The 108,939-nt window shown below is 71.0% G+C and carries 91 protein-coding genes, 1 tRNA gene and 1 pseudogene; 34 read left to right on the forward strand and 59 right to left on the reverse strand.

Annotated elements, in window-relative coordinates; genetic code table 11:
- Positions 1-259: 259 nt before the first annotated feature.
- Together AB0C46_RS29075 and AB0C46_RS29080 are read left to right on the forward strand one after the other, a co-directional pair.
- The gene (locus AB0C46_RS29075) at positions 260-1,501 is read left to right on the forward strand and encodes an ABC transporter ATP-binding protein (protein WP_362831423.1); all 1,242 of its coding nucleotides are present in this window, start codon (positions 260-262) and stop codon (positions 1,499-1,501) included.
- A gap of 500 nt (positions 1,502-2,001) precedes the next feature.
- Positions 2,002-2,940 carry an ABC transporter permease subunit gene (locus AB0C46_RS29080; RefSeq protein WP_362831522.1) on the forward strand — a complete coding sequence of 313 codons (939 nt, stop codon included), beginning with the start codon at positions 2,002-2,004 and terminating at the stop codon, positions 2,938-2,940.
- A 17-nt stretch (positions 2,941-2,957) separates the two neighbouring features.
- On the opposite strand, the gene AB0C46_RS29085 is transcribed toward AB0C46_RS29080, so the two are convergent.
- The gene (locus tag AB0C46_RS29085; RefSeq protein ID WP_362831424.1) at positions 2,958-3,275 is read right to left on the reverse strand and encodes an ATP/GTP-binding protein; all 318 of its coding nucleotides are present in this window, start codon (positions 3,273-3,275) and stop codon (positions 2,958-2,960) included.
- Positions 3,276-3,462: 187 nt separating this feature from the next.
- On the opposite strand from AB0C46_RS29085, the gene AB0C46_RS29090 reads away from it, so the two are divergent.
- Complete coding sequence (locus AB0C46_RS29090; protein WP_362831426.1) at positions 3,463-4,506, forward strand: LLM class flavin-dependent oxidoreductase; 1,044 nt, start codon at positions 3,463-3,465, stop codon at positions 4,504-4,506.
- Between the two features lie 170 nt (positions 4,507-4,676).
- On the opposite strand, the gene AB0C46_RS29095 is transcribed toward AB0C46_RS29090, so the two are convergent.
- Positions 4,677-5,069 carry an SCO5389 family protein gene (locus AB0C46_RS29095; RefSeq protein ID WP_018087370.1) on the reverse strand — a complete coding sequence of 131 codons (393 nt, stop codon included), beginning with the start codon at positions 5,067-5,069 and terminating at the stop codon, positions 4,677-4,679.
- A gap of 249 nt (positions 5,070-5,318) precedes the next feature.
- On the opposite strand from AB0C46_RS29095, the gene nucS reads away from it, so the two are divergent.
- On the forward strand, positions 5,319-5,981 hold the full coding sequence (gene nucS, locus AB0C46_RS29100) for an endonuclease NucS (protein WP_030981938.1): 663 nt from the start codon (positions 5,319-5,321) through the stop codon (positions 5,979-5,981).
- A 94-nt stretch (positions 5,982-6,075) separates the two neighbouring features.
- Here the strand turns inward: nucS and AB0C46_RS29105 are convergent, their stop codons facing one another.
- The 4 genes from AB0C46_RS29105 to AB0C46_RS29120 all read right to left on the reverse strand — a co-directional run bounded on the left by AB0C46_RS29105 (position 6,076) and on the right by AB0C46_RS29120 (position 11,171).
- Entirely contained in the window at positions 6,076-8,679 is a 2,604-nt protein-coding gene (locus AB0C46_RS29105) for an ATP-binding protein (RefSeq protein ID WP_362831427.1), read from the reverse strand.
- A 376-nt stretch (positions 8,680-9,055) separates the two neighbouring features.
- Complete coding sequence (locus AB0C46_RS29110) at positions 9,056-9,379, reverse strand: STAS domain-containing protein (RefSeq protein ID WP_362831429.1); 324 nt, start codon at positions 9,377-9,379, stop codon at positions 9,056-9,058.
- A 146-nt stretch (positions 9,380-9,525) separates the two neighbouring features.
- A complete protein-coding gene (locus AB0C46_RS29115) occupies positions 9,526-10,374 on the reverse strand; it encodes a 3-hydroxyacyl-CoA dehydrogenase family protein (RefSeq protein ID WP_362831430.1) in 849 nt (282 codons plus the stop codon).
- Between the two features lie 155 nt (positions 10,375-10,529).
- The gene (locus AB0C46_RS29120) at positions 10,530-11,171 is read right to left on the reverse strand and encodes a TetR/AcrR family transcriptional regulator (RefSeq protein WP_362831431.1); all 642 of its coding nucleotides are present in this window, start codon (positions 11,169-11,171) and stop codon (positions 10,530-10,532) included.
- 80 nt (positions 11,172-11,251) lie between these two features.
- Between AB0C46_RS29120 and AB0C46_RS29125 the strand changes: the two genes are divergently transcribed.
- Genes AB0C46_RS29125 through AB0C46_RS29135 form a run of 3 tightly spaced genes read left to right on the forward strand, consistent with a single transcriptional unit; the run spans position 11,252 to position 13,382 of the window.
- Positions 11,252-12,034 carry an ATP-binding cassette domain-containing protein gene (locus AB0C46_RS29125; protein ID WP_362831432.1) on the forward strand — a complete coding sequence of 261 codons (783 nt, stop codon included), beginning with the start codon at positions 11,252-11,254 and terminating at the stop codon, positions 12,032-12,034.
- A 9-nt stretch (positions 12,035-12,043) separates the two neighbouring features.
- A complete protein-coding gene (locus AB0C46_RS29130) occupies positions 12,044-12,799 on the forward strand; it encodes an ABC transporter permease (protein ID WP_362831433.1) in 756 nt (251 codons plus the stop codon).
- A gap of 10 nt (positions 12,800-12,809) precedes the next feature.
- Positions 12,810-13,382, forward strand: coding sequence for a cob(I)yrinic acid a,c-diamide adenosyltransferase (locus AB0C46_RS29135; RefSeq protein WP_362831434.1), 573 nt, complete (start codon positions 12,810-12,812; stop codon positions 13,380-13,382).
- A gap of 22 nt (positions 13,383-13,404) precedes the next feature.
- Here the strand turns inward: AB0C46_RS29135 and AB0C46_RS29140 are convergent, their stop codons facing one another.
- The gene (locus AB0C46_RS29140) at positions 13,405-13,989 is read right to left on the reverse strand and encodes a hypothetical protein (RefSeq protein ID WP_362831435.1); all 585 of its coding nucleotides are present in this window, start codon (positions 13,987-13,989) and stop codon (positions 13,405-13,407) included.
- A gap of 172 nt (positions 13,990-14,161) precedes the next feature.
- Between AB0C46_RS29140 and AB0C46_RS29145 the strand changes: the two genes are divergently transcribed.
- Together AB0C46_RS29145 and AB0C46_RS29150 are read left to right on the forward strand one after the other, a co-directional pair.
- Entirely contained in the window at positions 14,162-15,397 is a 1,236-nt protein-coding gene (locus tag AB0C46_RS29145) for a histidine kinase (RefSeq protein ID WP_362831436.1), read from the forward strand.
- Positions 15,394-16,083 (forward strand): response regulator transcription factor, encoded by a 690-nt coding sequence (locus AB0C46_RS29150; protein ID WP_362831437.1) that lies wholly within the window; start codon positions 15,394-15,396, stop codon positions 16,081-16,083. The genes AB0C46_RS29145 and AB0C46_RS29150 overlap by 4 nt, the downstream gene beginning before the upstream one ends.
- A 207-nt stretch (positions 16,084-16,290) precedes the next feature.
- On the opposite strand, the gene AB0C46_RS29155 is transcribed toward AB0C46_RS29150, so the two are convergent.
- The 25 genes from AB0C46_RS29155 to AB0C46_RS29275 form a co-directional block, all read right to left on the reverse strand.
- Entirely contained in the window at positions 16,291-16,734 is a 444-nt protein-coding gene (locus AB0C46_RS29155; RefSeq protein WP_127153041.1) for a DUF2550 domain-containing protein, read from the reverse strand.
- Between the two features lie 148 nt (positions 16,735-16,882).
- Complete coding sequence (locus AB0C46_RS29160) at positions 16,883-17,266, reverse strand: F0F1 ATP synthase subunit epsilon (protein ID WP_362831438.1); 384 nt, start codon at positions 17,264-17,266, stop codon at positions 16,883-16,885.
- Positions 17,267-17,374: 108 nt separating this feature from the next.
- Positions 17,375-18,817 carry a F0F1 ATP synthase subunit beta gene (gene atpD / locus AB0C46_RS29165; RefSeq protein WP_362831439.1) on the reverse strand — a complete coding sequence of 481 codons (1,443 nt, stop codon included), beginning with the start codon at positions 18,815-18,817 and terminating at the stop codon, positions 17,375-17,377.
- Positions 18,817-19,740 carry a F0F1 ATP synthase subunit gamma gene (locus AB0C46_RS29170; RefSeq protein ID WP_362831440.1) on the reverse strand — a complete coding sequence of 308 codons (924 nt, stop codon included), beginning with the start codon at positions 19,738-19,740 and terminating at the stop codon, positions 18,817-18,819. The genes atpD and AB0C46_RS29170 overlap by 1 nt, the downstream gene beginning before the upstream one ends.
- Before the next feature lie 20 nt (positions 19,741-19,760).
- Entirely contained in the window at positions 19,761-21,353 is a 1,593-nt protein-coding gene (atpA, locus tag AB0C46_RS29175; protein ID WP_362831441.1) for a F0F1 ATP synthase subunit alpha, read from the reverse strand.
- Between the two features lie 216 nt (positions 21,354-21,569).
- The gene (locus AB0C46_RS29180) at positions 21,570-22,385 is read right to left on the reverse strand and encodes a F0F1 ATP synthase subunit delta (RefSeq protein ID WP_362831442.1); all 816 of its coding nucleotides are present in this window, start codon (positions 22,383-22,385) and stop codon (positions 21,570-21,572) included.
- Positions 22,382-22,948 (reverse strand): F0F1 ATP synthase subunit B, encoded by a 567-nt coding sequence (locus tag AB0C46_RS29185; protein WP_362831443.1) that lies wholly within the window; start codon positions 22,946-22,948, stop codon positions 22,382-22,384. The genes AB0C46_RS29180 and AB0C46_RS29185 overlap by 4 nt, the downstream gene beginning before the upstream one ends.
- Positions 22,949-22,987: 39 nt before the next feature.
- The gene (atpE, locus tag AB0C46_RS29190) at positions 22,988-23,236 is read right to left on the reverse strand and encodes an ATP synthase F0 subunit C (RefSeq protein ID WP_362831444.1); all 249 of its coding nucleotides are present in this window, start codon (positions 23,234-23,236) and stop codon (positions 22,988-22,990) included.
- Positions 23,237-23,312: 76 nt separating this feature from the next.
- Complete coding sequence (gene atpB / locus AB0C46_RS29195) at positions 23,313-24,107, reverse strand: F0F1 ATP synthase subunit A (RefSeq protein ID WP_362831524.1); 795 nt, start codon at positions 24,105-24,107, stop codon at positions 23,313-23,315.
- A gap of 279 nt (positions 24,108-24,386) precedes the next feature.
- Positions 24,387-24,824 (reverse strand): hypothetical protein, encoded by a 438-nt coding sequence (locus tag AB0C46_RS29200; protein WP_362831446.1) that lies wholly within the window; start codon positions 24,822-24,824, stop codon positions 24,387-24,389.
- A 289-nt stretch (positions 24,825-25,113) separates the two neighbouring features.
- On the reverse strand, positions 25,114-26,457 hold the full coding sequence (locus AB0C46_RS29205; protein WP_362831448.1) for an MraY family glycosyltransferase: 1,344 nt from the start codon (positions 26,455-26,457) through the stop codon (positions 25,114-25,116).
- 99 nt (positions 26,458-26,556) lie between these two features.
- A complete protein-coding gene (glyA, locus tag AB0C46_RS29210) occupies positions 26,557-27,942 on the reverse strand; it encodes a serine hydroxymethyltransferase (protein ID WP_362831449.1) in 1,386 nt (461 codons plus the stop codon).
- Positions 27,943-28,089: 147 nt separating this feature from the next.
- Positions 28,090-28,764 carry a protein-tyrosine-phosphatase gene (locus AB0C46_RS29215; protein WP_362831450.1) on the reverse strand — a complete coding sequence of 225 codons (675 nt, stop codon included), beginning with the start codon at positions 28,762-28,764 and terminating at the stop codon, positions 28,090-28,092.
- Positions 28,764-29,411 carry an L-threonylcarbamoyladenylate synthase gene (locus tag AB0C46_RS29220; RefSeq protein WP_362831451.1) on the reverse strand — a complete coding sequence of 216 codons (648 nt, stop codon included), beginning with the start codon at positions 29,409-29,411 and terminating at the stop codon, positions 28,764-28,766. Before AB0C46_RS29220 ends, AB0C46_RS29215 begins: the two co-directional genes overlap by 1 nt.
- 70 nt (positions 29,412-29,481) lie before the next feature.
- Complete coding sequence (gene prmC, locus AB0C46_RS29225) at positions 29,482-30,327, reverse strand: peptide chain release factor N(5)-glutamine methyltransferase (protein WP_362831452.1); 846 nt, start codon at positions 30,325-30,327, stop codon at positions 29,482-29,484.
- Positions 30,328-30,438: 111 nt separating this feature from the next.
- Positions 30,439-31,518, reverse strand: a complete 1,080-nt coding sequence (gene prfA / locus AB0C46_RS29230; RefSeq protein WP_362831453.1) for a peptide chain release factor 1 — start codon at positions 31,516-31,518, stop codon at positions 30,439-30,441.
- 171 nt (positions 31,519-31,689) lie between these two features.
- Complete coding sequence (rpmE, locus tag AB0C46_RS29235) at positions 31,690-31,914, reverse strand: 50S ribosomal protein L31 (protein ID WP_362831455.1); 225 nt, start codon at positions 31,912-31,914, stop codon at positions 31,690-31,692.
- Between the two features lie 174 nt (positions 31,915-32,088).
- The gene (locus AB0C46_RS29240; RefSeq protein ID WP_362831457.1) at positions 32,089-33,213 is read right to left on the reverse strand and encodes an LCP family protein; all 1,125 of its coding nucleotides are present in this window, start codon (positions 33,211-33,213) and stop codon (positions 32,089-32,091) included.
- A gap of 403 nt (positions 33,214-33,616) precedes the next feature.
- A complete protein-coding gene (rho, locus tag AB0C46_RS29245) occupies positions 33,617-35,668 on the reverse strand; it encodes a transcription termination factor Rho (protein WP_362831458.1) in 2,052 nt (683 codons plus the stop codon).
- 373 nt (positions 35,669-36,041) lie between these two features.
- The gene (thrB, locus tag AB0C46_RS29250; RefSeq protein WP_362831460.1) at positions 36,042-36,959 is read right to left on the reverse strand and encodes a homoserine kinase; all 918 of its coding nucleotides are present in this window, start codon (positions 36,957-36,959) and stop codon (positions 36,042-36,044) included.
- Between the two features lie 342 nt (positions 36,960-37,301).
- Entirely contained in the window at positions 37,302-38,378 is a 1,077-nt protein-coding gene (thrC, locus tag AB0C46_RS29255) for a threonine synthase (RefSeq protein ID WP_362831462.1), read from the reverse strand.
- 8 nt (positions 38,379-38,386) lie between these two features.
- Entirely contained in the window at positions 38,387-39,679 is a 1,293-nt protein-coding gene (locus AB0C46_RS29260) for a homoserine dehydrogenase (protein ID WP_362831464.1), read from the reverse strand.
- Positions 39,680-39,816: 137 nt separating this feature from the next.
- Positions 39,817-41,208, reverse strand: coding sequence for a diaminopimelate decarboxylase (gene lysA, locus AB0C46_RS29265; RefSeq protein WP_362831465.1), 1,392 nt, complete (start codon positions 41,206-41,208; stop codon positions 39,817-39,819).
- Between the two features lie 26 nt (positions 41,209-41,234).
- The gene (gene nrtL / locus AB0C46_RS29270) at positions 41,235-42,290 is read right to left on the reverse strand and encodes an ArgS-related anticodon-binding protein NrtL (RefSeq protein WP_362831466.1); all 1,056 of its coding nucleotides are present in this window, start codon (positions 42,288-42,290) and stop codon (positions 41,235-41,237) included.
- 108 nt (positions 42,291-42,398) lie between these two features.
- Complete coding sequence (locus AB0C46_RS29275; protein ID WP_362831467.1) at positions 42,399-42,911, reverse strand: response regulator; 513 nt, start codon at positions 42,909-42,911, stop codon at positions 42,399-42,401.
- A gap of 232 nt (positions 42,912-43,143) precedes the next feature.
- Here AB0C46_RS29275 and AB0C46_RS29280 point away from each other — a divergent pair.
- The 4 genes from AB0C46_RS29280 (at position 43,144) to AB0C46_RS29295 (ending at position 48,790) form a co-directional block, all read left to right on the forward strand.
- Positions 43,144-43,215 (forward strand) — tRNA-Arg (locus AB0C46_RS29280).
- 451 nt (positions 43,216-43,666) lie between these two features.
- Positions 43,667-44,605 carry a DUF3800 domain-containing protein gene (locus AB0C46_RS29285; RefSeq protein WP_362831468.1) on the forward strand — a complete coding sequence of 313 codons (939 nt, stop codon included), beginning with the start codon at positions 43,667-43,669 and terminating at the stop codon, positions 44,603-44,605.
- A gap of 217 nt (positions 44,606-44,822) precedes the next feature.
- Positions 44,823-46,787 carry a DNA/RNA helicase domain-containing protein gene (locus AB0C46_RS29290; protein WP_362831469.1) on the forward strand — a complete coding sequence of 655 codons (1,965 nt, stop codon included), beginning with the start codon at positions 44,823-44,825 and terminating at the stop codon, positions 46,785-46,787.
- 134 nt (positions 46,788-46,921) lie between these two features.
- On the forward strand, positions 46,922-48,790 hold the full coding sequence (locus AB0C46_RS29295; protein WP_362831525.1) for a DUF2075 domain-containing protein: 1,869 nt from the start codon (positions 46,922-46,924) through the stop codon (positions 48,788-48,790).
- A 152-nt stretch (positions 48,791-48,942) separates the two neighbouring features.
- On the opposite strand, the gene AB0C46_RS29300 is transcribed toward AB0C46_RS29295, so the two are convergent.
- Positions 48,943-50,229 (reverse strand): cytochrome P450, encoded by a 1,287-nt coding sequence (locus AB0C46_RS29300; RefSeq protein ID WP_362831470.1) that lies wholly within the window; start codon positions 50,227-50,229, stop codon positions 48,943-48,945.
- An 871-nt stretch (positions 50,230-51,100) separates the two neighbouring features.
- On the opposite strand from AB0C46_RS29300, the gene AB0C46_RS29305 reads away from it, so the two are divergent.
- The 5 genes and pseudogenes from AB0C46_RS29305 to AB0C46_RS29325 all read left to right on the forward strand — a co-directional run bounded on the left by AB0C46_RS29305 (position 51,101) and on the right by AB0C46_RS29325 (position 56,467).
- On the forward strand, positions 51,101-51,463 hold the full coding sequence (locus AB0C46_RS29305; protein WP_362831472.1) for an SH3 domain-containing protein: 363 nt from the start codon (positions 51,101-51,103) through the stop codon (positions 51,461-51,463).
- 245 nt (positions 51,464-51,708) lie between these two features.
- Positions 51,709-53,037 (forward strand): annotated as a pseudogene (locus AB0C46_RS29310) (FtsW/RodA/SpoVE family cell cycle protein); the annotation flags it as partial.
- A 431-nt stretch (positions 53,038-53,468) separates the two neighbouring features.
- Positions 53,469-54,923 (forward strand): penicillin-binding protein 2, encoded by a 1,455-nt coding sequence (locus AB0C46_RS29315; protein WP_362831473.1) that lies wholly within the window; start codon positions 53,469-53,471, stop codon positions 54,921-54,923.
- A 58-nt stretch (positions 54,924-54,981) separates the two neighbouring features.
- On the forward strand, positions 54,982-55,467 hold the full coding sequence (locus AB0C46_RS29320; protein ID WP_362831475.1) for an HD domain-containing protein: 486 nt from the start codon (positions 54,982-54,984) through the stop codon (positions 55,465-55,467).
- Positions 55,468-55,684: 217 nt separating this feature from the next.
- The gene (locus tag AB0C46_RS29325; RefSeq protein ID WP_362831527.1) at positions 55,685-56,467 is read left to right on the forward strand and encodes an ATP-binding cassette domain-containing protein; all 783 of its coding nucleotides are present in this window, start codon (positions 55,685-55,687) and stop codon (positions 56,465-56,467) included.
- 160 nt (positions 56,468-56,627) lie between these two features.
- On the opposite strand, the gene AB0C46_RS29330 is transcribed toward AB0C46_RS29325, so the two are convergent.
- Positions 56,628-57,734 carry a ferritin-like domain-containing protein gene (locus AB0C46_RS29330; protein ID WP_362831476.1) on the reverse strand — a complete coding sequence of 369 codons (1,107 nt, stop codon included), beginning with the start codon at positions 57,732-57,734 and terminating at the stop codon, positions 56,628-56,630.
- Between the two features lie 181 nt (positions 57,735-57,915).
- Between AB0C46_RS29330 and AB0C46_RS29335 the strand changes: the two genes are divergently transcribed.
- From AB0C46_RS29335 to AB0C46_RS29345, 3 genes are all read left to right on the forward strand, one after another.
- Positions 57,916-58,863: a diiron oxygenase gene (locus AB0C46_RS29335; protein ID WP_362831477.1), complete on the forward strand. Its 948-nt coding sequence runs from the start codon at positions 57,916-57,918 to the stop codon at positions 58,861-58,863.
- Between the two features lie 73 nt (positions 58,864-58,936).
- On the forward strand, positions 58,937-59,677 hold the full coding sequence (locus AB0C46_RS29340) for a helix-turn-helix domain-containing protein (protein WP_362831478.1): 741 nt from the start codon (positions 58,937-58,939) through the stop codon (positions 59,675-59,677).
- A 36-nt stretch (positions 59,678-59,713) separates the two neighbouring features.
- Positions 59,714-59,977 carry a hypothetical protein gene (locus AB0C46_RS29345; protein WP_362831480.1) on the forward strand — a complete coding sequence of 88 codons (264 nt, stop codon included), beginning with the start codon at positions 59,714-59,716 and terminating at the stop codon, positions 59,975-59,977.
- A 260-nt stretch (positions 59,978-60,237) separates the two neighbouring features.
- Here AB0C46_RS29345 and AB0C46_RS29350 read toward each other — a convergent pair whose 3' ends face one another.
- From AB0C46_RS29350 to AB0C46_RS29370, 5 genes are all read right to left on the reverse strand, one after another.
- Positions 60,238-61,491, reverse strand: coding sequence for a styrene monooxygenase/indole monooxygenase family protein (locus AB0C46_RS29350; RefSeq protein WP_362831481.1), 1,254 nt, complete (start codon positions 61,489-61,491; stop codon positions 60,238-60,240).
- 74 nt (positions 61,492-61,565) lie between these two features.
- Positions 61,566-62,183, reverse strand: a complete 618-nt coding sequence (locus AB0C46_RS29355) for an ATP/GTP-binding protein (protein WP_362831528.1) — start codon at positions 62,181-62,183, stop codon at positions 61,566-61,568.
- A 37-nt stretch (positions 62,184-62,220) separates the two neighbouring features.
- Complete coding sequence (locus AB0C46_RS29360) at positions 62,221-62,619, reverse strand: DUF742 domain-containing protein (protein ID WP_174857711.1); 399 nt, start codon at positions 62,617-62,619, stop codon at positions 62,221-62,223.
- Positions 62,616-63,107, reverse strand: a complete 492-nt coding sequence (locus AB0C46_RS29365; protein WP_362831483.1) for a roadblock/LC7 domain-containing protein — start codon at positions 63,105-63,107, stop codon at positions 62,616-62,618. The genes AB0C46_RS29360 and AB0C46_RS29365 overlap by 4 nt, the downstream gene beginning before the upstream one ends.
- Positions 63,104-66,100 (reverse strand): nitrate- and nitrite sensing domain-containing protein, encoded by a 2,997-nt coding sequence (locus tag AB0C46_RS29370; RefSeq protein ID WP_362831484.1) that lies wholly within the window; start codon positions 66,098-66,100, stop codon positions 63,104-63,106. The genes AB0C46_RS29365 and AB0C46_RS29370 overlap by 4 nt, the downstream gene beginning before the upstream one ends.
- A gap of 621 nt (positions 66,101-66,721) precedes the next feature.
- On the opposite strand from AB0C46_RS29370, the gene AB0C46_RS29375 reads away from it, so the two are divergent.
- Entirely contained in the window at positions 66,722-67,567 is an 846-nt protein-coding gene (locus AB0C46_RS29375; RefSeq protein ID WP_362831485.1) for a hypothetical protein, read from the forward strand.
- A gap of 153 nt (positions 67,568-67,720) precedes the next feature.
- Here the strand turns inward: AB0C46_RS29375 and AB0C46_RS29380 are convergent, their stop codons facing one another.
- Positions 67,721-68,224, reverse strand: a complete 504-nt coding sequence (locus AB0C46_RS29380) for a MarR family transcriptional regulator (protein ID WP_362831486.1) — start codon at positions 68,222-68,224, stop codon at positions 67,721-67,723.
- A gap of 324 nt (positions 68,225-68,548) precedes the next feature.
- Here AB0C46_RS29380 and AB0C46_RS29385 point away from each other — a divergent pair, with 324 nt between their 5' ends.
- Positions 68,549-69,352 (forward strand): lysozyme, encoded by an 804-nt coding sequence (locus tag AB0C46_RS29385; protein ID WP_362831487.1) that lies wholly within the window; start codon positions 68,549-68,551, stop codon positions 69,350-69,352.
- 89 nt (positions 69,353-69,441) lie between these two features.
- On the opposite strand, the gene lon is transcribed toward AB0C46_RS29385, so the two are convergent.
- On the reverse strand, positions 69,442-71,850 hold the full coding sequence (lon, locus tag AB0C46_RS29390; protein WP_362831488.1) for an endopeptidase La: 2,409 nt from the start codon (positions 71,848-71,850) through the stop codon (positions 69,442-69,444).
- Between the two features lie 281 nt (positions 71,851-72,131).
- Positions 72,132-72,965: a pentapeptide repeat-containing protein gene (locus AB0C46_RS29395; protein ID WP_362831490.1), complete on the reverse strand. Its 834-nt coding sequence runs from the start codon at positions 72,963-72,965 to the stop codon at positions 72,132-72,134.
- 283 nt (positions 72,966-73,248) lie between these two features.
- On the opposite strand from AB0C46_RS29395, the gene AB0C46_RS29400 reads away from it, so the two are divergent.
- A complete protein-coding gene (locus AB0C46_RS29400; RefSeq protein ID WP_362831491.1) occupies positions 73,249-73,803 on the forward strand; it encodes a hypothetical protein in 555 nt (184 codons plus the stop codon).
- A 34-nt stretch (positions 73,804-73,837) separates the two neighbouring features.
- Here AB0C46_RS29400 and AB0C46_RS29405 read toward each other — a convergent pair whose 3' ends face one another.
- Positions 73,838-74,698: a rhomboid-like protein gene (locus AB0C46_RS29405; RefSeq protein WP_362831492.1), complete on the reverse strand. Its 861-nt coding sequence runs from the start codon at positions 74,696-74,698 to the stop codon at positions 73,838-73,840.
- A 265-nt stretch (positions 74,699-74,963) separates the two neighbouring features.
- Between AB0C46_RS29405 and AB0C46_RS29410 the strand changes: the two genes are divergently transcribed.
- The 4 genes from AB0C46_RS29410 to AB0C46_RS29425 all read left to right on the forward strand — a co-directional run bounded on the left by AB0C46_RS29410 (position 74,964) and on the right by AB0C46_RS29425 (position 81,684).
- The gene (locus tag AB0C46_RS29410; RefSeq protein WP_362831494.1) at positions 74,964-75,728 is read left to right on the forward strand and encodes a spermidine synthase; all 765 of its coding nucleotides are present in this window, start codon (positions 74,964-74,966) and stop codon (positions 75,726-75,728) included.
- 74 nt (positions 75,729-75,802) lie between these two features.
- A complete protein-coding gene (locus AB0C46_RS29415) occupies positions 75,803-76,543 on the forward strand; it encodes a response regulator transcription factor (RefSeq protein ID WP_362831495.1) in 741 nt (246 codons plus the stop codon).
- Complete coding sequence (locus AB0C46_RS29420; protein ID WP_362831496.1) at positions 76,540-77,673, forward strand: ATP-binding protein; 1,134 nt, start codon at positions 76,540-76,542, stop codon at positions 77,671-77,673. The genes AB0C46_RS29415 and AB0C46_RS29420 overlap by 4 nt, the downstream gene beginning before the upstream one ends.
- A 237-nt stretch (positions 77,674-77,910) precedes the next feature.
- Positions 77,911-81,684, forward strand: coding sequence for a multifunctional oxoglutarate decarboxylase/oxoglutarate dehydrogenase thiamine pyrophosphate-binding subunit/dihydrolipoyllysine-residue succinyltransferase subunit (locus tag AB0C46_RS29425; RefSeq protein WP_362831497.1), 3,774 nt, complete (start codon positions 77,911-77,913; stop codon positions 81,682-81,684).
- A gap of 96 nt (positions 81,685-81,780) precedes the next feature.
- On the opposite strand, the gene fxsT is transcribed toward AB0C46_RS29425, so the two are convergent.
- The 7 genes from fxsT to AB0C46_RS29460 form a co-directional block, all read right to left on the reverse strand.
- Entirely contained in the window at positions 81,781-84,792 is a 3,012-nt protein-coding gene (gene fxsT, locus AB0C46_RS29430; protein ID WP_362831498.1) for an FxSxx-COOH system tetratricopeptide repeat protein, read from the reverse strand.
- Between the two features lie 133 nt (positions 84,793-84,925).
- A complete protein-coding gene (locus AB0C46_RS29435; protein ID WP_362831500.1) occupies positions 84,926-86,107 on the reverse strand; it encodes an FxsB family cyclophane-forming radical SAM/SPASM peptide maturase in 1,182 nt (393 codons plus the stop codon).
- A 159-nt stretch (positions 86,108-86,266) separates the two neighbouring features.
- Positions 86,267-86,485: a YxD-tail cyclophane-containing RiPP peptide gene (locus AB0C46_RS29440; protein WP_362831501.1), complete on the reverse strand. Its 219-nt coding sequence runs from the start codon at positions 86,483-86,485 to the stop codon at positions 86,267-86,269.
- Between the two features lie 104 nt (positions 86,486-86,589).
- Positions 86,590-89,979: an SAV_2336 N-terminal domain-related protein gene (locus AB0C46_RS29445; RefSeq protein WP_362831502.1), complete on the reverse strand. Its 3,390-nt coding sequence runs from the start codon at positions 89,977-89,979 to the stop codon at positions 86,590-86,592.
- 5 nt (positions 89,980-89,984) lie between these two features.
- Positions 89,985-91,052, reverse strand: coding sequence for a MoxR family ATPase (locus tag AB0C46_RS29450; RefSeq protein ID WP_362831503.1), 1,068 nt, complete (start codon positions 91,050-91,052; stop codon positions 89,985-89,987).
- Between the two features lie 347 nt (positions 91,053-91,399).
- The gene (locus tag AB0C46_RS29455) at positions 91,400-93,655 is read right to left on the reverse strand and encodes a trypsin-like peptidase domain-containing protein (protein WP_362831504.1); all 2,256 of its coding nucleotides are present in this window, start codon (positions 93,653-93,655) and stop codon (positions 91,400-91,402) included.
- Positions 93,655-94,074 carry a CU044_2847 family protein gene (locus AB0C46_RS29460; RefSeq protein WP_362831505.1) on the reverse strand — a complete coding sequence of 140 codons (420 nt, stop codon included), beginning with the start codon at positions 94,072-94,074 and terminating at the stop codon, positions 93,655-93,657. Before AB0C46_RS29460 ends, AB0C46_RS29455 begins: the two co-directional genes overlap by 1 nt.
- Before the next feature lie 153 nt (positions 94,075-94,227).
- Here AB0C46_RS29460 and AB0C46_RS29465 point away from each other — a divergent pair, with 153 nt between their 5' ends.
- The 5 genes from AB0C46_RS29465 to AB0C46_RS29485 all read left to right on the forward strand — a co-directional run bounded on the left by AB0C46_RS29465 (position 94,228) and on the right by AB0C46_RS29485 (position 98,423).
- The gene (locus AB0C46_RS29465; RefSeq protein WP_018087464.1) at positions 94,228-94,410 is read left to right on the forward strand and encodes a DUF6104 family protein; all 183 of its coding nucleotides are present in this window, start codon (positions 94,228-94,230) and stop codon (positions 94,408-94,410) included.
- A gap of 128 nt (positions 94,411-94,538) precedes the next feature.
- Positions 94,539-94,730: a hypothetical protein gene (locus AB0C46_RS29470; protein WP_362831507.1), complete on the forward strand. Its 192-nt coding sequence runs from the start codon at positions 94,539-94,541 to the stop codon at positions 94,728-94,730.
- Between the two features lie 194 nt (positions 94,731-94,924).
- A complete protein-coding gene (locus tag AB0C46_RS29475) occupies positions 94,925-95,857 on the forward strand; it encodes a DUF4097 family beta strand repeat-containing protein (protein ID WP_362831508.1) in 933 nt (310 codons plus the stop codon).
- Between the two features lie 2 nt (positions 95,858-95,859).
- The gene (locus tag AB0C46_RS29480) at positions 95,860-97,086 is read left to right on the forward strand and encodes a helix-turn-helix transcriptional regulator (protein ID WP_362831509.1); all 1,227 of its coding nucleotides are present in this window, start codon (positions 95,860-95,862) and stop codon (positions 97,084-97,086) included.
- Positions 97,087-97,541: 455 nt separating this feature from the next.
- Complete coding sequence (locus tag AB0C46_RS29485; protein WP_362831510.1) at positions 97,542-98,423, forward strand: hypothetical protein; 882 nt, start codon at positions 97,542-97,544, stop codon at positions 98,421-98,423.
- Between the two features lie 141 nt (positions 98,424-98,564).
- On the opposite strand, the gene AB0C46_RS29490 is transcribed toward AB0C46_RS29485, so the two are convergent.
- From AB0C46_RS29490 to AB0C46_RS29520, 7 genes are all read right to left on the reverse strand, one after another.
- Positions 98,565-99,128, reverse strand: a complete 564-nt coding sequence (locus AB0C46_RS29490) for a Clp protease N-terminal domain-containing protein (RefSeq protein WP_362831511.1) — start codon at positions 99,126-99,128, stop codon at positions 98,565-98,567.
- Entirely contained in the window at positions 99,128-99,337 is a 210-nt protein-coding gene (locus tag AB0C46_RS29495) for a helix-turn-helix domain-containing protein (protein ID WP_362831512.1), read from the reverse strand. The genes AB0C46_RS29490 and AB0C46_RS29495 overlap by 1 nt, the downstream gene beginning before the upstream one ends.
- 72 nt (positions 99,338-99,409) lie before the next feature.
- Positions 99,410-100,495 (reverse strand): NlpC/P60 family protein, encoded by a 1,086-nt coding sequence (locus tag AB0C46_RS29500; RefSeq protein WP_362831514.1) that lies wholly within the window; start codon positions 100,493-100,495, stop codon positions 99,410-99,412.
- A 23-nt stretch (positions 100,496-100,518) separates the two neighbouring features.
- Positions 100,519-101,001: a poly-gamma-glutamate biosynthesis protein PgsC/CapC gene (locus AB0C46_RS29505; RefSeq protein ID WP_168481347.1), complete on the reverse strand. Its 483-nt coding sequence runs from the start codon at positions 100,999-101,001 to the stop codon at positions 100,519-100,521.
- Positions 100,998-102,362: a poly-gamma-glutamate synthase PgsB gene (gene pgsB / locus AB0C46_RS29510; protein ID WP_362831515.1), complete on the reverse strand. Its 1,365-nt coding sequence runs from the start codon at positions 102,360-102,362 to the stop codon at positions 100,998-101,000. Before pgsB ends, AB0C46_RS29505 begins: the two co-directional genes overlap by 4 nt.
- Before the next feature lie 6 nt (positions 102,363-102,368).
- The gene (locus AB0C46_RS29515) at positions 102,369-104,600 is read right to left on the reverse strand and encodes a HAMP domain-containing protein (protein ID WP_362831516.1); all 2,232 of its coding nucleotides are present in this window, start codon (positions 104,598-104,600) and stop codon (positions 102,369-102,371) included.
- A 180-nt stretch (positions 104,601-104,780) separates the two neighbouring features.
- Positions 104,781-105,992, reverse strand: a complete 1,212-nt coding sequence (locus AB0C46_RS29520; RefSeq protein WP_362831517.1) for a CapA family protein — start codon at positions 105,990-105,992, stop codon at positions 104,781-104,783.
- 77 nt (positions 105,993-106,069) lie between these two features.
- Between AB0C46_RS29520 and AB0C46_RS29525 the strand changes: the two genes are divergently transcribed.
- Positions 106,070-106,981, forward strand: coding sequence for a hypothetical protein (locus AB0C46_RS29525; RefSeq protein WP_362831519.1), 912 nt, complete (start codon positions 106,070-106,072; stop codon positions 106,979-106,981).
- A gap of 153 nt (positions 106,982-107,134) precedes the next feature.
- Here the strand turns inward: AB0C46_RS29525 and AB0C46_RS29530 are convergent, their stop codons facing one another.
- Together AB0C46_RS29530 and AB0C46_RS29535 are read right to left on the reverse strand one after the other, a co-directional pair.
- On the reverse strand, positions 107,135-107,770 hold the full coding sequence (locus AB0C46_RS29530; RefSeq protein WP_362831520.1) for a HutD family protein: 636 nt from the start codon (positions 107,768-107,770) through the stop codon (positions 107,135-107,137).
- A gap of 43 nt (positions 107,771-107,813) precedes the next feature.
- Complete coding sequence (locus AB0C46_RS29535) at positions 107,814-108,776, reverse strand: zinc-binding dehydrogenase (RefSeq protein ID WP_362831521.1); 963 nt, start codon at positions 108,774-108,776, stop codon at positions 107,814-107,816.
- Between the last annotated feature and the right edge of the window lie 163 nt (positions 108,777-108,939).

Genomic DNA, 108,939 nt, shown 5'->3' on the forward strand with positions numbered 1-108,939 from the left:
CCGGCCGGCCCCGCCACCCCCGGGGGGTGTTTTGTGTGGGGGTGGGTGGGGATGCGCGTATGTCGTCGTGTAACCGGCCCGCTTCGGTCCGGCCCCTCCAGTGGGTGGGGTGGTGGGAGGGAGTCGGGTGGTTGAGGTGGTGGGTGAGGGGGGTGTCACCTGTGGCGATTGACGGGAACCGTCAATGTCCGGATAGCCTCCTAACCCTCACGGGGGTACGAGGGCGCCTCTGCCCCGACCATCTTGCGAGGGGCGGAGAATGATCGAGGCAGTCGGCCTGACGAAGCGCTACGGCGCCAAGACGGCCGTGTACAACCTGTCGTTCCAGGTACGGCCGGGCACAGTGACCGGCTTCCTGGGGCCCAACGGCTCCGGCAAGTCCACGACGATGCGCATGATTCTGGGCCTGGACGCACCGACCTCGGGGCGTGCCACCATCGCCGGCCGCCCCTTCCGCAGCCTCCCCAACGCACCCCGCCAGGTGGGCGCTCTGCTCGACGCCAAGGCCGTGCATGGCGGGCGCAGCGCCCGCCAGCATCTGCTCTCGCTCGCCCAGCTGTCCGGCATTCCGGCCCGCCGGGTCGACGAGGTGCTCGGCGTGGTCGGCCTGCAGGACGTCGCGGGGCGGCGCTCCAAGGGCTTCTCGCTCGGTATGGGCCAGCGGCTGGGCATCGCCTCGGCGCTGCTCGGCGACCCCCAGGTCCTGCTCTTCGACGAGCCGGTCAACGGGCTCGACCCCGAGGGCATCCTGTGGGTGCGCAATCTGATGAAGCAGCTGGCGAGCGAGGGCCGTACGGTCTTTGTCTCCTCGCATCTGATGAGCGAAATGGCGCTGACCGCCGAGCACTTGATCGTGATCGGCCGTGGGCAGCTGCTGGCGGATATGTCCGTGAAGGACTTCATCTCGGCCAACTCCGCCGATTTCGCCCGGGTCCGTACTCCGGACACCGAACCGGAGCAGCGCGAGAAGCTGACCGCCGCGATCGGTGAGGCCGGCGGGCAGACCGCGCCCGAGCCGGACGGTGCGCTGCGGGTGACCGGGCTGCCGCTCCCCCGCATCAGCGAGCTCGCGCACCAGGCCGACGTCCGGCTGTGGGAGCTGTCGCCGCACCAGGCGTCCCTGGAAGAGGCCTACATGCAGCTGACGCAGGGCGTCGTGGACTACCGCTCGACGGCGGACGCGCGGGCCGGTCTCCAGGAGGCCCCCGCCGGGTACGCCCCGCAGGGGTATGCGGGCGGCCCGGGGTACCCGCCCGGCCAGCCGGGGGTCCCCGGCCAGGTTCCGGCCGGTGTTCCCGGCCAGGGGCAGCCGAATCCGTACGCCCAGCAGGACCCGTATGCCCAGCAGGCGCCCGGGGCCGCTCCGGGGCCGGGCTATCCGCCACCCGCTCAAGGTCACCCGTACGGGGGACCCGAGCCGTACGGTGCGCCTCACCCGTACGGGCAACAGCCCGCCGCCCCCGCCGACCTGCCCACGCCCCACCACGAGGACGCCCGATGACCAGCCCTCAGCAGCCGCAGCCCCAGCCGCAGCCTGAGCGCGGACCCCACGACACCGGCGCACAGGAGCAGCCGATGCCGGCCGCGCCGCCGATGCCGCCCGCTGCCCCGCCGGCCGCACCGCACCAGCCGCAGGGCCTGCCGCCGCAGATGCCGCCCGCCCAGCAGCAGCCCGGTCAGCAGCCGGCACCGGAGCAGCCCGCGCCCGCCAAAGAGGCCGGCACGATGATGCTCCAGGCCCAGCCCGCGCCCGGGCAGCCCGCGCCCGCCAAGGAAGCGGGCACGATGATGCTCCAGGCCCAGGGCCAGGGACCCGCTCAGGGTCAGGCCCCGCAGGCCCCGGCACCGGCGCAGGGCGGGCAGGCACCCGCCCCGGTCCAGAGCCAGGCCCCCGCGCAGCCCGCCCCGGCCAGGGAAGCCGGCACGATGATGCTCCAGGCCCAGCCGTACCCCGAGCCGCAGCCGCTCGCGGCGCACGGGCCGGGCAAGGACGCGGGCACGATGATGCTCCAGGGCCAGGTACCGGCCCAGGCCCAGGCCCAGGCCCCGGCACCCGCTCAGGGTCAGGTCCCCCAGGCCCAGGCCCAGGCCCCGGCACCACCCCAGACCCCGCAGCCGCCGGCCCAGCAACACCCGCAGCAGGCCTACGCCGGGGCGGGCGGCTACGTCTCGCCCATCCCGGTGCGTCCCACCCACCTCGGCCATGCGCTGATCTCCGAGTGGACGAAGATCCGCTCGGTGCCCTCGACGATCTGGACGCTGGGCGTGATGCTGCTGCTGATCGTCGGCATCGGCCTGCTCGCCGCCCTCGCGGCGGGCTCGGAGCGCGAGCTGGACCCGGTGCTCGGCCTCGGCTTCGTCGGCGTCCTGCTCGGCAGCCTGTGCGTGATCACCCTGGGTGTGCTGTCGATCTCGTCCGAGTACGGCACCGGCATGGTCCGTACGACGCTGACCGCCTGCCCCAGCCGCGTGCGGATGCTGACCGCGAAGGCGATCGTCTTCTTCGCGCTCGCCCTGGTGATCACGACGGTCGCGACCACCCTGGTCGCCCTGCTCGACAACGCGATGCTCAACGGCCCCGCGCCGACCGGCGACCAGTGGCTGCGCGCCACCTTCGGCGCCGGTCTCTATGTCGCGCTGCTCGGTCTGCTGGCACTGTCCGTCGGCACGCTGCTGCGGCACTCGGCGGGTGCCATCAGCGCGATGATGGGTGTGGTGCTGCTGCCGATGCTGCTGGCGCTGTTCCTGCAGGGCGAGAGCCTCAAGGACATCCAGAAGGCGCTGATCGAGTACTCGGTGCCCAGCGCGCTCGCGACGCTGTACGACATCCCGTTCCTCAGCACCGGCCCGACCGGCTGGACTCCCGTGTGGATCCTCGCCGGTGTGACCGCGGTGGCGCTGGGTGGCGCCTACGCCGCCATCATGCAGCGCGACGTCTGACGCCGCGCCCCCGGTCCTCAGTACCGGGGCGCATTCCGGGACCGCTGGAGCCGCGCGCTCCGGCGGTCCCGTGCGTTCCAGCACGCCTTGTGCCAGTGCCGGCGGTCGTCGACATCGCCGTGCTCCGGCCAGGCGACGACATGCGGTACCCCGGGCGGGATCTCCTGGTCGCAGCCCGGGCAGCGGTAGTGCTTGGCCGCCCCGCCGCCCCCGACCAGCCGGACGACCCAGTCCTCACCACGCCACTCCTCGGTACGTTCCAGGCCGTAGCGGTCACCGCCCATGCGGTCGATGGGCTTCGCGCCGCCGTGCTGGCGGTTTCGACGCGGGGACACAGAGCACCTCGGAGAGTTACGGGGTCACGGGCTGTCACCAGCGTACGCGGCGCGGTCACGGGCGAACGCCCCTCGGCAGGATTCTGCGATCATCAGGAAATTTAGCGTCAGGCCGTGCCCTTGGCACGTGTCGCACGTTGTTGCCTGTAAGGGGGAGTCGCGTCGAGCTGCGAGGAGGCAGAGAGCGATGCGCGTTGGGGCTTTCATCCTGGCCGCTCAATTCCCCGGTCAGGGACAGGGGGAAGCACTGCACCGCGCGGTGCGCTCCGCGGAGGTCGCGGAGGAGGCCGGACTCGATGATGTCTGGCTCGCGGAACACCACTTCGTACCGTACGGCGTCTGCCCGAATGCGGTGACGCTCGCCGCGCTGCTGCTGGGGCGGACCCGCCGGATCGGCGTCGGGACGGCGGTGAGCGTGCTGCCGACCCAGCATCCGGTAGCGCTCGGTGAGCAGGCGGCGCTGCTGCATCTCACCTCCGACGGCCGGTTCACGCTCGGCGTCGGCCGGGGCGGGCCCTGGATCGACCTGGAGGTGTTCGGCTCCGGGCTCGCCGCGTACGACCACGGCTTCCCGGAGTCACTCGATCTGCTGATGCGCTGGCTGCGGGAGCCCCGGGTCGGCGCGCAGGGCGAGCGCTATGCGTTCCGGGAGGTGGCGGTGGTGCCCCGGCCGGCTGAGGCACTGACCGATCCGGACGGTTCCGGCCCCCCGGGCCCGCCGGTGGTGGTGGCATGCACCTCCCCCTCGTCGGTCCGGACGGCCGCGGAGCGCGGACTCCCGATGCTGCTGGGCATGCACTGCGGAGACGAGGAGAAGGCGGAGATGGTCGCGCTGTGGCGGTCGGCCGCCCTGGAGGCCGGCCGGGACGGCGACGAAGTGGCCGCGGCCGGGCATGTCTCGGCGGGCGTGGTGCAGCTCGCCGACTCCCGCAGGGCGGCGGCGGAGACCCTCACGAAGGCGATGCCCGGCTGGCTGCAGCAGGGCCTGGGCGCGCATGTGACGGTCGACGGCCGCTACCGCGCGATGCGTGACCCGCTGGCCTATACGGAGCTGCTGTGCCGGCTGCATCCCGTCGGCCCGCCGCAGCTGTGCACCGACCGGCTGGCGGCGACCTCGGAGCGTACGGGCATCACACGGTTCGCGCTGCTCGTCGAGGGCTCCGGCGACCTCGCGGCGACGGAGGAGAACGTGCGTCGACTGGGCACCGAGGTCCTGCCCCAGCTGGGGTGACCGGTCCGGGTACGGCGGACGGTATGCGGGTGCCGGGGGCGGTGACCGTGCCTGTCGTGCGGTGGGTGCGGTGGCGCCGTACTCGGAGGTCGGCGTGCTGTGGGTGGTGCTGCCGCTGGCGCACGGCACGGTGCGCATCACAACCGTGTGCGCAGCGGCAGCAACTCCGTTCAGCAGTCGCGGAGTTCGGGCGACTGGTTCAGCAGCTGACCGCGGATGGACGTGAAGCGGGCCAGACGGTCGTCCACCGCCGGGTCGAGCGGGAAGACCGCAACTCGGTGGCAGTTCTGAAAAGCGAGCCGCACGCCGAAGTGGCGCTCCAGCGAACCACGGATGGCGTCACTCGCCAGCGCACGCAGCAGCTGGCCGCGCGCCTGCTCGTCCGGCGGCGGCGTCTGATTGTCGGCGAACTCTCCGCCGTCCACCTTCAGCTGGGCCACCAGAGAGCTGATCATCCCCCATGCGAAGGGCAGGGAGGTCCGGACGCAGTCGACAAATGCGGCTTCGTCGACCTCGCCTCGCTCGGCCTGTTCGAGGAGGGCCGGTGAGACGTCGAGCGACATGAGGTTCTCCTCTCGCGGCCCCGCCGGGACGGACAGGGCCTAGGGACGGGACAAGGGGCTTTGCGACGGAGCGTGTTCGCCTCACAACCCCCCGCTTCAACGGTATGCCGCACAAGAGGCCCGCACCAGGAGATTGCACATACAACCGGCCATTGGCGAACGCCGGGGGTGCGGGGATTTCCCCCGTAAAGGCACCGTGGTCCAGGGCGAATCGCGCAGGTGCCCCCCGGTCGAGTAGCGTGACGCCCCATGCGTCTCGTCATCGCCCGCTGCTCCGTGGACTACGCGGGCCGGCTCACCGCCCATCTCCCTTCCGCCCCTCGCCTCATCCTGGTGAAGGCGGACGGCTCCGTCTCCATTCACGCGGACGACCGGGCCTACAAACCCCTCAACTGGATGTCGCCGCCGTGCACTCTCAAGGAGGGCGACGGTGAGGTGTGGACGGTGGAGAACAAGGGCGGCGAGAAGCTCATCATCACCCTTGAGGAGGTCATGCACGACTCCTCGCACGAGCTCGGCGTCGACCCGGGACTCATCAAGGACGGTGTGGAGGCCCACCTCCAGGAGCTGCTCGCGGACCGGATCGAAACCCTTGGCGAGGGATACTCCCTGATTCGGCGTGAATACCCCACTGCCATTGGCCCGGTGGATATCTTGTGCCGGGACGCTGATAGCCAGACCGTCGCCGTCGAGATCAAGCGACGTGGTGAGATCGACGGTGTCGAGCAGCTCACCCGCTACCTCGAACTCCTCAACCGCGACCCGCACTTGGCTCCGGTGAAGGGCATCTTCGCGGCTCAGGAGATCAAGCCGCAGGCGCGGGTGCTGGCCACCGACCGCGGTATCGGCTGCGTCGTGCTGGACTACGACGCCCTGCGCGGCATCGAGGACGACAAGCTCCGCCTGTTCTGACCCCTGCCGGCCCTCCAGGGGCGGCACAGCGCAACGGCCCGGTCATCTGCCGGGCCGTTGCGCTGTGCCGTGCCGCGTTGATTCCTGCGGGCCGTCAGGAGGCCGGGGCGCTCTCCGTGCCGGAGGAGGTGGCCGTACCGTCCGACGGGGTGCCACCTCCGGAGGGGCTGGTGCCGGAGGTGCCGCCCGCGGAGGGACTGGTGCCGGAGGCGGACTGCGACGGGCTCTGGGTGGTCGGCTTGTCCGTCGGACCCTCGGTGGGCGTCGGATCCGTCGGCGTGGGGTCGGTCGGCTCGTCCGTCGGTGTCGGGTCGCTCGGCTCGTCCGTCGGCGGGTGCGTGGGGCGGGTCGGCCGGCCGGTGGGGGTGGTGGGCCGCTCGGTCGGCTCCGTCGGGCCGGTCGTCGGGTCCGCCGACCCGGTGCCGGGGTCGGTGGGCGAGCCGCTGGTGGGGGGCACGCTGGTCGACGGGGACGGGCTGCCGGTGTTGCCGGGGGTGCCGGGCCGGGAGGTGCCGGGGCCGGTGGTCGGCAGGCGGGAGTCCTCGGCGGGCTGTTCAGCCGGCAGCTCGGTGCTGTCGCTGTCGTCCGTGGTCTGTTCCGTGCTGACCTTGTCGTTGTGCGGGGCGTCGCCGCCGGTCGCGCCAAGGGTGACGAGGGTACCGACGACGGCCGCCAGCAGGGCGCCGGCGCCCGCGGCCACGACATTGCGCCGTGCCCCGCCGAACACCCGCCTGCCGCCCTTGGCGGTCCCGGCGTCGCTGCCGGTCGCGGCCGGGACGCCCGCGGTCGCGGCGGTCGGCGAGGCACCCCCGGCGATGACCGTCGCCGCGGTCTCACCGGCGCGCGGCTTGCGCAGCTTGGCGGTCGACGCGGCGTCGAACGGCGTGGCGGCGGGTTCCTTCCGTGCGTCCCGCCGCGACGCGGAGGCCGCGCCCGCCGCCTGGGGCAGGGCCGTGGTGGCCGCTGCCGCGGAGTCGGCCCGCGTACGGTCGGTGACCAGCGCCAGGGCGCGCCGGCCGGCCACCGCGCCATTGCGGTCGGAGAGCACCCCGCGCAGCCCGATGGACGCCTCCAGCTCGGCGCGCGCCCGGTCGAGGCTTCCGGTGCACAGGGCCAGCACGCCCAGCTCGTGGTGGAAGTAGGCCTCCTCGGCGACCTCACCGGCGAGCCGCGCGGCCTCCTGGCCGTGCCGCAGACTGCGTTCCCAGGCGCTCCAGTGCAGCGCCGCGGCGAACGCCGGGGCGGCCGTACGGGCGAGCAGCACGGCCGCGCTGGCGTGCCCGCTCTCCCGGCTGCCGGTCAGTACGCCCATCGCGGCCAGCACCACATCGGACTCGGCGGCGGCCCGCTCGGGGGTCACCGAGGGGTGCCCGGCCCACCAGGCGTAGTGCTGGGCGACGGTGTGCGCGCGCGTGGCGGCGCCGTCCGCGTAGCCGGCCGCCGTCAGCTGGTCCTGGACGGTGGCGGCGAGCCGGTAGTGGCCGCCGGCCGGGGTGATCAGGCCGCAGGCCAGCAGCTCGCCGAGGGCAGCATCGGCGTGGGTGTCCTGGGTGAGGGCCGGCAGATGCGCCTGGTGCGGCAGCTCGCCGCCGAGCGCGACGGCGAGGCGCAGGGTCTCCCGGGCGGCTTCGGTCAGCCGTGCGGCGAGCAGCGGGGCGGGGGCGGCGGCCTCGCCGAGGGACGGCAGCGGCACCTCCGGCTGCTCGGCGGGCTCGGCATCCTCGGCGGCCGGGTCGGCGGTGGCCTGACCGCCCTCGGGGAAGAGGCCGTAGCCGTCGTCGAGGGCGCCCGGTTCGGCCTGCGGCCGGTCGTGCTGCCGCAGCAGGGCGGCGGCCTGGACGAACCGCAGCGGCAGGCCCTCGGACTCGAACCAGAGGTCGGCGGCCCAGGCCTCTTCGTCGTCGGTGAGCGGCCGGTCCACGGCACGCTCCAGGAGCCGGCCGCAGGCGCCGCGGCCGATGCCGCCGAGGAAGACCTCTTCGAGGTGCGAGCCGGCGCTGGGGGCCGCGACGTCGGGGGTGGCGGCGATCAGGAAGGCGCATTCGGGGGTGGCGTCGAGCAGCTCGTCGAGCGCGGCGCCGCCGAATTCCAGGTCGTCCAGGACGACGATCGCGCCGATCTCGGCGACCATGCGCAGCATGTCGGCCCGGTCGGGGCGGTGCTGCGGGGCCCGGTAGACGGCGGCGAACAGCGCGTACAGCAGGTCGGTGGAGGTGCGGTGGCAGCCGGAGAGCCGGACGACGCCGTCGGGGGCGAGGTCGGCGCAGGCGGCGGCGACGGCGTCCAGCAGCCGGGTGCGGCCGGAGCCCGAGGGGCCGGTGACACGGACGGAACGGCCGCGGGAGAGCAGCCGGACCAGGCGTTCGGTCTCCTCGGTGCGCTCTTCGAGTACGGTCTCGTGCCCGGCGGATCCGGCCGGGCCCGGCGGCAGCGGGGGCGCGGCGGCACGCGCGGCCGCGGCGCGTTCCTGCGGGTCGAGCCGACCGGGGGCGGCGGGGCGCTCTCCGGGCGGGCAGGGCTCTATTTCGCTGCCGTCGACGGGGTTGACGGTGACGAGGTAGGGGCCCGAGACGAGCCGGACGACACGGGCGAGCCGGGCGGAGCCGCCCTGCGCGCCGCCGAACGCCGGGGCCGGCGGCTCGGCAGGGCCGCCCTGCGCGCCGTACTCCTCAGGTCCCCGGTGAGTGTTCGGGTCCATGCTGCAAGCTCCCAGATGCTTCGTTCCGCGCCGCCTCCGCCAGGCGTCCTCGGCCCAGGGGTGCGGAGCGGCGTGCCGACTGCGCTTCCGGCCGTCCGCACTCCCCCGGCTCCGGCAGGTCGTCCTCAGCCGTCGCGTCTGGTCCGGTGCCCGCCGCGGATGATGGCATACGGGCGGGAACCGAACCATAGACCTGCGCAGCGGGCCGACGCACCGCCGGGGGCGGGTCCTGACCGGAACTTCCGGGATTGCGCGGTATCGCGCTGTTTACGACATTTCCGGCGCCGATTCCGGAATTCTTCGGCACTCTTTGTCCGGCACACCCGATCGCCCCAGAGGCGTCCGTGCGGCCGTCGGGCGGCGTACCGCCCGTGCCTCACACCCGCGGAACCGATTCCGCTTCGATGCCGCCCTCGATCGCGAGGATGCGGTGCAGCCTGGTGGCCACCAGCAGGCGCTGCATCTGGGGCGGCACTCCGCGCAGCACCAGCCTGCGGTTGACCCGGCCGGCGCGACGGTGCGCGCCCATGATCACGCCGAGGCCGGTGGCGTCCCAGGAATCCAGCTCGGTCAGGTCCAGCACGAGATCGCCCTGACCGGAGTCGACGGCGGCGTGCAGGGCCGTACGGGCGTCCGCCGCGCTGCGGACGTCAAGACGGCCCCCGACGACCAGCTCGGCGTGGTCGCCCCTGATGTGCATATGCGCTCCCCGATGTCATGGGTGGTGATCCCGGACGTCTACAGATCTGACTGCCTCTCGTGCGGCGAAGTTGCCGCCTGTAAGCGAACCGATACCGAATTCACCCCATGGGGTGACCCCATCAGGCCGATGGGCCTGACGTGGCATCAGTGCTCGTAGAAGCCCTGCCCACTCTTGCGTCCGATATCGCCCGCATCGACCATCCGACGCATGATCTCCGGCGGGGCGAACTTCTCGTCCTGGGACTCGGTGTAGATGTTGTCGGTGGCGTGCAGCAGGATGTCGATGCCCGTCAGATCGGCGGTGGCCAGCGGTCCCATCGCATGGCCGAAGCCCAACTTGCAGGCGGTGTCGATGTCCTCGGCGCTGGCCACGCCGGATTCGTAGAGCTTTGCGGCCTCGACGACCAGCGCCGAGATCAGGCGGGTGGTGACGAAGCCGGCCACATCGCGGTTGACGACGACACAGGTCTTGCCGACCGACTCGGCGAACTGCCGGGCGGTGGCGAGGGTTTCGTCGCTGGTCTTGTAACCGCGGACCAGCTCGCACAGCTGCATCATCGGCACCGGCGAGAAGAAGTGCGTACCGACGACCCGCTCGGGGCGGGAGGTGGCCGCGGCGATCTTGGTGATCGGGATGGCGGAGGTGTTGGAGGCCAGCACCGCCTCGTCCTTGACCACCTTGTCCAGCGTCTGGAAAATCTCCCGCTTGATCTCGATCCGCTCGAAGACGGCCTCGACGACGATATCGGCGTCGGCGGCGGCTTCCAGATCGGTCGTGGTGGTGATGCGGGCCAGCGCCTGCTCGGCGTCGGACGCCGCCAGCTTGCCCTTGGAGACGAACTTCTCGTACGAGGCCTCGATGCCACCCTTGCCCCGGGCCAGCGCCTCGTCCGTCACATCGCGGAGGACCACGTCCCAGCCCGCCTGGGCGGAGACCTGCGCGATACCGGATCCCATGAGTCCGGCGCCGATGACGGCGAGCTTCTTTGCCACTGCTGTCCCCTCACACCCTGTGCATTTGACGGTCTCGGGTGACGTTAGCGGTCGTTGGCGATCCTTTGGTGGGGAAGAGATGCGCGTCACGTCTCAGATGACGGACATCACACCGCCGGGGTGCGCCCGCGGGGCACGATCCGGACAGTCCGCCGTCAGTCGGCCGTCCGTACGGCGTAGTTGAGGACCTTCTCGCCCAGTAGCTCTTCCATGTCATCGAGCAGCGCCAGGGCCTCCCGGGAGACCTCGGCGGGCTTGCGGCCGTCGAGCATCTCGTGCGTGATCCAGCCCATCAGGCTCTGGTGCACCCAGCCGATCTGGCCCGCCATCAGGCCCGGCAGCGGATCGCCGGCCGCGGCGCCGGTCTCCTCCCGGAGGGTTTCCTCCAGGTTGAGGTGGATCTCCTGCTGCATGTACCAGAGGCGCGCCTTGAGGGTGGGCGCCCCGTGCACCACCCTCATGAACTGGTCGTAACCCTCCATCAGCCCGACCCGCGGCGAGACCGCCTCGACCTCTTCGCGCAGCTCCCGCAGCACGGCGGCGGCCGCGGACTCCCCCGCCGCACGGGCCCGTACGAAGCGCGAGAGACGGTCCAGGAGGCCCGCGCTCCGGTCGAAGAAGAGGTCCTCCTTGGCCGGGAAGTAGTTGTAGACGGTGTTGACGGAGACCTCGGCCGCCTCGGCGATCTCCGCGATGGTCACCGCATCGAAGCCCCGCGCCAGGAAGAGGCCGGTGGCCACGTCCGAGATGTACTGGCGGGTCTGCCGCTTCTTCCGCTCCCTGAGTCCCTCTGCCATGCCCTCACCCTACCCCTCGATGGGCACAGTGCAATTTTGGAGCCATTGCAATTTTTAAGTCCCTCTGTTTTTCTGGGGGCATGCCAGTCCTCAGCGCGTCCGGACTCGCCCGGACCTTCACCACCCCACGCGGCACCGTCGAGGCCGTCCGCGGCATCGATCTCACCGCCGAGCGCGGCGAGATCCTCGGCTTCCTCGGCCCCAATGGCGCCGGGAAGACCACCACCCTGCGGATGCTCACGACCCTGCTGGCGCCCACCGGCGGCACCGCGACCGTCGCCGGCTGCGACCTCGTCCGCGACCCGGCGGGCGTACGCCGCGCCGCCGGTTACGTCGCCCAGTCCGGCGGCGTCGACCCGCACGTCTCGGTACGCGAGGAGCTGGTCACCCAGGCCCGCCTCTACCGCCTCGGCAAGGCCGAAGCCCTGGCCCGTACCGAGGAGTTGGCCGGCGAGCTGGGACTCCACGGGCTGCTCGACCGCAAGACCGCCGCCCTCTCCGGTGGCCAGCGGCGCCGGCTGGACATCGCGATGGGCCTCACCCACCGCCCGCGGGTGCTGTTCCTCGACGAGCCCACCACCGGGCTCGACCCGGGCAGCCGCGCCGATCTGTGGGAGCTGGTCCGCCGGATCCGCGCCGAGCACGGCACCACCGTCTTCCTGACCACCCACTACCTCGACGAGGCCGATGCACTGGCCGACCGGCTGGTGATCGTCGACAAGGGCGTGGTGGTCGCGGAGGGCACCCCCCAGGCCCTCAAACGCGCCCACGCCGGCTCCCCCGACGCCTCCCTCCAGGACGCTTTCCTCGCCCTCACCGGACGCGGTGCCACGTCCCCCGAGCAAGCCCCCGTCGCCGTCTAGGAGCCCCCCTTGTCCCCCTTCCTTTCCGACACCGCGCTGATCTTCGGGCGGTACGCCCGCCAGACGCTGCGCTCCAAGCTCCAGATGCTCTTCGGTGTGCTGATGCCGCTGCTGTATCTGCTCTTCTTCGGCCCGCTGCTGACCGATCTGCCGCTGTCCTCGGCCGGCAGCTCCTGGCAGGTGCTGGTGCCCGGGCTCCTGCTCCAACTCGCCCTGTTCGGGGCCTCGTTCTGCGGTTTCGGCATCATCGTCGAGAAGCAGTACGGGGTCGTGGAGCGGATGCGGGTGACGCCGGTGAGCCGGCTGGCGCTGCTGCTGGGGCGGGTGCTGCGGGACGCCCTGCTGTTCGCCTTCCAGGCGGTACTGCTGGTGCTGGCCGCGCTGGCCATGGGACTGCGTGCCCCGCTGCCCGGCATCCTCATCGGCTTTGCGTTCGTCGCCGTGCTGACCGTGGCGCTGGCCTCGCTGTCCTACGCGCTGGCGCTGAAGGTCAACACCCCGCAGGAGTTCGGGCCGGTCATCAACAGCATCACCATGCCCGCGATGCTGCTCTCCGGGCTGATGCTGCCGATGGCGCTGGGGCCCAAGTGGCTCGATGTGCTCTCGCACTTCATGCCGTTCCGCTATCTCGTGGACGCGGTGCGCGCCGCCTTCGTCGGCTCCTACGCCTCCTCGGCCATGCTCTACGGGGTGCTGGTGGCGGTGGCGTTCGCCGCGCTGTCCGTGACCTATGGCACGCGGGCCTTCCGCAGGTCCGCGGCGTAGGCTCGGCCCCATGGTGAATCTGACGCGCATCTACACCCGCACCGGCGACAAGGGCACCACCGCCCTCGGCGACATGAGCCGTACCGCCAAGACCGATTCGCGGATCTCGGCGTACGCGGACGCCAACGAGGCCAATGCGGCGATCGGCGTGGCCCTGGCGCTCGGCTCGCTCTCCGAGGACGTCGCCGCGGTACTGCTGCGGGTGCAGAACGACCTGTTCGATGTCGGCGCGGACCTGTCGACGCCGGTGGTGGAGAACCCGGAATTCCCGCCGCTGCGCGTCGAGCAGGGCTATATCGACAAGCTGGAGGCGGACTGCGACCGCTTCCTGGCGGAGCTGGAGAAGCTGCGCAGCTTCATCCTCCCCGGCGGTACGGCCGGCGCCGCGCTGCTGCACCAGGCGTGCACGGTCGTCCGCCGCGCCGAGCGCTCGACCTGGGCGGCCTTCGAGGAGCACGGCGAGACGATGAATCCGCTCACCGCCACCTATCTCAACCGCCTCTCCGACCTCCTGTTCATCCTGGCCCGTACGGCCAACAAGGAGGTCGGAGACGTGCTGTGGGTGCCGGGCGGGGAGCGCTGACCGGGGCCCAGGTCGACACGGCTCAGCGCAGCGTCTTCTGCGGTGCGGCCGCTTCCTCGGTGACGGCGGTCCGGTCCGGGTCCTTCTTCTGCCAGACGAGGTAGCTCAGCGCGATCACACCGTGGAGGGCGACGATCCGCAGGGCGGTGAGCTGCCACTCATGCAGCGAGCCGGTGTCGCCGCCGTCCCCGACGTACCAGATCGCGATCTGCAGCAGCGCCGCGGCGACCACGGCCATCGCCACCGTGCGCACCCACAGCTTCCCCTCGTGCTTGGCGCGGGCGAGTCCGTGGCGCGGCGCCTTGACCGGCGGCGGGCCGCCCGCGAAGCGGTGCGAGAAGTGCCCGTCGACCCACTTGATCGTGTAGTGGCCGTAGGCGACCGTGAAGCCGATGTAGACGGCGGCCAGGCCGTGCTTCCAGTCCGCCGGCGCCCCGTTCTTCAGGTCGATCGCCGAGACGATCAGCAGGATCAGCTCCAGCAGCGGCTCCATCAGCAGCACCGCCGCTCCGCTGCGCGGCATCCGTGCCAGGTAACGCAGTGCCAGACCGACCGCCAGCAGTACCCAGAAGCCGACCTCGCAGGCGACGATCAGCACGACGATCACAGCTGTCTCCTTTCAGGCCCCTCGACCGAACATCTCAAGCCTCCCAGCGGCCGTCGGCCGGAACCTCGTCGCACGCGATGATCCGGGACTGCATCTTTCGATGTAGCGCACGCCCTACGGGGATGACCCGGACATGGCGGCAACGGTCCCCGGCGCCGTGTTGGATGGTGGGGTGACCGCCAGATCCCGCACCGCCGTCGGCCGCCCGCCCCGCTTCGATGTGCTCATCGCGGGCGGCGGGCTGCTCGGCGGACTGCTGCTCTGGACCCTGGATCTGCACAGCGGTCCCCCGCGTCTGGGGCTGCCCGCCTCACTGACCCTGGTCTCGCTCACCACGATGTCGGTGGCGGAGCTGATGCGCCGTACGGCCCCGATGGCGGCGCTGGTCCTCGCGCTGCCGGCGCTGGCGCTGGACCTCTGCGCCGGCACCCTGGTCGCCACCGTCCTGATGTTCACGGACGTGGTCTATGCGGCGGTGCTCTACGGCCCGCCGCAGGTGGCCCGCCGGATCCCGCTGCACGCCGTCCTGGTGACGGTCCTGGCGGCCATCACGCTGACCGCGGTGTGGCAGAACCCGCAGGTCGTGATGGCCATCATCGGCATCGCACTGATCACCATCGCCCCGGCCTGGACCGGCAGCATCCTCCGTAACGACCGCGACGCCGCACAGGCCGCCCGGCTGCGGGCCGAGCGGATCGCGCTGCTGGCCGAGCGGGACCGGGACCGGGCGGTGGCCGGCGAACGGGCGCGGATGGCCCGCGAGCTGCACGACATGGTCGCCAACCATCTGTCCGCCATCGCGATCCACTCCACCGCGGCGCAGTCCATCGACGACCCCGTGGCGACCCGGGAGGCGCTCGGGGTGATCCGGGAGAACAGTGTCCAAGGTCTGGCCGAAATGCGCCGTCTGATCGGGCTGTTGCGGGGCCCGAGGACGGCCGAAGGGGGCGCGGAGCCCACCGCGACCCCCACCCTCGACGGACTGGAAGCGCTGATCGGGCAGGCCCGTACGAGCGGCAGGAGCAGCGGACTGGCCTTTGTGCTGGACGACGCGCGGAGCCCGGCCGGCACCGGGACCGGGCCGACACCGCCGGCACCGGCCGAGCTCGCCGCGTACCGCATCGTCCAGGAGTCCCTGACCAACGCCCTCAAGCACGCCGCACCCGGCGAGGTGCGGGTCCGCCTCGCCCAAGACCGCGGCGGGGGCCTCACCGTCACCGTCCGCAGCCCGTTCGCCGACCGTCCCGGCCCCCGGGCGCCCGGCTCCGGCACCGGGCTGGTCGGGATGCGCGAGCGGACCGCCCTGCTGGGCGGAGCTTTCGAGGCCGGCCCGGAGAGCGGGCCGGCCGGCAGAGTCTGGCTGGTGCGGGCGGCCCTGCCCGCCGCCGGGAAGGGAGTACGACGATGACAGGCGCCGACGCACCGCCGATCCGGGTTCTCGTCGCCGAGGACCAGTCCGCCGTACGGGCCGGTCTGGTCCTCATCCTGCGCTCCGCCCCCGACATCGAGGTCGTCGGGGAGGCGGAGGACGGCGCGGAGGCGGTACGGCTCGCCCGCGAGCTGCGCCCCGCCCTCGTCCTCATGGACATCCAGATGCCCCGCCTCGACGGGGTCTCCGCCACCCGCCAGGTGGTCTCCGAGCAGCTGGCGGATGTGCTGGTGCTGACCACCTTCGATCTGGACGAATATGTCTTCGGGGCGCTACGGGCGGGGGCCGCGGGCTTTCTGCTCAAGGACAGCGACGCGGCATCACTGCTGACCGCGGTGCGCACCGTGGCGTCCGGCGAGGGGCTGATCGCACCGGCGGTGACCCGGCGGCTGATCGCGGAGTTCGCGAGCCCGCGGACGGCGGGGCGGCCCGCGCGGCACGGTGCCGCACCGGACCGGGCGGTCCTGGACGCACTGACCCCGCGCGAGCTGGAGGTGCTGGGATGTCTGGGGCGGGGGCTGTCGAACGCCGATATCGCGCTACGGCTGGCGATGGCGGAGGCCACCGTGAAGACGCATGTCAGCCGGCTGCTGGCCAAGCTGGACCTGCGCAGCCGGGTGCAAGCCGCCGTACTGGCACAGGAGTTGGGAGTGGACGGGCCCTAGCGAACGCGCCGCTCAGGCCACATTCACCCTCCCCCGGGCTTCGTCCGTGGGTACCCATCCCACGAGAACACCCGATTCAGGCCACATTGCCCCTCCCCCAGACTCCGTCCGGGGGCACCCCCACCCAACGAGAACGCCCAAGTCAAGCCACGTTGACTCTCCCCCAGACTCCGTCCGGGGGCGCCCCCATCCAACGAGAAAGCCAATTCAAGCCACGTTGACTCGTTGGCCGGGCGGTGCCGCCTCCAGCCAGGCGAGGAAGCCGGTGAGCGCGTCCTCGCTCATCGCCAGTTCCAGGCGGGTGCCACGGTGCCGGCAGGCCAGCACGAGGGAGTCGGAGAGCAGCGCCAGCTCCTCCTCACCCTGCGGGGTGCGGCGCTCCAGGACCTCAATGGCGGAGCGCTCCAGGAGGTGGCGGGGCCGGGGCGCGTACGAGAACACCCGGAACCACTCGATCCGGTCTCCGTTGTAGCGCGATACACCGTAGATCCAGCCTTTGCCGCCGGTCTCGTTCTCCGGGACGTTCCAGCGCAGGCTGCAGTCGAAGGTGCCACCGGACCGCTGGATGAGCCGCCGCCGCAGTCCGAAGACGAACAGCCCCAGCAGTACCAGCACCACGACGATGCCGCTCACAAGCAGAGCGAGGAACATCTCGACCGACCTCCTCGCCTCGATGGGGTTCCCCCCGCGCCGTTCGGGCGCGAGGGAGGGAAACGCACCTGCATTGCCTCAGCCGCGGGCCGCTCCGGAGAATTCCGGGCAGCCCGCGGCTGAGGATCGATCTCTTCGGTGGCGGGGCTCAGTGAACGCCCGTCACCGCACGCAGTCGGACATCGGCGCGACGCTCGGCGGCCGCGTCAGCGTCCGACTTCGCTCGCTCCAGGGCCCGCTCCGCGCGCTGGACATCGATCTCGTCCGACAGTTCCGCAATCTCCGCGAGCAGAGACAGCTTGTTGTCGGCGAAGGAGATGAAGCCGCCGTGCACCGCGGCGACGACGGTGCCGTCCCCGCTCTCGCCGGTCGTACGAATCGTCACCGGGCCCGACTGCAGCACGCCGAGCAGCGGCTGATGTCCGGGCATGACGCCGACGTCGCCCGACGAGGTGCGCGCGACGACCAGGCTGGCCTCGCCGGACCAGACCTGACGGTCCGCGGCGACCAACTCGACGTGCAGCTCAGCCACGATGGCTCCTCGGGTCTCCACCTGCCTGGCTCGGCAGATGTTGGGTCAAATACTAGTGGTCGTACGGGCCGGGGGCGGCCAGGGCCGCCCCCGGGACCGGTGCCGGGGTCAGGAGACGCCCAGCTCCTTGGCGTTCTTCTCCAGGTCCTCGATGCCGCCGCACATGAAGAAGGCCTGCTCGGGGAAGTGGTCGTAGTCGCCGTCCGCGATCGCGTTGAACGCGGTGATCGACTCGTCGAGCGAGACGTCCGAGCCGTCGACACCGGTGAACTGCTTCGCCACGTGGGTGTTCTGCGACAGGAACCGCTCGATACGACGGGCGCGGTAGACGGTGAGCTTGTCTTCCTCGCCGAGCTCGTCGATGCCCAGGATGGAGATGATGTCCTGGAGGTCCTTGTACTTCTGCAGGATCGTCTTGACGCGCGAGGCGCAGTCGTAGTGGTCCTGCGAGATGTAGCGGGGGTCCAGGATGCGGGACGTCGAGTCCAGCGGGTCGACCGCCGGGTAGATGCCCTTCTCCGAGATCGGGCGCGACAGAACGGTCGTCGCGTCCAGGTGGGCGAAGGTGGTCGCCGGCGCCGGGTCGGTCAGGTCGTCCGCGGGGACGTAGATCGCCTGCATCGAGGTGATCGAGTGACCACGGGTCGAGGTGATGCGCTCCTGCAGCAGACCCATCTCGTCGGCCAGGTTCGGCTGGTAACCCACCGCGGAGGGCATCCGGCCGAGCAGGGTCGACACCTCGGAACCCGCCTGGGTGTACCGGAAGATGTTGTCGATGAAGAAGAGCACGTCCTGCTTCTGCACATCGCGGAAGTACTCCGCCATGGTCAGACCGGCCAGGGCGACGCGGAGACGGGTGCCCGGGGGCTCGTCCATCTGACCGAAGACCAGCGCGGTCTTGTCGATGACGCCGGACTCCGTCATTTCCTCGATGAGGTCATTGCCCTCACGGGTGCGCTCGCCGACACCGGCGAACACCGACACACCGTCGTGGTTGTTGGCCACGCGGTAGATCATTTCCTGGATCAGCACGGTCTTGCCGACACCGGCACCACCGAACAGACCGATCTTGCCGCCCTTGACGTACGGGGTCAGCAGGTCGATGACCTTGACGCCGGTCTCGAACATCTCGGTCTTGGACTCGAGCTGGTCGAAGGACGGGGCCTTGCGGTGGATGGCCCAGCGCTCGGTGACCTCGGACGCCGCCTCCGGCTTGTTCAGGATCTCGCCGAGGGTGTTGAACACCTTGCCCTTGGTGACATCGCCGACGGGGACGGTGATCCCCGTACCGGTGTCGGTGACCGGGGCCTGGCGGACCAGACCGTCGGTGGGCTGCATCGAGATCGCACGGACCAGGCCCTCGCCCAGGTGCTGGGCGACCTCAAGGGTCAGCTTCTTGAGCTTGCCCTGCTCGGCCGGGTCGGCGACCTCAACGGTCAGCGCGTTGTAGATCTCCGGCATGGCGTCGACGGGGAACTCCACGTCGACGACCGGGCCGATGACCCGGGCGACGCGGCCCGTGGCGGCGGCCGTCTCAACAGTGGTCGTCATTACTTGTCACTCCCCGCGGTCGCGTCGGCCAGAGCACTGGCACCACCGACGATCTCGCTGATTTCCTGGGTGATTTCGGCCTGTCGGGCCGCGTTGGCAAGCCGCGAGAGCGACTTGATGAGGTCTTCCGCGTTGTCGGTCGCCGACTTCATCGCACGACGCGTGGCGGCGTGCTTGGAGGCGGCGGCCTGCAGAAGCGCGTTGTAGATCCGCGACTCGACGTACCGCGGAAGCAGGGCGTCGAGAACGTCCTCGGCCGACGGCTCGAAGTCGAACAGCGGAAGGATCTCGCCCTTGGCCGTCTCCTCCGACTCCGCCACTGCCTTGTCGAGGCTGAGCGGCAGCAGGCGGTCGTCGGTCGCCGTCTGCGTCATCATCGAGATGAACTCGGTGGTGACGATGTGGAGTTCGTCCACCCCGCCCTCGGCGGTGTCCTGCTGGACAGCGCCGATCAGCGGTGCGGCGATCGCCTTGGCGTCCGCGTACGTCGGGTTGTCGGTGAAACCGGTCCACGACTCCACGACCTTGCGCTCGCGGAAGCTGTAGTACGACACACCCTTGCGCCCGACGATGTAGGCGTCGACCTCCTTGCCCTCGGCCTTGAGCCGCTCGGTGAGCTGCTCGGCGGCCTTGATGACGTTGGAGGAGTAGCCGCCGGCCAGACCGCGGTCGCTCGTGATGAGCAGCAGTGCGGCCCGCGAGGGCTGCTCCGCCTCCGTCGTCAGCGGGTGCTGGGTGTTCGAGCCCGTGGCAACCGCCGTCACCGCGCGGGTCAGTTCACTCGCGTACGGCGTCGACGCCGCCACCTGGCGCTGCGCCTTGACGACGCGCGAGGCGGCGATCATCTCCATCGCCTTGGTGATCTTCTTGGTCGCGGTGACGGAGCGGATGCGACGCTTGTAGACCCGGAGCTTGGCTCCCATGGATCAGGTCCCTTCCGTCGTCACTTGCTGGTGCCGGCCGGGGCGTCCTCGCCGAGCAGCTTGCCGTCCGAGGTCTCGAACTGCCGCTTGAAGCCTTCGACAGCCTCGGCGATCGCGCCGATGGTGTCGTCGGACATCTTGGCGCCCTCGCGGATGCTGGTCAGCAGGTCCTTCTTCTCCCGGTGCAGGTGGTCGAGGAGCTCCCGCTCGAAGCGGCGGATGTCCTCCACCGGCACGTCGTCCATCTTGCCGTTGGTGCCGGCCCAGATGGAGACGACCTGGTCCTCGGTCGCGTACGGGGAGTACTGCGGCTGCTTGAGGAGCTCGGTCATGCGCTTACCGCGCTCCAGCTGCTGCTTGGAGGCCGCGTCCAGGTCGGAACCGAAGGCGGCGAACGCCTCCAGCTCGCGGTACTGGGCGAGGTCCACACGCAGTCGGCCGGAGACCTGCCGCATCGCCTTGTGCTGGGCGGAACCACCGACACGGGAGACGGAGATACCGACGTTCAGCGCGGGACGCTGGTTCGCGTTGAAGAGGTCCGACTCCAGGAAGCACTGGCCGTCGGTGATGGAGATGACGTTGGTCGGAATGAACGCCGACACGTCGTTCGCCTTGGTCTCGACGATCGGGAGACCGGTCATCGAGCCGGCGCCCATCTCGTCGGAGAGCTTGGCGCAGCGCTCCAGCAGACGCGAGTGCAGGTAGAAGACGTCGCCCGGGTAGGCCTCACGGCCCGGCGGACGGCGCAGCAGCAGGGACACGGCGCGGTAGGCGTCGGCCTGCTTCGAAAGGTCATCGAAGATGATCAGGACGTGCTTGCCCTGGTACATCCAGTGCTGGCCGATGGCCGAGCCGGTGTAGGGCGCCAGGTACTTGAAGCCCGCCGGGTCGGACGCCGGGGCGGCGACGATGGTGGTGTACTCCAGGGCGCCGGCCTCCTCCAGCGCACCGCGCACGGACGCGATGGTGGAGCCCTTCTGGCCGATGGCGACGTAGATGCAGCGGACCTGCTTCTTCGGGTCGCCGGTGCGCCAGTTGTCGCGCTGGTTGATGATCGTGTCGACGGCCAGGGCGGTCTTGCCGGTCTGGCGGTCACCAATGATCAGCTGACGCTGGCCACGGCCGATCGGCACCATGGAGTCGACGGCCTTGTAGCCGGTCTCCATGGGCTCGTGGACCGACTTACGGACCATGACGCCCGGGGCCTGCAGCTCCAGGGCGCGGCGGCCCTCGGACTCGATCTCGCCGAGGCCGTCGATCGGGTTGCCCAGCGGGTCGACGACGCGGCCGAGGTAGCCCTCGCCCACGGCGACCGAGAGCACCTCACCGGTGCGCTGCACCGGCTGGCCCTCCTCGATGCCGCTGAACTCACCGAGGATCACCGCACCGATCTCGCGCTCTTCCAGGTTCAGCGCAAGACCGAGCGTGCCGTCCTCGAACTTCAGCAGCTCGTTCGCCATTGCCGAGGGAAGGCCCTCGACCTTCGCGATGCCGTCTCCGGCCTCGCTTACCGTGCCGACCTCCTCGCGCGAGGCCGCGTCCGGCTTGTACGCCTGGACGAAGTTCTCCAGCGCGTCCCGGATCTCCTCCGGCCGGATCGTGAGCTCCGCCATCTGGGTTCCCTGCTCTCCTTGTTGGGCCCGAAGTTACTTGCGGGTGTCCGGGGGTCTGTCCCCCGGGGGGTTTCCGCTTACGGCCCAACTCGGGCCGCCGTCATGCTTGTGCTGGTCCCCGGGGCTTCTTCCGGACCGCAGCCGGACCTCGTGGTCCGGCCGGCTGGTCCGGCGCCTGGCCGCCGGTTGTGCAGCTCTTGAGTTGGTGTGGCTGGGTCAGCCGGCCATCCGCCGGGCCGCCTCGTCGAGGCGCTCCGCGATGGTCCCGTTGATGACCTCGTCGCCGATCCGGACCTGGACTCCGCCGAGGACCTCGGGGTCCACGTCGAGGTTCAGGTGGACCTGCCGTCCGTACAGCTGCGCCAGGGAAGCGCCCAGGCGCTGCCGCTGCCCTTCACTGAGGGGCACCGCGGAGGTGACGACCGCGACCATCCGGTCCCGGCGGCTCGCCGCCAGCTTGGAGAGGGCGTCGAGCCCCGCTTCCAGGCTACGGCCCCGCGGCTGTACGACAAGACGGATCACGATGCGCTCGGTGACCGGGTTGGCCCGGCCGCCCAGCAGCGCACGCAGCAGCTCCGTCTTGGCCGCGACCGTCGCGTTCCGGTCGGTCAGTGCACCGCGCAGCTCGCTGTTGGAGCTGACGATCCGGCCGAACCGGAAGACCTCGTCCTCGACGTCGTCGAGCTGGCCGGCCCGCTGCGCGGCGACCAGGTCGGCGCTGTAGTCCAGCTCCTCGAGCGCGTCCGTCAGGTCACGCGAGCGCGACCAGCGGGCGCGGACCATACCGGACACCAGGTCGACGGCCGGGCCGCCCACCTGGTTGCCGAGCAGCCGCCCGGCCAGTTCGGCACGCGCCTCGGCGGCCTGCGCCGGGTCGGTCAGGACCCGACGCAGCGACACCTCGCGGTCGAGCAGAGCGGTGACGGCAGCCAGCTCCTCGGCGAGCTTCGCGGCGTCGACGGACGTGTCGTCCGTCAGCGCGTTGAACTGCTCGCGTGCGGAGGCGAGTGCCTCGCGGCTCGCTCCGTTCATCGTCCGGCCTCAGCCTTCGTCGCGTCCGACGCCGCCTTGGCCTCGACGTCGTCGAGGAAGCGGTCGATGGTCCGGCTCTGCCGGGCGTGGTCCTCGAGGGACTCGCCGACGAGCTTGCCGGCCAGGTCGACGGCGAGCTTGCCCACGTCCTGGCGCAGCGCCTGCGCAGCCTGCTTACGGTCCGCCTCGATCTGGGCGTGACCGGCAGCAATGATCTCCTCACGCTGCCGCTGGCCCTCGGCACGCATCTCAGCGATGAGCGTCGCGCCCTGCTCCTGCGCCTCCTGGCGCAGGCGCGCGGCCTCGTGGCGGGCGTCGGCCAGCTGCGCACGGTAGTCCGCGAGCACCTGCTGAGCCTCGGCCTGATTCGCCTCGGCTTCCTCCATGCGGCCTTCGATGAGCGTCCGGCGCTCTTCCAGAACCTTGTTGATGTTCGGGAGGAGCTTCTTGGCCAGGAAGCCGAAGACGATGAAGAAAGCGATCAGGCCGATGACCAGCTCTGGAATCGGCGGGATCAGGGGGTTCTGAGGAACCTCCGTCGCCATGTTCACCAGGGGCTTCACATCAGTGCCTTCCGTCTGTCAGGGGGTTGAAGCGGTCCGTCAGGTCCTGAAGAGGAAGCCCATGACGATGCCGATCAGGGCGAGCGCCTCACAGAAGGCGAAACCCATGATCTGGTTGGTGCGGATCAGGCCGGCAGCCTCGGGCTGACGGGCCAGGGCCTGGGTGCCGTTACCGAAGATGATGCCGACGCCGACGCCGGGGCCGATCGCGGCGAGACCGTAACCGATCGAGCCGAGGTTGCCGGTGACGCCGGCGGCCAGGTTGACACTCTCGAGAGCAGCGGACATGCCGTTACTTCCTTCTCTTTCACGGACCGGTGGGGGTTGGCCACCGGGCGTCTATAGGGGCTGGGAAAGCGGGGGCTCAGTGGTGCTCGGCGAGCGCGCCCTGGATGTAGTTCGCGGTCAGGAGCACGAAGACGTACGCCTGCACGGCCTGGATGAACAGCTCGAACGCCGTCAGAAGGATGGTCATCACGAACGAGGCGCCGGCGTAGACGATGCCGATGCCGTTCAGCAGGTACCAGGTGCCGATGGTGAACATCAGCAGCAGGAGGTGACCGGCGAACATGTTCGCGAAGAGTCGAACCGCGTGGGTGAAGGGCCGGATGATCAGGTGCTGGAGCAGCTCGAGCAGCATGATCAGCGGCAGAATCCAGCCGACCGACTTGTCGTAGCCGCTCAGGTTCTTCAGCGCGCCGACGAAGCCCTGCTTCTTGAACGTCAGGAACATCCACGTGAAGTAGACGATCGCGGCGAGACCTGCGGGGAACGCGATGATCGACGTCACCGGGAACTGGGCGATCGGAATGATCGACCAGATGTTCATGATCCAGACGAAGAAGAACAGCGAGACCATGAAGGGGACGTACTTCTCGCCCTCCTTCTTCCCGAGAGCGTCATAGACGATCCCGCGGCGTACGAAGTCATAGCCCGCTTCGCCGATCATCTGCAGCTTGCCCGGGACCACCTTGGCCTTGCCGAACGCCGCCCAGAAGAACCACACGACCACGACGGTGCTGAGCAGTGCCAGCAGCATGACCTTGTTGAACTCGAAGCCGTTGATGGTGAACAGCGGCTTGAAGACAAACGAATGTAGCCCGGGAGCCGGGAAGCCGCACCCGGAAAAGATGTGGCAGTTGGTCTCGAAGGCGAGCATCGTTTCAGCACTCACCGCGAGCTCCTTCAGCGTGGCGCATGGGTACGGCAACCTCGTTGTGTCGGCGCGGCGTTGAGCCACGGAGCGGCACTGGACTGGTCTTACGGATTAGGGGGCGGCTGGCGGGCGCTGGGCCCGGCCACATCACAGGCATCGGCCGCGAGAACCGCCCGTTCCATCGAGTGGAACTCGGGAGCTCAGCCGCCTGCGCCAACTGTGCCGCAGTTGGAACCGGACGATAGCAGGCCCGCAGGAGGGCATTTATCTCGGCCCTACGTGTCACGTCGGCGACCCCGCCGTCTCCGCCCTCTTCGGCTCGGCGGAGTCGGGTTCCACGTACAGAATCTTCGCCTTCATATGCCCGCGAGTCTGTGCCGCGATCCATACAAGGGTGGCGCCGAGCAACGTGAACGCAAATGCCTTGGTGTCGAAGAACGTGGTGTCCTTGAACGCGATCAGGAAGACCGCCACGAACAGGATCTGCACCGTGTACAGCAGCAGCCCCATCATCTGGAACAGCTGCGGGTGGTTCTTCGCCGTCTTCTGCAGGACGACCAGGCCGGCCCCCATGACGAGCAGCACCAGCACGGTGCCGACGACGGCGCCGAGCGCTCCCGCCACACCTGCGACCGCTCCGCTCACGGCAACGGCGACAGCGCCGATGGCGAGGGTGGGCACAACGGCGTGAAGGAGTAGTCGGGCGTCATTCGACTGCATGGCGGCGCTCCGGCAAAAGATGTGGGGTGTGTCGTCATGGACGAGCGTAGACCCGGCCTGAGGCGGAACCTGCGGCCCAAGGACAGTCGCACTACGGCCCTTCGGCTCTGTCGCCGGGTTTCGTGAACGGTATCACAAACTATTTGATGAGGTCTTTACCTGGTTCGTGTGGACCCTGTCACACCTGAGCGTGAACGTGCGCGTTGGTGCACTGACGGGCGGCATTATGTCTGGTATGGAGTCAACCGCCCCGATTCCTGATGCACGTTCGGGCGATCGAACCCCTGGATCAGCGGTGACTGTCCGCCTTCCGGCGGCCCACGAAGCGTGAGCGGTCCCCGATCGCGGTGGCACCGTGGATGCCCGCGGGAACTGGTTCCCGCTCCTCCTCCGGTTCGACGGCACTCTCGTCGTCCGTCGCCGCGGCCGTCCCGGCCGGCACCGCCGCGGGGGCGACCCGGCGGTACCGCGGCGGCACCATCCACTCCGCCCAGATCGGCGCCCGCGGCGTGAAGCGCGGCAGCAGAAGCAGTACCAGGCCCACCGCGCTCAGCAGCACGATGCCGAGGACGATCCACATGCTGGCGTTGTTCGCCGAGTAGGCGACCGCGCCGAAGGCGATCAGCGCCGACCAGAAGTACATGATCAGCACGGCCCGGCTGTGCGAGTGCCCGATCTCCAGCAGCCGGTGGTGCAGATGGCCGCGGTCGGCGGCGAACGGCGACTGGCCCTTCCACGTACGCCGCACGATCGCCAGAATCAGGTCGGCGACCGGCACCGCGATGACCGTCAGCGGCAGCAGCAGCGGGATGTAGACCGGCACCATCGCGTGGGTCGCCTCACGCAGACCGCCCGCCTTCAGGTTGAGCAGATCCGGGTCGACCTGGCCGGTCACCGAGACCGCGCCCGCGGCCATGACCAGGCCGATCAGCATCGAGCCCGAGTCGCCCATGAAGATCCGCGCCGGATGCATGTTGTGCGGCAGGAAGCCGAGGCACATACCCATCAGAACGACCGAGAACAGCGTTGCGGGCGCGGCCGCCTCGATGCCGTAGCCGAACCACATCCGGTACGCGTACATGAAGAACGCCGCGGCCGCGATGCAGACCATGCCGGAGGCGAGACCGTCCAGGCCGTCCACGAAGTTGACCGCGTTGATGGTGATCACGACGAGCGCGACGGTCAGCAGGGTGCCCTGCATCGGGGTGAGGGAGACCGTGCCGACACCGGGGATCGGGATCCAGAGAATCGTCAGGCCCTGAAGGACCATCACGCCCGCGGCGATCATCTGGCCGCCGAGCTTGACCAGCGCGTCCACGCCCCACTTGTCGTCCAGGACGCCGAGGATCCAGATCAGCGCGGCACCGGAGAGCAGCGCCCGTGGCTCGTTGGAGTTCTCGAAGACGCTCTTGAGGTTGGTCAGATGCGAGGCGACCAGCAGGCCTGCGCACAGCCCGCCGAACATCGCGATGCCGCCGAGCCGAGGCGTCGGCTCGCGGTGCACATCACGCGCACGGATCTCCGGCATCGCACCGGCCGCGATCGCGAACTTCCGCACCGGCCCGGTCAGCAGGTAGGTCACCGCGGCCGTGACGCACAGCGTCAGCAGGTATTCACGCACGGGCTGCCCCATTGGTATAGCTGGCCATCACAGCCCCACACCCTATGCGGGTCAGCCCCCTGGCCGTGAATACAGGAAAAGACGCCTGGCGTCAGCGGATGGTTCCCGCCGTCATCCGAGATCGGGATAAGGCGGAAAGCCGTGGACCAAAGCGACGGTCCGGGAGCGGACCGCGCCGTCCTCCTCCAGCGCCGCCACGATCAGCTCGGCGACCGCCTTCATCTCGGCCTCGCCCATCCCCTGGGTCGTCACCGCGGCGGTGCCCAGCCGGATGCCGGTCCGGCGGATCACCGGGTCCTCGGCGCACGGCAGCGCGCAGGTGTCCAGCACGATACCGGCGGCGGCCAGCCGGCCCCGGGCGGTGCGTGCGTCCAGGCCGAGCGGGGCGGTATCGGCGGTGATCAGATGGGTGTCGGTACCGCCGGTGGTGATCGTCAGACCGTGTCCGGCGAGCGCCTCGGCGAGCGCGCGGGCATTGGCCGTGACCTGATGGGCATACGCGCCGAAGGCGGGCGTGGCGGCCTCCGCGAAGGCCACGGCCTTGGCGGCGACGGCATTCATCTGTGCGCCCCCCTGGGTGAAGGGGAACACCGCCCGGTCGATCCGCTCGGCCAGCTTCGTGCCGCACAGGATCAGCCCGCCGCGCGGTCCGCGCAGCACCTTGTGTGTGGTTCCGCACACCACATGGGCGTACGGGACGGGGCTGGGTGCCGCTCCCCCGGCGATCAGCCCCAGGGGGTGTGCGACATCCGCGATCAGGTACGCGCCGGTCTCGTCGGCGATGTCACGGAAGGCGGCGTAGTCGAGGTGCCGGGGGTAGGAGATCGAGCCACAGACGATGGCCTTGGGCCGGCGGGCGCGGGCCAGGTCGCGGATCGCGTCGTAGTCGAGGAGGCCGGTCTCCTCGTCGACGCCGTAGCCGACGAAGTCGAACCAGCGGCCGGAGAAGTTGGCGGGCGATCCGTGGGTGAGGTGGCCGCCGTGCGGGAGGGACATGGCCAGGACGGTGTCTCCAGGGCGCAGCAGGGCGGCGTAGGCGGCCAGTACGGCCGAAGACCCGGAGTGGGCCTGGACGTTGGCGTGTTCGGCCCCGAACAGGGCCTTGGCGCGCTCCACCGCGATCCGCTCGGCGAGGTCGACGATCTCGCAGCCGCCGTGGTGCCGGGCACCCGGATAGCCCTCGGCGTATTTGTTGCCCAGTGGGGACCCGAGGGCGGCGAGGACGGCCGGTGAGGTGAAGTTCTCCGCGGCGATCAGCTGCAGTCCGTCGCGCTGCCGGGCGCTCTCCCCGAGCAGTACGCCGGCGATCTCCGGGTCCTGGCGCAGCAGGGCGGCGAAGTCCGGGGAGCCGGCCGGCCGGCTGCCGGCATCACGGGCGGCGGCCCGCGCCCGTTCCTCAAGGGTCGTCCCGGCCGGACCGGCGCCGGAAGCCGGCGCGGTGGCCTGGGAACGGGTGTCCGGGGTCTCGCTACGGGGTGACGCGGTGGTGGCAGGCATCGCTTGCTCCGGGCCTCGTACGGGGACGTAGTCCCAATGTAGGCGCGGCAGGGCGATCGGGCGCGGTGTGCGGGCCGCTCGGGGGCCCCGGATACGGCACCCGGGGCCGGAGCGCCCTAAGGGGTGTCCAGATCGGAGAGACACCCCCTAGGCCCGTGCCGGGACTCCCGTGAGCGCGGTGACGACCGGGTCGAGCGCCTGGTTGATCTCGTCGCCGATGGAGCGGAAGAAGGTGATGGGGGCGCCGTAGGGGTCGTAGACCTCGTCGGACTCCGGGTTGGGCGCCAGCAGCCAGCCGCGCAGCGCCGCGGCGGCGCCGACCAGCGCACGGGCGCGCTCGACCAGCCCGCCGTCCGGCTGGTCCGGATCGGGCTCGGGGAGCGTGGCGGGGTCTATGGCCCGCACCAGCCGGTTGAACTCCTTCAGTGTGAAGGTACGCAGCCCCGCCGAGTGGCCCATCGAGATGACCTGGGCGCGGTGGTCGCGGGTGGCGGTGAGCACCAGGTCGGCGCGGATGACGTGCTCGTCGAGCAGCTCCCGGCCGAGGAAGCCGGCCGGGTCGGCGCCGTAGTCGGTGAGCACCGTGGCGGCGTGCGTCTCCATCGGGGCGCCTTCGTGGCCCCACGTTCCGGCGCTCTCCACGAGCAGCCCGCCGCTGCGGGCCTCACCGAGCCGCAGTTCCAGGGCATGGCGGTGCAGCCGCTCGGTGATCGGCGAGCGGCAGACGTTGCCGGTGCTGACGTGGAGAATCCGAAAAGGAGAGGGAAGGGGTACCGGGGTGTCGCCGCCTGGTCCCGCTATGCCACGCCCCAGGGGCGCCATCAATTGGCCACCTCGAGCTCGGGTACCACCTTGCGCAGTTCTTCCGCGCTGATCGCGCCCTCGCGCAGCAGGACCGGGGTCTTGCCGGTGACATCGACGATCGAGGACGGTACGGCGGCGGGCGTCGGGCCGCCGTCCAGGTAGACGGAGACCGAGTCGCCCAGCATTTCCTGTGCGGCGTCGCAGTCCTGCGGGGACGGGTGGCCGGTGAGGTTGGCGCTGGAGACGGCCATCGGACCGAATTCGGTGAGCAGCTCGATCGCGACGGGGTGCAGCGGCATCCGGACGGCGACCGTGCCACGGGTCTCGCCCAGGTCCCAGGTCAGCGACGGCTGGTGCCGGGCGACGAGGGTGAGCGCGCCGGGCCAGAAGGCGTCGACCAGCTCCCAGGCCTGCTCGGAGAAGTCGGTGACCAGGCCGTGCAGGGTGTTGGGGGACCCGACGAGGACCGGGGAGGGCATACCGCGGCCGCGGCCCTTGGCCTCCAGCAGGTCGCCGACAGCCTCGGCGCTGAAGGCGTCCGCGCCGATGCCGTAGACGGTGTCGGTCGGCAGCACGACCAGCTCACCGCGGCGGACGGCCGAGGCGGCCTCGCGCAGACCGGTGGTGCGGTCGGTCGCGTCGCTGCAGTCGTATCGCCGTGCCATTACGGGACCTCCTCGTGCGAAACGAATACTTCGGATGCATCGGCTGCATCAAGCGCCGAGGCGGGCCGCGTCATGGCGTCGCCCGGCGCGCGGTGGCGAAACGGGGCCTGTTGTTGAGGTCCGGGTGATCGGCCGCATCGGCCCAGCCCCGCTCCTCGGTGAAGATCCACGGCACCTGCCCGCCCTGGGTGTCGGCATGCTCGATGACGACCACACCGCCGGGCCGCAGCAGGCGGTGTGCGGTCCGCTCGATGCCCCGGATGGTGTCCAGGCCGTCCTGGCCCGAGAACAGCGCGAGCTCGGGGTCGTGGTCGCGGGCCTCGGGTGCGACGTACTCCCACTCGGTCAGCGGGATGTACGGCGGGTTGGAGACGACCAGGTCGACCTGCCCGTCCAGTTCGGGAAGCGCGGTCAGCGCATTGCCGTGATGGAGAACGACGCGGGACCCCTCGACGTTCTTGCGGGCGTACTCCAGGGCCTCCTCGGACAGCTCCACGGCGTGCACCCGCGAGCGGGGCACCTCCTGGGCCAGGGCGAGGGCGATGGCCCCCGAGCCGGTGCACAGGTCGACGATCAGCGGCTCGACGACGTCCATGGCGCGTACCGCGTCTATCGCCCAGCCGACCACCGACTCGGTCTCCGGGCGGGGCACGAACACCCCTGGCCCGACGGCGAGTTCGAGGTAGCGGAAGAATGCCCGGCCGGTGATGTGCTGGAGCGGCTCACGGGCCTCGCGGCGGGCGACGGCCTCCCAGTAACGGGCGTCGAAGTCCGCGTCCTTGACGTGGTGCAGCTCACCCCGTTTGACGCCGTGCACGAACGAGGCGAGTTCCTCGGCGTCGAAGCGCGGCGAGGGCACACCGGCGTCGGCCAGCCGCTGGGTGGCCTGGGCCACCTCGGCGAGCAGAAGGTTCACGGGGCCTTCCTCCTAGTGCGCTGCGTCTTCATGGTGCGGTTCGCCGTCGATCGGCCGGGGGTCCCCCGGGGGATTGCTGTCTCCAGCCGGTGCGTACAGGGTCGTGCGGGCTTACTGGGCGGCGGCGAGCTTGGCGGCCGAGTCGGCGTCGACACACGCCTGGATGACCGGGTCGAGCTCACCGTCGAGCACCTGGTCCAAGTTGTACGCCTTGAAGCCGACCCGGTGGTCCGAGATGCGGTTTTCCGGGAAGTTGTACGTACGGATGCGCTCGGAGCGGTCAACCGTGCGAACCTGGCTGCGCCGGGCGTCCGACGCCTCGCGCTCGGCCTCTTCCTGGGCGGCGGCCAGCAGCCGGGAGCGCAGGATGCGCAGCGCCTGCTCCTTGTTCTGGAGCTGGCTCTTCTCGTTCTGGCAGGAGACGACGATGCCGGTGGGCAGGTGCGTGATGCGTACCGCGGAGTCGGTGGTGTTGACCGACTGGCCGCCGGGACCGGAGGAGCGGTAGACGTCGATCCGCAGGTCGTTGGGGCCGATCTCGACCTCGACCTCCTCGGCCTCGGGCGTGACCAGCACACCGGCCGCGGAGGTGTGGATCCGGCCCTGCGACTCGGTGGCGGGCACCCGCTGGACGCGGTGCACCCCGCCCTCGTACTTCAGCCGCGCCCAGACGCCCTGTCCGGGCTCGGTGGCGCCGCCCCCGCCCTTGGTCTTCACGGCGACCTGGACGTCCTTGTAGCCGCCGAGGTCGGACTCGTTGGCTTCGAGGATCTCGGTCTTCCAGCCGGCCCGTTCGGCGTAGCGCAGATACATCCGCAGCAGGTCGCCGGCGAACAGCGCGGACTCCTCGCCACCCTCACCGGCCTTGACCTCCAGGATGACGTCCTTGTCGTCGCTGGGGTCCCGCGGGACGAGCAGCAGCCGCAGCTTTTCGGTCAGCTCCTCGCGCCGGGCGTCGAGCTCCTTGACCTCATCGGCGAAGTCCGGGTCGTCCGCGGCGAGTTCGCGCGCGGTCTCCATGTCGTCGCCGGTCTGCTTCCAGTCGCGGTACGTCGCGATGATCGGGGTGAGCTCCGCGTAGCGCTTGTTGAGCCGCATGGCCTCGCGCTGGTCGGCGTGGACCGCGGGGTCGGCCAGCCGCTTCTCAAGATCGGCGTGCTCGCCGATCAGTTCCTCGACCGCCTCGAACATCGTGGGTTCCTCTACTGGCTGCTGTGGTGACCCGGGTACCGGGGCGCTGGCACATCTGCGGCTGCGCCGCGGGCCCCGGCCCCCCTTACGGGAGCCAAGGGCCAGGACGACAAAACGCCGGTCCGGTCACCCCTGGGCAGGGGCGACCGGAGACCGGCGCCTTGCGGGTCGCTACTTCTTGGCGGCTGCAGCGCCCTTGCCGAAGCGGGCCTCGAAGCGGGCCACGCGGCCGCCCGTGTCCATGATCTTCTGCTTGCCGGTGTAGAACGGGTGGCACTCGGAGCAGATGTCGGCGCGGACCGTGCCGCTGGCGACCGTGCTACGGGTGGTGAAGGACGCGCCACAGGTGCAGCTGACCTGGGTCTCGACGTACTCCGGGTGAATGTCGCGCTTCAAGGGATTCTCCTAGGTTCGGGAGTGCACCGGGTCGTGTCGCGGGTTGCGTCACGTGAACCGGGGCCGACGGTCCAGTCTGCCAGGACTAGCCGTATCTCCCAAAACCGGGGTAGGTCCGCAACTATTCCCCGGCCGGCTCCGGGGCCACCGGACCCCGGAACCACACCGCACCGGCTACTTCACGTAATTGTCCGTGCCGCCCTTGTCACCGGCCGAGCCCTTGATCGCGGACTTGGGGATCTCCTTGTCCTGCCGGAGCGCGTCCCAGACCTGGCGGCTCTGCTTGGTCAGCGGCAGCACCCGGTCGGGGTCTTCGGTGTCGTAGGTCACCGGCAGCGTCACCATGTCGATGTTCTCCGACCCGATGTTGCCCAGGCTCTTGGCCAGGCCGGTCAGTTCGCTGACCGAGTTGAGGTCGGTGTCGGTGGTGATGGCCTTGGTGGCCGTGTCGGCGATGTCGTAGAGCTTGGTGGGGTTGGTGAGCACCCCGACGTTCTTGACCTGCTCCATCAGGGCCTTGATGAACGTCTGCTGCAGCTGGATGCGGCCGAGGTCACTGCCGTCGCCACCGGGGACGCCGTGCCGGGTCCGGACGAGGCCGAGCGCCTGCTCGCCGCCGAGCATGTGCTTGCCGGGCTGCAGATGCAGATGGCTGTCGTTGTCGTCGATCGCCTTGCTGGTGGTGATCTCCACCCCGCCCAGCGCGTCGATGAGCTTCTTGAAGCCGGTGAAGTCGACCTCGAGGAAGTGGTCCATCCGGATACCGCTGATCGATTCGACGGTCTTCACGGCGCAGGGCGGGCCGCCGACCTCGAACGCGGTGTTGAACATCGCCCGGCGCGCACCGGGGACGTCCTTGCCGTCCTTGATGCAGTCCGGCCGCTTGATCATGGTGTCCCGGGGGACGCTGACCACGCTGGCCTTCTTACGACCCTTGTAGACGTGCACGATCATCGCCGTGTCGGAACGCGCGCCGCCCTCGTCCCTGCCGTAGTCACCGTTCTTGCCGGCGCGGGAGTCGGACCCCATCACGAGGAGGTCCATCGAACCGTCGTCGACATTCTTCGGCCGGTCATGTCCGAGGGCGGCGTTGATGTCGACGCCCTTCAGATTGCCGTTGAGCTTGAAGTAGACGTAGCCGAGTCCGGCGCCCCCGAGCAGCGCCACGCTGACCAGCGTGCACAGGGTGATGGTCAGTACGCGTCGGCGCCGGGTCGGCCCCTTGCGCCGACGTCCCGTGGCGCGTATGGCGCGGGCGCGGCTTTCGGCCGTCTTCTCGGCCCCGTTGGTGTCCGCCATCTGCTCCTCAGTCCTCGTTCACTCGGCTGCCCCTCGCCGCCGCCGTGCAGTGTGCTGGCACGGCCTTGTGCTCCTTGTCAGACGGGAGGTCGACGGGAAGGGTTGCACAGCGAGTCATGAGCGCTTTCTTAGAAAACCGCGGCGGCCCGGCGGACGGGCGCGGGACCTTCGCCCTCCTCACCTGGGTCTTCGGCCCCTTTTCCGCCATGGCTGGAACCATGCGGGTTGCCCGGATCTGTGCGGAAGGTCTCAAGCACGGCCGTGCTGCGGCCCGGGGGGACACGGCCCAGGTCACAGATCACCGTCGCGGCCCGTGCCGTACGGGGCGCCCAGCACGAAGCCCCCCTCACCCGTGAGGGCGAGGAGGGCTTGGTGTACGGCGCCAGGGCGCGCCCGGCGGGCGTCAGTCGTTGCCGTTGCCCGCGGTCGGCGTCGTCTTCTGGATCTGCAGCAGGAACTCCGCGTTGGACTTCGTCTGCTTCATCTTGTCCAGCAGCAGCTCGATGGCCTGCTGCTGGTCCAGGGCGTGCAGCACCCGGCGCAGCTTCCAGACGACCGCGAGCTCGTCGCTGCCCATCAGGATCTCTTCCTTACGGGTGCTGGACGCGTCCACGTCCACCGCCGGGAAGATGCGCTTGTCCGAGAGCTTGCGGTCGAGCTTGAGCTCCAGGTTGCCGGTGCCCTTGAACTCCTCGAAGATCACCTCGTCCATCCGCGAGCCGGTCTCGACCAGCGCGGTGGCCAGGATGGTCAGCGAGCCGCCGTCCTCGATGTTGCGCGCCGCACCGAAGAAGCGCTTCGGCGGGTAGAGCGCGGTCGAGTCGACACCACCGGACAGGATGCGGCCCGAGGCCGGGGCGGCGAGGTTGTACGCACGTCCCAGACGGGTGATCGAGTCCAGCAGGACGACCACGTCGTGACCCAGCTCGACGAGGCGCTTGGCGCGCTCGATGGCCAGCTCGGCGACGGTGGTGTGGTCCTCGGCCGGGCGGTCGAAGGTCGAGGAGATGACCTCGCCCTTCACCGACCGCTGCATGTCGGTGACCTCTTCCGGACGCTCGTCGACCAGGACGACCATCAGGTGGCACTCGGGGTTGTTGCGGGTGATCGAGTTGGCGACCGCCTGCATGATCATGGTCTTGCCGGTCTTCGGCGGGGCCACGATCAGGCCGCGCTGGCCCTTGCCGATCGGCGTGACCAGGTCGATGATCCGGGTCGTCAGGCCGCCCGACTCACCCTCCAGGCGCAGTCGCTCCTGCGGGTAAAGGGGCGTCAGCTTCCCGAACTCCGGCCGTCCGCGGCCCTGTTCGGGCGCCACGCTGTTGACGGTGTCGAGCCGGACCAGCGCGTTGAACTTCTCGCGGCGCTCGCCGTCCTTGGGCTGGCGGACCGCGCCGGTGACGTGGTCACCCTTGCGCAGACCGTTCTTACGGACCTGGGCGAGCGAGACGTACACGTCGTTCGGGCCGGGCAGGTAGCCGGAGGTCCGGATGAACGCGTAGTTGTCGAGGATGTCGAGGATGCCCGCGACCGGGATCAGGACGTCGTCCTCGGACACCTGCGGCTCGTTGCCGAAGTCCTCACGGCCCCCGCGACGGCCCCGGCGGTCGCGGTAGCGGCCGCGACGGCCCCGGCGGCCGCCCTCGAAGTCGTCGTCCTCATCGGTACGGCGGTCGCCGCGGTCCCGCTGGCGCTGGCCGCCCTGACCGCCCTGGCCGCCGTCGCCGGCGTCGCCCTTGCGGCGGTCCCCGCGGTCACGGTCACGCTGGCGCTGGCCGCGCTCACCGCGGTCGCCACGGTCACCCTTCTGGCCGCGGTCCTGGCGGTCGCCACGGTCCTGGCGCTCGCCCCCCTTGCCGGGCCGGCCCTCGCCGGTCTCCTGCGGGGATGCCGCGGTGTCGGTCTTGGCGTCCGCCTTGACCTCGGTCTTCGCCTCGACCTTGGTGTCGGTCTTGAGGTCGCCCGAGGCGGCCTCGGGGCTGCCCGCGGCGGCGGTGGCGCGGCGGCGGCGGCGCTCGCCGGCCGGCTGCTCGTCGCTGACCGGCTGGCCGGGGATGTCGATCTGCTGCTGGCCCCCGGCCTTGTCGCCCCTGTCGGACTTGGCGGCCTTGCCGGCCGCCGGCTCCGCGCTGTCGTCGCCGGTACGGGCCTTGGAGGTGGTCCGGCGCTTGGGCTTGGTCTCGGTGTCGGCGGGCGCGTCGGCCTTGGCGGCGGAGCCTGAGCCTCCGGCCTGCTTCTCCTTGATGACCTCGATCAGCTGGCTCTTGCGCATCCGCGCGGTGCCCTTGATACCGAGGCCGGAGGCGACCTGCTGCAGCTCTGCCAGGACCATGCCGTCAAGGCCGGTGCCGGAACGGCGGCGCCGCGTGGTAGCAGGCGCGGCGGGAGCGTCCGTGGCGGGCGCGGTGGCACTGCCATCGGTGCGCGCGCCCATCAGATCGGTGGTGTCGCTCACGAAGGGTCCTTCCCTGGAGCGGGCGTCGGCCTGTCTGGCTCGGCGACCGGTTGTGCTGTCCGGCTGGGTCCTTGGTCTTGTGGACCGGGGCCGGGGCGGTGGTCCCGCCGGAAGTGGCGGAGAGATCAGTTCATGGCGCCGGCGTGAAGAGATGCAGAGTGGCCCATGTCGTCACGCCGATTCCGGAGCGTGCTCACTACTGCTCAGGCCATTGCTCCAAGCAGTTTGGGAGGCTCCCGGAAGAAAGTGGTCCCTATGGGGGACACGAAGCACCGCGCCACTCAGGCGTCGAGTACTGACTTGAGGTTAACACTACCGGGTCCAACAAACATTCCCCCTCTCCAAGACCGGCAATCGTCGATCACCCGCGTGATCACCCGGCGAGCGGCAGCACGCAGGTGCCTGCCGCATCGAGGGTCAGCCGGTTGGCCGCCCACCCCTCTCCCGCCAGTGCCGCGACCTTGTCGGCCGCCGCGTCCTCGACCAGTGCGAGCACCGTGGGGCCCGCACCGGACACAACTGCGGGGACGCCGTCCGCACGCAGTCGGTTCACCAGGGCCACGCTCTCCGGCATCGCGGGGGCGCGGTACTCCTGGTGGAGTCGGTCCTCGGTCGCGGCGAGCAGCAGCTCGGGGCGCCTGGTCAGGGCCTCGACGAGCAGTGCGGCGCGGCCGGCGTTGGCCGCGGCGTCCACATGCGGGACGGTGCGCGGCAGCAGTCCACGGGCGGTCTCGGTGAGCACCGGCTTTCCGGGCACGAAGACCACCGGAACGATGGAATCGGCGGGATCCATCCGGATCGCACGCGCGGTTCCGGTGTCCATCCAGGCGAGCGTGAAACCGCCCAGCAGACAGGCGGCGACATTGTCGGGGTGGCCCTCGATCTCGGTGGCCAGCTCCAGCAGCGCGGTGTCGTCGAGCTTTTGCTCACCGCCTATCGTCACGGCGCGGGCGGCGACGATGCCCGCGCTGATGGCGGCCGAGGAAGACCCCAGGCCGCGGCCGTGCGGGATGCGGTTGGCGCAGACGATTTCCAGGCCGCGCGGCTGTCCGCCGAGCAGCTCGAAAGCGGCGCGCATCGACCGTACGAGCAGGTGACTCTCGTCGCGCGGCAGGGTGTCGGCACCCTCACCTGCGATGTCGATGTGCAGCCCGGAGTCGGCGACGCGCACCACGACATCGTCGTACAGGCCCAGGGAAAGACCCAGGGCATCGAAGCCGGGACCGAGATTGGCGCTGGTAGCGGGGGTGCGCACCCGGACGGCGGCGGCGCGGAACGCGGGACCGGCCATCGCTCGATGACTCTCCTTGATTGATGCTGCGGTACTGCCCCGGAGCGCCGCGGCACCGAAGTGCCCGGCCGGCTTCCTGGGGTCTGTTCTGACCTGCCCTGAACACCACTGCGTTATGCCGTGGGGAGGGGAGTTGGCTACCAGCCTATCGAAGGAAGGTTCTGTCGCGACATAGGGCGCACGGGAGGCGCACGATGCGTGTCGCGCGCCTTCCCATGCCTCGACGCTGTCTTCCGTGATCTTTGCAGCCTTTGCACAATTTGCTGTGCGTGGGTGACGGGACGTGTGCCGCCCCGTCACCGTGTGCCGTACACGCGGATCCGCCCGTACGGCTGCCGGGTTCTAGGCGAGGCCCAGACGCTCGGCCGCGGCGTCCGCGTCGATCGGGACCGTGACCGGCTGCGGCGCTCCGGCCACCGCCCAGTCCGGGTCCTTGAGGCCGTTGCCGGTGACCGTGCAGACGATGCGCTGGCCCGGGTCGACCTTGCCCTCCTCGGCGGCCTTGAGCAGACCGGCGACCGAAGCGGCCGAGGCGGGCTCCACGAAGACCCCCTCCCGCGCCGCCAACAGGCGGTAGGCGGCCAGGATTTGACGGTCGGTCACATCGTCGATGAAGCCGCCGGACTCGTCCCGCGCCTGCTGTGCGTACGACCACGAGGCGGGGTTGCCGATGCGGATCGCGGTGGCGATCGTGGTCGGGTCCTTGACCACCTCACCGCGCACGATCGGCGCGCTGCCGGAGGCCTGGAAACCCCACATCCGCGGGGTGTGCGTGGCGATGCCGTCCGCCGCGTACTCCTTGTAGCCCCTCCAGTACGCCGTGATGTTGCCGGCGTTGCCGACGGGCAGCACATGGATGTCGGGGGCGTCGCCGAGCATGTCGACGATTTCGAAGGCCGCGGTCTTCTGACCCTCGATACGCACCGGGTTCACGGAGTTCACAAGTGCGACGGGGTAGTTCTCGGACAGGCTCCGGGCCAGCGTCAGACAGTCGTCGAAATTTCCGTCGACCTGGAGGATCTTCGCGCCGTGGACCAGTGCCTGGCCCATCTTGCCGAGCGCGATCTTGCCCTGCGGGACGAGTACGGCACAGACCATGCCGGCGCGGACCGCATAGGCCGCGGCCGAGGCGGAGGTGTTGCCGGTGGAGGCGCAGATGACCGCCTTGGCGCCCTCCTCCTTGGCACGGGTGATGGCCATGGTCATGCCGCGGTCCTTGAAGGAACCGGTGGGGTTGGCCCCCTCGACCTTGAGGTGCACCTCGCAGCCGGTGCGCTCGGAGAGCAGCTGCGCCGGTACGAGGGGGGTGCCGCCCTCCCGGAGGGTGACGACCTCGGTCGTGTCGCTGACCGGCAGCCGGTCACGGTATTCCTCGATGATTCCGCGCCACTGACGGCTCGCGGTGGAATTGGCAGACATGGGTTCCTTTACTCCCCTTCGACCCGCATGATGCTGGCGACACCACGGACGGTGTCGAGCTCGCGCAGTGCCCCGACGGTCGACGACAGGGCCGCGTCCGCCGCTCGGTGGGTGACGATGACGAGGGATGCCTCGCCGTCCTTGCCCGACTGACGGACCGTATCGATCGATACGCCGTGTTCGGCGAAGATGGTCGCGACCTGCGCGAGCACGCCGGGCTTGTCGGCCACATCAAGGCTGATGTGGTACCTCGTGACGACCGCGCCCATGGGACTGACGGGCAGCCGGGTGTAGGCGGACTCGCCCGGTCCGGTGGCCCCGGCGAGCTTGTTGCGGCAGACCGCGACGAGGTCGCCGAGGACCGCGGAGGCGGTCGGCGAACCGCCCGCACCCGGCCCGTAGAACATCAGCTGACCGGCCGCCTCGGCCTCGACGAACACCGCGTTGTACGCCTCACGGACGGAGGCGAGCGGATGCGTCAGCGGGATCATCGCGGGATGCACCCGCGCGGTCACCGACGCGCCGTCCACGGCCCGCTCGCAAATGGCCAGCAGCTTGACCGTGCAGCCCATCCGCTTGGCGGAGGCGATATCGGCCGCGGTGACCTCCGTGAGGCCCTCGCGGTGCACATCGTCGATGGTCACGCGGGTGTGGAAGGCGATTCCGGCCAGGATCGCGGCCTTGGCTGCGGCGTCGAAGCCCTCGACATCGGCGGTCGGGTCGGCTTCGGCGTAACCGAGCGCGGTCGCCTCGTCCAGCGCCTCGCTGTAGCCGGCCCCGGTGGAGTCCATCTTGTCGAGGATGAAGTTGGTGGTGCCGTTGACGATGCCGAGCACCCGGTTGACCTTGTCCCCGGCCAGCGACTCGCGCAGCGGCCGCACCAGCGGGATCGCGCCCGCGACGGCGGCCTCGTAGTACAGATCCGCACCATTGGCCTCGGCCGCCGCATGCAGCGCCGCACCGTCCGCCGCGACCAGCGCCTTGTTGGCGGAGACCACGCTCGCACCGTGCTCGAAAGCGGTGGTGATCAGCGTGCGGGCCGGCTCGATCCCGCCGATGACCTCGATCACGACATCAATGTCGCCGCGTTTGACGAGCGCGGTCGCATCGGTGGTGACCAGCTCGGCCGGGACGCCCTCGCGCACCTTGTCGGGGCGGCGGACGGCGATCCCGGCGAGCTCCACGGGCGCACCGATGCGGGCGGCGAGGTCGTCGGCGTGCGTCGTCATGATGCGCGTCACCTCTGAGCCGACAACACCACAGCCCAGGAGCGCCACTTTCAGCGGACGCGTACGCATCATTCGACCTCTGCTTCTCATCGATCAGCGAATTCCAGCTTGCTCATGCACAAGTCTCACGCACCGGACGGCAGTTTCCGCCCATCGTCCAGATGCCGAGACATTTATTTCATCCGGGGCAGGGATCCGGCGATCCGGCCCTACCCGACATCCAACCGCAGGAGATCTTCCTCCGTCTCCCGCCGGACGATCACCCTGGCGGCACCGTCCTTCACCGCTACGACCGGGGGCCGCAGCGAGTGGTTGTAGTTGCTCGCCATGGAACGGCAGTACGCACCGGTCGCCGGCACCGCGAGCAGATCCCCCGGCGCCACGTCCGCCGGCAGGAAGGCGTCGCGTACGACGATGTCGCCACTCTCACAGTGCTTGCCGACCACACGGGAGAGCATCGGCTCGGCATCGGAGGTGCGCGACACCAGCGCCACGCTGTACTCCGCGTCGTAGAGCGCCGTCCGGATGTTGTCCGACATCCCGCCGTCCACGGACACATACGTCCGCAGCCCTTCCAGCTCCTTGACCGTGCCGACCTCGTACAGCGTGAAGGCCGTCGGGCCCACGATCGCGCGCCCCGGCTCGACGGACAGCCGCGGCATCCGCAGCCCCGCCGACTCACACTCCCGGCGCACGATGTCCCCCAGCGCCGTCGCGATCTCCTGCGGCTCGCGCGGATCGTCGTCCGAGGTGTACGCGATGCCGAGGCCGCCGCCCAGGTCGATCTCGGGCAGTTCGATGCCGTGCTCGTCCCGTACCTCGGTCAGCAGCTGCACCACCCGGCGGGCCGACACCTCGAACCCCGCCATATCGAAGATCTGTGACCCGATATGGCTGTGAATTCCGATGAGCTCCAGGCCGTCCAGCTTGAGCGCCCGGCGCACGGCCTCCGCCGCCTGCCCACCGGCCAGCGCGATTCCGAACTTCTGGTCCTCGTGCGCGGTCGCGATGAATTCGTGCGTATGCGCCTCGACACCGACCGTGACCCGGATCTGCACCCGCTGCCGCTTGCCCAGCCGCTCCGCGATACGCGCGACCCGCACCATTTCCTGGAACGAATCGAGCACGATCCGCCCGACGCCCGCCTCCACGGCCCGGGTGATTTCCTCGGTGCTCTTGTTGTTCCCGTGCAGGGCGATCCGCTCGGCCGGCATTCCCGCCGCCAGCGCCGTGGCGAGCTCGCCCCCGGAACAGACGTCGAGATGCAGTCCCTCTTCGTTCAGCCACCGCACAATGGCCCGGGACAGGAAAGCCTTCCCGGCGTAGAACACATCGGCTTCCGACCCGAAAGCGTCCTTCCAGGCCCGGCAGCGCGCCCGGAAGTCGTCTTCGTCCAGGAAATACGCCGGCGTGCCGAATTCCTCGGCGAGCGCGGCGACGTCCAGCCCGCCGACGGTGACCACACCGTCGGCGTTGCGCCGGACCGTACGGGACCAGACCCGCGGGTCGAGGGTGTTCAGATCGGCGGGCGGCCCGGCGTAGTGGCCCTCGGGCAACACATCGGCGTGACGGGGCCCTGCGGGGTGCGCGGAACGGCTCATGACAGTGGAGATCCCCTCAAAATCGTTCAGAGGTGTTCGGGAGCGGAGATGCCGAGCAGACGCAGGCCGTTGGTGAGCACCGTCCCGCCGGCCTCGGCAAGGGCCAGCCGGGCGCGGTGCACGGCCAAGGGTTTCTGCTCCCCGACAGGCAACGGCGGAAAGAGGTCATGCCACCGGAAGAACGCGTCCGCCGTCGCCTCCAGATGCCGCACCACCCGGTCCGGCGCCCGCAGTCGCGCGGCGATATCGATGACGGAGGGGTAGGTGGCGAGGAGGGTCTGGAAGGTTTGCAGGGCCTGCGCGGCGGATGCGGATCCGGATCCGGCCGACGGGCCGTCGCCCGCGGCGTGGCCCCCCACCGGAACACCCACCTCCCCGGGCTCACTCCGGAATCCCAGCTCTCGCGCGCAGCGCCCCAGCGCCCGCGCCCGCGCAGACGCATACTGCACCCGGAACCGCGGATTGCTCTCCCGCTGCACGGGCCGCTCGGGCACCCGTACCGGATCCTGCGCGGCAGGCCGCAACAACACCCAGCGCGCTTCATCGGCTCCGAGGCGGGCGAGGAGAGTGGCGAGGTCATACGGAGCGGGCTCGCGAACGGGAGGTCCGTCGGCCTGGCCGCCACCGAACCCGGCCGCCGCGTCGATCCGCGCCAGCGCCTCGGCGACAACGGCCTCACGGGCGCCCCCCGCCGCGGCACCGGTCACCGGACCGGACACCACAGGGCGCTGCCCCACACCCGGTCCCCCGTATCCGTCCCCCTGCGCCAGCACCTCCCGCACCAGCGCGGCCTGCGCCCCGTCCCCCAGCGTGAAGTTCAGGAATCCCGGACCGGCGATCTCGACCCGGGCGATCCCGGCGCTCGCGATCAGCCGCTTCCGCAGAATCTCGGCGACCTCCCGGGCCGGCCGCCCCGCCTGCCGGGCGAGCTGCAGCGCGACATTGGAGGCGTAGTCCCCACACCCGGGCCGCGGCGGCGGCTGCACCACGATCCGCGCCGGCACGGGCACGGAGAGCTCCTTCTCCTCCACCGCACCACGCACGGAGCGCAGGACGGTACGGGAGAGCTCAGCGGGGGTCACAGGACAAGCGTATGGGAGACCAGGGGTACCCATGCGACCCGGTTTCGCCCTGTGGACACTCCACGTAACGATCCAGGCCGCCCGGCCCCCTTTTCCCGCTGGTCCCCGCTAGTCCCCGCCCGCGTCCACCATGCCGACTCCACCGGACGCCGCGACCTCACCGGACGAGGCGCCACGCCCCGCCCCGCCCCCGTCGCTCTCCCCGCCCTCTTCCTCAGCCCCGCCCTCGGGCCCACGCTCCCGCTGCCGCTGCCGGCCCTCACGCACCAGCATCCCCACGGTCCGTACCAGCTCGGCCGGCTCGAACGGCTTCGCGAGAAACGCATCCACGCCCACCGACTCGCCGTTGTTCACCTCGCCCTGTGTGCACGCACTGACGATGGCGATCGGGATGTCCCATGTCCGCGGATCGGAGCGCAATCGCGCCGCGGTATGCAGACCGTTGAGCCGCGGCATCACGACATCAAGGGTCACGACATCAGGTCTCACGTGGTGCACGACATCCAGACATTCGGCACCATCAGCCGCGGTCACGACCTCGAAGCCCTCCAGCTCGAGATTGACCCTGATCAACTGGCGGATCACCTTGTTGTCGTCGACAACAAGGATCCGACCGGACAAGCCAGGCACACCATGAGACTAGGGCTCCACCTGCGACTGCGTCCCGGTTTTCCCCACTTACGCCCCCGTGCGAGGGACCTTTCCCCGACCCTCACCGCCACACCCCGCACATGCGCTAGAACCCCGGTCACCCCGCCACACCCCCTCGCCCGCCTCCCGCGAAACCTGTTCATGAACACCCCATGAGAGCTGGTAGTGTTCTTCCCGTCGCCACGAGAACACAGGCGGCAACGCCCCCGTAGCTCAGGGGATAGAGCAACGGCCTCCGGAGCCGTGTGCGCAGGTTCGAATCCTGCCGGGGGCACCTTGGATGAGGTGCCGGAAGACCCCGCCAGCAGTAGAGATGCTGCGAGCGGGGTCTTTGCGTGTGCGCAAGTAGATGCTTTTGAACCCGCACCTCCCTATGCCCCTGCACCTCCCTATGCCGGAGCCGTGACTTCCCGACCTTTCGCCGCGCCCGCCTCAGACCCGTCAGGCGGTTACGAGCAGCGGCGCAGAGGGGTGCAGGAAGGTCTTGCCGAATGGGGTGCTGTCCGTAGCTCTTGGCACAGTTCGGCGGGACACTGTCGACCGACGGCCGAGTCCGCGGCGGTTTTCGGCCAGCGGAAGATTGCCCCGGTGGGAGGGACTCACCTACGCTCCCCGGCAGCACGAACACCTCGTTGCGACCGGGCCTTGTCCGGCGTGGCACCTCCTATGGCCGTCCCCCAGGGATCTGGGGTCGGCCATAGCTGTTTCTGCACCAGGGGGCGCTCTTGTATCTGTGTTACGTCGATGAATCCGGTACCGGCCAAGTGCTGAACCCTGCCGTGCCGGATTCGGTACCGGTCCTGGCGATCGGGGGGTTCACCGTTCCCGAGAGTCAGATGAAGGCTCTCGCCTGGGACTTCATCGCGCTCAAGAAACAGTTTCGGCCAGAGCTACGCACCGTCCCCACGCTGAGCCAGGTCGTCCACCATGAGATCAAGGGCGAGACACTCCGGAAGTGTTTCCGCCGGCCGGGCCGCAACCAACGGCGGATGGCACAGCGATTCCTCGACCAACTGCTCACCATTCTCGAAACGCGCGACTGTACGGTCATGGCGCGCCTCTGGGTGAAGCAGGACAGCGTCGTCAATGATGACGCCGCCATGTACGGCGCTTCGGTCACGGCGCTCTGTGAGAACTTCGAGCATTACCTCGCCGCGCGGTCGAGCAGCGGCATCGCCGTTCTTGACAGCCGGAACCCCACGGACAACGTCGGTAATGTCCACTGTGTGACCACCCGGAAGTTCGGCAGGGGAGGAGACCGCATGCCGCATCTTCCCGAGTCGCCCGTGTTCGGTCACAGCAATACGCATCTCGGGCTCCAGATTGCCGACTTGCTCGTGTCCGCGGTGCTGGCCCCGGCCGCCTCCGTGACGTATGCAGGAGACTTGCAGGGGAACGTGCATTGCCACCCGGGATTCCGCGAAGTCCGTGATCTGTACTGTCCCCGTCTGGGCAAGCTCCAGCACCGCTACCTGACTCCCAGCGGCAAATGGACCGGTGGGGTGGTGGTCTCGGATGCCCGCGGTCATCGGTCGGCCGGCAAGCTGTTCGCGCCGACCGCGGCCAAGACCGGCGAGGCAGCGTCCGGTTTTCCCGCTCAGGTCGCTCCACACGAACTGGCAACCGCCGCTTCGTTCCCCAACTCCCCCGCATCGGCTCCCTAAGGGGTGTCGTGACTCAGTTGCGATCGTTCCCACGACGGAACTGTTCCCACGAAACGTATTCGTGGCGCCTCGCTGACCGGGCGTGCTTGACTCAATCCCATTCGCCGGGCGTGAGATCGCGCTAGCGTTTGCGTGTCAGCGCGGCCCGACAGGCTTCCCCTTACGGACATGCCTCCATCCGCACGAGTTTCGTGTGCCATGGGGGAAGTTCTTGTCCTTGTACCTACTTCGGGAGCCTGCCTCCGCGCTGGTTGAAGAGATCAAGCGAACGTCGGGAATGAGCCAACGGCCCCTGACGGAGCGCCTGATCACGACGTACCAGCGGGTTCACCACAACAAGAAGGACCCTGCGAAGTCGTTGGTCGATGCCTGGGAGAACAGCCTTCCCGTCGTGATCCAAGCGCTGGAGGACCGGGGGCTCAGCCAGGTCGAGGTGCTCATCGAGTTCGGGCTTCCGCACACCAATGCCGATGTGGACATGCTCCTCGCCGGGGTGCATCCCGGAAGCGGGGAAGCCTCCTACGTACTTGTCGAACTGAAGCAGCAGCGTGAGGCCACCGTCCACCCGGAGCGGTCAGTGGCCGTCGATCTCGGCTATGACAAATGGAAGCTGCACCCCGTCAGGCAGGTGCAGCAGTACTGCCAGTACCTGATGCAGTACAAGGGGGCGTTGCGCGGGAAGCCCGGACGCGTCGCCGGGGCGGTGCTCATGCACAACGCCCACGACACCGACGTACAAGAGCTGTTCGCTCTCCCCGCAAGTGATCACGGCCGCCTCTACACGATGGATCGGCTCGAGGCCTTCCGGAAGCTGCTGGGTGCACGTCTGGCAAAGAGCCCTGGCGGGGAGGCGGCCCAGGCGCTGATCGACTCTCCGGAGCACGAGCCGCCAAAGATCACCGATGTGAACCTCACGGCGCGGATGGGAAGTCCGGAGCGTTTTCAACTCCTCGATGAGCAGGAGATTGCGCATCAGGACGTTCACGAGGCGGTGCGCCGGGTCCGTGACGGCGGCACCAAGGAGGTCATCATCGTCCGGGGTGGGCCGGGCAGCGGAAAGAGCGCCATCGCGCTGGAGCTTCGCCGCACGCTCGATCTGGCCGGCTGGGACGTCATCCATGCGTCCGGCGCGAAGGCGCTCACCTTGACCTTGCGTGAGGCCTACACACGCGCCGCGCCGCGGGGCACGAAGAGCAAGGCCAAACAGGAAGCCACCCGGCTCTTCACCTACTTCAACCAGTTGAGGAAGTTGGGGACTAACGGCTGCGATGTCGTGATCTGCGACGAAGCACACCGTATCCGCCGGCACTCCGTCGACCGGTACACCCCGAAATCGGAACGGGAGAATGCCCGGCCTCAGGCGGACGAGATCATCGACGCGGCTCGCGTCCCCGTATTCCTGCTCGACGACTGGCAGTCCCTGCGCCCCGGCGAGGTGGGCACCGCCGAATACCTGGTGGAGCGCGCGAATGCGCTGGGATACAAGCACACCCTCATCGATCTCAGCGGAATGTACCGCGCTCAGGGCAGTGCCTATTTCCGTGACTGGACACTCAAGCTTCTCGGCGTAGGTGCGAACACACCTCAGGCCTGGGTTCCCGACGGGCGGATGCAGGTGCAGCTTGCCGACACACCGGAGGAAATGGAGCAGTTCCTCAAGTCACGTGAGGAAGCAGGCGAGAGTACACGCATGGTCGCCGGCTTCTGCTGGCCCTGGAGCAAGCCCGATGATGAGGGCTCGCTGGTGTCCGACGTCACCATTGATGCCTGGCACCGTCCTTGGAACGTCAAGGCCGGCTACGCGGTCGACGGCGCGCCGGACGCCGATTTCTGGGCCACCGACCCCAGGGGAGCCGATCAGATCGGCTGCGCCTACACGGCTCAGACCTTCGAATTCGACTGGGTGGGCGTCGTCATCGGCCCCGATCTGGTCTGGCAGCATGACCGCTTCACTGTCGATCGCTCCGCCACCTACGACCCGGAGTTGCGCCCGAAAACCATCGATCAGGCAGATATCGAGCGATGTGTGCGCAATGCCTATCACGTGCTGCTCACCCGAGGCATGCAAGGCGTCGTGATCTATGCGACGGACGAGGCCACGAGAGACGCTCTGCGTGGACATGTGATCAAGACGGTGAATCACCCGCTGCCCTCGAACATGCGGAAGATCCGCAAAGCGTGACGTCGCATTGCCGCCGGTCGACTTCCCGAGCCCTTCGGTAGCATTTGATCAAACACCAATGCGGGCCGACGGGCTTCCGGCTCAGGACATGCCCCCCACCGCGCGAGCTACTTCGTGCTGCCTTGGGGGCATTCTTGCTGTTCCGCGACTCGGCCACTGCGGTCGCCACCCGCCATCTCGAAGGGGCGCTGGCACTGCATCTGGCGGAGCGGTTCGTCCACGTACACGGCTACAAGCCGGGACCCTCGGAGGCGCTTTCGTGGAAACGGAGCATCCCGGCGCTGACCGACGCTCTACTCGATGCCGGGCTCGGGGAGATCGAGGTGCTGCTCGAGTACGGGTTGCCGCTGACCAGCAAGCGCGCTGATGTGGTGCTGGCCGGGGTGCACCCAAGGACGCAAGAGCCGTCGTACGTCGTGGTGGAACTCAAGCAGTGGAGCGAGGCACACCCCGATGAGGACGACGATCCGGTGCTGTGCCGCGTCGACGCCTACTCCCGGCCGGTGCTCAATCCCATAGAGCAGGTGCGCGGGTACTGCGAATACCTGGTCGGCTTCAACGGGGCACTCGCCCGGCACCCCGAGCGGATCTCCGGGGTGGCGTATCTGCACAACGCGACGGAATGCGGTGTCGCGGGGCTGGACGAACTGGAGCTCAGCGAACACGGCCGGATGTTCACGGCTGACCGACGGGGTGAATTCCTCACCTTCCTCAAGTCGAAGCTGGCGCCGGCATCTGGTGCCCTGGCCGCCGATGAGCTGCTTCTGGCGACGGCGCGGCCCTCGAAGCAGCTGATGAACATGGCAGCGCAGGAAGTCCGCGAGCGCGAGCAGTTCGTGCTCCTCGACGAGCAGCGGATCGCCTACGAGATGGTGTTGAAGGCTGTACAGCGTGCGCATGCATCGGACCACAAAGAAGTGGTGGTCGTCACTGGCGGCCCCGGCACGGGGAAGAGCGTCATCGCGCTTTCGCTGCTGGGCGAGCTGTATCGCCGTGGTATCCCGGCCCTGCACGCCACCGGCTCCCAGTCGTTCACGAAGACCATGCGCAAGGTAGCAGGTGCCCGTAAACGCGAGGTGCAGCATCTCTTCAAGTACTTCAACAGTTTTATGTCGGCGAAGCGCAACAGCCTCGATGTCCTTGTCTGCGACGAAGCTCACCGCATGCGTGAGACCTCCGCGAACCGCTATACCCCGGCCGCTCAGCGGACCGGCAAACGTCAGGTGGAGGAATTGATCGATGCGGCGCGCGTACCGGTGTTCCTGCTTGACCAGCACCAGGTCGTGCGCCCGGGTGAGATGGGCACCGTCGAGGAGATCCAGGCGGCCGCGGCAGCCAAGGGGCTGCGCTATCGGCGGGTACGGCTGGACAGTCAGTTCCGGTGCGGCGGCAGCGATGCCTATCTGCGCTGGGTGGTGCGGTTGTTGGCACTGGAGGACGGCGGTCCGGTGGAGTGGGCGCCGGACGGCCGGATGCAGCTGGCGCTGGTCGAGACGCCTTCGGAGCTGGAGGAGTTCCTGCAGAACCGGCGATCGCAGGGATACGGGGCGCGGATGTCGGCCGGCTACTGCTGGAAGTGGTCGGACGCGAAACCAGGCCAGCCGCTGCCGACGGACGTGCGTATCGGTGACTGGCAGCGCCCGTGGAATCTCAAGGGCGAACGGTCCGTGATGGGTGCTCCCCCGTCGGCTCTGTGGGCGACGGACCCCGCCGGCTTCGGCCAGGTCGGGTGCGTCTATACGGCACAGGGCTTCGAGTACGACTGGAGTGGCGTCATCATCGGCCCGGATCTGGTCTGGCGGGGCGACAAGTGGGTCACTGACCGTGCCGCGTCCAAAGACCCGGCGTTCAAGTCGTCCACTCCTGACGAGGTCGTGGACCGCTTGATCCGCAATACGTACAAGGTGCTGCTGACACGCGGCATGGTGGGCACGGTGATCTGCGCCACGGATCCGGAGACCCGGGACAAACTGCGCACTCTGCTCCGCGCGGCCCTTCCGTAGCTGAGGCGGCACTCCAGCAAACCCTGATTCAGGCCTCCCGGGGTGATTGATCGGCGCCGGGCCTTTCTCATCGATCGGCCACATGCCAAGACCGGGCACCAGGCCCCGAGGCCAAGTGCCCGGTCAGTGGGGGACGCGGAGCCGGGGTGGGGTCAGCCGTCCAGGCGGACCGGGAGGGATTCGATTCCGTAGACGATCGAAAGCTTGCGGAATTCGAGGTCCTCGGGATTTGCGGCGAGGCGCATGTTCGGGAAGCGGCGTACCAGGGCGGGGTAGGCGGCGCGGAGTTCCATGCGGGCCAGTTCCGCGCCTACGCAGCGGTGAATTCCGTAGCCGAAGGCGAGGTGGGAGGGGACGTTGCGGGTGGGGTCGAACTGTTCCATTTCCGGGCCCAGTTTGCCGTCCCGGTCCGCACCGCTCAGTGAGCACAGCACCACATCTCCGGAGGCGATCTGGACGCCGCCGATTTCCAGGTCCTCACGGGCGAAGCGCGGGAAAGCCACCTGTACGACGGTCAAGTAACGGAGGAGTTCCTCGACATAGCCATCGACGACGTCATCGCCGTCGTGAAGGGCCGCGAAGTGCTTCGGGTCCTGGAGGAGGACCAGGGCGCCGAGCGCCAGCATGCTGGCGGTGGTTTCGAAGCCGCCGGTGAGGACGCCGTCGGCGAGGCCCGCCAGCTCTTCGTCGCTGACCGAGTCGCCGTGTTCCTTCACGATCATGCCGAGCAGGCCGTCGCCCGGGTTTTCGCGCTGCTTCTTGACGATGTCCCGGAAATAGGAAAGGGATTCGGATATGGCGCCGAAGGAGGCATTCGCTCCGCTGAAAAGGTCGAAGCGGGCGGCGCTGAGGCGTTCGAAGTCGGCGCGGTCTTCATAAGGGACGCCGAGGAGCTCGCAAATGACGAGGGAGGGAATCGGGAGGGCGAAAGAGTGGACGATGTCGACCGGGTCGCCGTTTTTACCCGCCTTTTCCATCGCGTCGAGACGCTCCTCGACGATCTCATGGATACGGGGTGTGAGCCGCCCGAGGCGTCGCATGGTGAATTCGGGGGTCAGGAGCCGGCGGAGACGGGTGTGAACGGGCGGGTCGGCGAATCCGAGCCCGCCGGGATTCTGTTCGGCACCGGCGCCGGCCTTGCCGACGAGGTTGGTGAAGTCCGAGCTGAAGGCGTTGGCCTTCCCCAGCACCGCCTTGACCTCGTCGTAGCCGGTGACCAGCCAGACGTTGGCGGCTATCGGCACCGGAAGCTTGCTGACCGGCTCCCGCTCCCGGACGGCCGCCAAATCGCCCACAGGGTTGAGACCGTCGCGCCGCAATGGCATCAGGACGGACTCGGGCAAGAAAGACATTCGAGACAGGTCGAAGCCTTTCTTCTGTGTTCTCGCCAGATACATACGGCCGGCCCAGGCGATGATCCGGGAACGGAGAGTCGTCATGACGCTAATACTGCCTTTCGTCGAGGGGGACGGTCACCCGCGCTCGGCGGCCCAAGACGACCGGGACAGCACGGAACCCCCACTCGGCGTGCACGGGTGTGACGTACGCCATAGCCCCTCGCTTACGGTGGTCATGGCACAGGTCCATGCCATCGACCGGAGTCTTCGGTCGTCCGCGTCAGCGTGACGAGCTCGGCCTCGGCCTTCTTCTTCTATTCGGTCTGGACGAGTTTACAAAGTGCCATTGTCCGCGTTCACGGAACAACCCGGGATGCCCCTGGGGGACCCCTGGTTCATCCCTGACACTTCCCTTAGACATGCCCGCCGCCACGCGCGCGCCCGCCCGCCGCCCTCGCGCACTTCCCCGCGTGCCACCTTGCCGTCGCGGAAGGAGTGGAGGCGGCCGGCGATTCCGATTCCACCGGGCCGGCGGCCACCGTGCGCGCCCCGGAGGCCCCGCCACGCCCGGACGGCGAACTGGCGCTTCCAGTAGTGGCATTGCGGCTTCGCGGGAGTGTCGCCCGATGGTGGATGCGGCAGGGGGCCCGGGCCACTGCGCGGGGTGGTGAACGGCGCTTCGGCGAGAGCGACCGCCCAACCCTCTGCACTCGAATTACTGAGCGTGATGAGTTGCGGACTCTTCGCGGCCTCCTTAGCGTGAGAGGGGAGCGAGGCAGGCGGCACGGCAAGCGCGGCGCGAGCGGGCGGCGCGCGGCAGAGGAAGCCGCACTCGCAGCCGGGGAAGGGTGCGACAGGCACCGCACCGGCGGGGCGTCAGTCCCGGCCCGTCCGTCCAGTGACGCCCGGCAACTCTGCTCGATTCACCCCACAGGGACTCCCCTGGGACTCTTCCCTTCGCAGGAGGAAGCGCATGTTTCCGAAGTCGAAGTCCGGCAAGTTCGGCACGTTTGCCCTTTGCTTTCTGACCGGTGCGCTGGCCGGGGTCCTCGCAGCCGGCCCTGCCCTGGCGGCCGACGACGGCGAGAGCGACGATCTCGTCGAGTACGTGGGCCGGGTCGTCGCCAAGGAGGGCCTGGTGCTGCGTACCGGGCCGAGCACCGACTACCGCGCGATCGGCATGAAGGAGTACGGGACCGTGGTGGGGATCATCTGCCGGGTCAACGGGCAGCGCGTCCAGGGCAACCCGGTCTGGTACAAGCTCAGCGACGCCTCGTACGTCTGGTCCTCAACGCGCGACATCGTGAACGACGGGGAAGACCCGCGGTGGTGTTGAGGCGGGCCCGGCGCGCGGCGGGGAGGCGCCCCGGCGGTGCACGCCGGGGACACCCCTGCCACCCCCTACTGGACCCCTGTCTCTCCGGCCTGCTGGACCCCTGCCTCTCCGGCCCGCCGCACCCTTGCCTCTCCGGCCTGCCGCACCCCTGCCGTTCCACGCAGCGGGCAGGTACGCCCCGAACGTCGCATCCGGCATAACGGAAATAACGGCCACCGCTTGCTACGTTGCCAGGCATGACGGCAATGGCAAGGGCGACGGCCGGACGCCCGGCGGACACTCCCCCACCGTTGCCGCTGCTGCCCAAGCGACGGGGCATCGAACTGGCCCTCCTCGTAGGCGCGGTCCTGATCAGCGTCTGCGGATACGTCGTCGTGGGGCTGGCCAGAGGGCATGCGCTGCCGGGCGGTGCGGTCCGGTACGGCGCCGGGCTCGGCGCACTCGCGCTGCTCGCGCATCTCGCCGTCCGCTTTCGCGCCCCGTACGCCGACCCGCTGCTGCTGCCCACCGCCGTACTGCTCAACGGGCTCGGGCTGGTGCTGATCTTCCGGCTCGATCTGGAGACCCCCGCCGACCATGCCGCGCCCACCCAGCTGATGTGGTCGACGGTCGGCGTCGGGCTCTTCATCACGGTGGTGGTGCTGTTGCGCGACCACCGTGTGCTGCAGCGGTACGCCTATGTCTGCGCGGCGCTCGCGCTGTTGCTGATGGCCGCGCCGATTCTTTTCCCCGCCATCAACGGGGCGAAGATCTGGATCCGCATCGCCGGATTTTCCATTCAGCCCGGCGAGTTCGCCAAGGTTTTGATCACTGTCTTCTTCGCGGCCTACCTTGCCGCCAACCGCAGCGCGCTGGCCCACACGGGACGCCGGATGGGGCGGCTGCGCCTCCCCACCGGCCGGGTGCTCGGACCGATCGTCGCGATCTGGCTGATCAGCGTCGCGGTGCTGGTCCTGGAGCGCGATCTGGGGACCTCGCTGCTCTTCTTCGGGATTTTCGTCGTCCTGTTGTACGTGGCCACCGGGCGGACCGGATGGATCGCGGTCGGGCTGATCCTGGCGGGCGTCGGGGCGGCCGCCGTCGGCACGCTGGAGCCGCATGTGCACAGCCGGGTCGAGGACTGGCAGCATCCGTTCGCCGGTATCGCGGCGGGCCGGGGGCCCGGTCAGCTCGCCCAGTCGCTGTTCGCGTTCGCCGCCGGCGGGATGCTCGGCACCGGCCTCGGCCAGGGCCACTCCTCGCTGATCGGCTTCGCCATGAAGTCCGACTTCATCCTGGCGACCTTCGGCGAGGAACTCGGGCTGGCCGGGCTGACCGCGCTGTTTCTGCTGTACGCGCTGCTGGTGGCCCGCGGCTACCGCGCCGCGCTCGGTCTGCGGGACCCGTTCGGCAGCCTGCTGGCCGTGGGGCTGGCGGCGCTGCCGGCCCTTCAGGTCTTCGTCATCGCGGGCGGGGTGACGGGGCTGATTCCGCTGACGGGGATGGCGATGCCGTTCCTCGCGCAGGGCGGGTCGTCGGTCGTCACGAACTGGATCATCATCGCGCTGCTGTTGCGGATCAGCGACCGGGCGCGGACACCACGGACGGAAGGGAGCGGGAGCGGGGGCGGGAGCGGAACCGGGAGCAGGAGCGGGAGCAGGAGCGGGACAGGGACCGGCACGGGGAGTGGTGGTACGGGGAGCGGTCGGGGGCGCCGTACGGGGAGCGGTGCCGGGGCGGGGGCCGTCGCCTCACCGCCGGGGAGCCCTTCGAGGAGCCCTTCGGGGACCTCTGCGAGGAGCCAGGTGGCGCATGAAGCCGGGCATGACGCGGGGTTCGGCGGGGCGGGGAGCTGGGTGGTGGGTTTTCTGAAGCCGACGCGGTCCCAGGGCCAGACACAGTCCCAGCGCCAGACAGGGTCGCAGGGCCCGTCCCAGGCGCACGGCCAGACACAGGCGCAAGGCCGGCCCCCGGCAGCCCCGCCCCCCGCCTCCGCCGATGACGCCCCCTCCCCGGAGGCCGGCCATTGATCCGCTGTATTCGGCACACCGCCGCGTTCTCCTTCCTTCTCCTCGTTGCGCTGCTGGTCAACGCCGCGCGGGTGCAGGTCTTCGAGACGGAGAGCTACGGCGCCAACCCGGCCAACCGCCGGGGGTCGATCGCCCGTTACGAGCAGCCGCGCGGGTCCGTGCTGGTCGCGGGCCGTCCGGTCACCGGTTCCCGGGACAGCGGCGGGCGGCTGCGCTACGAGCGCACCTACACCGAGGGACCGCTTTATGCGCCGGTCACCGGCTACTCCTCGCAGATCTACGGCACCTCGCTGCTGGAGAGCGCCGAGGACGGCGTCCTCGCCGGCTTCGACGACCGGCTCGCCACCTTCCCCTGGTGGGACCAGCTGACCCGCACCCACCGGCCGGGCGGCAGCGTCCACACCACCATCAACCCCCGGATGCAGCGCGCCGCGTTCGACGGGCTGGGGGGCAAGAAGGGTGCGGTGGCCGCGATCGAGCCCCGTACGGGGCGGGTCCTGGCGCTGGTGAGCACGCCGTCGTACGACCCGGGCGAGCTGTCCGGCAACGACTCCGCGGTCAGCGCGGCCTGGCACCGGCTGAACGGGGCCGGGCCGCGGCCGATGCTCAACCGGGCGCTGCAGCAGACCTATCCGCCCGGCTCCACCTTCAAGGTCGTCACCGCGGCGGCCGCGCTGGAGAGCGGCAAGGTCACCGATATCGAGGCCCCTACGGACTCGCCCGATCCCTACCCCCTGCCCGGCACCGCCACCCTGCTCGGCAATGCCGCGGAGGGCTGCGAGGACGCCCCGCTCAAGGACGCCTTCCGGGCTTCCTGCAACACCGTCTTCGCGCGGCTGGGTGCCGCGATCGGGCTGCGGGACATGACCGCGATGGCCCGCCGGTTCGGCTTCAACGACCCTCGGCTGCGCATCCCCTCCCCGGTCGCACCGAGCACCTTCGATACGCGGATGGATGTCTCGCAGGTCGCGCTGTCCGCCATCGGGCAGTACGACACCGCCGCCACGCCACTCCAGATGGCGATGGTCTCGGCGACCGTCGCCAACGGGGGCCGGCTGGCGCCCCCGTCCCTCGTCGACGAGGTGACCGATACCAGGGGTGTCATGATCGAGGCCGGTCCGCACCGCCCCACGCACCAGGTGATCGGCCCGGTCACCGCGCAGCAGCTCCAGGAGATGATGATCGACGTCGTTGCGCACGGCAGCGGCAAACGGGCCGCCATCAAGGGCGTCACGGTCGGCGGCAAGACCGGCACCGCGCAGCACGGTGTGCGCAACGAGGGGACGCCGTACGCCTGGTTCATCTCCTGGGCGAGGGCGAAGGACAGCTACGAGCCGGCCGTGGCGGTGGCCGTGGTGGTCGAGGACGCGGCCGCCGACCGGGCGGACATCAGCGGCGGCGGGAGCGCGGCACCGATCGCGCGGGCGGTGATGGCGGCGGCGGTGCACTGAGACACCTTGGTCGCCAGCACCTTGCTGCGTACCCGCCCGTCCGCGTCACAATGGCCGTATGGCTGACGCGATCCCGCCCATGGAACCCGCCCCGCCCCCGCTGCTGTCCCTGGCCGAAGTGGAGGCGCTGGCCCGGCGTGTGCACTCGGGGCAGACCGACAAGGCGGGCCGCCCGTATGCCGAGCATCTGGCCGCCGTCGCATCGGGCGTGCGCGAGCGGGGCGGCAGCGACGAGCAGGTCGCCGCGGCCTGGCTGCACGATGCGGTCGAGGACGGGGCGCTGAGCGAGGAGTGGCTGGCCGGTGCGGCGCTGAGCGAGGCGGTCAAGGCGATGATCCTCGCCGTCACCAAGCGGGCGGGCGAACCGGTCGAGGAGTACACCGCACGCATTCTGGCCACGCCGGGGGCGCTGCTGGTCAAGGAGGCCGATCTGGCACACAACGCGGATCCGGACCGGCTGGCCGTACTGGACGCGCCGACGCGGGAGCGGCTGACGGCGAAGTACGCCCGGGCGCGGGCGCTGTTGGGGCTGTCCGCGCCGTAACGGCCGCCGGGGCCCGGCCCGCTGCACTCGCGCACCGGAGTCCGCACCTCGGACACCCCCGCAGATAGATGCGGTACACAGCTAGTCTGCGGCGATGCCCCCTTCGCAGCCTTCGCAGCCTTCGCCGTCCTCGGAGCCTTCGCAGCCCTGGGAGCCCGCGCAGTCCGCACCGCCGTCCGGACGGACCGCGCCGCAGCCGGCCCCCGAAGCAGCCCGCGTGATCGCCGCCCTGGAAGGCGTCGGCGTCCGCCGCTACACGACCGGGCAGGTCATCCTCGACGCGATCGACTGGACCGTACGGTCCGGTGAGCACTGGGCGCTGCTCGGTGCGAACGGCGCCGGCAAGACCACCCTGCTGCGTCTCGTCGGCGCGCTGATGTTCCCCACCGTTGGCACCGTGGAGGTGCTCGGCCACCGCCTCGGCTCGGTGGACGTCCGCGAGCTGCGCGCCGTCATCGGTCTGGCCTCCGGCGCGCAGAAGGTTCCGCAGGACGCGACCGGCCACACGGTCGTCCTGACCGGCGCGACCGGCACCGTCCAGCCGCTGTGGCGCAAGTACGACGCGGCCACCCGTGAGCGCGCCCACGAGCTGCTCACCGAGCTGGACTGCAAGGAGCTGGCGGACCGCCCGTTCGGGGTGTGCTCGGGCGGCCAGCGGGCCAGGATCCTGATCGCCCGCGCGCTGATGGCCGGGCCCCGGCTGCTGCTGCTCGACGAGCCGTTCAACGCACTCGATCTGCCGTCCCGCGAGGACCTGATCGATGCGCTGCACCGACTGGCCGTGGGGCGGCCGGAGTTGGCGACCGTGACGGTCACCCACCACCTGGAGGAGCTGTCCCCGGCCATCGGCCGCGCCCTGCTGCTGCGCGACGGCCGGGCGCAGGCCTGCGGCCCGGTGGACGAGGTGCTGACCGGTGAGCGGATGACGGCCTGCTTCGGCCGTCCGATCGAGGTATCCCGGCACGAGGGGCGCTGGCTGGCGCGGTCGGGCAAGCGCTGAGGTTGTCCCGCGGCGGGCCGACGGGCCTGCGGGCGGGCGGCCCTACGCCTCCTCCCCCTCCGTCACCGCATCCCGCACCCCGCACTGCTCGGCTTCCTGCACGCCCGGCTCCCCGGCGGGGCGTCCTGACGGCCGGGCGCGGGGCCGGCCGACCCGGCGGTCAGCCCTCCGCCCCCTCCGCGATGGCCGTCGCGACCTCGGCCGTACGGGCCTCCTCCTCGGCCGCAAAGCGCTCCGCGTCCAGCTTCTCGGCGAGTTCCTCGTCCTGGGCCATCAGCAGATCGAGATTGGAGTCGCCCATCTCGAAGACGCCCATGTCCACGTAGGCGCGCTGGAGGCGTTCGCCCCACAGGCCGATGTCCTTCACACACGGCACGATCCGGCTGAACAGCAGCTTGCGGAAGAGATGCAGGAATTCGGAGCGCTCGGTGAATTCGGCGGCTTCCTTGTGCGGAATGCCGAAGTTCTCCAGGACTTCCAGTCCGCGCAGGCGGTCGCGCATCAAATAGCAGCCCTCGATGACGAATTCCTCGCGTTCGCGCAGTTCGGCATCGGTGAGCTGCTTGTAGTAGTCGCGCAGCGCCATGCGTCCGAAGGCGACATGGCGCGCCTCGTCCTGCATGACATACGCGAGGATCTGCTTGGGCAGCGGCTTGGTGGTGGTGTCGCGGATCATGCCGAAGGCGGCCAGCGCCAGGCCCTCGATCAGCACCTGCATCCCGAGGTACGGCATGTCCCAGCGGGAATCCTTGAGGGTGTCGGAAAGCAGCGCCTGGAGGTTGTCGTTGACCGGGTAGAGCATCCCGATCTTTTCCTGGAGGAAACGGCTGTATATCTCGGCGTGCCGCGCCTCGTCCATGGTCTGGGTGGCCGAGTAGAACTTCGCGTCGAGGTCCGGCACGGATTCGACGATCCGCGCCGCGCACACCATCGCACCCTGCTCGCCGTGCAGGAACTGGCTGAACTGCCAGGAGGTGTAGTGCTGACGCAGGTCCCCGCGGTCCTTCTCGGTCATTTTGTCCCAGTACTTGGTGCCGTACAGGGACATGGACTCATCCGGGGTGCCGAGCGGATCCCGGGGGTCCACCTCCAGATCCCAGTCGATCCGCAGATTGGCGTCCCACTGCTTGTCCTTGCCCTTCTGGTAGAGCGCGAGCAGCCGGTCGCGTCCGTCGTCGTAGTCCCAGCTGAAGCGGGCCGCACCGGAGGCGGGCACCTTCCACACGGGGTCGCCTGGGTCCTGTACGTAGAGATCTCGGGTCGACACGGACGCCTCCTCGGCTCGCCAAACGCCTTGTCATGGGCGGTCGTTGGCAGGCTCACACGTTTCTTACCGAAGGGTCAATAACTCGCGCACAGGGGATTGACGAGCTTGCTGACAAGCAGTCTCATAAGAGGTGACCGCGGGGAGGACAGCCCCTGACCCCAGTAGCGAGGTAGCCACAGCCATGACGAGCGCGCCCACCGCAATGACCGAGACGGACACCGGCGTGCTGCGGGACGCCCTCGGTCTGCTCAAGGACCGGGAGCAGGTCGCCGAGCGACTGCTCGACTCCTCCGCCAAGCACTCCTTCGACCCCGACACCGAACTCGACTGGGACGCCCCCCTCGAAGAAGGCAAGTGGTTCTGGCCGCCGGAGCTGGTCTCGCTCTACGACACCCCGCTGTGGCGGAAGATGTCACCGGAGCAGCAGCAGGATCTGTCCCGGCACGAGGCCGCCTCGCTCGCCTCGCTGGGCATCTGGTTCGAGATCATCCTGATGCAGCTGCTCGTACGGCACATCTACGACAAGCCGGTGACCAGCGCGCATGTCCGCTACGCGCTCACCGAGATCGCCGATGAGTGCCGGCACTCCAAGATGTTCGCGCGCATGATCCAGAAGGGCGGCGCGCCGGCGTACCCGGTCTCCCGGCTCAACCACCACCTCGCCCGCGTCCTCAAGACCATCTCCACCACTCCGGGTTCGTTCGCCTGCACCCTGCTCGGCGAGGAGATCCTGGACTGGATGCAGCGGCTGACCTTCCCGGACGAGCGGGTGCAGACCCTTGTGCGCGGAGTGACCCGTATCCATGTCGTCGAGGAAGCCCGGCATGTGCGCTACGCCCGCGAGGAGCTGCGCCGCCAGATGGTCACCGCGCCGCGCTGGGAGCGGGAGTTGACCCGCATCAGCTCCGGCGAGGCGGCCCGGGTGTTCTCCGTCGCCTTCGTCAATCCGGCGGTCTACACCCAGGTCGGCCTGGACCGGCGTGAGGCCGTCGCCCAGGTCAGGGCCAGCGGCCACCGCCGCGAGGTGATGCAGTCCGGCGCCCGGCGGCTGACCGATTTCCTGGACGAGATCGGCGTACTGCGCGGTGTGGGCCGCAGGTTGTGGCGGAGCTCGGGTCTGCTGGCCTGAAGCGGGCGGCAGGAAACCGGTAGACCCCGAGCACCTGTACGAGCCGACATCCGGGCCGGTTACGCTGCTGTTCATGAACGGCAGCGGCACCGCCCCAGCAGTACCCCGACCCGCCTATCGCAGGCTGAGCGTGGAGCAGCGCCGCAGCCAATTGCTCACCGCCGCGCTGGACCTGTTCGCCCAGCGCGCGCCGGAGGACGTCTCCCTGGACGACGTCGCCCTTGCCGCCGGGGTCTCCCGGCCGCTCGTCTACCGCTACTTCCCCGGCGGCAAGCAGCAGTTGTACGAGGCCGCGCTGCGCAGCGCGGCCGATGTCCTGGAGCGCTGCTTCGCCGAGCCGGAGAGCGGGCCGCTCACCCAGCGGCTGTCCCGCGCGCTGGACCGCTACTTGGCATTCGTCGATGAGCACGACGCCGGGTTCAGCGCGCTGCTCCAGGGCGGCAGCGTCGTGGAGACCACCCGTACGACCGCGATCGTCGACGAGGTACGGCGGGCCGCGGCCGACCAGATCCTGCGGCATCTGGGCGACCCGGAGCCGGGTCTGCGACTGCGGATGACCGTCCGGATGTGGATCACCGCGGTCGAGGCCGCCTCGCTGATCTGGCTCGACGAGGACAAGCAGCCGGCCCTCGACGAGCTGCGGGACTGGCTGGTCGACCACTTCATCGCGCTGCTGACCGCGACCGCGGCCGGGGACCCGCAGACCGCCCAGGTGGCCCGGGCGGCGCTGAAGCTGGAGACCTCCGACGGCCCGGCCGGCGATCTGGCCCGCCGCACCCTGCCCGTCGTCAGCGACGCCGCGCATCTGCTGTGAGCCGCCGCCGGGCCGGGGCGGTGTGACACTGAGGGTGTGAGAAGCGAGAACACCCTCTTCGTCGGCGGACCGCTGGACGGCCGGGTCCTGCCCGTTCTGGTCGGCATGACCGGCCAGCCGCCCAAGACGTACGAGGTGCCCGAGCCACACGACAACGGCCGCCCCCCGACCGTCCACGTCTACCGGCGCGTCCCGGCCCGGGTGGGCCGCCTCGGCCTGCCCAGCGGCTGGAAGTACGAGTACGACCCCGCCGGCAAACCCTCCACGGGACCCAAGTGGCCCTGGCGCAAGCCCCGCTGACCACCGAAGAGCCGCAGAGACTCACCGGCCGCGCCCCCCAATCCCCCAATCCCCCACCCAGGGACAGCCGCGGCAACCACGTGAGGTGGCGGGCCGGAGGCGGTGGGGTGCGGGACTGCTTCGCTTTACGTCCCGCACCCCACCGCCGGAGGCCCGCCACCGCCACCACGACGAAGCCCGCGCCGCGGCGGCAGCCCGCAAAAACACCCCTCCCCGCCGCAGGCGGGGAGAAAAGCGCGGCGCCGCACCAGAAAACGTGGTCAGCCGGTCAGCGACGCGAGATACGCATTCGTCTTCTCCGGCTCGTAGAAGAAGTTCTCGAAGTCGGACGGGTCGTTGAAGCCGTTGGCGAAGCGGTCGGCGACGGGCTGCAGCTGGCCGGCCGCACCGATGAGATTCAGGATGTGCTCCGGCGGCGGGGCCAGCATCGCGTTCGTCCACTTGGTGACGTGCTGGGCGGTGCTCCAGTAACGCTCGAAGGCGGTCCGCATCCAGTCCCCGTCGAAGGGCTGGTCACCGCGCTCGACGATGGAGGCGAGGTAGGAGGCGGCGCACTTGGCGGCCGAGTTGGAGCCCTGGCCGGTGATCGGGTCGTTGGCGACCACGACATCCGCGACACCGAGGACCAGACCGCCGGAGGGCAGCCGGCCGACGGGGTTGCGCACGGTGGGGGCGTAGCGGCCGGCCAGCGTGCCGTTGGCGTCGGTCAGTTCGACCTTGGTGGCGCGGGCGTACTCCCAGGGCAGGAACTTCTCCATCAGTTCCAGCGTCGTGGCGAGGTGCTCATCGGGATCCTTGACGCCCTGGAAGGCGTCCAGCGGGCCGCCGGGTATGCCTTCCCAGAAGAGGATGTCGGCGCGGCCGGAGACCGTGTAGGTCGGCATGACGAACAGCTCGCCGACACCGGGCACCAGGTTGCAGCGCACCGCGTCGTAGTCGGGGTGCTCAGGGCGCGGGCCAAGACCGTGGACGTAGGCGACGGCCAGCGCGCGCTGCGGGGCGTCGTACGGGGAGCGCTCGGGGTTCCGGCCGAACATGGACACCAGCTCGCCCTTGCCGGCCGAGACCAGCGTCAGGTCGTAGCGGCTCGCGAAGAAGTCCAGGTCGGAGACGGCCGCGCCATGGATGACGAGCTGGCCGCCGCGCTGCGCGAAGGTCTCCATCCAGCCGGCCATCTTCACCCGCTGGTCCACGGACTGGGCGTAGCCGTCCAGCTTGCCGACCCAGTCGATGGCGCGCTGCGAGCCCTCGGGCGCCTGGTGGCTGCCGGGCGCGGCGACCGAGACGCCGAGGCCCTCGATGCGCGGGGCCTGGCTCTCCCAGAAGTTGATCTGGAGGTCGCGCTCGTGCTGGAGCGCGGTGTCGAACATGCACTGCGTCGACATGACCCGGCCGGCGCGGATCTCGTCGGCCGTGCGGTTGGACATGAGGGTGACCTCGTAGCCCTGCGACTGGAGCCCCAGGGCGAGCTGGAGGCCGGACTGGCCGGCTCCGACGATGAGTATTTTCCGCATGGCGGGACTCTTCTCTATTACTGCTGGTGGTTCGGGGGTGAGTGTGGGGGGAGGGCGCGACCTTACGGGCCGGGTTACTCCGGTGTGGTCTCCAGGGCGTGGCCGACCAGCGCGAGCAGCGACTCGATCACCGTGGTCCGCTTCCGCGCATCCATGATCACTACGGGGACGTGCGGCGGTACGGTCAGCGCGTCACGGACGTGCTCGACGGCGTAGGCCTCGGTCCCCTCGAAGTGGTTGACCGCGACGACGTACGGCAGTCCGCAGCTCTCGAAGTAGTCCAGCGCCGGAAAGCAGTCCTCCAGGCGGCGGGTGTCGGCCATCACGATCGCGCCGATCGCGCCGCGCACCAGGTCGTCCCACATGAACCAGAAGCGCTGCTGTCCGGGCGTGCCGAACAGATACAGCACCAGTTCCTGGTCGAGGGTGATCCGCCCGAAGTCCATCGCGACCGTGGTCGTGGTCTTCTCCGGGGTGGCGGTCAGATCGTCCGTATCGGCGCTGGCCTGCGTCATCACCGCTTCGGTCTGGAGCGGGGTGATCTCCGAGACCGATCCGACGAACGTGGTCTTGCCGACACCGAAGCCGCCCGCCACCACGATCTTGGTGGCGATCGGCGCCCGCGAGCGGTCCGTCTGCCAGCTCTGCAGCCCCGCGTCGGCGGCCGTGGCCGCCGGGTCGGCCTGGCCCACGGAACCGGCGGTCGCGGTCGGCCCGGCCGATATCGTGTCAGAGCCTGTGAAGTCCACTCAGCACCCTTTCGAGCAGCGCGCGGTCGGGCCGGCCGGAGCCGTGCCCGGTGCCGTAGACGCGAATCTTTCCCTGGTCGGCGAGGTCGCTGAGCAGTACCCGGACCACGCCCAGCGGCATCTTGAGGAGCGCGGAGATCTCCGCGACCGAGCGCATCCGGCGGCAGAGCTCGACGATCGCCCGCATCTCCGGCATCACCCGGTCGCCCCAGCCGCCGGAGGTGAGTTCGCGCCGCTCCTCGGGCGCCTCCAGCGCGGCCACGAACGTCTCGACGAGCAGCACATGGCCGAACCGCGTCCGGCCGCCGGTGAGCGAGTACGGCCGCACGCGCGAGGGTTTCCGGTCCCCACGTACGGGGAGTTTGGGGCTACTACTCACTGGGCGCTCTCCATCGACTTGCGCAATTCGCTGCGGAGTTCGGGGGTGAGGACATGGCCGGCCCGCCCGACGAACAGCGCCATGTGGTAGGCGATGACGTTCATGTCGCAGTCCGGGGTGGCATGCACGCCGAGCAGCGAACCGTCGCTGATCGACATGACGAACAGGCTGCCCTCGTCCATCGTGATCATCGTCTGCTTGACCGACCCGCCGTCCATGAGCTTGGCGGCACCGTTGGTGAGACTGCCGAGCCCGGACACGATGGTGGCCAGATCCGCGCTGGAACCCCGCGGACCCTCACTCCCCGGCCGTGCCGCCTCGTCCGCCCGGTCGGGGTCGGACGACAGCAGCAGCAGACCGTCGGAGGAGACCACCGCGACCGAGCGGATACCCGGCACCTCGTCCACCAGGTTGGTCAGCAGCCAGTGCAGATTCCGTGCCTGGCTGCTCAGGCCCTGTCCGTAAGCAGTGGGCGCTTGCGCATTCAATCGCGTGCCTCCTCGACAACGTGGCTCTCTCCCGGGGCCCCCGCTCCGTCGGTGTCCGTCTGTGGGATGGTCTGCTCCGCTGTACGTTCTGCGATCTCGGCTTCGACATCACGCCGGCCGACTCGCGCCCCCGCTTGAAAGCCGCCGAGCCGGCGCCGCAGCGCCTCGGCGTTGGCCGCTCCGCTCTTACGCGGGGCGGCGGGCGCCTGTTGCTGCGCCACGACCTTGGGCGTGCGCTTGGGCAGCCCCATCTCGGTCGTCCGCTGCTTCCCCGCGGGCGGGGCGGCAGCGGTCTGTGGGTCGGCCGGTGTGCCGGCCGGGGACGCGTCGGCGGGTGCCGCCGCGTCCGTGGGTGCCGCCGCGTCCGTGGGTGCCGCGTCCGTCCCGGCATGCGTGTGCTGGTCCGGGCCGATGGCGTACGGGTCGGACGCGGGTGCGTCGGACGCGGGTGCGTCGGACGCGGCGGGCCCGGCCGGGGCGGTGTGCCGTCCGGTGCCCGCGGGCGCCGGGTCCGCGGCCGGGCGTGGCTCTTCCTCGGGCCGCGCATGCTCACCGCTGCCGCTGGTGGTGGCGCCGTACGGGCCGGGCGACTGCGGGCCGTACGGGCTCGGTCCGGACCCGGCGTACGTGGTCGGGCCGGACGGCTGCTGCGCGGCGGGCGCCGGTGCCGGTTCGGCCGGGGCGCCGAGCCCGGCGGCGTCGATCGCGCGCTCCGCGGCGGCGACGAACGGGTCGGCAGCGGGCGCCGGGTCCGCGTCCGGGGCATCCTCGCCGCCGCCGGCCGGTACGGCGTCGGGCCCGTCGGGCCGTTCGACGGTCGCGGGCGTGTCCTGGGCCGGGACCGCGGCGGGGGCCGCCGCGCCCTCCACCGCCGCCGGTTCGGCCCGCGACCCGCGCGCCGGGAGCGTGTTGGAGTTCGCCTCGGCGACCGAGCCGGGCAGGCTCGGGGTGTGCGTCACGTCCTGGGACGCGGTGGCCGCGGAGGCCGTCGGAGCGGGGCGGGTGGGCAGGATCGAGCCGGGGAGGACGATGACGGCGGTGACGCCGCCCTGCTTCGCGTCCCGCAGCTGGACCCGGACGCCGTGCCGGGCGGCCAGCCGCACCACGACGTACAGGCCGAGGCCCAGCGCCTCGTCGATGCTCTCCGAGGACGAGGCGGCGTCGACGTCCGCCAGCCGCTCGTTGAGCTCGGCCATCCGCTCCGAGGTCATCCCTATGCCCTCGTCCTGGACCGAGAGCATGACCTCGCCGCTCTCCAGCAGCCAGCCGGACAGCTCCACATGGGCGTTCGGCGGCGAGAACGCGGTGGCGTTCTCCAGGAGTTCGGCGACCAGGTGGCTGAGGTCGTCCGCGGCGAACCCGGCGACCTGGGAGTGCGGCGGCAGCGACTGGATGCGCACCCGCTCGTAACGCTCGATCTCGCTGATCGCGGCGCGCAGCACATCCAGCAGCGGCACCGGCCCCTGGTGGTTGGTGCTGTGCTGTTCCGCGCCCGCGAGGACCAGGAGGTTCTCGCTGTTGCGGCGCATCCGCGCGGCGAAGTGGTCCAGCTTGAAGAGGGTTTCCAGCCGGTCCGGGTCCTGCTCGCTCTCCTCCAGCGACTCGATGACGCCGAGCTGGCGCTCCACGAGACCGAGGGTGCGCAGCGAGAGGTTGACGAACCGGCCGTGCACACCGTTGTGCAGGGCCGCCAGCCGCTCGGTGAGATCGGCGATCTCCTCCTTGAGCGTCTCGCCCTGCTCCTGGAGCACCTCGCGCTCGGCGACCAGCCGCTGCCGGCCGCCGATCAGCCGCTTGCGCTCACCCTCCAGTTCGGTGGTGCGCCGCGCCAGCTCGCCGACCTGGGCGTGCAGCGTGTTGACGGACCGTACGGCGGCGGCGAATTCGTCATTGCGGCCCTTGTAGGTGATGGGCTCCTCGTGCGCGGGGTCCGCGGCCACCCGCTTGGCGCCGATCCGCAGCGCCGCGAGCGGCTGGGTCAGGGAGCGGGCGGCCCAGACACCGGCACCGACGGCCAGCAGCAGGCACAGCGCTTCCAGACCGATGCGGACCTCCAGCTCCGTCACCTCGTCGTCGCGCAGCACGCCGAGCCGCTGGATATCGGCGGTGGCCATGGCGGATTCGACGCCCCGCATCAGCCCGATGCGGGTGGTGAGGGTGCTCTGTACCCGCTGGCGGCTGAGCCGCAGGTCGACGGCGTCCAGACGGGGCTGGTCGGTCAGCCGGGCCAGATAGCGCTCGGCGGTGTTGACCTCCGCACCGTTGACGGTGCGGTCGTAACGGTCCCGGGCGGCCTGGCTCGCGGTCTGCTGGAAGTCGCCCAGCGCGCCCTGTTCCCGGAGGTGGGCGACCTGGGCGAGGTGGGTCAGCCGGGGCTGGCTGCCGCCCGCGTTGAGCCCGGCGAGCAGCAGCGCACGGGTGCCGGCGGCCTGTTCGGCAGCGCGGCCGAGGGCGGGCAGCGCGCGGGTGTCGGCGTCGGCGGAGTCCGCGCGGGCCGGCAGTCCACGGGCGATGTCGTCGCTGATTGCACCGAGTGCCTGGATGGCCTCGGTGTAGGAGTGATAGGTCTGCTCGGCCGATTCGGGCCCGGACAGCGCCTTTTGACGGGTTTGCGGCAGCGCGGCCAGCAGCTTGGCGGCTGCCCGGTACGCGGCGGTGTCGCCCGAGGCGTCCTGGGCCTCGGTGCGCAGCTCGTCGATCTGCCGGTCCACACGGGCGCGCTGGGGCCGGCCGGCCGCGGCGCCGTCGGCCCCGGTGCCGCCCGTTCCCGCGGCGGGACGGCTGCCGCGCCCGGCGGCGGCATACGTGGTCATTCCGTCGCGTTCATCGGCGAGGGAGTGCGCGAGCGCCAGGGCCCGGGCGTTCAGCTCGGCGAGATCGACCAGTTGCTGGCCGGTGTTGGCATGGTCGGCCGTCGCCGCCAGACCGGGGGCGCCGGCGCCGATAACGGCGGCGGCCACCACGGCCACCGCCCCGACCAGTCGGTTGCGCACCCGCGCGGGACGCCGTCCCGTGGGCTCCTCACCACGGCCCGTCGTGTCCGGGCCCTTACCGGGAGCCGAGCCCGTGCCCGGTCCCGGGATCGAACCGGCCGGTGAACCCGGCTTCCCTGCGCCGCCTCGAAGCCGCATCTTCCGCACCGCTGCTCGCATTCCTGTCTCGCCTGCTCACGCCCTATGGCGTCGCGGACCCGGCTCGCTCTCCGCCCGCGGAGCGGACCTGCGCGAAGACCGCAGCAGCGCACACTTCCGCGAAGGGGAACAGCCCGGCTCTGCGCGTCGCGACGAATGTCCTGACCTCACCCCAATGATCCGGGCAACGACCATTCCACCGGCACCGCGCAGTGGCTCGGCAACACATGCCCGGCCACCTGAAGGAGTGAACATCACTAGGAGTTTGACCATCAACTTCCGTGCGCCCTTGATTTCGGCGGCAACCTCGCTCACCCGCCGAACGGGTTTGGAGATGCGTCCCGGTCCTGGAAGGATGCGCGCCCGCACGCCGCCGGCCCGGTGGTCCGTACCCTCGGTAAGCCCCCTGGCCGGCGGGCGCCGACGCCGCCGCGGACGCCCGCCGGCCGGGGTGAAACCACCGCCTCCGGCAGACTTCCGGGTATGCACATCGCACTCGCCACCGAGCCGGGCGATCCCCAACGCCCAAACGAGGACTACGCATCGGTAGCCCTGCCGGCCTCCGGCCAGGGCGGAGCTCTGGTCCTGCTGGACGGCGTGACGCCGCCGGAGGAGGACCACGGCTGTGTCCACGGGGTGCCGTGGTTCACCGCGCGACTCGGTGGCGCAATGCTCGAACTGTCGGTTTCACACCGGGATATGACGCTGCCTGAGGCTCTCGCCGCAGCCATCTCCCGGACAGCCGACGGCCACCGGGCCAGCTGTGACCTTTCTCACGTCCGCACTCCGCAGGCAACCGTGATCGCCGCGCGATGGTCCGGGGTCACCGTCGAGCATCTCGTCCTGTCCGATTCGGTGCTCCTCCTGGAGCGGGCGGACGGCTCGGTGGATCCGGTGCTCGACTCCCGGCTGGACGAACTGCCGCCCGCGGTCCGGGACCTGCGGGCCGCCGTACGGGCGCTGCCCCGCGGCTCGGCGGAACGGGCCGCGGCGGGCCGGGAGTACGCCCGCGCGGTCGAGGCGCTGCGCAATGCGGAGGGCGGCTTCTTCACCGCGGCCGCCGATCCGGCGGTGGCCGCCCGCGCGGTGACCGGCAGCACCCCGCGCGCCGGCCTCCGCTCACTGACCGCCCTCAGCGACGGCGCGAGCCGCTGGGTCGAGGTGTTCCGGGAGGGCTCCTGGGCGGAGTGTGTGGCCCTGGTGTCCCGGCAGGGTCCCCAGGCGCTGATCGACCGGGTGCGGGCCGCGGAGGCGGCGGACCCGGCGGGCACGGCGTTTCCGCGCGGCAAGGCGCGGGACGATGCGGCGGTGATTTTTGTGGCGCCGTGACAATCACCGTCAGGCGGGTTTTCTTTCCCGCCGCGCGGGAACGGCCTCGCGGCGGTACGGGTCGGACGGCGGCCACCACGCCGGTGGCCAGGGGTTTTCCGCGATGTCCCGCCGTCATCGCGGGGCTGACGCGGGACCCCGTGGCGACGCCCGCTACACCTCGTCCCCCTCCTGCTCCGCGTTCAGCCGGTGCAGCAGCCGGGCGAGTTCGGCGACCTCGCCGCGGTCCCAGGAGGCGAGGCGGCGGGCGTACCGGGCGCGGCGGCCGGTGCGGACGCGGGTGAAGCGTTCGCGGCCCTCGTCGGTGATGCGCACCAGGACCGCGCGGCCGTCCGCCGGGTCCGGTTCGCGGGCGACGAGTCCGAGCTTCTCCAGGGCGTGCAGCTGGCGGCTCATCGTGGCCTTGCCGACCCCGAAGTAGCCGGCGAGGTCGGTGGCGCGCTGGGCGCCGGCGTCGGCCAGCCGCACGAGGAGGCCGTACGCGGCGGGCTCCAGGTCGGGGTGCACCTCTCGTGCCAATTCGCCGGAAGAGGCACGGGCCCGGCGGAGAAATACCGCCAATTCACGTTCCAGGGCGAGAAATACGTGGTCCACACCAGTCGGCTCGCCGTCCGCCGTCGTCCCGTCGGCTCCGGTGTTGTGCACGTCAGCGCCCATTCCCGCGTTTCCTCACCTGAAAGTTTCTGCCATCGGCGGCCGAAGCCGCAGCTCGGCCAGTATTTCGCAGGATTAGACCAACGGCAGCCCAGTGACCCTCTTTTGTCACGTCGGTCTACGCACGTACCGTCAATTCTGGCATGGCCATACCAAGCGGCCCGGGTATCCGCCGCGCGTCATGCACCTCGCACCTCCGTGTCAGCACGCCTGTGCCATGCCGTCAGCTCCGCCCCCCCTCTGGTCAACCACCGAGATCTTCGGAGGCACGTATGTCCGTGCTCAGATCCGGCACCCCCCCACCGCCCCGCACGCTCCCTCGCGGCCGTGGCCGGGATCCTGCTCACCCTCGTCTCCCTCCTCCTCGGCCTGCCCGGCACCGCCGGCGCCGCGGCCGTGAAACGCGCACCGGAACCCACCCACCCCGGACAGGACTGGGCCGGTTCCCAGATCGCCCGGCACGAGGGCACGGCGGCCGGCGGCGCACCGCCGGCCGCCCCGCTCGCCTCCGTCGAAGGCGTGGACGTCAGCAGCCACAACGGCAATGTCTCCTGGCCGGCGCTCTGGAACAGCGGCGTCCGCTTCGCCTATGTCAAGGCGACGGAGTCCACCAGCTACACCAACCCGTACTTCGCGCAGCAGTACAACGGCTCCTACAACGCCGGAATGATCCGCGGCGCCTACCACTTCGCCACCCCCAACACCTCCAGCGGCGCCGCCCAGGCCAACTACTTCGCCGACCACGGCGGCGGCTGGTCCAAGGACGGCAGGACACTGCCCGGCGCGCTCGACATGGAGTACAACCCCTACGGCGCAACCTGTTACGGGCTGAGCGCGGCCGGACTGGTCAACTGGATGAAGGACTGGTTCGCCACCTACAAGGCGCGTACCGGCCGGGACGCCGTCATCTACACCTCCACCAACTGGTGGAAGCAGTGCACCGGCAACTCCGCCGCCTTCGGCGCGGTCCACCCGCTGTGGGTCCCGCGCTACGGCTCCTCGGCCGGCGAGCTCCCGGCCGGCTGGGGCTTCCACACCATCTGGCAGTACACCTCGACCGGCCCGGCGGTCGGTGACCACAACCGCTTCAACGGCTCGATGGACCGGCTCCGGGCACTGGCGAACGGCTAAGACGCTCCGCACACGCGGACGCACCCGGGACACCGGCGCGGCGGCCGGTCCGGCCCCCTCCGCGGGAGCCGGACCGGCCGTCGTCGTCCTCACACCGCGACCGGTACCTCCGGCGCGGCCCCGTTCGACGCCGGTGTCAGCGCCAGCTCCAGCACCTGGCGGACATCGGCGACCGGGTGGACCTCCAGGGAAGCGAGGATCTCGGCCGGGACATCGTCCAGGTCCGGTTCGTTGCGCCGGGGGATGATCACGGTGCCGATACCGGCCCGGTGCGCCGCCAGCAGCTTCTGCTTGACGCCGCCGACCGGCAGCACCCGCCCGGTCAGCGAGACCTCACCGGTCATCGCCACATCCGGCCGGACCTGCCGGCCCGACAGCAGCGAGGCCAGCGCCGTCGTCATCGTCACGCCCGCGCTCGGCCCGTCCTTGGGGACCGCGCCCGCCGGTACGTGCAGATGCACTCCGCGCTCCTTCAGGTCGGCGACCGGGAGCTCCAGTTCCGCGCCGTGGGAGCGCAGGAACGACAGCGCGATGTGCGCGGACTCCTTCATCACGTCGCCGAGCTGGCCGGTCAGCTGGAGCCCGGACGCCCCGGTCTCCGGATCGGCGAGCGAGGCCTCCACATAGAGCACATCGCCGCCGGCGCCGGTGACCGCGAGGCCGGTGACCACACCGGGCACCGCGGTGCGCCGCTCGGCCGGGTCCTGGGCCGACTCGGGGGTGTGGTGCGGCCGCCCGATCAGCGGACGCAGCTGGTCCGCACCCACCGTGAACGGCAGCTCCTGCTCCCCCAGTTCGTGCTGTGCGGCGACCTTGCGCAGCAGCCTGGCGACCGCGCGCTCCAGATTCCGTACGCCCGCCTCGCGGGTGTATTCGCCCGCCAGCTTGCGCAGCGCCTCGTCCGCCAGGGTCACCTCGCCGGGCTCCAGGCCGGCCCGCTCCAGCTGGCGCGGCAGCAGATGGTCCCGGGCGATGACCACCTTCTCGTCCTCCGTGTAGCCGTCCAGCCGGACCAGCTCCATCCGGTCGAGCAGCGCCTCGGGGATGGCTTCGAGGACGTTGGCGGTGGCCAGGAAGACCACATCGCTGAGGTCGAGTTCTACCTCCAGGTAGTGGTCGCGGAAGGTGTGGTTCTGCGCCGGGTCGAGGACCTCCAGGAGGGCGGCGGCCGGGTCGCCCCGGAAGTCGGAGCCCACCTTGTCGATCTCGTCGAGGAGGACGACCGGGTTCATGGAACCGGCCTCCTTGACGGCCCGGACGATCCGGCCGGGCAGTGCGCCGACGTACGTACGGCGGTGGCCGCGGATCTCCGCCTCGTCCCGGACCCCGCCGAGCGCGACCCGGACGAACTTCCGGCCCATGGCCCGCGCGACGGACTCGCCGAGCGAGGTCTTGCCGACGCCGGGCGGCCCGACGAGCGCCAGGACGGCCCCGCCGCGGCGGCCACCTACGAGACCGAGCCCGCGCTCGGCCCGCCGCTTGCGGACGGCCAGGTATTCGGTGATCCGCTCCTTGACGTCCTCCAGGCCGGAGTGGTCGGCGTCCAGGATCTCCTTGGCGCCGGCGATGTCGTAGGCGTCCTCGGTCCGTTCGTTCCACGGCAGTTCCAGGACGGTGTCCAGCCAGGTGCGGATCCAGGAGCCCTCGGGGTTCTGGTCGCTGGACCGCTCCAGCTTGTCGACCTCCTTGAGGGCGGCCTTGCGGACGTCCTCGGGCAGGTCGGCGGCCTCGACCCGGGCGCGGTAGTCGTCGCCCTCGTCCTCCGGGTCGCCGTTGAGCCCGGCGAGTTCCTTGCGGACCGCCTCCAGCTGCCGCCGCAGCAGGAACTCCCGCTGCTGCTTGTCGACACCTTCCTGGACGTCCTTGGCGATGGACTCGGCGACGTCCTGCTCGGCGAGGTGCTCGCGCAGCGCCTCGGTGGCGGCCTTCAGCCGCGCGACCGGGTCGACGGTCTCCAGCAGCTGGACCTTCTGTTCGGTGGTCAGGAACGGCGAGTAGCCCGAGTTGTCGGCGAGCGTCGGCACGTCCTCGATCTGCTGGACGCGGTCGACGACCTGCCAGGCGCCGCGCTTGCGCAGCCAGCTGGTGGCGAGCGCCTTGTATTCCGTGACGAGTTCGGTCACCGCGCCGGGCAGGGGGTCGGGGACCGTCTCCTCGACGGTCGTGCCCTCCACCCAGAGCGCGGCCCCGGGCCCGGTGGTGCCGGAGCCGATCCGCACCCGGCCCAGGCCCCGGATCAGCGCGCCGGGATCGCCGTCGGACAGCTGCCCGACCTGCTCGATCCGCCCGAGCGTGCCGATCGCCGCGTACTTCCCGTCGATCCGGGGCACAAGCAGCACCCGCGGCTTGTTACCCGAGGAGGCGGCGGCCTGTGCAGCCTCCACCGCTGCCCGTACGTCCGCGTCGGACAGGTCCAGAGGCACCACCATGCCGGGGAGCACGACCTCGTCATCGAGGGGCAGCACGGGCAGAGTGAGCGAGGTGGACGTCGAAGCCATGATCTCCCCTTCGGCAAGCAAGTTGAGCTTTACTCACTCAATGCGACCGGGCCGGGAGATGTTCCCCCGAGTGCGTTCGCTGTGAGCGATCGGGGGGGGAGTTGCCGCCGCCGGGCCGGGGCCGCGGCGATCCGGCGGGCGCGGCGGGGCCGGGCATGGCAGGGCCGGGTACGGCGGGGCCGGGCATGACGGGGCCCGGCAGGGCAGGGCGCGGTCGGGCACCCGTGGATCGCCGACGGTCCGACGGTCCGGCGGCCGTGCCGGCCGGACCGCGGGGCCCCCTACCAGTGAGCGGGGCGGGTCAGGGTCTGCGGCAGCTGGGTGGCGGCATCGCCCTTGGCCGCGTTGAGCTGCGACTGGGTGAGGAAGAGGGCACCGGTGAGATCGGCTCCGGCCAGGTCGGCGGCGCGCAGATCGGCGCCGATCAGGTCCGCGGTGCGCAGATCGGCGCCCTTGAGGTCGGCGGCGATCAGGTAGGCCCCGCGGAGGTTGGCGCCCCGGAGGTTGGCGCCCTTCAGGCGGGCGCCCATGAGGTCGGCGCCCCGCCGCTCCTTCTTACGGCCCGGGACCCCGGCCCGTACGAGTTCGCTGGTGCGCAGCAGGAGGGCGTTGACCTCGCCCCGGTGGGCGGGCACGTCCAGCTCGGTGAGCTCCCCGGCGCCGGCGCGGGTGAGGCGTTCGGTCTTCTCCAGCGCGGCGCGCAGATCGGCGTGGACCGGGCGGGCCGCCGGCCGGTCCAGCGCCTCGGCCAGGTACCAGAGGAGTTCGTGCAGCTGCCGCATGACGGGGAAGACGTCGAACATCTGCCGTGCGGTCCCCGGGGCCTGCCGCCAGTCCTGTCCGCCGAAGGTGACCTGGGAGACCTTCTGCCCGGCGCCGAAGCAGTCGAAGACGGTGCAGCCGGCGAAACCGCGCGGGCGCAGATCGCGGTGGATGCTGCAGCGGAAGTCCGTCTGCAGGTTCGGGCAGGGCCGGCCGGCGTCCTTGTCGATCGCGAAGTCCGCCGAGGCTGCGAACGGCAGCGCGACACAGCACAGCCCGAAGCAGCTGCCGCAGTCGGACTGCAGGCCGAGTTCCGTGACATCCGGGGTCGATGGCGTGCGCTCTGGGGACAAGGTGCGTGTACTCCTGCAGCCGGCGGGCACCGCACGAGACCGTGCCCGGAAGGGACCGCCATTCTCCCAGGCGGGAGAGGGCGGCCGCCCCTGACCGGTTCCGGTCACCGCGGCCGGGACCTGCCGCGCGCACCCGGCGTTGTCAGTGGCCGGCCCTCACCTCGGGACCATGAGCATGATCGGAGGGTACGCGCGCGTCACTCCTGCCACCCCCGCGGATCCGCGCGGAAAGCCCGCCGTCAATTCCGTCCTCACGCCTCGTCAGGACTGCTACCTTCACCGCATGTTGCAGCGGATGTCCGGAGTTTTCATCGGCGCACTCTTCGGGACGATCTTCGTGGTCGCCAACGCGCACGACCCGCTGAATCCGGCGATCGGTATCGCCCTCCGGGTGCTCGCGGTGCTCACCTTCGCCGGGCTGCTCGCGCTCGCCCTGCTGGCGGGGCGCCGCGGACAGCCCGCGCCGGACGATGCCGAGGTCCCTCAGGCGGACTGGTTCCGGGGGAAGTTCGCGTTCGTCGTGGGGGCCGAGGCGGTGCTGCTGATCGGCGGCAATCTGGCGCTGCGGGCGGCGGGCGCCCCCGAGCAGACCGCCGTGGCCTGGATCGCGCTGATCGTCGGTCTGCACTTCGTCGCGCTGATGGCGGTCTGGAAGCGGCGCAGCATCGCCGTCCCCGGCGCCACGCTGACCGCGCTCGGCGCGACCGGCCTGGGCATGGCGGCCACTTCCGCCGTGGCATGGGTGCCGTTCGTCAGCGGAGTGCTCTCCGGTGTGGCACTCCTGGGCGGCTGCGCCTACGCCATCACCCACACCTACCGGTCGGCGGCACGGCCGTAGGCCTGCCGTCCGGATCGGCCGCGCCCCGGGACGCTCAGTACGTCCGCGCGCCCCGCAGTGCGGGATGGCCCAGGTCGCCGAGGAGCGGTGCGGGTGCGGCACGGCGGCTGCGCCAGCGGCGCAGCAGCGGCCAGCTCGCCGCTCCCAGGACGAGCGAGAGGACATGTCCCCAGTCGCTCAGCGGGTCGACGTACGCGAGCAGATCGGTCAGGGCCAGATAGCCGACGCCGGCCAGCAGCGGCCAGCGCGACCAGGCCGGCAGCAGACCGGCGAGGGCGCCGGTGCAGGTCATCACGCCGAAGCTGATGCCGTAGTCGAGGCGGTGCAGCGAGCTCTCCGGCAGCCGGCCGGCGGCGACCGAGAAGGCGACCGGCAGTTCGGTGGCGAGGGTGGCGAGCACATGGCCGCCGAAGAAGACCGCGATGGCCCGCAGCGCGCCGATCCGCCGCTCCAGCGCCGTCAGGATGAAGAGGAAGGCGACGGCGTACGCGGAGGTCATCCCGCCGGCGATCCACAGGGCGCTGGCGATCAGCACCAGCAGCGGGGCCTGGGCGAGATGGACCACATCGGTGCTGGATCCGCGCAGCAGCTCGGAGACCAGCCCCGGGTCGGCGTACTCGGCGAAGAGCGACGTGGCCGCGAGGAGCACGGCGTAGCCGAAGGTGAAGGGGGTGCCGACGGGGGTGGGCAGCAGCCGCCAGGGCCGCCAACGCACCGCCGCACCAGAGGCGTTCGGCCCTTCCCCGGCGGCGGGGGCCCCGGTCGCCCCGCCCCCGCGCTGCCGGGGGAGACCGGGCAGCAGGCCCGGCGCCCCGCCCGGACCGGCGTCCGGCCCCGGCGCGGCGGCCGTCCCACGATCGACCCGTATCCTCTCGGCGGTTCCCAGCCAGCTCACAGTCCGAGGCCCCTTCCGTCCTGGCGCATCCGGTGAGCCACGCCCGTGTCCCTCGGCCGTGAATCTCTGCCCTGCTCTACGTTCCGGACCACCCTGCACGCTCAACCCATGAAGAAGCTGTGAGAGTGATATCCGTCACACGAGGCAACCGTCAGCAGATGCTTCACGTCCGGGTAACCAGCGGCGCATACCGCCCAAAAGCGACCACCCGATGCGACCGCCCAAAGCGTTGGACCGGCGCCCCCGTATTGGCCACCATGGCGCCATGGCTCCCGTGACACCGATGCAGGCAACGAACGGCGCCCCAGAGGCCCCGCGCACGATCGACCGCCGCGAGGGCCCGTACGGCGAGGTGGTGTTGCGGCAACGGGGCGGACCCCCCGCGGCCCCCGGGGCCGACGGCGCCGGCACCCCCGCGGCACCGGTCATCTACGAGATCATCGCCAACGGCTGCTTCCTGATGGACACTTCCGACGGCCGGTCCGAACGGCTGCTGATCGACGCCGCGCTGGACGCACTGCCGGCCGGCCGGGCCCGCCCCGCCGTACTGATCGGCGGCCTCGGCGTCGGCTTCTCCCTGGCCCGCGCGGCCCGGCAGCCGCGCTGGGGCCGGATCGTCGTCGCCGAGCGCGAGGAGGCAGTCATCGACTGGCACCGCACGGGCCCGCTGTCGGCCGTCTCGGCGGCCGCGCTGGCCGATCCCCGCAGCGAGATCCTGCACACCGACCTGGTCGCCCACCTGCGGACGGAAGCGGGCCAGGACACCTACGACGCCCTGTGCCTGGACATCGACAACGGCCCCGACTGGACCGTCACCGAGGACAACAACAGCCTCTACTCCCCCGACGGACTCGCCGCCTGCCACGACCGCCTGACACCCGGCGGAGTGCTCGCCGTCTGGTCCGCGCAGCCCTCGCCGGCCTTCGAGGAAGCACTGCGAAATGCCGGTTTCAGCGGGGTACATACGGAAGAGATCCCCGTTGTCCGAGGCGTCCCCGACGTGGTCCATCTCGCGCAGAAGGGCGCGTAGCCGACAGTCGCACCATGCCCGTACGCTGCTGCCCAGCAAGACGCGACCACGCAGGGGACATGCAGGGGCGGGCGATGGACCAGACTCAGACAACGCAGGGCGGCGCCGCCGCGGCCACGCCGGGAGCCCAGCGCCGGGTCCTGGTCGTGGAGGACGACCCGACGATCGTCGAGGCCATCGCGGCCCGGCTGCGCGCCGAGGGATTCCAGGTACAGACGGCCACCGACGGCCCGGCCGCCGTGGAAACCGCCGAGGCCTGGCAGCCCGATCTGCTGGTCCTCGATGTGATGCTGCCGGGCTTCGACGGCCTGGAGGTCTGCCGCCGGGTCCAGGCCCAGCGCCCGGTGCCGGTGATGATGCTCACGGCCCGGGACGACGAGACCGACATGCTGGTGGGCCTCGGCGTCGGCGCCGACGACTACATGACCAAGCCGTTCTCGATGCGTGAGCTGGCCGCCCGGGTGCATGTCCTGCTCCGCCGGGTCGAGCGCGCCGCACTGGCCGCGCACACCCCGCGCAGCGGCATCCTCCGGCTGGGCGAGCTGGAGATCGACCACGCCCAGCGCCGGGTCCGGGTGCGCGGCGCGGACGTCCATCTGACGCCCACCGAATTCGATCTCCTGGTCTGCCTGGCGAACACCCCGCGCGCGGTGCTCTCCCGTGAGCAGCTGCTGGCCGAGGTGTGGGACTGGGCGGACGCCTCCGGGACCCGTACGGTCGACAGCCACATCAAGGCGCTGCGCCGCAAGATCGGCGCCGAGCGGATCCGCACGGTCCACGGTGTCGGTTACGCCCTGGAGACCCCGCCCGCATGAGGCGGTGGCCCCACACCCCCCTGCGCGAGCTGTGGCAGCGGGTCTGGGACGGGCTGCGCCCGCTGGACCCGTACCGCTCGGTCAAGGCCGCACTCGGCGCCCTGGTCAGCGTCTCGGTGATCATCACCACACTGCTGGTGTTCGTCGCGATGCACTCGGCGACCGAGCTGCGGGTGATCACGATCTTCTCGATCATCGCCTCGCTGCTGATCACCCAGTTCGTGGCCAACAGCCTGACCGCTCCGCTCGACGAGATGACGGACGTCACCCGGTCGATGGCGCACGGTAACTACAGCCGCCGGGTCCGCTCGGAGCGCCGTGACGAGTTCGGCGACCTGGCGAACGCCTTCAACCGGATGGCGGCCGACCTGGAGGCGGTGGACACCCACCGCAAGGAACTGGTCGCCAATGTCTCGCACGAGCTGCGCACCCCCATCGCGGCCCTCCGTGCCGTCCTGGAGAACGTCGTCGACGGCGTCTGCGAGCCGGACCCGGAGACCATGCGCACGGCGCTGCAGCAGACCGAGCGGCTGGGCCGCCTGGTCGAGCACCTCCTGGACCTGTCCCGGCTGGACAACGGGGTGGTGCCGCTGCACGCCCGCCGCTTCGAGGTCTGGCCGTATCTGTCCGGGGTGCTCAAGGAGGCCAATATGAGCCGGGGCGCCGCCACGCTGTCGGGGCTGTCAGGGGTTGCCGGCTCCGGCACCCACACCCGTACGGACGTCCATCTCCACCTCGATGTCTCGCCGCCGGAGCTGACCGCGCACGCGGACGCCGAGCGGCTGCACCAGGTCGTCGCCAATCTCATCGACAACGCGATCAAGCACAGTCCCCGGCACGGCCGGGTCACGGTGCACGCCCGGCGGGGCGAGGGGCCGCAGAGCCTGGTGCTGGAGGTGCAGGACGAGGGCCCCGGGATCCCCGAGGCGGAGCGCTACCGGGTCTTCGAGCGGTTCAACCGCGGCGGTCCGGCCCCCTCGGGCCCCGGCACCGACGGCGGTACGGGCCTGGGCCTGGCGATCGCGCGCTGGGCGGTGGATCTGCACGGCGGGCGCATCGGCGTGGCCGAATCGCCCCGCGGCTGCCGGATCCGGGTCACTCTTCCGGGGCTGGAGTCAGCTCGAAGCTGACGGCCGCTGACGTAGGGTCGGTGGTGGAAACACTCCTCCGCGGGTGTGGTGGCGATCACTCGTACCCGCACAGAGGCAAACTTCGTGTGTTCCCCGCCAAGTCATGCCCTGAAACCCGACCGGGAATGTGACGTACGCGACGAGTGCCCCTCCCGGCCTGCACCAAGGGTCACAACAGGCGTAGCCTTTATTCCCGCTGTCCACCACCTTAGGAAGCGGAAGAGGGCGGTTGCCGCCGTGTCGCTACAGTCCCCCAACAGCTCGAGCATCTCGACCGACCAGGAGGGGCAGGGTAAGAACCCTGCCGCTGCGTTCGGTCCCAATGAGTGGCTCGTCGACGAGATCTACCAGCAGTACCTCCAGGACCCGAACTCGGTAGACCGAGCCTGGTGGGACTTCTTCGCCGACTACAAGCCGGGCGGCGCCACCGCGCCGGGCCAGCCGGCGGAGGGCTCCGCCCCCGCTCCGGCCGCCCCGGCGCAGTCGTCCGCGCCCGCAGCGGAGCCGAAGCCGGCCTCCGCCGCGCCGGCCACCCCGGCGAAGCCGGCCGCGAGCGCTCCGGCACCGGCCAAGGCCGCTCCGGCGAAGGCGGCTCCGGCCAAGCCCGCCGCGAAGCCGGCCGCCGAGGAGGGCCAGGCCCCCGCCGGTCCCGAGTTCATCACCCTGCGCGGCCCCTCGGCCGCCGTGGCGAAGAACATGAACGCCTCGCTGGAGCTGCCGACGGCCACGTCCGTCCGCGCGGTCCCGGTGAAGCTGCTCTTCGACAACCGCATCGTCATCAACAACCACCTCAAGCGCGCCCGCGGTGGGAAGGTCTCCTTCACCCACCTCATCGGGTACGCGATGGTGCAGGCCCTCAAGGCCATGCCGTCGATGAACCACTCCTTCGCGGAGAAGGACGGCAAGCCGACGCTGGTCAAGCCCGAGCACGTCAACCTCGGTCTGGCCATCGACCTGGTGAAGCCGAACGGTGACCGCCAGCTCGTCGTCGCCGCCATCAAGAAGGCCGAGACGCTGACCTTCTTCGAGTTCTGGCAGGCCTATGAGGACATCGTCCGCCGGGCCCGCGACAACAAGCTGACGATGGACGACTTCACCGGAGTCACCGCGTCGCTGACGAACCCCGGCGGCATCGGCACCGTCCACTCCGTGCCGCGCCTGATGCCCGGCCAGTCCATGATCATGGGCGTCGGCGCGATGGACTACCCCGCGGAGTTTCAGGGCACCTCCCAGGACGCCCTGAACAAGCTGGGTGTCTCCAAGGTCATGACGCTGACCAGCACCTACGACCACCGGGTGATCCAGGGCGCCGCCTCCGGCGAGTTCCTGCGGATCATGAGCCAGCTGCTGCTCGGCGAGAACGAATTCTTCGACGACATCTTCAAGTCGCTGCGGATTCCGTACGAGCCCGTCCGCTGGCTGCGTGACATCGACGTCTCCCACGACGACGACGTCACCAAGGCCGCCCGGGTCTTCGAGCTGATCCACTCCTACCGGGTCCGCGGCCACGTCATGGCCGACACCGACCCGCTGGAGTACCACCAGCGCAAGCACCCCGACCTCGACATCACCGAGCACGGCCTCACTCTGTGGGACCTGGAGCGCGAGTTCGCGGTCGGCGGCTTCTCCGGCAAGTCCATGATGAAGCTGCGCGAGATCCTGGGCGTGCTGCGGGACTCGTACTGCCGCACCACCGGCATCGAGTTCATGCACATCCAGGACCCGCAGCAGCGCAAGTGGATCCAGGACCGGGTCGAGCGCTCGCACAAGTCGCCCGAGCGCGAGGAGCAGCTGCGCATCCTGCGCCGGCTGAACTCCGCCGAGGCGTTCGAGACGTTCCTGCAGACCAAGTACGTCGGCCAGAAGCGCTTCTCGCTGGAGGGCGGCGAGTCCGTCATCCCGCTGCTGGACGCGGTCATCGACGCCGCGGCCGAGTCGCGCCTGGACGAGGCCGTCATCGGCATGGCCCACCGCGGCCGTCTGAACGTCCTGGCGAACATCGTCGGCAAGTCCTACGCGCAGATCTTCCGGGAGTTCGAGGGCAACCTCGACCCGAAGTCGATGCACGGCTCCGGCGACGTGAAGTACCACCTGGGCGCCGAGGGCACCTTCACCGGTCTGGACGGCGAGCAGATCAAGGTCTCGCTCACCGCCAACCCCTCCCACCTGGAGGCCGTGGACCCGGTCGTCGAGGGTGTCGCCCGCGCCAAGCAGGACATCATCAACAAGGGCGGTACGGACTTCACCGTCCTGCCGATCCAGCTCCACGGTGACGCGGCGTTCGCCGGCCAGGGCGTGGTCGCCGAGACGCTGAACATGTCCCAGCTGCGCGGCTACCGCACCGGCGGCACGGTGCACATCGTCATCAACAACCAGGTCGGCTTCACCGCCGCGCCGGAGGCTTCCCGCTCCTCCATGTACGCCACGGACGTGGCCCGCATGATCGAGGCGCCGATCTTCCATGTGAACGGTGACGACCCGGAGGCCGTGGTGCGCGTCGCGCGGCTGGCCTTCGAGTTCCGCCAGGCGTTCAACAAGGACGTCGTGATCGACCTGATCTGCTACCGGCGCCGCGGTCACAACGAGACCGACAACCCGGGCTTCACCCAGCCGCTGATGTACGACCTGATCGACAAGAAGCGCTCGGTGCGCAAGCTCTACACCGAGTCCCTGATCGGTCGCGGCGACATCACGCTGGAGGAGGCCGAGCAGGCGCTCCAGGACTTCCAGGGCCAGCTCGAAAAGGTCTTCACGGAGGTCCGGGACGCCACGACGGCCCCGATGGCCCCCGAGGTGCCGCAGCCCAAGGCGGAGTTCCCGGTCTACGTCGACACCGCGATCTCCCAGGAGGTCGTCAAGCGGATCGCCGAGTCCCAGGTCAACATCCCCGAGCACATCACCGTCCACCCGCGTCTGGTGCCCCAGCTGCAGCGCCGTGCCGCCCAGGTCGAGGACAACACCATCGACTGGGGCACCGGCGAAACCCTCGCCATCGGCTCGCTGCTGATGGAGGGGACCCCCGTCCGGCTCGCCGGCCAGGACTCCCGCCGCGGCACCTTCGGCCAGCGCCACGCGGTGCTGGTGGACCGGGAGACCGGCGAGGACTACACCCCGCTGCTCTACCTCGCCGAGGGCCAGGCCCGCTTCAACGTCTACGACTCGCTGCTCAGCGAGTACGCGGCGATGGGCTTCGAGTACGGCTACTCCCTGGCCCGCCCGGAGGCGCTGGTCATGTGGGAGGCGCAGTTCGGTGACTTCGTCAACGGCGCCCAGACGGTCGTCGACGAGTTCATCTCCTCGGCGGAGCAGAAGTGGGGCCAGACGTCCGGCGTCACCCTGCTGCTCCCGCACGGCTACGAGGGCCAGGGCCCGGACCACTCCTCGGCCCGTATCGAGCGCTTCCTCCAGCTGTGCGCGCAGAACAACATGACGGTCGCCTCGCCGACTCTGCCGTCGAACTACTTCCACCTGCTGCGCTGGCAGGTCCACAACCCGCACCACAAGCCGCTGGTCGTCTTCACTCCGAAGTCGATGCTGCGTCTGAAGGCCGCGGCGTCGAAGACGGAAGAGTTCACGACGGGCGGTTTCCGCCCCGTCATCGGCGACTCCACGGTCAAGGCCGAGGATGTCCGCAAGGTCATCTTCTGCTCCGGCAAGGTCTACTACGACCTGGAGGCCGAGCGCGAGAAGCGTGGCGCGAACGACACCGCGATCGTCCGCATCGAGCGTCTCTACCCGCTCCCCGGCAAGGAACTGCAGGCGGAGATCGCCAAGTTCTCGAACGCCGAGAAGTACCTGTGGACCCAGGAAGAACCGGCGAACCAGGGTGCCTGGCCGTTCCTCGGCCTCAACCTGATCGACCACCTCGACCTGGCCGTCGGCGCCGATGTCCCGCACGGCGAGCGGCTGCGCCGGATCTCCCGGCCGCACTCCTCGTCGCCGGCCGTCGGTTCCGCCAAGCGCCACCAGGCGGAGCAGGCACAGCTGGTCGCGGAGGCCTTCGACGCATAAGCGTCAAGGGCCGCCGGAGCGACCGGCAGGCAGACAGCGGAAGGGCCCGTCCCCGGTGGGGCGGGCCCTTCCGCGTACGTGGGGCGCCTCGGCTCGCTAGACGGGCTGCGGTTCGAAGTCCCAGTACGGACGCCGGCGGCGCCGGGCGGACAGGGTGTGCGGGTGCTCGGCGCCCAGGGTCTCGGAGAGCTGCTGGATCGCCTCCTGTTCGAGCTTCGCCGCCTCCTGGCCGCGGCGGAGCGCCCGCAGGTCCTCGGACAGTGCCGTCTTCGCGGAGAGGGTCAGCGGATGGGTGTCGCCCAGCGTCACCTTGGCCCGCTCCAGGGTGACGCGGCCCAGCTCCACCGCGCCGTCCTCGTCGTCCACCCGGTTGCGGGCGGCGGCGGCGTTCAGTGCGCAGCCCAGCGTCCAGGGATGGCCGGGGCCCATCGCCTCGGTCATCCCGCTCAGCGCACGTTCGGCGATGTCCAGCGCATCCGCCGGGTCCCCGAACTCCCCGCGGACCAGCCCGACGTTCCCCAGGGTGCCGACGGTGTACGGGTGGCGCTCGCCGGCCAGGGCGCGATAGCGCTCGGCGACCTCCTCCGCCAGGTCGCGGGCGTGCCCGAGATCGCCGTGCTCCCGCAGGAAGGTGGCGTGGTCCGCGCGCACCATCAGCGTCTCGGGGTGGCGCGGCCCCTGCACCCGGCGGGAGCGCTCGACGAGATCGGCCAGCAGGGTGGCGGCGCGGGTGACCTCGCCGGAACGGCGCAGACACAGCGCGAGGTTGTGCTCGGCGCGCAGGGTCTGCGGGGTGTGCGGGCCCATCACCTGCAGATGCAGCCGGGCGTTGAGCTCCTGGCTGGAGGTGGCGTCGCGGTAGCGGCCGAGCAGGCGCAGGGTGCGCGCGTAGGCGGTGCCCGCGTTGAGCGTGAGGTGGTGGCGGGCGCGCAGCTCGCGCTCCCGGAAGGCCAGCACCTCGCGATGGGTGACCAGCGCTTCTTCGTACCGGCCGAGCAGCGCCAGGACATTGCCGAGGTTGTGCCGCGAGGAGAGGGTGCGGGGTGCCTCCGGGCCGAGCAGCTCGGTGTAGGCGCGCCAGACGGCGTCGAAGAGCTCGTGGGCCTGCCCGTAGGAGCCCAGTGCGATCAGGGTGCCGGCCAGTCCGTCCTGTGCCCGCAGCAGATCGGCGTCGGAGGGGGCCCGCTCGGTGGTGAGCTGGTCGACGACGGCGCTGCCGACCGCCTCGGCCTCGCGGTAGCGGCCGAGCCGGCGCAGCATATTGGCGTGCTGGTGGGTGAGGACGAGCATGGTGCGCTGGGTGGCCGCGAGGCGGGTGCGCCAGCGGGACATGAACTGTTCGCACAGCCGCAGGCCCATGCGGTATTCGCCGCGGACCCGCAGATATTCCACGCAGTTGAGCAGCAGCTGCTGGACCGCGGGCTCGGGGCTGTCGAGGACCCCGGCCGGCTCCAGATGCGGGATGAGCGCGGCGTAGCGCTCCCAGTAGCGGGTGTCGGCGGGGTTCTGCGGGTCGGCGGTGACCAGCACCCGGCAGGCACACGCCGACATCAGATCGCGCTCGTCCTCGGTCATGTCGCTGCGCAGGAACCGGTGGTAGAGCCGGTGCATCAGCGCGGTGTCCACGGCCGGGTCGGAGTCGTCGGAGATCTGGTAGTCGAGGCGGACGGCGGTGGACTCGGTCAGCCGGCGCAGCGCGGTGTTCCAGCTGATCGGCTCGGCGGCCAGATCGGCGAGGTGCTCGGGCAGGTCGCCGCGGCGGGCCTTGGCGAGCATCGGGACGGGGATGGTGTCCGGGGCGAAGAACGCGAACAGTTTGAGGAGTTCGACCGCGGCCGGGCTGCGTTCGCGCAGCGTGTTGAGAGTTATGGCCCAGCTCGTCTGGAAGGCCATGGGGTAGTCGGAGGAGATCCGGATGCCGACGAGACTGGGCTCGCCGCGGCGGATCAGTTCGATGTACTCCTTGGGGGACATCGGGTTGGCGTCGAGCCATGCGGCGGTCTGGGCGAGCAGCAGCGGCAGGTCCTGGACCGCGTCGGAGAGCAGATCGGCTTCCATCGGTGTCAGCCGTGGGGCGCGCCGCCGCGCATAGGCGACGCTCTCGATGCGGTTGAAGGGCAGCACCTCGATCTCCTGGGCGCTGCCGGAGCCCGACCAGTCCCGGGTGAGGGTGGTGATCAGGACATGGCCGCGGCCGTCGGGGACCAGGTCCTCGATCTGTTCCATGTCGTCGGCGCTGTCGAAGATCAGCAGCCAGCGGCGGTAGGGGCGGCCGACGCGGAGCGCTTCGTGGACGGCGCGGATGCGGTCGCCCAGCTCCCGGCCCACGGGGAGGCCGAGCCGGGTGGCGAGTTCGGCGAGCTGTTCGCGGGCGGCGCCGCGGTTGGTGGCGCTGATCCACCACACCACGTCGTAGTCGTTGCCGAAGCGATGGGCGTATTCGGCGGCGATCTGGCTCTTGCCGACGCCGGAGGTGCCGTACAGCGCGATCCGGGTCTCCAGCGGCGGGCCCGCGCCCGCACCGGAGCCGGCCAGCTTGCCGTGCAGCTCTTCGAGGACGTTGTCGCGGCCGGTGAAGCGGTTGTTGCGGCGCGGGATGTTCCACACCTCGGGCGGGTTGTTCGGGAAGCGGGGCGCGCCGGGCGCGTCCTCGTCCACGGCGCGGCCCGGTCCCCCGATGCCGAGCCGTTGCAGTACCCGGCGGTTGGCCTCCTGTGCGTCCAGATCGCGCAGGTCGGCGGGGCGCAGCAGGGATGCCGTGGCGGGCAGGCTCTGGGTGGCCACGCTCACCGCGGCGAACCGGTCGGCGTGCGCGGACACCACCTCCCGCAGCGCGGCCGTCCACTCCTCCTGTGTCTTGGGTCCCAGCCGGAAATACCAGTCGTCCAGCACCATCAGCAGCCGGCCCTCGGCCTCCAGCAGGCCCGACAGCTCCTCCACCAGCCCGGTGTCCACCTGGGGGTCCCAGCGCAGCATGGTCGTGCCGTGGCCCTGCTGCTCCAGCTGATGGGAGATCCAGGCGGCCCAGGGCCGGGTGAAGCCGGCATAGCTGATGGTGATGTGTTCGTTGGAGCCACTGGGACCGGAAAAGTGGGCCTGATCGACCATGCGACCGTCTCCCTGAGATGCGATGGTGCGCGCGTGCAGAGGCTGTCTCATCAGGCACGCCCTGGCTCTTTGGCACGATAGCCCAAGTGTCCCTCCATATGACGACAGTGCGTCAGGTCATCTCGGCGGCACGTCAGTTGAGGGCGACCGTGGCGTCCAGACGGGCCGCGATATGCCGGATCAGGCGTTCCAGGTCGGCGCAGTAGACGGACGGATTGGTGAATCCGCCGGTGTCCGCGCGATAGCGGTGTGCGTAATTGCCGCCGCCGCACACCTCCACCAGGGCGCAGCTGCGGCACTGGGCGCCGAGGCCGTCCCGGCCGCTGCGGCGGGCGGCCATGCCGGGGTGCGCCAGGGCGTCGTCGAAGGTGTGGTGGAAGACGTCGAGGCCGGTGGCGGCGGCGCCCTCGTAGGTGGATTTGAGCGAGTCGACCTGTTCGATGGCGCCATCGGTGTCGACGACCAGGGCGACGACCGGGGAGAGCCCGACCGCCTCGCTGGAGCTGGGGCGGCCCAGGAGGAGGCCGAGGATTTCGGTGAACACCCGCACCCGGGGGCCGGGGCCGCCGTCCCACCACTGGTCGAAGACGGTGCACAGCCAGTCGCCGTACGGGCTGCGGCCGGCCGGTCCGAGGGGGGCGGGCCGGGGGCCCCTCCCCGCAGTAGCCGGGGGAGGGCTGGACCAGTTGGCGTGCGGGAGGAGGAAGTCGACCATCGGGGGGTCCAGGACGCGCAGCGAGTCGTAGACCTCGGCCGGGCCGGCGGTGATGTCGATGGTGCACAGGATGCCGGCGAACACCTCGGGCCGGTCATGGAGGAGGCGTACGGCGCGGGAGACCGCGGGCCAGGAGGGCCGCCCGGCGTGGTCGACACGGCGGCGGTTGAGGCCGGGGGTGCCGCCGTCGAGGCTGAGGCCGAGCCGGAACCCCGCGGCACCCAGGGTGTCGATCATGTCCCCGGTGAGGAGCGTCCCGTTGGTCTGCACCCCGAATTCGGCGGTGCAGCCGGCGGGCAGTGCGGCACGGACCGCGGCGGCCTGTTCGAGCAGCGGTCCGGGGCCGGTGAGCAGCGGCTCGCCGCCGTGCAGATCGATACGGACCTCGCGCAGCCGGTGGGTGCGGGCGTGTTCGGCGATGCGCAGGGCGGTCTGCCGCATGGTGGCGGCCGGGACCGTCGGCGGGCGCTCGCGCCAGCTGCGGTCGGGCCCGGCGTAGATGTAGCAGTAGGTGCAGGCGAGGTTGCAGCGGCTGTGGACCTTGAGCACGAATTGCCGGAAGGGCACGACAGCGGTCGGGCCGGTCTTCTCCCCCGCCACGGGTCGCCCCCTGCTCTCGTCTTCCTGCGTCGAGGTACGGGCTCGCCAACTTCCGCCCGTTGTCTGGTACATGGCTCCGCCCTCGGGCGAAGAACCAAATTCCCCCAGCAACTGGCCGGTTCCCTTGCACGTTTGCCCAAAAACCACCGTTCTCGACAGTCAGTGCAAGACCTTCTCCGGACCGTCCTCGTAGTACGCGACGGCGTCCTCCGCCGACGGCCAGTTGCGCAGCAGCAGCGCCGCGACCTCTCCCAGCACCGCATGCTCCGTCCGTGCCGCCAGAACGCCCACGTCGACCCCGGCAAAATCCGGCAGCCGCTCGGCCGACGGCCCCGAAGGGGCGGCCGCAGCCGGTTCGGTGCGGGGGGTAGTCGCCACGCTGCTCTCCTCTGGCCGGCTGGACGGGGGTGTTCCCGAACTGCCGTCCACAGAAACACGTCCCGCTGCGGACGGCCAGGCAGCCGGACGGGTGCTCGGGGCGGTCAGGCGGTGGATTCGAGGGCGCGCATACGGGCGCGGGTGCGCTGGGCCTCGGGGCCGGTGTCCTCGCCGGCCCGCTGCCACTGCTCCCAGCTCTCGCGGTAGGCGTGCAGCGCGGAGCGGGGGCCGGCGGTGACCTCCAGGACCTCGCCGCGGCGGTGGTGGGCGCGGGCTGCCGGCAGGGCGCTGTCGGCCCGCCGGGCGGCCGCGGCGGCCCGGCGGTAGCAGGCGGCGGCCCGGTCGTGGCGCTCCCGGGAGTCGAAGCGGCGGTCCAGCAGCAGCTGGACATCGCCCACTTCGAGCCAGGCCTCGGCCGACACCGCGTCCGGTACGTCCGCGCCGCGGGCGGCCAGCTCCAGGATCCAGTCGGCCTCGTGCAGATCGGCGAGCGAGGGCTGGCGTTCGTAGCGCAGTCGCAGGGCGCGGCCGAAGAGCAGACGGTGGTTGCCCAGGTCGGGGTCCTGCGGCGCGACCCGGCCCAGCGCCTCGCGCAGCACATGCACCGCCTCGTTGGCCAGCCGCTTGCCCGGCCCCTCGGCCGGCTCCAGCCGGGCGCGCAGCAGCAGTGCCGCACCGCGCTCGGCGAGCAGCGAGCTGTGCTCGGGCGAATCGGGGGTGGTCAGCCGGAGGGCGGCGGCCAGCGCGGCGATGGCAGCGTCGAGCGCGGGCAGGGCACCGGTGCGCGTGTGTACGGCGCGCTGGGCGGCGGCCGTACGGTGCAGGCTGTCCGCTTCCAGGGCCCGGTCGTCGAGTTCATGGGCCAGCACACGGGCGCGTTCGAGGGTGGGCAGCACGGACGGCAGGTCCGCGCCGCCGTTGAGCTGGCGGGCCGCCGCGAGGTCGAGCAGGGTCTCGCAGACCAGCCGGTCGGCCGTGCCGCCGCGGCGGCGCAGCAGCACGGCGGCGGTGTCGAGATCGTCGGCGGCGCGTACGGCGAGCGCCTCGGCGGGGCGCGGCCCTGCGGTGTCGTCGCGGGCGGCCCGGCGGGCCTGGTCGAGCAGGACGCCGCCGCGGGCGGCATAGACCTCGCCCGGCACCTGCTCCCCGCTGGGCCACTGGTCGAGGAGGGTGGTGAGGGAGCGTTCGGCCTCGTCGAGGGGGTCAGGGTCGGCCGCTCCGTCGGTGTCCGGTACGGCCGGCAGGGCGGCCAGGCGGCGCAGGACCTCGGTGCGTAACACCATGCTCTCCAGGACGCGGGGGTCCAGCAGGCTCATCAGCCCGCAGGCGGCGTGCAGATGGCGGGCGGCGTCGGCGAGCGCGGTGCGCTCCTCGGCGGGGGTGCCGGCCGCCCGGCGTTCGCGGGCGCGGGCGTGGCCGACCCGGCCGAGCACGATCAGCGCCCGGGTGCGCTCGGCCTCCCGGCCCGCCGCGGCGGCCTCCTGGTCGTCGGCGGCCGGCTCGCCCGCGGTGGCCCGTTCGGCGGCGCGGGCCGCGCGCTCCGCCTCCTCCAGGGCGTCCGGCTGGCGCCAGGTCGCCCAGGCGTGCAGCAGCGCGCGGGCGAGGTCGGTACCGGCCACCGGCAGGCGTTCGGTGGCGGCGCGCAGCAGCCGGACCGCCTCGATCAGATCCCGGACCGCGCGGTCCTGTTCATAGCGCTCCAGGAGGGCCGCGCCCTCCGCGGCCGGGCCGTCGGACGCGTACGGCCGTCTGGCCGGCGGGCGCAGCGCCGGTTCGAAGCGGCGCAGCACCCGTTCCGAGACCCGGGCGAAGGGTTCGGGAACGGCCCGCTGGCCGGTCTCGGGCTCCCGGCCGCTGCCGGAGAGCATGGCGACCGCGACGGCCGGGAAGTTGCGGGCGCTGCGGCCGAAGGTGCGCTCGACGTAGAGCGAGCAGTGCTTGAGGACCAGGGCGGCCTCGCCCGCGCTGAGCCGGGCGAGGAGTTCGTCACGTACACCCGGCGCGAAGTCGTACCAGGGGCCGCTCACCCCGGTCTGCTCCCCCGACGGCCGCTCATCCGGCGGGAGTTGTGTGACCAGTCCGCCGAGCAGCACCTCCGCCAGCTCGGCCGGGCCGGTGTGCGGCAGCATCGCGCGCTGGACGAGCTGGATGACGGGGAGGGCGAGCGGGACGGCCGAGAGATGGACGGCGAGCAGCCGGGCGGCGGGCGAGGCCTGCTGGTCGAACTCGCGGACCATACGGGCCGGCGCGGCGGGCCCGTACGCGGGCGGCGGTCCCGCCGGATGCTCGGTGCCGTGGTCGGCCCGTACGACGGAGGCCGCGCCGCGCAGCGAGAGGCCGGCGTCGGCGGCGGCCAGCCGGGCCCAGGAGCCGAGGGCGGAGGGGGTGGCGGAGAGCACCGGAACGGCGCGCTCGCGGGGCGCTTCGGACGGGGCGCCCGGCAGCCCGGCGGGACGGCGCCGGCGCCGGGCCGGCCGGAAGTCGAGGGCCTGGTAGGGGCCCTGGCGGCGGACCAGGGTGCCGGCGACGGCGGGCAGCAGGGTGCGCGCCCACATCCGCTGCGGCAGCGGCTGGACGACGGCGAGCGGGGCGTCGGCCGCCCAGCGGTAGAGCAGCCGCTGCATCCGGCCGTCCCGCCAGAGGGGGCCGGCGCAGTCGCTGACGACGAGGGTGAGGTGATGGCCCGTCGGGTCGTGCAGCTGGTCGGCGGGGCGCAGCGGGCGGCCGGGGCCGGGGGCCGCGGCGACCCCCACGTCCGGGCCGTGCGGATGGAGGTAGTGCACCGTGACATCGCGGAAGGCGCCCACCCGCTCGCAGACCTGGCGCAGGTCGTACAGCATCTGCTCCCAGACGGCCATCGAGGACGAGCCGTCCATCAGGAGCCGCAGTCCGGCCGCCCGGCGGTGCACCCCGCGCAGCACCGGGATGATCATTTCGGCATGGGCGGAGAGCTCGGCGGTGGCGGGCTCGTCCAGCTTGCGGGGGACCGGGGCGACCGGCGGGCGGTAGCGCTGGATGGGCCGCAGCGCGCGCTGCAGCGGCAGCAGTCCGGGGAACGCGGAGGCGATCGGGACCGCGACCTCGCCGAGGCGCTGCCGGTCGGGGTCGGGAAAACGCGTGGGGGTCTCGCCCAGGTCATGGGTGGGCAGCAGCTCCGCGACCCGGCGCCGGGCGCCGGTCTGGAGCACGGACGACGGGGGCTTTCCGTCCGCCGGCCCGGCCGTGCCGTCGGCCGGTGCGGTCCCCCCGGTGCCCGCGGGGTCGGCGGAGACGGCCGGTCCGACCCGGAAAGTGGCCGGATCTGTACGGTCCGGACGGTCCGCGCGGGTGGGCCCGGCGTCCGCGGCACCCTCGGCCCGCGGTTCGCCCGGGGTGATCCACTGGGCGAGCCAGAGGGCATCGGCCATCCCGCGGGCGTCGGCCGGCAGCCCCGCCGCGGTCAGCCGGGCGACGAGTTCGTCGAGGGGGCCTGGGCCGGGCTCCCCGAGGGGCACCGGACTCACCTCGTCCGGTCAAGGGGCCGCATCAGCTCCGCCGTCAGACGCCGCCGCGTCTCCTCCTCGTCCTCGTCCGTCCAGCCCGCGCGCTGTGTCAGGTGGATGGCGTTGAAGAGCTGGTCGACGGCGCGGACATCACCGGGCTCACGGTCCAGGAAGCGGTCGATCACCGCCTCGTAGCGCTCGGCGGCGCCCTCGCCGAAGTGCGCCCGCACCATGGCGGCGAGCCGCTCCTTGTCGGGGACCGGGATATGGAGGTGGATACAGCGGCGCAACAGGGGCGCCGGGAAGTCCCGTTCGCCGTTGCTGGTCAGGACGATGAAGGGGAAGGCATGGCAGCGCACCCGGCCGTCGCGCACCGTCACCCGTGCGCCGTCGTCGCTGAGCACCTCCACCTCGGGGGCGGATCCGGCCAGCCGCTCCAGCTCCGGAATCCGGAACTCCCCTTCCTCCAGCACATTGAGGAGGTCGTTGGGCAGATCGATATCGCTCTTGTCGAGCTCGTCGACGAGCAGCACCCGGGGGCGGGCGGCCGGCAGCAGGGCCGTGCCCAGCGGGCCGAGGCGGATGTAGCGGCCGATGCCGCCGCCGGGTTCGTCGGCGGATTCGTCGGCGGGGTCCGGGCCGGCCGCGACCGCGCTCTCCCCGGCGGCCGGGGCGGCGCGGGCGATCTGGAGGTCCTGGAGGCGGCCGATGGCGTCGTAGTCGTACAGACCGTCACGGAGTGTGCTGCGGCTGACGACCGGCCAGCCGAGCACCCGGCCGAGGCCGAGTTCATAGGCGACCGAATGGGCCAGGGTGCTCTTGCCGCTGCCCGGTGCGCCGGTCACCAGCAGTGGCCGGCGCAGATAGAGGGCGGCGTTGACCAGCTCGCGCTCGGTCTCGCCGGGGCGGTGGTGGCTGGCCTCCCGGTGCTGCACACCGAGCCTGCGCTCGGAGGAGGGATCGAGGGCGGCCGGCGGCGCCACGAAGGGGCCGCCGTCGAAATCGCGCCAGGGGGGTGGCGGCGGAAGATGCTCAATTCCGTCGTGCGGTGCCCCCGCGCCACGGTAGATGAGCCAGTCGCTCACGTCGGAACTCCTCGTCGCCGGCCAGGCATCGGTCAGGAGCGATGGTCATGGCGGCGCGCCGGAGATGTCGGCATCCGCCCGGCCTCCCCCCGCGTCCGCCACCCACAATCACGCAGTCGCGTCATCACGAACAAGTCTTCCACGACGCTATGACAGTACCCACCCGGACGGAAGCACACGGGGCGGTTTCCGGTCTCCCCCGCGGGCACCACGGCGCCCAAGTGCCAGGTACGGGGCACGACTTGCCGCAGGAGGGGCGGATGCCGCCGCACCGGGCACCGGGCGCGTGCGAGGCGTACGGGGCGTACGCGGCGCCCGGAACATCAGGGGGCGGCGCCCCGTACCGCTCATCGCGGCGACACCTGGGGGTGGTCCGTGAAGAGCGGCGGAATCGGGTCCTCCGGGTCGTCGTAGAGGAGCACCAGATCGCGCGCCCAGTGCGTGCCCTCCTCCGCAGCCTCCGCGGCCTTGGCCCGCAACTGCCGGACGAGTTCGGGGAGCCGGGCCACTCCGCCCGACCCCTGGAGCAGCTCCCGCACCCCGCGGTGGAACTCCTCGCAGCCGGCATCGCAGTCCCGCTCCTCGCCGTGCCCGTTGGCCGGCCACAGCCCGGCCGGGAAGCCGGTGTCCAGGGCGACCCCGACCGCGTCCCGGCCGAACCCGTCGGCGACGGTGTGGCACAGCGCCGGCAGCGCCCCCTCGGCGGCCGTCTCCAGCAGCCGCCAGACCGCCTCGGCGGAGCCGGGCCGGGCGCCGGCGCCCGGCCGCGGCGGGATGCGCAGGGCATGCAGTTCACGGGCGGCGGCGAGGCCCTGCCAGCGGCGCAGCCACGCCGGATCGACCTGTTCCCGCCGTCCCTGGTCGCGCAGGATCACCGCGCGCCCGGGGCCCACCGGCCGCAGCCGGGCGGTGCGCCGGGGCGAGGCCGCGACCTCCCAGTGGCCGGCGGCGGTGTCCCAGTGGCCTTCGGGGACGGCGACCTCCAGGCGTACGCGGGCGCCCGGCCCGGCATCGCCGTCGGCCCGCAGCAGCCGCCCGCCGAGCCGCCGCAGCACCTGCTCCCGCGCCTGCTCGAACGGCACCCCGCCGGCCGACTCCTGGACGTCCACCCGCAGCCACTGCCCCTGGCCGTAGCCCTCGCTGACCGACCAGTTGAACAGCTCCTGCCCGCCCTCGTCGTAGAAGAGCGGCTCGAACTCGACGAGCACGGAGCGCGGCCGGCGGCGTACCGGGCCTATCCTGCGGCGGTCCTGCGGTTGCAGCACCACCGCCTTGGCCTGCACGAACTCCGCGAGACGGGCGGCCTGTCCGCGCACCCCGGCGGCCTCTTCGCCCGGGGTGTCGCGCACCTCGTCGGCGGTCAGCTGCGCCACGATCCGCAGATAGTGCACAAAGGCGCGCAGCTCCGTGTACGGGTCGCTGCCCTGGTAGAGGGCGCCGTGGCCGTCCCGCCAGGTACGCAGCAGCCAGGCTCCGGGCCGCTCGCCGCGCTCCAGCACCTCGCCGACCGCGGCCTCCACGACCAGCGGATCGCGCGGTGCGGGCAGCCGGGCGAGCAGATCCAGCGCCTGCAGCCGCTCCTGTACGCCCCACAGCCGGCCCCGGCCAGCCATGATCGCGTGCTGGGCGTCGAACCAGGTGGGCCCGACGGCGCGGCCGAGTTCCTGACCGGCCCAGTGCCAGCGGTCGTGCAGGCTCATCAGCGCGTGGTACGGGTCGGGCCCCAGGCTCTCGGCGCCCGTGACCAGGTGTTCCGGCCCTAGTCCGCGCAGCGCGGTGACCGGCACCGCCAGCCCGACATGGTCCTGCTGGTGGCGGCCCTTGACGATGCCGACCACCTCGCCACGGTCACAGTCGAGCAGCGGTCCGCCGGAGGCCCCGGGCGTGACCCGGACATCGCTGCCGAACTGCAGGCCCCGGGCGTCGCGGGCGCCGAAGCGGACCGCGATGAACGGGTCCACGGGGGTGGTGGGAGCGCGCGGACCGGCGGGAGCGCCGCGCCCCTCCCCCGGCACCCGGGTGCCGGATCCGTCGCCCGGCTCGGGCACGGTCCGTCCGTCCTGCGGGCCACCCGCCTCACCCGGGTCACATACGACGCGTTCCCCCCGGTGGCCCGCGGCCGCGCCCCCGCTCGCGCCGCCGTCCCCCTCGGTGCCCGCGCCCGGCTGGTCGTGCCCACGGAAGATGTACGCGTCCTCCAGGAGCGTCGCCGGCTGATCGCTGAGCCAGGCGCAGGGGTGCTCGGTCTCCGGGTCGAGCAGCCGGACCAGGGCGAGATCGGCGCGGGCGGCGGCGGGCCCGGCTTCCGGGCCGGGCCGGCTCAGGTCGTAGGCGAGCCGGGCGGGCACCACCCGGCCGCCGAACGCGACCCCGAAGATCCCGTCCGGGCCCGTGTCGCGACGCCGCCCGTCGCTCGCCGCGAGCACATGGGCGCAGGTCAGCACCCATCCCGGGGCGATCAGTACCCCGCTGCCCCACGGCCTGGCGCCGGCTCTGCCCGGCGCGGCACACAGTCCGACGGTGGTGCGTCCGGCGTGGTCGAGAAGCTGTGTGTAGCGGGCGCGGTCACCGCGGCCGGCGGCCCGGCCTTCGGAGGTCGACATCAGCGGCCCGAATCGTCCGGCTCCCGGCGGTCGGCCGTACGCACCCCGGGCGGCTCATCCCGTAATGGCGTCCCGTCCTCGCGCCGCCAGGTGAGGGTGACGGCGAGGTTGGCCTTCGCCTCGCCGTCCGCGAGCAGGGCGACGGCCTTGCCCGGCTTGGCCGACAGCTCCACGCCGAAGGTCACGCTGGTCTCGTGCGGGGCGACCCGTTCGGTGGCCTGCCGGACGCTGGCGGCGACCCCGCCGATCACCTCGCGGAGCCCTTCGACCCTGGCCCCGAGCGCGTCCCAGGCACCGACGTCCTCGAATTCCCCGTCCGCGTCGTCCGTCCCGTCGGGCCCCGGGGTGTCGAGCCGGGAGACCCGGGCCCAGACTTCCGTACCGTCGGGAAGTTCGATGCGCTGTGCGCGATCTTGCATCACGGCCTCCTGCGCCCCGTGGGCGGCAATTTCCCAATTGCCGCAGGACCGTTGACAGGTGATCAGGCTAGCCGTCGGCCGTCTGTGGCGCGAGAGGTCCGTGAGCCTGCCTATCCTGGCTGGGAATGACCCATGACCCCTGGTGGAGAGCGCGTGTATTTCACTGACCGTGGCATCGAGGAGCTGGAGAACCGGCGCGGCGAGGAGGAGGTCACCCTGGCGTGGGTGGCCGACCAGCTGCGTACGTTCGTCGATCTCAATCCGGACTTCGAGGTACCGGTGGAGCGGCTGGCCACCTGGCTGGCCCGACTGGACGACGAGGACGAGGACGAATAGGCCACCGAGGAGCGGACCGGGACCGGGCTCCCGGGTGCCCGGTCATGCGCGGACGGCCCGCCTCCCGGAGGGGCGGCGGACCGTCGTGGCGGTACCGGAGATCAGGAAGACCAGGAAGACCAGGAGTAGTGGAGCGCGTCGCGCAAGCGGCGCTGCACGCCGTACTCGTCGTTGAGGGCCGCCTGCCCGGCCCTGCGATCGCGCTCGATGTACGCCTTCTTGTGGTGGTGCTCGGCGGCCTGGGTGCCCTCGCCCGCGCCGTCGAGGGCCTGCCGGATCTCCGCCCGGTGGCGCGCGCCGGCACGCCCCCTTGGCGTTGACGATCTTCCCCTGGGCCGAGCGGTTGTACTTTGCGGCCTTCTTGTAGCTGCGGCCCCGGTCGGCCGAAATGGCCTTCCCGTTCAGCGAGTTGACCTTCGCGATACCACGCGCTTGACTTCCCCAATCCGCGATATATCGTGTCCTCAAGAGACGCGATATGTTGCGTTGTACGGCTATCCAGGGGAGGCCAGGAATGTCAGCCCGGAGCGAGTGGTCGCAGCAACCGATACAGGTGGCCGAACCACGCACGCTGGAGATCTCCGACCCCCTCGATGCCTTGCACGTGCGCGTGGTCGGCGGCACCGTCAACGTCGTCGGCACCTCGGACGGCAGCCCGACCCGCGTGGAGATCAGCGAGCTGCACGGCCCGCCGCTGACAATCTCGTGCGAGGACGGCACCCTCTCGATCGCCTACGAGGACCTCCCCTGGAAGGGCTTCCTGAAGTTCCTGGACCGCAAGGGATGGAACCGCAGCGCAGTGATCTCGGTGACGGTGCCGGCCGCCACCCGCGTCGAGGTCGGCGTGGTCGGCGCCGGCGCGGTGCTCTCCGGCATCTCGGGGCGTACGGACGTCCGCGGTGTCTCCGGTGACGCCACACTCGTCGGGCTGACCGGCAGGGTGCGGGCCGACACCGTCTCCGGCAATGTCGAGGTCCAGTCGGTCACCGGCGATCTGCGGTTCAACTCCGTCTCCGGGGATCTGACGGTCATTGACGGGGCGGGCGGGGCGGTGCGCGCGGACTCCGTCAGCGGCGACATGGTCCTCGACCTCGACCCCGCCCAGGGCGCGGACATCGCCCTGACGACGGTCTCCGGGGAGGTGGCCATCCGGCTGCCCGACCCTGCCGACGCCAAGGTGGAGGCCAACACCGCGAGCGGCACGGTCTCCAACGCCTTCGACGATCTGCGGGTCAGCGGCCAGTGGGGCGCCAAGAAGATCACCGGCTCGCTCGGCGCGGGCACCGGCACTCTCAAGGTCACCACCGTCTCCGGCGGTCTGGCCCTGCTGCGCCGCCCGGCCTTCGAGGACGAGGGGCACCGGCCGGGCGACGCCGGCACCGGCCCGGTCCCCGGCCCGCAGGGGGACTCCCCGGCCGACCCGTCCACCGAGAGGAAGGTGCTCTGAGCATGCCCCCCGTCTTCGCCCATGGCCGCCTCCGCCTCTACCTCCTCAAGCTGCTGGACGAGGCCCCGCGGCACGGCTACGAGATCATCCGCCTCCTGGAGGAACGCTTCCAGGGCCTCTACGCGCCCTCCGCCGGCACGGTCTACCCCCGGCTGGCCAAGCTGGAGGCCGAGGGCCTGGTGACCCACACGACCGAGGGCGGCCGCAAGGTCTACTCGCTCACCGACGCCGGACGGACCGAACTCGCCGACCGTGGCGGCGAGTTGGCCGATCTCGAACTGGAGATCCGGGAGTCGGTCGCCGCGCTCGCCTCCGACATCCGGGAGGACGTGAGCGGTTCGGCGCGGGATCTGCGCCGCGAGATCCGGGAGGCCGCCCAGCAGGCCCGCGCGGACGCCCGGGGTCCGGGCAAGGCCGGTCGGACCGGCGACGGGACCGCGGGCGCCGAAGACGACGCCGACGGGCGGCCGTTCCAGGATGCCGCCGACTACTTCGACGGCGCATTCGGCGACAAGGAGTCCTGGCAGCAGGCCAAGGAGGAGTTCCGGCGCGCCAAGGAGGAGTGGAAGGAGCAGGCCCGCCGGGCCAAGGAGGAGAGCCGGCGCGCCAAGCAGGAGGCCCAGCGGGCCCGTAAGCAGGCCAGGGACGCCCAGGTGTTCGCACGCGAGGAGGTCCAGCGGGTCCTCAAGGGCGTTCAGGAGCAGGCCCAGGGGGCGATGCGGTCGGGCGACTGGTCGGGCGCGGTGCGCGAGGCGCTGTCCGAGGTGTCGCGCGAGGTCGGCCGCTTCACCGGCGGTGCGTCCGGCGGCCGGCGGAGCGACGGCGAGCCGGGCGCGGCCGGGCGGGCCGGTACGGACAACGGGACCAGGGTGACGGTCGAGCGCGTCGATCCGGCCGGGGAGGGCCCCGGGGCGGACACTGCGGACACGGCGAACGCGGCGGACACGGCGGACAGGGCGGACACGGCGGACACGGCGAACGCGGCCCCGCCGGCGCCGGAGTGGGCGAACGAACCGGTCGGGGACAACCCCGCCCGCGACTTCGACCGGCTGCTGGACCGCTTCCGCGACGATCTGCGGGACGCGGCGCGCGATCACGGGGTCACGGCCGCCCAGCTCAAGGAGTCCCGCAGCCGGCTGTCGACGGCCGCCGCCCACATCGGCGCGCTGCTGCGCCACCCGGAGCAGCATGCGTCCCGCACGGACCGGGACACGGGCCGGGACGGCTGAGCCGCCGGGGAGGGGCCGACGGCTCGTGACACCACCGCGGTGGGGCGGGTGCCTCAGGGTGCACCCGCCCCACCACGGCCGTCCGTTCAGCTCCCGGCCGCTCAGCTCCCGGCCGCGGGCTCCGCAGGCCGCGGGCTCCGCAGGCTCCGGAGCCCGGCACTCGTACACAGCGCGCCGATGAGCCCGTTCACCGCCTCCGGCGAAATTCCGGGCACCTGCGTCCGCGACGGCCGGAACCGGATTCCCCCAACCCGGCTTCTGTTACCCACAGTTGCCATCTGCGGTCTGGATTCACGCGGCGTAATCGGGGAAGTCACTACTTCGCACGGCTTTTCGTCCGGCACCGGGTTCCAGGGAGCCCCAGCTGCCCGGTTCCGCGGGCCGACGGCCGTGTTCCGGACCACGGTCCACGTCTCCCGTCTGCGCACGCATCGTGAAGGCCATGAGGTAAAGCGATGTCGGAATACCTTTCGGTCGCCCGCCGGATGTGGCACCTGCTGGAGCCACTGCACGCCACGCTCTACTTCGCCCCCGAGGCACGCCAGGTCGCGGCCGACCTCGGCCATGATGTCGCGTCCCGCTGGCCCAGCTATTTCGCCTGGCGTACGGCTCCGCTGGGCGCCGCCGGGCCCGAGCTGGTCGCCGCGACGTACTACACCTTCAGCCCGCGGATGATCACCCGGTACCTCCCGCGGATCTGGACCGTCGCGGACCCGGCCAAGGTGCTGGATGCCCGGCTGCTGGCCATGGACCGTGCGCTGACCGCCCTCATCGACGGCCGGCTGACCGCCGCACAGCTCGCCGAGGCGGCGCGGCTCGCCCGCCAGGCCGCCGAGAACGCCGGTCCCGCCGCCCGTCCGCTGGCCGCCGCGAACCGCGATCTGCCCTGGCCGGACGCACCGCATCTGGTGCTCTGGCAGGCCGCGACCGTACTCCGCGAACACCGCGGCGACGGCCATCTGGCGGCCCTGCTGACCTGTGAACTCGACCCCTGTGAGGCCCTGGTGTCGTTCGCCGCGATCGGTGCCGCGCCGGCCGCCGACTTCGTGGGGCGCGGCTGGAGCGCACAGGAGTGGAGCGACGCCCGGCACCGCCTCGCCGCCCGTGGCTGGATCGCCCCGGACGGCACCGCGACCGACCGCGCCCACAAGGAGCGCGAGGCGATCGAGCGGACGACCGACCGGCTGGCGGCCGGGCCGTGGCGGGCACTGGGCCACTCCCGCGCCGAGCGGCTGGCGCAACTGCTCACCCCGGTACTCTGCGCGGTCTTCGAGGCCGGATACCTCCCGCGGCACAGCACGCTGGGCATCGGGAGGGTGAAGGTCACCTACCCGTAGGGGCGGGCCCGGCCGGGCCGCCGCGAGGGGCCCGGTCCGCCGGACGGCCACGAGGCGGCCCCTTTGCCCACAGAGCTGCCCCATCCGGTTTGCCCACGGAACCGCCCCACCCGGCTTGCCCACGGAACCGCCCCACCCGGCTCAACTCGCGCGCCGGCCCCGCGTCCCGTCGAGCAACCGCACCACCTCGTCGTAGGTCACCCCGTGGTCGGCGAGCACCGCCGCGGCCGGTCCGGGCCGGGTGGTCAGCGCGAGCAGCAGATGCTCATCGCCGATGTGCCGCTCACCGCGGCCGGCCACGATCCGCAGGGCGCGCTCCAGCACGGACTTCGCCTCCGCGGTGAACGGCCGGCGCAGCCGCTTCCGGCGCCCCGCCGTCCCGTCGGCGGCCAGCGCGCCCACCCCGTGGGCCTCCTCCACCCGCGCCACGATCGCGTCGATGTCGATGCCCATCCCGGCCAGCGCCGCCGCGTCCGCCGTCGACACCCCGCCGCGGCGGCGCGCCTCCGCAAGGGCGTCCGCCACCGACTCCCGCCGCTCGTGGACACCGAGTGCGGTGAGCACCCCGGCGGCCGGTGATGCGGTCCGCTCCAGCAGCGCGAGCAGCAGCTCCGGTTCGCCGATCGTGCCGCTGCCCGTACGGTCCGCCTGCTCCGCCGCGCCACGCACCACCGCGCGCGCATCGGCCGTGAACTTCTCGAACATCAGCGCCTCCCGTGCTTCTTGTGCACTGCCTGCCTGCTGACACCCAGCTCCGCCGCGATCTCCTGCCACGACCAGCCCTGCACACGGGCGCTGCGCACCTGGACGGCTTCGAGCTGCTCCAGCAGCCGGCGGAGCGCGGCCACGGCGCGGAGTCCGACCCGGGGGTCCCGGTCGCCGGCCCGCTCGGCGAGATCCGTTGCTTCGGTCATGGATGTCAATCTAGGTTGACGCCCAGGGTATGTCAACCTCCATTGACAGGTGTTCGCTCTCCCGAGGTTCCGTTACAGGCGTTTGGCGCTGCGCAACGCGCTGGCGTAGTAGCCGTTTCCGTCCAGCCGCGACGTACCGCCCTTGTCTCCGATGGTCGGGCCGTTGACCTCTTGCCGGCTCGAAATGAAGACCTGGTGCCCGTCGGAGTCGTTGCCCAGATACATGCCGACGTGGTCGAGCCGCTCCTCGGTCCGGGCCTCCAGCTTGAAGAACACCAGGTCGCCGGGCTGGAGCAGATCGATCGAGGCCGGCCTGGCGAAGGCCGGCGCGGAGCCGGTCAGCGGCACGACGTCTGCACCGAGTCCGGAGCGGGCCATCCCGTTGGCCGTACGAGGCAGGCCGTCGCCCTTTTTGTCGTCGGCCTTCAGGGGGTAGCCGGCGCGATAGCCCAGCACCGCCCGGATGAAGCCGGAGCAGTCCATGGACCGCGCCCGTGCCCTCTCGGGCTGCATCGAGGTGCCGTCCCGGAAGGTGTACGGGATGCCCAGGTAGTCGTAGAAGTCGGACTCCTCAAGGCGTTGGCCGGCGCCGGACCCGCCGTGCGCAGCGATCGGCCCGTAGTTCGCGTCGCCCGCGTACCTGACCCCCGCGGCGTTCAGCTTCGCCGGGGCCTGGGCGACGTATTGGAAGGCCATCGCGAAGAGATCGTCCTTCTCGCTGCCGAAATTGTTCTTGAACCAGTCCTTGAACCACTTCTCCTTCTCGGCGCCCTTCCGCCAGGGTTCCGGCATCATCCGGACCCAGTTGTCGGTGACGATCCGGGACCTGGTGGCGGCGGGCTCGGTGAAGGTGCGGCTCCGGCCGGTGAGGGTGGCGGTGCGGGCCCCGTCGGTGAAGGTGGCGAACACCTCGCCCTTCTCGCCGCGCAGCACGGAGCGGGCCGGACTCCGGAGCCGCTCCCAGGTCAGGTCTCCGGAGAGCCCTCGGGTAAGGGGCGACTTGAGGCCGGCTTCATCGGTGACCGCCGGAATGGCAGGTGCCGCGGTCTGCTCCTCCGCGCGAAGTGCCACGGTGAAGCACGCACTTCCGGCGAGCAGGGCGGTCACGGTCACGGCGTGCAGAACGCGGCGACGGCCGCGCTGGGTCTTTGCGCTCATGGGATCGGCTCCGAATCGTTCGGTCAGGCGGACGGCATGACGCCGAGCAGAATTCCGGCGGCCAGCACGACATAGGCCATGAGCGTCACCGAGCCGGTGGCCAGCACGGTCGGTCCCTTCGGCTGGCGGACCAGCTGGTAGGCGATCAGACCGGGGACGATGAACCCGAGGGTCTGATTCGTGTACATCAGCGGGAACTCCAGTTGCAGCACGATCATCAGCGTGCCGTTGATCACGACACCGATCAGCACGACGGCCGCGAACAGCCGCTTGCCGTAGAGGATCGCGACCCGCTGCACCAACAGGGTGGCGAGGTACGTCAGGACCGTCACCCCCACGACCATCGCGGCCCGCTGGAGATCCTCCACCAGGGTCAGCGCGAGCCAGCCGGGGGTGATCATGCCGCCTGGTGAGAGGTTGGTCGTCAGATAGCAGACGAGCGAGAACATGAGCCCGAGGGCGATGCCGATAGCGGCGATCTCGGGTGTGAGGACGGCGGGGATCAAGGGTGCTCTCCTGAGCTCTGCCACGAATCGGTGTGCGGGTGCTGCTGCGGTACGAACGGTTGGTGCGGGCGGGACTCGTGGGCCGGTGGGTGGCCCGTGGACCGGTCGGCAGGGGGCGCGGGGCGTTCCGCGGAGTCCGCCGGGCCGTCCTGGGTGTGCTGCGGAACGCCGTCGGGTCCTTCGTCCGCGGGAAGTTCGGCCAGCCGCTCCAGCAGATGCTCGCCCTGGCCGTGGATGTTGCCGACGGCGACCAGCGACGAATCCGGACCGAGGTGGCTCACCATCTGAGCCATGAACTCCTCGGGGTCGCGGCGGTCGCCGCCGAGGTCCACCGCACGGGAGCGCCACGCGGCGGGGATCGCCTCGATCGCGCTCCTGGCCGGATGTCCGATCACGAAGACCTTGTCGGGTTCGAGCTCGGGGATGATCTCGCCCATCTGGCCGTTGCGCTCGACACGGTCGGGGCGGCAGTTGATCACGACGTTCAGGGGGCGGTGGATCGCGCCCAGGTCGAGCAGCTGACGGATGTTCATCAGCGTCGACTCGGGGTCGTTCGCGGCGAAGACATTCGCGAACCGCAGCCGCTTGCCGTCGGGCGTGCGGTACCGCTCGACGGAGAGGACCCCCGGGTCCGGCGGAGCGTCGTACATGCCCTGCAGTGCGGTCTCGCGGTCCACACCGAGCAGTTCCGCGACGGTCAGCGCGATGGCCACGTTCTCCTTGAAGGTGAACCAGCTGAAGCCGCGCAACTCCTCATCGGTCACGGTCCCGGGATCGGCGTAGATCAGCCGGCAGTCGCGGGCGTCCGCCTCCTCCTGGAGAAGGTGGAACCGGTCCTGCTCGGCGGTCACACAGATACCGCCCTCCGGCATGGAGCGGGACAACGAGCGGGCGACATCGTCGAGGGTGGGCCCCATCTCGGCCAGATGGTCCTCGCGGACGTTGCACAGGACACCGATGGTGGACCGGATCAGCTTGGACTGGTTGATCTCCTGCAGGGCCGGCATGACGGCCATGCACTCGATCACCAGGGCGTCCGGGTGGTACGCGGCGGCCCGCCGGACGATGCCGATCTGCTCGACCACGTTGGCGATGCCGAACTTGCGGTAGACCGGCTCCTCGGTGGCGTCGGGGTGGATGAACCGGGCCGCGGTACCGGTCGTCTTGGCCACGGTGGTCAGGCCGCCGCCCCGCAGCGCACCCGCGCACAGCCGGGTGATGGAGCTCTTGCCGCGGATGCCGTTGACGAGCACCCGGGTGGGGATGTGCGCCAGATTGCTGAAGTGCCGTCGCTGCTCGATGATTCCGGCGATCAGCAGGATCGCGCAGCACACGACGAGAACGGTGTAGAGGAAGAGCACGGTCCGTCAGTTCCTTCCGGCCAGAGGGGCACTGTCCCGCTTGCGCTGCTCCTGGAGCTCCTGCCGGATCAGCTCCAGGCTGCGGACGACGGCGCCGACCTCGTCGTGATGGCGTGGGTAGAGCACGGTGCGACGGTCCCCGCCGGCGAGCGCCTCGGCCTGCGCGGCCAGGGTGCGCAGCGGGCGCGCCACCACGATGTGCAGCCAGCCGAGACAGGCGGCGGCAGCGGTGAGGCCGAGCAGTCCGGCCAGCACGGTGTGGTTCTGCACGGTGTTCTCGGGGAGGGCAAGCCCGTCAGCGGGCTTCCAGCTGACCACCGTCCAGTTCAGTGACTTCGCCACGCCGCCGCCGTTGAACGGGGCCGCCGCCGCGATCTGGACGCTGCTGCCGTCGCGGTCGAGGAGCGCGCCGGGCCGCAGGCTCGCGCCGGCCCTGGCGCCCGTCCCCTGCACGAGGGTGTCGATCCGCTCGGAGGGCAGCTTCTCGAAGGCGCGGTAGCCGGTGTTGCCACCGAGTGTCCGGCGCTTGTCGTCGACCACCCGGACCTCGCCGAGGCCGGGCCGCTTGAGCAGTGAGTTGAAGAAGTCGACCCGGAACTCACCGGCCACGACGGCACCCTTCCGGCCCGGCACCTCGGCGTAGCCGGCCACGACTGGCTCCTTGCCCCCTTCGTTGAGCACGGTGAGCCCTCGGGTGCCCGGGCCCTTGCCGGCCGGGTGGTGCGGAGTGCCGCCGGCCCGGGCCAGTACCTTTCCGTCGGCGCCGAGGAGGTACAGCGACGCATACCGCGGGTGCTCTTGAAGGGTGCGCTCCAGGACCGTGGCCATCTGGTCCGGCGAGGTGCCCTCGCCGATCAGGGACGCCACCGAGACGAGGTCGGTATGGCCTTCGTCGAGGGCCCGCCGGACCCGGTCGGCCAGGGTGTCGGTGCGCTCGCGCTGGTCGTTGACGATCTGCTGCGGAATGACGGCCTTCGCGTCGGCGTGGTTCAGGGACAGCGCCAGTGGGGCGGACCAGGCGAGCAGGAGTACCGCACACGCGGCCGTCAGGCCCCGGGCACCGATCCGGCGCAGCCGCCGCGGGGTGGCGGGGCCGTCCGTGCCCTGCGGTGCGCCGAGGAGCTGGCACCGCAGACGTTCCAGTGCGTGGCCGACCCGGGCCGCCTCTCCGTACGCGGGTACGCTCACCGGCCGCTGCAGCTCCCCTCCGGCGAGCCGGCGGCTCTCCAGGAAGAGCCGGAGCAGCGGGCGCTGCACGAGGCCGAGAAGCAGGGCCACGACAGCCGCGCCGATGACGAGCAGCGCGCCGGCCGCGGCGATGCCGAAGAGCGGGTCGGTGCCCCGGGAGGGGTCCTCGGCCACGTCGACCATCGTGACGACCGTCAGACCGAGGCCGCCGGCGACGGTGCTCTCGCCGGGCCGGGCGGGAGCGAGGGTGGCATAACCGGCCGCGGCGCGCTCGCCGTGGGACGCCCCGCCGGTGAGGCTCCCGCTCACCCCCGGAAAGCCCCCGGAACCTGGTTCCCTGGCCTTGAGCGGGTGCTGACGGGCCTTCTCGGCAGCCGTCCTGGCGAACGCCCTCAGCTGGCCGTCCGCCCGCTTGGCCGCCTTCCGCTGCGGGTCGTCGAGGTCCTGCTCGGACTCGCGGCTGCCACCGCGGCTGAGGATGGCGCCCGTCGAGTCCAGCACGGCGATGGTCCGGAACTGGCCGAGGCTGATGGCGGGGACGCGAAGGCTGCGGGACGCGACGAGAAGCTGCTGCGGCCGGCCGTCCCAGGAGAGCAGGGCAAAGGAGAGCAGGCGGGTCTCACCGTTCGCCAGGCGCACCATGCGCGGGCCGGGCCCGCCTTTCTCGGACAGCTTTCCGCGGTCGAGGGTCGCCAGGGGCAGGTTCTCGCCCCGGGCGGCGAGGAGCTTGCCCGACCCGACCTCGATGACGGCCGTGCCGCGCCACTTCTGGTAGACGCTGCCGACCTTGTCCAGCACGGCGTCGGCCGGGACCGGGGCACCCGAACTGAAGAGTCCGGCCGCGCGCTGGAGGTCGGTGACGCTCTCGTCGACCGAGGCCCGCATGGCGATGGCGCCGTCCTCGGCGAACTGCTGCTGAGAGGTGAGCACCGCCTCGGGAATCCTGTCGTGGCCTACCCTGCCGAGGCTGAGGGCAGTGACGGCGGCCAGGGCGAGCAGCAGGGCCGACAGGACGGCAATGGGCGGGCGTACGCCGCCGAGCAGGGACATATCGGCTCTGCGCCGAGCCGTGGGCCGCAGCTTCGCCGGCGGTGCGGCCGACGGGGAACTCCCCTCCTGGAGTGAGCCGGTGGTATGTGGGGGGCGCGGGGGCACGTAGGGACAGCCCTTCCTGGGTTCCAAACGGCTGGGACCGTCTGGTGGTACGGCAGTGACAGAGGGGGCGGCGAATCAGCCGGGGATGTCCTTCAGCGGCTTGAGAGCGCCTTCGGCGGCGCCGCGGTTCAGCATCGTGCCGCGGGTCCGCTCGAACGCGAGCTGGTAGCGGGCCCGTTGCTGCGCGGTGAGCTTCTTGTGGCCACGCAGCGCAGCGGCCACGTCCACCAACCGGTGGTCGCGTTGCCCGCTCGCCTCGCCGTCCCCGCCGGCGACGGGATCTTTCTCCTCCGGCGGGATGTCGACGAGCGTCGGCACATAGCGGGCCCGGACGTCCCAGTCACCGCCCCGCTCGGTGAACTTGAACCAGCCGATCACGCCTTCCTCCGACAGTCCGGTCGGCGTCTCGTGGCGGGCGAGCTGGTTGCCGAGTCCATACGCGATCCAGGTTCCGTGCACCTTCTCCATCGGCTGCACGACATGGGCGTGATGGCCGATGACCAGGTTGATGCCGGTCTTCTCGGCGATCTCCCTGCCGAGCTTCAGCTGTGGGGTGCTCGGGTCGGGCCGGTGCTCCTGGCCCCAGTGGATGCTGAGGATCACCACGTCGGCCCCGGCCTTGCGGGCGGCCCGCTCCGCTGCTGCGATCTGCTCGACGCTGGTCCGGTTGACCAGCCAGGGCTTGTCCTTCGGCGCTTTGCGGCCGTTGAAGCCGTAGGCAAAGGAGAGCTGTGCGACGTGGACACCCTTGACGTTCATGATGAGCGGCTTGCCCGCCTCCGCGCCGCTGCGGGCCGAACCGGTGTGCCGCAGACCGGCCTTGTCCATGGCGTCCAAGGTCTGCTGCACCCCTGCCGCACCGTGGTCGAGGGTGTGGTTCGAGGCGGTGGAGCAGGTGTCGTAGCCGACTTTCTTGATCGTGGTGGTGATCTGCGGGGGGACGAGAAAGTCGGGGTAGGACCGGAAGGGGCCTGCCGGCTTGCCCGCGACGGGCTCGAAGTGGCAGATGCCCAAGTCCGCCTTGCTGATGACCGGTTTGATTCCCGCCATGATCGGGTTGAAGTCAATTCCCTTGACCCCACGGCCCGTTCTCCTGGCGTCTCTTTTCGCCTGCTCCGTCAGCTGCGGGTGAATCAGGATGTCTCCTGCCGCGGCCACCGTGAACGAACGTCCTTCCGCCCGGGGCGGATTGCTCTCTCCGGAACCGGCACATCCCGCGGCGCACACCGCGAGCAATGCCAGCGCAGTGGTGCGAGCCGCGAAGCCTGCACGAGGGGTTATATGCACCCAAGTATTGTCATGCAGTTATGGCCGACACTTTCCCCTCAAAGATGAAATTTCCGAGAACGTTGCTGGTCAAAGCCATGATCGTACTCAGCATGGTGATCATCACGGCATGCAGCGGGCAACCTCCCAAGAAGCCTGACCATCCGGCCCCCACCCCGCGGAGCACCCTTGATCTCAAGCAGCACATCGCCGACTTCACCTCCGGGATGGGACCGCGCCGCGGCTACCGCGCACCCACCGGGCAACAGCAGCGGGCGGTGGCGGACGGAGTCGGTCTGTTCCTCGACGGCCATCACGCACCGGCCGAACAGCGCCTCGCCGACGTGGGTTTCCGCATCCGCACCCTGACCGACCGGGTCACCGGCCGCCGGTACGCCGAGTTCGCCGACGCAGCGCAGAACGGCACCACCACCCGCGGCTGGGGGCGCGTCTATGTCGACCTGACCGCCCCTGCGCGGTGGTCGGTGCAGGTCCCGCATCCGGTCGCCGACGCGCACAGCGAGGAACTCGGCGTCGCCCTCCTGCGCGGAACGCCCGGCGGGGTCCTGGTCCTGGCGGGCGCCCACCGCGACGCCGGCCGGGGCATCGCGGCCGACGTCGCGCACCGCCGGGACACGGTCTTCCACGCCGTCTGCGACGCATTGCTGAAACGGCGCCTTCCGGGCATCCAGGTGCACGGATTCGCCGACGATTCCGTACCCGGCTTCGACGCGGTCACCTCGACCGGCGCCGGGGACCGGGGCCGCGCCACCGGCCGCGCCGTGGCCGACGCCCTGGAGGACAAGGGCATGGACGCCTGCCGCGCCTGGGCCCGTGACTGTCCCCTGGAGGGCCGCACCAACATGCAGGGCCGCGCCGCGGCGGCCGCCGGAGTCCCTTTCCTGCACATCGAATTCAGCCGCCGCGTCCGAGAGAGCGACAAGCGCATCTCCCAGGCCGCCGACGCAGCAAGAACAGCGACGGCGGCCTGGAGCACCACCCGGCGGTGAGGTTGCGGATGGCACCGCCGGTGACCTGACCGCCCGTGCCGGAGGGCTGGCCGTCCGTGCCGGGGGCCTGGACGTCCGGCCGCAGCTCGGCCTAGCTAGGGGGTGTCCTTGAACTGACTCCGGGCCGGGCGGGCGGAATCGACGGGGCCGGGGTCAAGGCCCAGGGTTGAGGCCCGGGCCGGGGCCGGGGCCCTGGCCGGACAAGCGGATCACCGCCGCGACACCGTCCGTCCGCACCTCGGCAGGCACCGCGTCCGGCCCCGTCAGCAGCGCCGCGTCGAACCGCGCCAGCCGCGCCACGGACTCGCCGGCCGTCCGGAGCCGGGTGGGCCCCTCGACGGCCACGACGAGGACGGCCTCCGGGCCGTCGGCGCGGCCGTCAGCCGGTCGCCGGACCGGCTCCACCACCCGGCGCCCCCGCACCATCGCCACCGTCGCGTCCGCCCGCCCCTCCCGCAGCATCACATTGAGGTTGACGACGGGGCCGTCCAGCAGCCGGGATCCGGTGGCCGCGCCGCCGGGGAAGGCGAACGGGCGGTAGCGGTCCGGGAGGAGCCGGGTGGTGCCGTCCACCGTCAGTTCCAGCCCGGCCCCGTCGACGACGGTGAGGATCCGCCGGACGCCGGGCAGCGGCGAGTACGGCCCGTCCCGGGTGACGTCCGCCAGGCTGACCCGCCAGGCGAAGGTGTCCCAGCCGGCGCCCGGCGGGTGCACGGCGATCTCCCGGGTCACCCCGCCGCCGTTGCTCCATGGCGTGGCGGGGCGCCCCTCCGCCCGCAGGATCCGCACGTTCCGCAGCCTTCCGATCGAGAGGTGGCAGCCCGTCGGGCCGTCAGACGGTCAGCACGATCTTGCCGAACAGCTCACCCTGCGCCATCTTGGTGAACCCCTCACGCGCCCGGTCCAGCGGCAGCGTCGAGTCGATGACCGGCCGGATGCCCTTGGCCGCGCAGAAGCTGAGCAGCGACGCCAGCTCCTCCTTGCTGCCCATCGTGGAGCCGACGATCTTCAGCTCCAGGAAGAAGATCCGGTTGAGCTCCCCGCTCTTCGGGGTGAAGCCGCTGGTGGCGCCCGAGATGACCAGGGTGCCGCCGGGGCGCAGCGACTTGATGGAGTGCGACCAGGTGGCGGCGCCGACCGTCTCGATCACCGCGTCCACCCGCTGCGGCAGCCGCTCACCGGACGCGAACACCGCCTCGGCGCCCAGCTCCAGGGCGCGCTTGCGCTTGGCCTCGTCCCGGCTGGTGGCGAAGACCCGCAGCCCGGCCGCGGCGCCCAGCACGATGGCGGCGGTCGCCACACCGCCGCCCGCGCCCTGCACCAGGACGCTGTCCCCGGGCCGTACGCCCCCGTTGGTGAACAGCATCCGGTAGGCGGTCAGCCACGCGGTCGGCAGACAGGCCGCCTCCTCGAAGGACAGCTCCTTCGGTTTGGGCAGCACATTCCAGGAGGGAACGGTGACCTGCTCCGCGAAGGTGCCCTGGTAGCGCTCGGTGAGGATGGAGGGCTTCTCCTTGGGGCCGACGCCGTGGCCGCTCTGCCCGATGACGGAGTGCAGGACGACCTCGTTGCCGTCCGCGTCCACTCCGGCGGCATCGCAGCCGAGGATCATCGGCAGCGCCTCCTCGGTGATCCCCACCCCGCGCAGCGACCACAGGTCGTGGTGGTTGAGGGAGGCGGCCTTGACGTTGACGGTCGTCCAGCCGGGACGGGCGTCAGGGGCCGGGCGCTCCCCCAATTCGAGGCCGTTCAGCGGCTGGTCACGGTCGATGCGGGCGGCGTAGGCAGCAAACATGATCCCAACGTAGGCCGCGGCCGGGCGCTGCGGTACCGCGTACGGGTGTGACACGCACCGCGCCGCCCCGGCCGCGCACCGCTACGCCGACGGGCCGGGCCCGCACCTGTGAGAGGTGCGGGCCCGGCCCGGCGGCGGGCGGCGCGCGCGAGGGGGCGGGCGG

Source organism: Streptomyces sp. NPDC048637 (assembly GCF_040650675.1).
Classification (GTDB): Bacteria; Actinomycetota; Actinomycetes; order Streptomycetales; family Streptomycetaceae; genus Streptomyces.

Bases quoted from the DNA above. Each gene is read 5' to 3' on its own strand.
- glyA (WP_362831449.1), bottom strand. From the start codon at position 27,942: ATGCCTGCCACCACCGCGTCACCCCGTAGCGAGACCCCGGACACCCGT.
- AB0C46_RS29260 (WP_362831464.1), bottom strand. From the start codon at position 39,679: ATGATGCGTACGCGTCCGCTGAAAGTGGCGCTCCTGGGCTGTGGTGTT.
- AB0C46_RS29415 (WP_362831495.1), top strand. From the start codon at position 75,803: ATGGACCAGACTCAGACAACGCAGGGCGGCGCCGCCGCGGCCACGCCG.
- atpD (WP_362831439.1), bottom strand. From the start codon at position 18,817: ATGACGACCACTGTTGAGACGGCCGCCGCCACGGGCCGCGTCGCCCGG.
- AB0C46_RS29475 (WP_362831508.1), top strand. From the start codon at position 94,925: ATGTCAGCCCGGAGCGAGTGGTCGCAGCAACCGATACAGGTGGCCGAA.
- AB0C46_RS29150 (WP_362831437.1), top strand. From the start codon at position 15,394: ATGACAGGCGCCGACGCACCGCCGATCCGGGTTCTCGTCGCCGAGGAC.
- lysA (WP_362831465.1), bottom strand. From the start codon at position 41,208: ATGAGCCGTTCCGCGCACCCCGCAGGGCCCCGTCACGCCGATGTGTTG.
- AB0C46_RS29120 (WP_362831431.1), bottom strand. From the start codon at position 11,171: ATGGCAGAGGGACTCAGGGAGCGGAAGAAGCGGCAGACCCGCCAGTAC.
- AB0C46_RS29490 (WP_362831511.1), bottom strand. From the start codon at position 99,128: ATGTTCGAGAAGTTCACGGCCGATGCGCGCGCGGTGGTGCGTGGCGCG.
- AB0C46_RS29410 (WP_362831494.1), top strand. From the start codon at position 74,964: ATGGCTCCCGTGACACCGATGCAGGCAACGAACGGCGCCCCAGAGGCC.
- AB0C46_RS29400 (WP_362831491.1), top strand. From the start codon at position 73,249: ATGTTGCAGCGGATGTCCGGAGTTTTCATCGGCGCACTCTTCGGGACG.
- AB0C46_RS29125 (WP_362831432.1), top strand. From the start codon at position 11,252: ATGCCAGTCCTCAGCGCGTCCGGACTCGCCCGGACCTTCACCACCCCA.
- AB0C46_RS29300 (WP_362831470.1), bottom strand. From the start codon at position 50,229: ATGACGACTCTCCGTTCCCGGATCATCGCCTGGGCCGGCCGTATGTAT.
- AB0C46_RS29180 (WP_362831442.1), bottom strand. From the start codon at position 22,385: ATGAACGGAGCGAGCCGCGAGGCACTCGCCTCCGCACGCGAGCAGTTC.
- nucS (WP_030981938.1), top strand. From the start codon at position 5,319: ATGCGTCTCGTCATCGCCCGCTGCTCCGTGGACTACGCGGGCCGGCTC.
- AB0C46_RS29525 (WP_362831519.1), top strand. From the start codon at position 106,070: ATGATCGTACTCAGCATGGTGATCATCACGGCATGCAGCGGGCAACCT.
- AB0C46_RS29095 (WP_018087370.1), bottom strand. From the start codon at position 5,069: ATGTCGCTCGACGTCTCACCGGCCCTCCTCGAACAGGCCGAGCGAGGC.
- AB0C46_RS29090 (WP_362831426.1), top strand. From the start codon at position 3,463: ATGCGCGTTGGGGCTTTCATCCTGGCCGCTCAATTCCCCGGTCAGGGA.
- AB0C46_RS29480 (WP_362831509.1), top strand. From the start codon at position 95,860: ATGCCCCCCGTCTTCGCCCATGGCCGCCTCCGCCTCTACCTCCTCAAG.
- AB0C46_RS29170 (WP_362831440.1), bottom strand. From the start codon at position 19,740: ATGGGAGCCAAGCTCCGGGTCTACAAGCGTCGCATCCGCTCCGTCACC.
- atpA (WP_362831441.1), bottom strand. From the start codon at position 21,353: ATGGCGGAGCTCACGATCCGGCCGGAGGAGATCCGGGACGCGCTGGAG.
- AB0C46_RS29340 (WP_362831478.1), top strand. From the start codon at position 58,937: ATGAACGGCAGCGGCACCGCCCCAGCAGTACCCCGACCCGCCTATCGC.
- atpE (WP_362831444.1), bottom strand. From the start codon at position 23,236: ATGTCCGCTGCTCTCGAGAGTGTCAACCTGGCCGCCGGCGTCACCGGC.
- AB0C46_RS29155 (WP_127153041.1), bottom strand. From the start codon at position 16,734: ATGTTCCTCGCTCTGCTTGTGAGCGGCATCGTCGTGGTGCTGGTACTG.
- AB0C46_RS29455 (WP_362831504.1), bottom strand. From the start codon at position 93,655: ATGTCGACCTCCGAAGGCCGGGCCGCCGGCCGCGGTGACCGCGCCCGC.
- AB0C46_RS29220 (WP_362831451.1), bottom strand. From the start codon at position 29,411: ATGGCACGGCGATACGACTGCAGCGACGCGACCGACCGCACCACCGGT.
- AB0C46_RS29375 (WP_362831485.1), top strand. From the start codon at position 66,722: ATGCACATCGCACTCGCCACCGAGCCGGGCGATCCCCAACGCCCAAAC.
- AB0C46_RS29350 (WP_362831481.1), bottom strand. From the start codon at position 61,491: ATGCGGAAAATACTCATCGTCGGAGCCGGCCAGTCCGGCCTCCAGCTC.
- prfA (WP_362831453.1), bottom strand. From the start codon at position 31,518: ATGTTCGAGGCGGTCGAGGAACTGATCGGCGAGCACGCCGATCTTGAG.
- AB0C46_RS29305 (WP_362831472.1), top strand. From the start codon at position 51,101: ATGTTTCCGAAGTCGAAGTCCGGCAAGTTCGGCACGTTTGCCCTTTGC.
- AB0C46_RS29320 (WP_362831475.1), top strand. From the start codon at position 54,982: ATGGCTGACGCGATCCCGCCCATGGAACCCGCCCCGCCCCCGCTGCTG.
- AB0C46_RS29380 (WP_362831486.1), bottom strand. From the start codon at position 68,224: ATGGGCGCTGACGTGCACAACACCGGAGCCGACGGGACGACGGCGGAC.
- atpB (WP_362831524.1), bottom strand. From the start codon at position 24,107: ATGCTCGCCTTCGAGACCAACTGCCACATCTTTTCCGGGTGCGGCTTC.
- AB0C46_RS29215 (WP_362831450.1), bottom strand. From the start codon at position 28,764: ATGGCGCCCCTGGGGCGTGGCATAGCGGGACCAGGCGGCGACACCCCG.
- AB0C46_RS29500 (WP_362831514.1), bottom strand. From the start codon at position 100,495: ATGAGCGCAAAGACCCAGCGCGGCCGTCGCCGCGTTCTGCACGCCGTG.
- AB0C46_RS29110 (WP_362831429.1), bottom strand. From the start codon at position 9,379: ATGCACATCAGGGGCGACCACGCCGAGCTGGTCGTCGGGGGCCGTCTT.
- lon (WP_362831488.1), bottom strand. From the start codon at position 71,850: ATGGCTTCGACGTCCACCTCGCTCACTCTGCCCGTGCTGCCCCTCGAT.
- fxsT (WP_362831498.1), bottom strand. From the start codon at position 84,792: ATGGTCGATCAGGCCCACTTTTCCGGTCCCAGTGGCTCCAACGAACAC.
- AB0C46_RS29335 (WP_362831477.1), top strand. From the start codon at position 57,916: ATGACGAGCGCGCCCACCGCAATGACCGAGACGGACACCGGCGTGCTG.
- AB0C46_RS29240 (WP_362831457.1), bottom strand. From the start codon at position 33,213: ATGGCGGACACCAACGGGGCCGAGAAGACGGCCGAAAGCCGCGCCCGC.
- thrB (WP_362831460.1), bottom strand. From the start codon at position 36,959: ATGGCCGGTCCCGCGTTCCGCGCCGCCGCCGTCCGGGTGCGCACCCCC.
- AB0C46_RS29495 (WP_362831512.1), bottom strand. From the start codon at position 99,337: ATGACCGAAGCAACGGATCTCGCCGAGCGGGCCGGCGACCGGGACCCC.
- AB0C46_RS29420 (WP_362831496.1), top strand. From the start codon at position 76,540: ATGAGGCGGTGGCCCCACACCCCCCTGCGCGAGCTGTGGCAGCGGGTC.
- AB0C46_RS29200 (WP_362831446.1), bottom strand. From the start codon at position 24,824: ATGCAGTCGAATGACGCCCGACTACTCCTTCACGCCGTTGTGCCCACC.
- AB0C46_RS29535 (WP_362831521.1), bottom strand. From the start codon at position 108,776: ATGTTTGCTGCCTACGCCGCCCGCATCGACCGTGACCAGCCGCTGAAC.
- AB0C46_RS29105 (WP_362831427.1), bottom strand. From the start codon at position 8,679: ATGGACCCGAACACTCACCGGGGACCTGAGGAGTACGGCGCGCAGGGC.
- AB0C46_RS29485 (WP_362831510.1), top strand. From the start codon at position 97,542: ATGTCGGAATACCTTTCGGTCGCCCGCCGGATGTGGCACCTGCTGGAG.
- AB0C46_RS29080 (WP_362831522.1), top strand. From the start codon at position 2,002: ATGATGCTCCAGGGCCAGGTACCGGCCCAGGCCCAGGCCCAGGCCCCG.
- thrC (WP_362831462.1), bottom strand. From the start codon at position 38,378: ATGTCTGCCAATTCCACCGCGAGCCGTCAGTGGCGCGGAATCATCGAG.
- AB0C46_RS29460 (WP_362831505.1), bottom strand. From the start codon at position 94,074: ATGCAAGATCGCGCACAGCGCATCGAACTTCCCGACGGTACGGAAGTC.
- AB0C46_RS29075 (WP_362831423.1), top strand. From the start codon at position 260: ATGATCGAGGCAGTCGGCCTGACGAAGCGCTACGGCGCCAAGACGGCC.
- AB0C46_RS29205 (WP_362831448.1), bottom strand. From the start codon at position 26,457: ATGGGGCAGCCCGTGCGTGAATACCTGCTGACGCTGTGCGTCACGGCC.
- AB0C46_RS29135 (WP_362831434.1), top strand. From the start codon at position 12,810: ATGGTGAATCTGACGCGCATCTACACCCGCACCGGCGACAAGGGCACC.
- AB0C46_RS29515 (WP_362831516.1), bottom strand. From the start codon at position 104,600: ATGTCCCTGCTCGGCGGCGTACGCCCGCCCATTGCCGTCCTGTCGGCC.